Source organism: Micromonospora sp. PRAS1 (assembly GCF_059553435.1).
Map to the genome: position 1 here is coordinate 113,081 of NZ_JCANNB010000005.1, position 115,343 is coordinate 228,423.

97 protein-coding genes and 1 tRNA gene (2 of these 98 running past the window's edge) are annotated in these 115,343 nt (G+C 71.5%); 62 read left to right on the top strand and 36 right to left on the bottom strand.

Going from position 1 to position 115,343, the window contains the following annotated elements:
* The 5 genes from AC507J_RS07125 to AC507J_RS07145 all read left to right on the top strand — a co-directional run.
* On the top strand, positions 1 to 834 hold the 3' portion of the coding sequence (locus tag AC507J_RS07125) for an ABC transporter permease (RefSeq protein ID WP_496288261.1). It extends 192 nt beyond the left edge of the window; only the last 834 of its 1,026 coding nucleotides appear in the window; the start codon falls outside the window, past its left edge; it ends in the stop codon at positions 832 to 834.
* Entirely contained in the window at positions 831 to 1,844 is a 1,014-nt protein-coding gene (locus AC507J_RS07130) for an ABC transporter permease (RefSeq protein WP_496288262.1), read from the top strand. The genes AC507J_RS07125 and AC507J_RS07130 overlap by 4 nt, the downstream gene beginning before the upstream one ends.
* 31 nt (positions 1,845 to 1,875) lie before the next feature.
* Positions 1,876 to 3,051 (top strand): ABC transporter substrate-binding protein, encoded by a 1,176-nt coding sequence (locus tag AC507J_RS07135; RefSeq protein WP_496288263.1) that lies wholly within the window; start codon positions 1,876 to 1,878, stop codon positions 3,049 to 3,051.
* 44 nt (positions 3,052 to 3,095) lie between these two features.
* On the top strand, positions 3,096 to 3,902 hold the full coding sequence (locus AC507J_RS07140) for a sugar phosphate isomerase/epimerase family protein (RefSeq protein WP_496288264.1): 807 nt from the start codon (positions 3,096 to 3,098) through the stop codon (positions 3,900 to 3,902).
* Positions 3,903 to 4,035: 133 nt separating this feature from the next.
* Positions 4,036 to 9,561, top strand: a complete 5,526-nt coding sequence (locus AC507J_RS07145) for a ThuA domain-containing protein (RefSeq protein ID WP_496288265.1) — start codon at positions 4,036 to 4,038, stop codon at positions 9,559 to 9,561.
* A gap of 142 nt (positions 9,562 to 9,703) precedes the next feature.
* Here the strand turns inward: AC507J_RS07145 and AC507J_RS07150 are convergent, their stop codons facing one another.
* Positions 9,704 to 11,074: an FAD-dependent oxidoreductase gene (locus tag AC507J_RS07150; RefSeq protein ID WP_496288266.1), complete on the bottom strand. Its 1,371-nt coding sequence runs from the start codon at positions 11,072 to 11,074 to the stop codon at positions 9,704 to 9,706.
* Positions 11,075 to 11,086: 12 nt separating this feature from the next.
* Positions 11,087 to 12,235: a carboxylate-amine ligase gene (locus AC507J_RS07155; protein WP_496288371.1), complete on the bottom strand. Its 1,149-nt coding sequence runs from the start codon at positions 12,233 to 12,235 to the stop codon at positions 11,087 to 11,089.
* Positions 12,236 to 12,439: 204 nt separating this feature from the next.
* Between AC507J_RS07155 and AC507J_RS07160 the strand changes: the two genes are divergently transcribed.
* From AC507J_RS07160 to fabG, 4 genes are all read left to right on the top strand, one after another.
* Entirely contained in the window at positions 12,440 to 13,852 is a 1,413-nt protein-coding gene (locus AC507J_RS07160; RefSeq protein ID WP_496288267.1) for a carbohydrate-binding protein, read from the top strand.
* 158 nt (positions 13,853 to 14,010) lie between these two features.
* Positions 14,011 to 15,426: a chitinase gene (locus AC507J_RS07165; protein WP_496288268.1), complete on the top strand. Its 1,416-nt coding sequence runs from the start codon at positions 14,011 to 14,013 to the stop codon at positions 15,424 to 15,426.
* A gap of 81 nt (positions 15,427 to 15,507) precedes the next feature.
* Positions 15,508 to 17,160 carry an alpha-amylase family protein gene (locus tag AC507J_RS07170; RefSeq protein ID WP_496288269.1) on the top strand — a complete coding sequence of 551 codons (1,653 nt, stop codon included), beginning with the start codon at positions 15,508 to 15,510 and terminating at the stop codon, positions 17,158 to 17,160.
* Positions 17,161 to 17,324: 164 nt separating this feature from the next.
* On the top strand, positions 17,325 to 18,083 hold the full coding sequence (gene fabG / locus AC507J_RS07175; RefSeq protein WP_496288270.1) for a 3-oxoacyl-ACP reductase FabG: 759 nt from the start codon (positions 17,325 to 17,327) through the stop codon (positions 18,081 to 18,083).
* A 108-nt stretch (positions 18,084 to 18,191) separates the two neighbouring features.
* On the opposite strand, the gene AC507J_RS07180 is transcribed toward fabG, so the two are convergent.
* Positions 18,192 to 18,599, bottom strand: a complete 408-nt coding sequence (locus tag AC507J_RS07180) for a hypothetical protein (RefSeq protein WP_496288271.1) — start codon at positions 18,597 to 18,599, stop codon at positions 18,192 to 18,194.
* A complete protein-coding gene (locus tag AC507J_RS07185; RefSeq protein ID WP_496288272.1) occupies positions 18,592 to 18,978 on the bottom strand; it encodes a hypothetical protein in 387 nt (128 codons plus the stop codon). Before AC507J_RS07185 ends, AC507J_RS07180 begins: the two co-directional genes overlap by 8 nt.
* A 137-nt stretch (positions 18,979 to 19,115) precedes the next feature.
* Here AC507J_RS07185 and AC507J_RS07190 point away from each other — a divergent pair, with 137 nt between their 5' ends.
* Together AC507J_RS07190 and erm are read left to right on the top strand one after the other, a co-directional pair.
* Complete coding sequence (locus AC507J_RS07190) at positions 19,116 to 20,018, top strand: Gfo/Idh/MocA family protein (RefSeq protein ID WP_496288273.1); 903 nt, start codon at positions 19,116 to 19,118, stop codon at positions 20,016 to 20,018.
* Between the two features lie 330 nt (positions 20,019 to 20,348).
* Positions 20,349 to 21,146 (top strand): ErmE/ErmH/ErmO/ErmR family 23S rRNA (adenine(2058)-N(6))-methyltransferase, encoded by a 798-nt coding sequence (gene erm, locus AC507J_RS07195; protein ID WP_496288274.1) that lies wholly within the window; start codon positions 20,349 to 20,351, stop codon positions 21,144 to 21,146.
* A 9-nt stretch (positions 21,147 to 21,155) separates the two neighbouring features.
* Here the strand turns inward: erm and AC507J_RS07200 are convergent, their stop codons facing one another.
* A complete protein-coding gene (locus AC507J_RS07200) occupies positions 21,156 to 21,347 on the bottom strand; it encodes a DUF2795 domain-containing protein (RefSeq protein WP_496288275.1) in 192 nt (63 codons plus the stop codon).
* 85 nt (positions 21,348 to 21,432) lie between these two features.
* On the opposite strand from AC507J_RS07200, the gene AC507J_RS07205 reads away from it, so the two are divergent.
* Positions 21,433 to 22,689, top strand: coding sequence for an erythromycin esterase family protein (locus tag AC507J_RS07205; protein ID WP_496288276.1), 1,257 nt, complete (start codon positions 21,433 to 21,435; stop codon positions 22,687 to 22,689).
* A gap of 92 nt (positions 22,690 to 22,781) precedes the next feature.
* Here the strand turns inward: AC507J_RS07205 and AC507J_RS07210 are convergent, their stop codons facing one another.
* The gene (locus AC507J_RS07210) at positions 22,782 to 25,100 is read right to left on the bottom strand and encodes an MMPL family transporter (RefSeq protein ID WP_496288277.1); all 2,319 of its coding nucleotides are present in this window, start codon (positions 25,098 to 25,100) and stop codon (positions 22,782 to 22,784) included.
* Positions 25,101 to 25,136: 36 nt separating this feature from the next.
* Entirely contained in the window at positions 25,137 to 25,682 is a 546-nt protein-coding gene (locus tag AC507J_RS07215) for a TetR/AcrR family transcriptional regulator (protein ID WP_496288278.1), read from the bottom strand.
* Positions 25,683 to 25,809: 127 nt separating this feature from the next.
* Between AC507J_RS07215 and AC507J_RS07220 the strand changes: the two genes are divergently transcribed.
* From AC507J_RS07220 to AC507J_RS07230, 3 genes are all read left to right on the top strand, one after another.
* On the top strand, positions 25,810 to 26,580 hold the full coding sequence (locus AC507J_RS07220; RefSeq protein ID WP_496288279.1) for an isocitrate lyase/PEP mutase family protein: 771 nt from the start codon (positions 25,810 to 25,812) through the stop codon (positions 26,578 to 26,580).
* A gap of 66 nt (positions 26,581 to 26,646) precedes the next feature.
* Entirely contained in the window at positions 26,647 to 27,609 is a 963-nt protein-coding gene (locus tag AC507J_RS07225; RefSeq protein ID WP_496288280.1) for a DNA polymerase domain-containing protein, read from the top strand.
* Positions 27,610 to 27,623: 14 nt separating this feature from the next.
* Entirely contained in the window at positions 27,624 to 29,030 is a 1,407-nt protein-coding gene (locus AC507J_RS07230; RefSeq protein WP_496288281.1) for an acyl-CoA synthetase, read from the top strand.
* Positions 29,031 to 29,100: 70 nt separating this feature from the next.
* On the opposite strand, the gene AC507J_RS07235 is transcribed toward AC507J_RS07230, so the two are convergent.
* Both AC507J_RS07235 and map read right to left on the bottom strand, forming a co-directional pair.
* A complete protein-coding gene (locus AC507J_RS07235; protein WP_496288282.1) occupies positions 29,101 to 29,760 on the bottom strand; it encodes a 4'-phosphopantetheinyl transferase family protein in 660 nt (219 codons plus the stop codon).
* A gap of 53 nt (positions 29,761 to 29,813) precedes the next feature.
* Positions 29,814 to 30,632 (bottom strand): type I methionyl aminopeptidase, encoded by an 819-nt coding sequence (gene map, locus AC507J_RS07240; RefSeq protein ID WP_496288283.1) that lies wholly within the window; start codon positions 30,630 to 30,632, stop codon positions 29,814 to 29,816.
* Positions 30,633 to 30,706: 74 nt separating this feature from the next.
* On the opposite strand from map, the gene AC507J_RS07245 reads away from it, so the two are divergent.
* Positions 30,707 to 30,973 (top strand): helix-turn-helix domain-containing protein, encoded by a 267-nt coding sequence (locus AC507J_RS07245; protein WP_496288284.1) that lies wholly within the window; start codon positions 30,707 to 30,709, stop codon positions 30,971 to 30,973.
* A 100-nt stretch (positions 30,974 to 31,073) separates the two neighbouring features.
* Here the strand turns inward: AC507J_RS07245 and AC507J_RS07250 are convergent.
* The 4 genes from AC507J_RS07250 to AC507J_RS07265 all read right to left on the bottom strand — a co-directional run bounded on the left by AC507J_RS07250 (position 31,074) and on the right by AC507J_RS07265 (position 33,532).
* Positions 31,074 to 31,148 (bottom strand) — tRNA-Arg (locus AC507J_RS07250).
* A gap of 59 nt (positions 31,149 to 31,207) precedes the next feature.
* Positions 31,208 to 31,900 (bottom strand): winged helix-turn-helix domain-containing protein, encoded by a 693-nt coding sequence (locus AC507J_RS07255; protein ID WP_496288285.1) that lies wholly within the window; start codon positions 31,898 to 31,900, stop codon positions 31,208 to 31,210.
* A 176-nt stretch (positions 31,901 to 32,076) separates the two neighbouring features.
* Positions 32,077 to 32,727, bottom strand: a complete 651-nt coding sequence (locus tag AC507J_RS07260) for a DUF305 domain-containing protein (protein ID WP_496288286.1) — start codon at positions 32,725 to 32,727, stop codon at positions 32,077 to 32,079.
* Between the two features lies 1 nt (position 32,728).
* The gene (locus AC507J_RS07265; protein WP_496288287.1) at positions 32,729 to 33,532 is read right to left on the bottom strand and encodes a thioredoxin-like domain-containing protein; all 804 of its coding nucleotides are present in this window, start codon (positions 33,530 to 33,532) and stop codon (positions 32,729 to 32,731) included.
* 100 nt (positions 33,533 to 33,632) lie between these two features.
* Between AC507J_RS07265 and argS the strand changes: the two genes are divergently transcribed.
* The 4 genes from argS to thrC all read left to right on the top strand — a co-directional run bounded on the left by argS (position 33,633) and on the right by thrC (position 39,180).
* Positions 33,633 to 35,297, top strand: coding sequence for an arginine--tRNA ligase (argS, locus tag AC507J_RS07270; protein WP_496288288.1), 1,665 nt, complete (start codon positions 33,633 to 33,635; stop codon positions 35,295 to 35,297).
* A gap of 2 nt (positions 35,298 to 35,299) precedes the next feature.
* On the top strand, positions 35,300 to 36,685 hold the full coding sequence (gene lysA / locus AC507J_RS07275) for a diaminopimelate decarboxylase (RefSeq protein WP_496288289.1): 1,386 nt from the start codon (positions 35,300 to 35,302) through the stop codon (positions 36,683 to 36,685).
* 8 nt (positions 36,686 to 36,693) lie between these two features.
* On the top strand, positions 36,694 to 37,995 hold the full coding sequence (locus AC507J_RS07280) for a homoserine dehydrogenase (protein WP_496288372.1): 1,302 nt from the start codon (positions 36,694 to 36,696) through the stop codon (positions 37,993 to 37,995).
* A gap of 135 nt (positions 37,996 to 38,130) precedes the next feature.
* Entirely contained in the window at positions 38,131 to 39,180 is a 1,050-nt protein-coding gene (gene thrC / locus AC507J_RS07285) for a threonine synthase (RefSeq protein WP_496288290.1), read from the top strand.
* Positions 39,181 to 39,314: 134 nt separating this feature from the next.
* Here the strand turns inward: thrC and AC507J_RS07290 are convergent, their stop codons facing one another.
* Positions 39,315 to 39,929 (bottom strand): TetR/AcrR family transcriptional regulator, encoded by a 615-nt coding sequence (locus tag AC507J_RS07290; RefSeq protein ID WP_496288291.1) that lies wholly within the window; start codon positions 39,927 to 39,929, stop codon positions 39,315 to 39,317.
* Positions 39,930 to 40,001: 72 nt separating this feature from the next.
* On the opposite strand from AC507J_RS07290, the gene AC507J_RS07295 reads away from it, so the two are divergent.
* The 7 genes from AC507J_RS07295 (at position 40,002) to prfA (ending at position 51,564) form a co-directional block, all read left to right on the top strand.
* Complete coding sequence (locus tag AC507J_RS07295; RefSeq protein WP_496288292.1) at positions 40,002 to 41,816, top strand: ABC transporter ATP-binding protein; 1,815 nt, start codon at positions 40,002 to 40,004, stop codon at positions 41,814 to 41,816.
* Between the two features lie 30 nt (positions 41,817 to 41,846).
* Positions 41,847 to 45,128, top strand: a complete 3,282-nt coding sequence (locus tag AC507J_RS07300) for an efflux RND transporter permease subunit (RefSeq protein ID WP_496288293.1) — start codon at positions 41,847 to 41,849, stop codon at positions 45,126 to 45,128.
* A gap of 113 nt (positions 45,129 to 45,241) precedes the next feature.
* Positions 45,242 to 46,486 (top strand): MFS transporter, encoded by a 1,245-nt coding sequence (locus AC507J_RS07305; RefSeq protein ID WP_496288294.1) that lies wholly within the window; start codon positions 45,242 to 45,244, stop codon positions 46,484 to 46,486.
* Positions 46,487 to 46,556: 70 nt separating this feature from the next.
* Positions 46,557 to 47,501 carry a homoserine kinase gene (gene thrB, locus AC507J_RS07310; protein ID WP_496288295.1) on the top strand — a complete coding sequence of 315 codons (945 nt, stop codon included), beginning with the start codon at positions 46,557 to 46,559 and terminating at the stop codon, positions 47,499 to 47,501.
* A gap of 294 nt (positions 47,502 to 47,795) precedes the next feature.
* Entirely contained in the window at positions 47,796 to 49,850 is a 2,055-nt protein-coding gene (gene rho / locus AC507J_RS07315; protein WP_496288296.1) for a transcription termination factor Rho, read from the top strand.
* 307 nt (positions 49,851 to 50,157) lie between these two features.
* Positions 50,158 to 50,382, top strand: a complete 225-nt coding sequence (gene rpmE / locus AC507J_RS07320; RefSeq protein ID WP_203867866.1) for a 50S ribosomal protein L31 — start codon at positions 50,158 to 50,160, stop codon at positions 50,380 to 50,382.
* A gap of 93 nt (positions 50,383 to 50,475) precedes the next feature.
* Positions 50,476 to 51,564 carry a peptide chain release factor 1 gene (prfA, locus tag AC507J_RS07325; protein ID WP_496288297.1) on the top strand — a complete coding sequence of 363 codons (1,089 nt, stop codon included), beginning with the start codon at positions 50,476 to 50,478 and terminating at the stop codon, positions 51,562 to 51,564.
* Between the two features lie 114 nt (positions 51,565 to 51,678).
* Here prfA and AC507J_RS07330 read toward each other — a convergent pair whose 3' ends face one another.
* Positions 51,679 to 53,232: a GGDEF domain-containing protein gene (locus AC507J_RS07330; RefSeq protein ID WP_496288298.1), complete on the bottom strand. Its 1,554-nt coding sequence runs from the start codon at positions 53,230 to 53,232 to the stop codon at positions 51,679 to 51,681.
* A gap of 134 nt (positions 53,233 to 53,366) precedes the next feature.
* On the opposite strand from AC507J_RS07330, the gene prmC reads away from it, so the two are divergent.
* The 4 genes from prmC to AC507J_RS07350 all read left to right on the top strand — a co-directional run bounded on the left by prmC (position 53,367) and on the right by AC507J_RS07350 (position 57,747).
* Positions 53,367 to 54,260: a peptide chain release factor N(5)-glutamine methyltransferase gene (gene prmC / locus AC507J_RS07335; protein WP_496288299.1), complete on the top strand. Its 894-nt coding sequence runs from the start codon at positions 53,367 to 53,369 to the stop codon at positions 54,258 to 54,260.
* Positions 54,260 to 54,904, top strand: a complete 645-nt coding sequence (locus AC507J_RS07340; protein WP_496288373.1) for an L-threonylcarbamoyladenylate synthase — start codon at positions 54,260 to 54,262, stop codon at positions 54,902 to 54,904. The genes prmC and AC507J_RS07340 overlap by 1 nt, the downstream gene beginning before the upstream one ends.
* A complete protein-coding gene (locus AC507J_RS07345) occupies positions 54,905 to 55,516 on the top strand; it encodes an arsenate reductase/protein-tyrosine-phosphatase family protein (protein WP_496288300.1) in 612 nt (203 codons plus the stop codon).
* 119 nt (positions 55,517 to 55,635) lie between these two features.
* Positions 55,636 to 57,747 carry a transglycosylase domain-containing protein gene (locus AC507J_RS07350; protein WP_496288301.1) on the top strand — a complete coding sequence of 704 codons (2,112 nt, stop codon included), beginning with the start codon at positions 55,636 to 55,638 and terminating at the stop codon, positions 57,745 to 57,747.
* A gap of 11 nt (positions 57,748 to 57,758) precedes the next feature.
* Here the strand turns inward: AC507J_RS07350 and AC507J_RS07355 are convergent, their stop codons facing one another.
* Positions 57,759 to 59,267 carry an SDR family oxidoreductase gene (locus AC507J_RS07355; protein ID WP_496288302.1) on the bottom strand — a complete coding sequence of 503 codons (1,509 nt, stop codon included), beginning with the start codon at positions 59,265 to 59,267 and terminating at the stop codon, positions 57,759 to 57,761.
* Positions 59,268 to 59,302: 35 nt separating this feature from the next.
* Here AC507J_RS07355 and AC507J_RS07360 point away from each other — a divergent pair, with 35 nt between their 5' ends.
* From AC507J_RS07360 to AC507J_RS07420, 13 genes are all read left to right on the top strand, one after another.
* Positions 59,303 to 59,767: a hypothetical protein gene (locus tag AC507J_RS07360; protein WP_496288303.1), complete on the top strand. Its 465-nt coding sequence runs from the start codon at positions 59,303 to 59,305 to the stop codon at positions 59,765 to 59,767.
* 172 nt (positions 59,768 to 59,939) lie between these two features.
* On the top strand, positions 59,940 to 60,161 hold the full coding sequence (locus AC507J_RS07365; RefSeq protein WP_496288304.1) for a hypothetical protein: 222 nt from the start codon (positions 59,940 to 59,942) through the stop codon (positions 60,159 to 60,161).
* Positions 60,162 to 60,983: a F0F1 ATP synthase subunit A gene (gene atpB, locus AC507J_RS07370; protein WP_496288305.1), complete on the top strand. Its 822-nt coding sequence runs from the start codon at positions 60,162 to 60,164 to the stop codon at positions 60,981 to 60,983. It abuts the gene before it with no gap.
* A gap of 95 nt (positions 60,984 to 61,078) precedes the next feature.
* Entirely contained in the window at positions 61,079 to 61,306 is a 228-nt protein-coding gene (gene atpE, locus AC507J_RS07375; RefSeq protein ID WP_496288306.1) for an ATP synthase F0 subunit C, read from the top strand.
* 31 nt (positions 61,307 to 61,337) lie between these two features.
* Positions 61,338 to 61,862 carry a F0F1 ATP synthase subunit B gene (locus AC507J_RS07380; RefSeq protein ID WP_496288307.1) on the top strand — a complete coding sequence of 175 codons (525 nt, stop codon included), beginning with the start codon at positions 61,338 to 61,340 and terminating at the stop codon, positions 61,860 to 61,862.
* Positions 61,862 to 62,683: a F0F1 ATP synthase subunit delta gene (locus AC507J_RS07385; protein ID WP_496288308.1), complete on the top strand. Its 822-nt coding sequence runs from the start codon at positions 61,862 to 61,864 to the stop codon at positions 62,681 to 62,683. Before AC507J_RS07380 ends, AC507J_RS07385 begins: the two co-directional genes overlap by 1 nt.
* 93 nt (positions 62,684 to 62,776) lie before the next feature.
* Positions 62,777 to 64,423: a F0F1 ATP synthase subunit alpha gene (gene atpA / locus AC507J_RS07390; protein WP_496288309.1), complete on the top strand. Its 1,647-nt coding sequence runs from the start codon at positions 62,777 to 62,779 to the stop codon at positions 64,421 to 64,423.
* 9 nt (positions 64,424 to 64,432) lie between these two features.
* The gene (locus AC507J_RS07395; protein WP_496288310.1) at positions 64,433 to 65,371 is read left to right on the top strand and encodes a F0F1 ATP synthase subunit gamma; all 939 of its coding nucleotides are present in this window, start codon (positions 64,433 to 64,435) and stop codon (positions 65,369 to 65,371) included.
* Entirely contained in the window at positions 65,371 to 66,825 is a 1,455-nt protein-coding gene (atpD, locus tag AC507J_RS07400) for a F0F1 ATP synthase subunit beta (protein ID WP_496288311.1), read from the top strand. Before AC507J_RS07395 ends, atpD begins: the two co-directional genes overlap by 1 nt.
* Before the next feature lie 228 nt (positions 66,826 to 67,053).
* The gene (locus AC507J_RS07405; protein WP_496288312.1) at positions 67,054 to 68,211 is read left to right on the top strand and encodes an LCP family protein; all 1,158 of its coding nucleotides are present in this window, start codon (positions 67,054 to 67,056) and stop codon (positions 68,209 to 68,211) included.
* A gap of 88 nt (positions 68,212 to 68,299) precedes the next feature.
* Positions 68,300 to 68,581, top strand: a complete 282-nt coding sequence (locus tag AC507J_RS07410) for a F0F1 ATP synthase subunit epsilon (RefSeq protein WP_496288313.1) — start codon at positions 68,300 to 68,302, stop codon at positions 68,579 to 68,581.
* A 12-nt stretch (positions 68,582 to 68,593) separates the two neighbouring features.
* On the top strand, positions 68,594 to 69,049 hold the full coding sequence (locus AC507J_RS07415) for a DUF2550 domain-containing protein (RefSeq protein WP_496288314.1): 456 nt from the start codon (positions 68,594 to 68,596) through the stop codon (positions 69,047 to 69,049).
* Between the two features lie 400 nt (positions 69,050 to 69,449).
* The gene (locus AC507J_RS07420) at positions 69,450 to 70,040 is read left to right on the top strand and encodes a hypothetical protein (RefSeq protein ID WP_496288315.1); all 591 of its coding nucleotides are present in this window, start codon (positions 69,450 to 69,452) and stop codon (positions 70,038 to 70,040) included.
* 95 nt (positions 70,041 to 70,135) lie between these two features.
* Here the strand turns inward: AC507J_RS07420 and AC507J_RS07425 are convergent, their stop codons facing one another.
* Positions 70,136 to 70,552 (bottom strand): VOC family protein, encoded by a 417-nt coding sequence (locus tag AC507J_RS07425; RefSeq protein WP_496288316.1) that lies wholly within the window; start codon positions 70,550 to 70,552, stop codon positions 70,136 to 70,138.
* Positions 70,528 to 71,100, bottom strand: coding sequence for a cob(I)yrinic acid a,c-diamide adenosyltransferase (locus AC507J_RS07430; RefSeq protein ID WP_496288317.1), 573 nt, complete (start codon positions 71,098 to 71,100; stop codon positions 70,528 to 70,530). The genes AC507J_RS07425 and AC507J_RS07430 overlap by 25 nt, the downstream gene beginning before the upstream one ends.
* Between AC507J_RS07430 and murA the strand changes: the two genes are divergently transcribed.
* Positions 71,099 to 72,541, top strand: coding sequence for a UDP-N-acetylglucosamine 1-carboxyvinyltransferase (gene murA, locus AC507J_RS07435; RefSeq protein ID WP_496288318.1), 1,443 nt, complete (start codon positions 71,099 to 71,101; stop codon positions 72,539 to 72,541). The two genes, AC507J_RS07430 and murA, sit on opposite strands and share 2 nt — an antisense overlap.
* 175 nt (positions 72,542 to 72,716) lie before the next feature.
* A complete protein-coding gene (locus tag AC507J_RS07440) occupies positions 72,717 to 73,565 on the top strand; it encodes a 3-hydroxyacyl-CoA dehydrogenase family protein (RefSeq protein ID WP_496288319.1) in 849 nt (282 codons plus the stop codon).
* A 10-nt stretch (positions 73,566 to 73,575) separates the two neighbouring features.
* On the opposite strand, the gene AC507J_RS07445 is transcribed toward AC507J_RS07440, so the two are convergent.
* The 5 genes from AC507J_RS07445 to AC507J_RS07465 all read right to left on the bottom strand — a co-directional run bounded on the left by AC507J_RS07445 (position 73,576) and on the right by AC507J_RS07465 (position 77,415).
* Complete coding sequence (locus tag AC507J_RS07445; protein ID WP_496288320.1) at positions 73,576 to 74,421, bottom strand: ABC transporter permease; 846 nt, start codon at positions 74,419 to 74,421, stop codon at positions 73,576 to 73,578.
* Positions 74,418 to 75,314, bottom strand: coding sequence for an ABC transporter ATP-binding protein (locus AC507J_RS07450; RefSeq protein WP_496288321.1), 897 nt, complete (start codon positions 75,312 to 75,314; stop codon positions 74,418 to 74,420). The genes AC507J_RS07445 and AC507J_RS07450 overlap by 4 nt, the downstream gene beginning before the upstream one ends.
* A gap of 61 nt (positions 75,315 to 75,375) precedes the next feature.
* Positions 75,376 to 75,675, bottom strand: a complete 300-nt coding sequence (locus tag AC507J_RS07455; RefSeq protein WP_496288322.1) for a DUF1540 domain-containing protein — start codon at positions 75,673 to 75,675, stop codon at positions 75,376 to 75,378.
* A 76-nt stretch (positions 75,676 to 75,751) separates the two neighbouring features.
* Complete coding sequence (locus tag AC507J_RS07460; protein ID WP_496288323.1) at positions 75,752 to 76,699, bottom strand: polysaccharide deacetylase family protein; 948 nt, start codon at positions 76,697 to 76,699, stop codon at positions 75,752 to 75,754.
* 95 nt (positions 76,700 to 76,794) lie between these two features.
* Complete coding sequence (locus AC507J_RS07465; RefSeq protein WP_496288374.1) at positions 76,795 to 77,415, bottom strand: DUF4126 domain-containing protein; 621 nt, start codon at positions 77,413 to 77,415, stop codon at positions 76,795 to 76,797.
* A 71-nt stretch (positions 77,416 to 77,486) separates the two neighbouring features.
* On the opposite strand from AC507J_RS07465, the gene nucS reads away from it, so the two are divergent.
* On the top strand, positions 77,487 to 78,146 hold the full coding sequence (gene nucS, locus AC507J_RS07470) for an endonuclease NucS (RefSeq protein WP_496288324.1): 660 nt from the start codon (positions 77,487 to 77,489) through the stop codon (positions 78,144 to 78,146).
* 39 nt (positions 78,147 to 78,185) lie between these two features.
* On the opposite strand, the gene AC507J_RS07475 is transcribed toward nucS, so the two are convergent.
* Positions 78,186 to 79,682, bottom strand: a complete 1,497-nt coding sequence (locus tag AC507J_RS07475) for an aldehyde dehydrogenase family protein (protein ID WP_496288325.1) — start codon at positions 79,680 to 79,682, stop codon at positions 78,186 to 78,188.
* A gap of 207 nt (positions 79,683 to 79,889) precedes the next feature.
* On the opposite strand from AC507J_RS07475, the gene AC507J_RS07480 reads away from it, so the two are divergent.
* From AC507J_RS07480 to AC507J_RS07495, 4 genes are all read left to right on the top strand, one after another.
* Positions 79,890 to 80,372: an FHA domain-containing protein gene (locus AC507J_RS07480; protein ID WP_496288326.1), complete on the top strand. Its 483-nt coding sequence runs from the start codon at positions 79,890 to 79,892 to the stop codon at positions 80,370 to 80,372.
* 116 nt (positions 80,373 to 80,488) lie between these two features.
* Positions 80,489 to 82,135 carry a 3-hydroxyacyl-CoA dehydrogenase family protein gene (locus tag AC507J_RS07485; RefSeq protein WP_496288327.1) on the top strand — a complete coding sequence of 549 codons (1,647 nt, stop codon included), beginning with the start codon at positions 80,489 to 80,491 and terminating at the stop codon, positions 82,133 to 82,135.
* 63 nt (positions 82,136 to 82,198) lie between these two features.
* Positions 82,199 to 82,525, top strand: coding sequence for an Rv1322 family protein (locus tag AC507J_RS07490; RefSeq protein WP_496288328.1), 327 nt, complete (start codon positions 82,199 to 82,201; stop codon positions 82,523 to 82,525).
* Positions 82,526 to 82,597: 72 nt separating this feature from the next.
* The gene (locus tag AC507J_RS07495) at positions 82,598 to 83,407 is read left to right on the top strand and encodes an alpha/beta hydrolase (protein ID WP_496288329.1); all 810 of its coding nucleotides are present in this window, start codon (positions 82,598 to 82,600) and stop codon (positions 83,405 to 83,407) included.
* Positions 83,408 to 83,412: 5 nt separating this feature from the next.
* On the opposite strand, the gene AC507J_RS07500 is transcribed toward AC507J_RS07495, so the two are convergent.
* The 3 genes from AC507J_RS07500 to AC507J_RS07510 all read right to left on the bottom strand — a co-directional run bounded on the left by AC507J_RS07500 (position 83,413) and on the right by AC507J_RS07510 (position 85,712).
* Positions 83,413 to 84,546, bottom strand: a complete 1,134-nt coding sequence (locus AC507J_RS07500; RefSeq protein ID WP_496288330.1) for an AI-2E family transporter — start codon at positions 84,544 to 84,546, stop codon at positions 83,413 to 83,415.
* 192 nt (positions 84,547 to 84,738) lie between these two features.
* Positions 84,739 to 84,921, bottom strand: coding sequence for a DUF397 domain-containing protein (locus AC507J_RS07505; protein WP_496288331.1), 183 nt, complete (start codon positions 84,919 to 84,921; stop codon positions 84,739 to 84,741).
* Positions 84,912 to 85,712 (bottom strand): helix-turn-helix domain-containing protein, encoded by an 801-nt coding sequence (locus tag AC507J_RS07510; RefSeq protein WP_496288332.1) that lies wholly within the window; start codon positions 85,710 to 85,712, stop codon positions 84,912 to 84,914. The genes AC507J_RS07505 and AC507J_RS07510 overlap by 10 nt, the downstream gene beginning before the upstream one ends.
* Positions 85,713 to 85,998: 286 nt before the next feature.
* Between AC507J_RS07510 and AC507J_RS07515 the strand changes: the two genes are divergently transcribed.
* Entirely contained in the window at positions 85,999 to 86,340 is a 342-nt protein-coding gene (locus AC507J_RS07515) for a hypothetical protein (RefSeq protein WP_496288333.1), read from the top strand.
* A gap of 108 nt (positions 86,341 to 86,448) precedes the next feature.
* On the opposite strand, the gene AC507J_RS07520 is transcribed toward AC507J_RS07515, so the two are convergent.
* The 3 genes from AC507J_RS07520 to mce all read right to left on the bottom strand — a co-directional run bounded on the left by AC507J_RS07520 (position 86,449) and on the right by mce (position 91,031).
* Positions 86,449 to 88,650 carry a hypothetical protein gene (locus AC507J_RS07520; protein ID WP_496288334.1) on the bottom strand — a complete coding sequence of 734 codons (2,202 nt, stop codon included), beginning with the start codon at positions 88,648 to 88,650 and terminating at the stop codon, positions 86,449 to 86,451.
* Between the two features lie 211 nt (positions 88,651 to 88,861).
* A complete protein-coding gene (locus tag AC507J_RS07525; protein WP_496288335.1) occupies positions 88,862 to 90,127 on the bottom strand; it encodes a DivIVA domain-containing protein in 1,266 nt (421 codons plus the stop codon).
* Between the two features lie 442 nt (positions 90,128 to 90,569).
* Entirely contained in the window at positions 90,570 to 91,031 is a 462-nt protein-coding gene (mce, locus tag AC507J_RS07530) for a methylmalonyl-CoA epimerase (RefSeq protein WP_496288336.1), read from the bottom strand.
* A 61-nt stretch (positions 91,032 to 91,092) separates the two neighbouring features.
* Here mce and AC507J_RS07535 point away from each other — a divergent pair, with 61 nt between their 5' ends.
* The 6 genes from AC507J_RS07535 (at position 91,093) to AC507J_RS07560 (ending at position 97,962) form a co-directional block, all read left to right on the top strand.
* Positions 91,093 to 92,292, top strand: coding sequence for an acetyl-CoA C-acetyltransferase (locus AC507J_RS07535; RefSeq protein WP_496288337.1), 1,200 nt, complete (start codon positions 91,093 to 91,095; stop codon positions 92,290 to 92,292).
* Between the two features lie 184 nt (positions 92,293 to 92,476).
* Positions 92,477 to 93,406 (top strand): methylmalonyl Co-A mutase-associated GTPase MeaB, encoded by a 930-nt coding sequence (gene meaB, locus AC507J_RS07540; RefSeq protein WP_496288375.1) that lies wholly within the window; start codon positions 92,477 to 92,479, stop codon positions 93,404 to 93,406.
* Between the two features lie 94 nt (positions 93,407 to 93,500).
* Entirely contained in the window at positions 93,501 to 93,905 is a 405-nt protein-coding gene (locus AC507J_RS07545; RefSeq protein WP_496288338.1) for an Asp23/Gls24 family envelope stress response protein, read from the top strand.
* A gap of 103 nt (positions 93,906 to 94,008) precedes the next feature.
* On the top strand, positions 94,009 to 95,697 hold the full coding sequence (icmA, locus tag AC507J_RS07550) for a coenzyme B12-dependent isobutyryl-CoA mutase large subunit (protein WP_496288339.1): 1,689 nt from the start codon (positions 94,009 to 94,011) through the stop codon (positions 95,695 to 95,697).
* 99 nt (positions 95,698 to 95,796) lie between these two features.
* On the top strand, positions 95,797 to 96,708 hold the full coding sequence (locus tag AC507J_RS07555; protein ID WP_496288340.1) for a tetratricopeptide repeat protein: 912 nt from the start codon (positions 95,797 to 95,799) through the stop codon (positions 96,706 to 96,708).
* Between the two features lie 126 nt (positions 96,709 to 96,834).
* The gene (locus AC507J_RS07560; protein ID WP_496288341.1) at positions 96,835 to 97,962 is read left to right on the top strand and encodes an arginase family protein; all 1,128 of its coding nucleotides are present in this window, start codon (positions 96,835 to 96,837) and stop codon (positions 97,960 to 97,962) included.
* 113 nt (positions 97,963 to 98,075) lie between these two features.
* On the opposite strand, the gene AC507J_RS07565 is transcribed toward AC507J_RS07560, so the two are convergent.
* Positions 98,076 to 100,019, bottom strand: coding sequence for a penicillin-binding transpeptidase domain-containing protein (locus AC507J_RS07565; protein WP_496288342.1), 1,944 nt, complete (start codon positions 100,017 to 100,019; stop codon positions 98,076 to 98,078).
* Between the two features lie 286 nt (positions 100,020 to 100,305).
* Here AC507J_RS07565 and AC507J_RS07570 point away from each other — a divergent pair, with 286 nt between their 5' ends.
* Positions 100,306 to 105,360, top strand: coding sequence for an NAD-glutamate dehydrogenase (locus AC507J_RS07570; RefSeq protein WP_496288343.1), 5,055 nt, complete (start codon positions 100,306 to 100,308; stop codon positions 105,358 to 105,360).
* A 51-nt stretch (positions 105,361 to 105,411) separates the two neighbouring features.
* Here the strand turns inward: AC507J_RS07570 and AC507J_RS07575 are convergent, their stop codons facing one another.
* Entirely contained in the window at positions 105,412 to 106,119 is a 708-nt protein-coding gene (locus AC507J_RS07575; protein WP_496288344.1) for a class F sortase, read from the bottom strand.
* A complete protein-coding gene (locus tag AC507J_RS07580; protein WP_496288345.1) occupies positions 106,103 to 107,164 on the bottom strand; it encodes a hypothetical protein in 1,062 nt (353 codons plus the stop codon). The genes AC507J_RS07575 and AC507J_RS07580 overlap by 17 nt, the downstream gene beginning before the upstream one ends.
* Positions 107,165 to 107,652: 488 nt before the next feature.
* On the opposite strand from AC507J_RS07580, the gene AC507J_RS07585 reads away from it, so the two are divergent.
* Positions 107,653 to 109,431, top strand: a complete 1,779-nt coding sequence (locus tag AC507J_RS07585; protein WP_496288346.1) for a glycoside hydrolase family 6 protein — start codon at positions 107,653 to 107,655, stop codon at positions 109,429 to 109,431.
* Between the two features lie 297 nt (positions 109,432 to 109,728).
* Here AC507J_RS07585 and AC507J_RS07590 read toward each other — a convergent pair whose 3' ends face one another.
* The 3 genes from AC507J_RS07590 to AC507J_RS07600 all read right to left on the bottom strand — a co-directional run bounded on the left by AC507J_RS07590 (position 109,729) and on the right by AC507J_RS07600 (position 111,889).
* Positions 109,729 to 110,109, bottom strand: coding sequence for a hypothetical protein (locus tag AC507J_RS07590; RefSeq protein WP_496288347.1), 381 nt, complete (start codon positions 110,107 to 110,109; stop codon positions 109,729 to 109,731).
* Between the two features lie 183 nt (positions 110,110 to 110,292).
* Positions 110,293 to 111,237, bottom strand: coding sequence for a hypothetical protein (locus tag AC507J_RS07595; RefSeq protein WP_496288348.1), 945 nt, complete (start codon positions 111,235 to 111,237; stop codon positions 110,293 to 110,295).
* Between the two features lie 10 nt (positions 111,238 to 111,247).
* On the bottom strand, positions 111,248 to 111,889 hold the full coding sequence (locus AC507J_RS07600; protein ID WP_496288349.1) for a hypothetical protein: 642 nt from the start codon (positions 111,887 to 111,889) through the stop codon (positions 111,248 to 111,250).
* 409 nt (positions 111,890 to 112,298) lie between these two features.
* Here AC507J_RS07600 and AC507J_RS07605 point away from each other — a divergent pair, with 409 nt between their 5' ends.
* Positions 112,299 to 115,268, top strand: coding sequence for a sensor histidine kinase (locus tag AC507J_RS07605; RefSeq protein ID WP_496288350.1), 2,970 nt, complete (start codon positions 112,299 to 112,301; stop codon positions 115,266 to 115,268).
* Positions 115,268 to 115,343, top strand: the beginning of a protein-coding gene (locus AC507J_RS07610) for a roadblock/LC7 domain-containing protein (protein ID WP_496288351.1). 344 nt of this gene lie beyond the right edge of the window; the window shows 76 of its 420 coding nt (coding positions 1-76); the start codon lies at positions 115,268 to 115,270; its stop codon lies off the right edge, out of view. The genes AC507J_RS07605 and AC507J_RS07610 overlap by 1 nt, the downstream gene beginning before the upstream one ends.

Sequence of the window (115,343 nt, forward strand, 5' to 3'; positions counted from 1 at the left end):
GCCACCGCGCTCGGCCTGGTGGCAATCGGACAGACGATGGTGATCCTCACCGGATCCCTCGACCTGTCCGTGGCCTACCTGGTCGGTCTCACTTCGCTGATCGCGGCGGAGACGATGGCCGGGCAGGAGGGCATGGTCCTACCCGGCGTGCTGCTCGCGCTCGCCGTGGCCGCCGGTGTCGGGCTGGTGAACGGGCTCGTCATCACCGTCCTCAGGGCCCACGCGTTCATCGCGACGCTCGGCGTGGCGCTGATCCTGCGCGGTTACCTGGAGGACAACTACACCGGGCCGGCCGGTGACGTACCGCGCGGATTCCAGCACCTCGGCTACGACCGGATCGGCCCGGTACCTGTCGCGGCGCTGCTCATGCTGGCCGTCGCCGCACTGTGCTGGTGGTACCTCAAGCGGACCCGCCCTGGCTACCACATGTACGCCGTCGGCGGCGACATCGAGGTGGCCCGGCTCTCCGGAGTGCGGACCCGGCGGACCATCATCACCGCGCACGTGCTCTGCTCGGTCGCCGCCGGCCTCGCCGGGATCTACCTTGCCAGCCGCCTGGGGTCCGGCGCCCCGTACGTCGGCACCGACGCCGGGTACGACCTGGAGTCGATCGCCGCCGTCGTACTCGGCGGGACGCTGCTCGCCGGCGGCCGGGGCGGCATCGCCGGCACCATCGGCGGCGTTCTCATCCTGGCCACCCTGGACACGATTTTCGACTCCCTCGAGGTCGACCCGTTCTTCAAGGACGTGGTGCGCGGTGTCGTCCTGGTGACCGCGGTCGCGCTCTACGCCCGGCGCATGGTCGCCGATCGCGCCCACGGGAGGTTGTCATGACCTGGCGTCCCCGCCTGGCCGAGGGCACCGCACCGGCGCTGCTCTTCCTGCTCGTGCTGCTCATCGGCCTGGCCATCGTCGGCCCGGCCTACAGCGAGCCCGCCGGCTACCTGGCGCTGCTCAAGCGGGCCGCACCGCTGATGATCCTCGCGATCGGGCAGTACTTCGTCATCGTCTCCGGCGGCTTCGACCTGTCGGTGGGCGCGCTGGTGACCGCCGGGGTGGTCATCGCGGCGCGGTTGATCGACGGCAACGACTCGGCGACGGCCTGGGTGATCCCGCTCGTGCTCGGGTTCGGCCTGCTGGTCGGCCTGGTCAACGGTCTGATCACGACGAAGCTCCTGGTGCCGTCGTTCATCGTCACGCTCGGCATGCTGCTCGTGCTCGACGGCGCGACGTTCCTCTGGACCGGTGGTGCCCCGCGTGGCGCGCTGTCCGAGGGGTTCCGGATGTTCGGGCGCGGCAGCGTGGACGTCCCGGTGTTGGGCGCGGTCCCGTGGTCGGTGCTCATCCTGCTGGCGATCCTGGTGGCCGCGGTGCTGTTCATGCGCGGCGGCACCGGTCGGGCGCTGGTGGCGGTCGGCGACAACGAAGCCACCGTGCGACTGGCCGGCGGTCAGGTCGACCGGCTCCGGCTGCTCGCCTTCACCCTCTCCGGGCTGCTCGCCGCAGTCGCCGCGATCCTGCTCGGCGGGTTCGCCGGCGTCTCGGCCCAGGTCGGCGACGGCCTGGAGTTCCGGGCGATCACCGCCGTCGTGTTGGGTGGCGTGCTCCTCGGCGGCGGACGCGGGTCGGTGGTCGCCGCCGCCGCTGGCGCGCTGTCCCTGGAGGCCCTGTTCACGCTGCTGAACCTGCTGGGCGTCAGCGGCGCCCTCAAGTCGGCCGTGCAGGGCGTGATCATCATCGTCGCCGTCGCCTACGCATCACTCGGCGGCGGTGTGCGGCAACGGCTGCGGTTGTGGCCGAAACCAAGGGACAGCGCGCGACCCGCGCAGCCCGTCTCCTCCTGATGTCCCGCAGCGAGTAAGGAGATCAACGATAATGACCAAGAGATGGTCCGCGGTGGTCGTGGCGGGCGCGCTCGCGCTCGCCGGATGCTCCAGCGATCTGCCGGCTGACGACACTCCTGGCGACGCACCGTCCAGTTCGAGCGCTGCCAAGTCGGAGTTCTTCGACCAGGCCGAGTACGACAGGCAGTTGGCGTTCCGCACCGCCACGCCGGAGGGCCCGGACGGCAAGCCGTGGGAGCAGATGCTCCAGCCGGAACTTGTCGACACCGCGAAGTTCGCCAAGCCCGGCGGCAACTACACCCTCTGCTTCTCCAACGCCGCGGTGAACAATCCGTGGCGGCAGGTCGGCTACAAGACCATGCAGGAGGAGGTGAAGCTGCACCCGGAGATCAGCACCTTCACCGTGCTCGACGCGGAGGGCAAGGATGACAAGCAGATCAGCGACATCCAGTCGCTTACCGCCAAGAACTGCTCCGCGATCATCATCTCGCCGAACACCACAGCCACGCTGACGCCCGCCGTCGAGCAGGCGTGCGGGTCCGGCGTTCCGGTGATCGTCTTCGACCGCGGGGTCAACACCACCTGCCCGGTCACCTTCATCCACCCCATCGGCGGCTTCGCCTTCGGGGCGGACGGTGCGGAGTTCCTGAAGGAGAAGGTCAAGCCGGGCGGCAAGATCCTCGCCCTGCGCATCCTGCCCGGCGTGGACGTGCTCGAGCAGCGGTGGGCGGCCGCAAACGAGATCTTCGCCGGCAGCGAACTCGAGGTGGCCGGCGTGGAGTTCACCGACGGCGATGCGGCCAAGACCAAGAGCATCGTCTCCGACTACCTCCAGCGCGTGGGGCAGATCGACGGCGTGTGGATGGACGCCGGCGCGACTGCCGTCGCCGCAGTCGAGGCGTTCCAGGACGCCGGGGTCGCCGTGCCGCCGGTCGTCGGCGAGGACCAGCAGGACTTCCTTCGACTGTGGGTGGACGAGAACCTGACCGCCGTGGCACCCACCTACCCCACCTACCAGTGGCGTACCCCGGTCATCGCGGCGCTGAAGATCCTCAAGGGCGAGCAGGTGCCGAAGGAGTGGGTGCTGCCGCAGCCGCGGATCACCGGCGACAACGTCGCGTCCTACGTCAAGCAGGACATGCCGCCGCTGCACTACGCGATGTGCGGCTGTGAGGAGATGCCGGGCTACCCGGGGCCGTGGAAGTGAGCAGGCATCAACTCGGGGTCAACACGTGGGTGTGGCACTCACCGTTGACCGACGCGACCTTGGCCGCCCTCGCGGCCAAGGTCGCGGGGTGGGGCTTCGACGTGCTCGAACTCCCGGTGGAGAACCCGGGCGACTGGGAAGCGGAGCGGGCCGCCCAGGTGCTCGCCGACCACGGGCTCGGCGCCACCGTGTGCCTCGTGATGCCACCCGGTCGCGAGCTGATCGCCGCGGACGAGGGCACCATCCGATCCACCCAGGACTACCTGCGCGCCGTGGTGGACGCCGCCGCGGCGGTCGGCTCGCCGGTGATCGCCGGGCCGGCGTACGCGTCGGTCGGCCGGACCTGGCGGTTGTCGCCCGCCGAGCGCGCCGCAGCGTACGACCAGCTGCGGGAGAGCCTCGCCCCGGTCGTCGAGTACGCGGGCACCGCCGGTGTCACGGTGGCCGTCGAGCCGCTCAACCGCTACGAGACGAGTCTGCTCAACACAATCGGCCAGACCCTGGAGGCGATCGGCGACCTGCCGCACTGCGAGGTGGCACTCGACCTCTACCACCAGAACATCGAGGAGACGGACATCCCGGCGGCGATCCGCGCCGCCGCCGGCCGGGTGGCCCACGTTCAGGTGTGCGGCAACGACCGCGGCGCCCCTGGCACCGACCACCTGGACTGGCCGGCGATCCTCACCGCAATCGACGAGGCGGGCTATTCCGGTCCGCTCTGCATCGAGTCGTTCACCGCGGAGAACGCGACGATCGCCACCGCCGCCTCCATCTGGCGTCCCCTCGCCGCCAGTCAGGACGCGATCGCCGTGGACGGCCTGAAGTTCCTGCGGGGGGTGATGACGGCCTAGCGCCGACTGCGCATTGCACCCCAGCCCGACGGCGCCGGCACGCCGCACGGTCACGCCCACACCAGTAGATTCTCGCGTCCCAGAGAGGTCCCTCCATCTCATGAACGTGACCTGGCGTCCCCGGTGGGGACGGATGATCGCCTTGCCCGTTGCCGGCGCCCTCGCGCTGTCCATGCTCAGCCCACCGCCGGCGGTCGCCCGGGAGGCCGGGCAAGACCAAGCCCACGTGTTGATCTTCACCAAGACCACCCAGTTCCGGCACACCGAGGCCATCGACCAGGGCGTGCCCGTGCTGCGGGCCGCCTTCGCCGAGGCCGGCATCACCTCGCAGCACACCGAAGACTCCGCGATCTTCAATGACGCCGACCTCGCGCAGTTCGACGCCCTGGTGATGTTCCAGGCCTCCGGCGACCCGTGGACCGCCGACCAGAAGGCGGCGATGGAGCGCTACATGCAGGCCGGCAACGGCATCGTCGCCATCCACAACGCCACCGACATGCGCGGAAACTACGCGTGGTGGGACAACATGATCGGCGCGCTGATGCCCGGCCACGCCGCCACCGGCAGCAGCCCCGGCCTGCCGGGCACCGTCCGCGTCGAGGACCACAGCCACCCGTCGACAAGTCACCTGCCGCAGCGGTGGCAGCGTGCCGACGAGTGGTACAACTACTCGCTGAATGTCCGCGGCAACGCGCACGTGCTCGCGACGATGGACGAGACGACGTACGACGCGGGTGGCAACGCCATGGGCTACGACCACCCGATCTCCTGGTGCAAGCCGTACGACGGCGGCCGCGCCTGGATGACCGGCATGGGTCACTTCGGCGCCCACTACACAGGCGAGACGCCGTTGGTGAAGCACATCCTCGGTGGCGTGCAGTGGGCCGCCGGGATAAAGCCGGGCGACTGCTCCGGCACCGACTGGAGCACGTACGAGCGGGTCCCGCTGGACCAGAACACAAGCGCCCCGTTCGCCATGGACATCGCGCCGGACGGCCGGGTCTTCTTCACCGAACTGGTGCGCGGCCAGATCCGGGTGTACGACCCGCAGACCAGGACGACCAAGACCGCGATCACGATCCCGGTCTACTCCGGCGGTGAGGACGGCCTGCTCGGCATCGCGCTCGACCCGAACTTCGCCGAGAACGGCCACCTCTACATCTACTACTCACCGGCGAGCACCAACGACAGCGACCCGGCGAACTTCTTCAACCGCCTGTCGCGTCTCACCGTCGGGCCGGACTCGCAGATCGACCGGGCCACCGAGAAGGTCCTGCTCGAGGTGCCGGCGCGGCGGCTGCCCGACGAGCCGGGTCACACCGGTGGTGGCCTCGCCTTCGACCCGGACGGGAACCTCTACCTCGGCGTCGGCGACGACGTGAACCCGCACTCCGAGCCGTCCGGCGGTTACGCGCCACTGTCCGAGCGCAACGGCACCTTCCACGATGCGCGGGAGACCTCGGCCAACACCAACGACCTGCGCGGCAAGCTGCTGCGGATCCGCCCCGAGCCGGACGGCACCTACTCCATCCCGGCGGGCAACCTGTTCGAACCGGGCACGGCGAAGACCCGGCCGGAGATCTACGCCATGGGCTTCCGCAACCCGTTCCGGTTCTCGGTCGATCCGCAGACCGGCGCCGTCGGCATGGCGGACTACTCGCCGGACAACAGCAACGACAACCCGGACCGTGGCCCCGCCGGCATCGCCGAGTGGAACCTGATCACCGAGCCCGGCTTCTACGGCTGGCCGCTCTGCATGGGCAACAACGAGCCGTTCCGGGACGTGGACTACCGGACCAGCCCGGTCACGGTCGGTGCGTACTTCGACTGCGATCGCCCGATCAACGACTCGGTGCGCAACACCGGCCTGACCGAGCTGCCGCCCGCCAAGCCGGCGAACATGTGGTACGGCTACAAGCGTTCCTCGGTGCCGTCGGTCATCCCGCAGGGCGGTGGCCTGGCCCCGATGGGCGGCCCGTTCTACAAGTACGACCCGGACCTGGAGTCGGACACCAAGTTCCCGCAGTACTACGACGGCAAGCCGTTCTTCTACGAGTGGGCGCGGAACAAGATGTACTCGATCATCCCGAACGGGCAGGGCGGGGTCGAGAAGGTCAACCCGTTCCTGCCGCAGCAGCAGTTCCTCGCCCCGATCGACTCCAAGTTCGGCCCCGAGGGCTCGATGTACGTGCTGGACTGGGGTGGTGGCTTCGGCCGGGACAACCCGAACTCCGGGCTCTACCGGATCGACTACATCTCCGGATCGCGCTCACCCACCGCGAAGATCAACGCCTCGCCGGACTCCGGCCAGGCGCCACTCGCAGTCGAATTCGACGGCTCGGGCAGTACCGACCCGGAGAACGAGCAACTGCGCTACGAGTGGGACTTCACAAGTGACGGCGTCGTCGACTCCACCGAGCTGAAGCCGACCTTCACCTACACCGCGAACGGCGTCTACAACGCCCGGCTCACGGTGACCGACCCGCACGGCAAGACCGGCACCACCACGGTGCCGATCACGGTCGGCAACACCCGGCCCGAGGTGAACTTCAACCTGCCGCCCAACGGCGCGTTCTTCGACTTCGGTGACGAGATCAGCTGGAACCTGTCGGTCAACGACGCCGAGGACACCCAGATCAACGACGCCGACGTGGTGATCCAGCCGGCGTTGGGCCACGACGAGCACGCGCACCCGGCCGAACCGCTGAACGGGCGTACCGGCTCGGTCGTCACCGCCCTCGGTGGCGGGCACGGCGAGGACATGAATGTCTTCTACGTGCTCGACGGCCGCTACACCGACTCGGGCGGCGCGGGTGGCATCCCGAGCCTGACCGGTTCGGACATCACCCTGCTGTACCCGAAGCTGCGCGAGGCGGAGTTCTTCGGCAGGTCGTCGAACGTGACTGTCGCCCCGTCCCGTGACGTCGAGGGACACGGCGACTCAGTCGCCGGCCAGAACGGCGCCTGGGCGTCGTACGACCCGGTCAGCCTGTACAACGTGGACCGGCTGATCCTGCGCGTGTCGGCAGCCAGCGCCGGACAGATCCAGCTGCGGCGGGACGCGCCGGACGGAGAGCTCATCGGCACCGCGCAGGTGCCGGCGACCACCGGCGGCGGCTACGTCGATGTCCCGGTCCCGGTGTCCGACCCGGGCCGGTCGTTCACCCTGTACGTGGTCTTCCCGGACGCGGGCGAGCGGCGGCTGAACTTCATCGAGGCAGACGGCAAGGGCGCCTCGCCGACGAGCAAGCCGAAGGTCGCGCTGACCTCCCCGACCCCTGCCGACAGGCTGGAGCCGGGCGCGATCCAGGTGACCGCCGACGCGAGCGACGCGGAGAACACCATCACCGCTGTCGAGTTCTTCGTCGACGGCACGTCGATCGGCACTGACACCACCGCCCCGTACTCGGTGACCTGGAACGTGACGGGCGAGAAGCGCTACCAGCTGACCGCGGTCGCGACAAACGACAAGGGCCAGCAGATGAAGTCCCGCATCGTGCCGGTCGAGGTCGGCGACCTCTACGGGGCCTGGCAGACCTTCACCAACACCACCGCCACCTTCGACCGGCCGGATCAGGACACCTGGACCGTCAAGGCCGGCGGCGCGAACATGTGGCAGGGAACCGACCAGTACGGCGCGGTGTACCTGCCGGCAGCAGCCGGGGACACCTGGACCGCCACGGTGAAGATCGAGAGCCAGACGAACACGAACAACTCCGCCAAGGCCGGCCTGATCGTCCGCAACGACGTCACCAGACCCGGCAGTTCGCCCGGGTACGCGGCGATGACCCTGCGGGCCGGCTCCGGGTTCGAGTGGCTGCGCGACACCGACGGCAACGGCCAACTCGACGCCAGCACCGGCGCCAGCACGACGAGCTACCCGTCCTGGGTCCGGATCGTGCGGGACGGCGATAACTACTACGGGTACTGGAGCAAGGACGGGACATCGTTCACCCCGGTCGGTGATCCGGTGACGCTGCCCGGTGCGGCCAGCCAGCAGGACATCGGTCTCGCGGTCACCGCGCACCACGCGTCGGCCATCAGCGAGGTGAAGTTCACCGGGTTCACGCTCGTCGACGAGGCATGGCAGCCGACACCGCCGGAGACCGCACCGGGCTGTGTCATCCGCAGCTCGGACGACTTCGACGGTGACACGCTGAACACCACCCGGTGGAGCAGGGTACGGAACGCCCCGAACCTGCCGGTGCGGCTGACCGGCGGCGGCCTGGTCCTGCCGGTCACCAACGGTGACATCAACGAGGCGAACGTGGGGCCGATCAGCTACGTCGGCCAGCGCGCGCGGACCGGAGCGTGGACGATCACCACGAAGGTGACGGTTCCGCACGACCGCGAGTGGCAGCACGCCGGTCTCCTCATGCACGGCAGCGACAACGACTACGTCAAGCTGGCCTTCACCCGCAACTCGTCAGGCGGCCGGATCATGGAGTTCCAGACCGAGGCCGGCGGGACGCGGACCTGGCACGCCAACGTGGGCCTACCGGCGGGCTTCCCCGCCACCGCGCACCTGCGACTGGTAAGCGACGGAGAGAAGCTGACCGCGGCCTACTCCGCCGACGGCCAGGCCTGGACCGCGCTCGCCGGATCCGCCACCGTGGTGCCGAACGCGACAGTTGGGCTCATGGCCGCCGGGGACGTCGGGACGTCGCAGGTCAACGCCGTGTTCGACCACTTCACCATGACGCCGGACGGTACGGACGACGGTGTCCGCGCGCCCAGTGACGAGTTCGACGGCAGCACGCTCGACGGCTGCCGGTGGGACGCGGTGGTCCGGTACGACTCGACAAAGGTCGCGGTGAGCAACGGTGCCCTGCGCATCGAGACCCAGCAGGGCGACATCAACGGCACCGACAACTCGCCGCGGAACTTCATCCTCCAGAAGATCCCCACTGACGTCGCCGCCGGCGACTGGACGATCGAGACCAGGCTGACGCCGACCATGCTGCACCGGTGGCAGCTTGCCGGGCTCCTGGTCTACAGCAACGACGACAACTACGTGAAGTTCGACGTGGTGGCCGACAACGCCGCCGGAGCCCGGCCCGACCTGCGTGCCGAGCTGGTCTCGGAACGCAACGCGCAGTTCGGCAACGGCGGCAACCGGTCGATCGACATCGCCGACACCTCCGAGAGCGGCTGGTACTACCTGCGGCTGAGCCGCAGTGGTAACAGCTACTCGGCCCAGATCAGCGACGGCGGGATCAACTGGACCTCGCTCGGCGAGCCGGTCACCAACGACGCTGCGATGACCTCCTTCGGTCTGATGGCGTTGGGTCCGGAGCAGACGCAGCCGGTCACTGTCGCGTTCGACTACTTCCGGCTCGTCGCCAGGACGGAGCTGCCCCTGACGGCCACCGCGCAGGTGCGGTGCGTGGCGGGCAGGGCGTACGTCGCGGTGCAGGCGACAAACGACCACGACTCGACGGTGCGGATCGCCCTGGAGACCGCGTACGGCAACAGGGCCGCCGCCGACGTCGCGCCGGGTGCGAACGCCTTCCAGCAGTTCAACACCCGGACGACCGCGATCCCGGCCGGTTCGGCGACCGTCCGCGCCACCGGGACGCTAAACGGTGAGCCGGTGACGACCGTCGTCATCAGGGAGTATCCGGCCGTCAACTGCGCCGACCCGCGCACCGTGCAGTAACCGCAAGATGACGGCGAGCCGGTGCCGGCCGGCTCCCGACCAGTGCCGGAGCACGCCATGCGTGCTCCGGCACTGCGCTCACCAGCGGCGGTTCGGCCCGGTTGCGTCCGCGGCACGCGGAGCGGAGCAGCTCCGGGGCGGGTCAGCCAGCCAGGGCGTCGACGGCCTTGCGGGCGGCGACCAGCACCGGATCCCAGACCGGGGCGTACGGCGGGGCGTAGCCCAGATCCAGCGCGGTCATGTCGTCCACCGTCATCCGGTTCCACAGCGCCACGGCCAGCGTGTCGATCCGCTTCGCCGCCTCGGACCAGCCGACGATCTGCGCCCCGAGCAGCCGCCCGCTGGGCCGCTCGGCGATCAGCTTCACGGTCATCGGTCGGGACCCGGGGTAGTAGCCGGCCCGGTTTGTCGACTCGGCGATCACCGAGACGAACTCGAAGCCGGCGGCCAGGGCGTCCCGCTCGCGCAGCCCGGTACGCCCCACCTCCAGGTCGCAGACCTTGGTCACCGCGGTGCCGATCACGCCCGCGAAGGTGGCGTACCCGCCGCCGATGTTGATCCCGGCCACCCGGCCCTGCTTGTTGGCGTGGGTGCCGAGCGGCACGTGCACCGGCATCCCACTGACCCGGTGCAGGGTCTCCACGCAGTCCCCGGCGGCCCACACCCCGGATACCCCGGTGACCCGCATCCGGCGGTCCACCCGGATCCCGCCGGTTGGGCCGAGCGGCAGGCCGGCCGCCTCGGCGAGCGCGGTGTTCGGGCGTACGCCGAGACCCAGGACGACCAGGTCGGTCGGGATGTGGCCGGCGTCGGTGTCCACCCCGTGGATCCGGCCGTCGCGCTCGCAGAGCCCGGTGACCTGCACTCCGGTGCGGATGTCCACGCCCAGCCCGCGCATCGCCTCGGTGACCAGCCTGGCCATGTCCGGATCCACAGTGGACATCGGCTGCTCGGCCCGTTCGACAAGGGTGACCGAGAGGCCGCGTATGACCAGTGCCTCGGCCATCTCGACGCCGATGTAGCCGCCGCCGACGACCACCGCGCGCCGGGGCCGTGGTTCGCCCTCCAACCACTTGCGCAGCGCCGAGCCGTCGTCGAGGGTCTGCACGCCGAACACCCCGGCGGCACCGGTCCGCGCCCAGTCCGGCTTGGTCGGTACCGCCCCGGCCGCGTACATCAGGGTGTCGAAGCGCTCGCGGACCTCGCCGCCGCCGTCCAGGTCACGGGCGACCACCTCGCGGCGGTCCAGGTCGATCGCGGTCACCTCGTGCCGGATCCGCACGTCGATGTCGAACCGCTTGCGGTGGGTGGCCGGGTCCCGCGCCACCAACTGCTCCCGGTCGGTCACCAGACCGCTGATCCAGTACGGGATGCCGCACGCCGAGTACGAGGTGAAGTGCCCCCGCTCGAACGCGACGATCTCCAGGTCGCTGCGGTCCCGGCGCCGTCGCGCCTGGGCGGCGGTCGCCATTCCGGCGGCGTCCCCGCCAACCACGATCATCCGTTCCGCCACGGGAACCTCCTGTCACTCCGGGGACCCGCCCCGGGTCTGTCGCGCCACCTCCGACACCACATCCTCCATCCGACCGGTGCGCGCGTACGCGGAACGCTGCCGCGCCGCGCCGGTGCCGTGCTGGCGTAGCTGCTCCAGCAGGCCGGTCACCTCGGCGAGGTCGCCGTGCCGCTCCAGGGCCGGTCCGAGCCGCCCGACCAACTGGTGCAGTACGTCCCAGGCCGGCCGCAGCTCACCTGTGTTCAGGTCGACCGCCGAGCCCTCCAGGCCGTCGTGCGCGGCCCGCCAGTGCGCGCCGACCAGCAGGTGATGGTCGGTGGGCAGCGGCGGCCGGCCGGCGGCGATGTCGTCAAGCGCGGTCGCCACCAGTCCGCGGACCAGCGCGGCGACCAGCACCGCGTCGTCCACGGTCGGGCAGACGTCGCCGATGCGCAGCTCCACCGTCGGGTACTTGGCCGACAGCCGGGCGTACCAGTAGAGCATGCCCTCGTCGAGCATCACGCCGCTGCCGATCAGCTGGCGGATCAGCCGTCGGTAGTGCTCGTGGTTGACCAGGTACGGGGTCGGTGCCACCGAGGGCCAGCGTTCCCATTCGATCGAACGCCAGCTGGCGTAACCGGTGTCCTCGCCCCGGGAGAACGGTGAGTTGGTGGTGACCGCGTGCAGGATCGGCAGCCACGGCCGGACGTGGTTGAGCACCTGCACGCCGGTGTCCGGGTCGGGCACCCCGACGTGGACGTGCATGCCGTTGTTGCCCGGCCCGGGCACCAGCAGCCGGTAGCGCTCGACCATCCGGTCGAAGCGGGGCTTGTCGACCACCGGTGGCACCGGCCCGTCGACCGGTCCGGTGCCGATCGCGAGCAGCCGTACGCCGGCCCGCTCGGCGGCGTCGGCCAGGGCGGTGCGGAGCAGGCCGAGCGAGTGCCGGATGGAGGAGAGCTCCAGCCCCGGCGGACTGCCGATCTCGATCTGGCTGGTCTGGAACTCCCGCTCCACCTGCCCCCGCAGCTCGGCGGGGACCTGGTCCATCACCGCGTCGACCGCGGGCACCGCGGCTCCGCTCGCCGCGTCCACGAGCAGGAACTCTTCCTCGACACCCACCGTGAGCAGGTCGGTCTGCTCGACCGCCGGGTCCGGAGCTGCCGTTGCCTGCCTGCCCATCGCCACCACCGTCCGCTCCTGCCGGTGCGGTCCGTCCGCGCCCGGTCGGCCGGGCATGTACCCGCTGTGATGGGCGCGGGAAACTCTGCTCGGCGCGGCACCTGCTCCGGCCGTTCCATCGACGCATTGACAACTGCGAGGGTGGGACGTACAACTCCTGAGAGAGCGCTCTCTGAGTCCGTCCCCGTAGAGAGGCACGTCCCCATGGCACCTGCCCCGGCGGCCCCGGCCGCCCTGCCCGCCCGACGCCGGCTGTCGCTGGCGTCGGCCCTGCTCATCGCCGCCACCACCGGCCTGGCCGGGCTCGCCGCCACCGCCGACGCCGCCGTACCGCCACCCCCGTCCGGCTGGAGCCTGGTCTGGAGCGACGACTTCACCGGCGCGGCCGGCACCCTGCCGTCGGCCAGCAACTGGATCATCGACACCGGCACCAGTTACCCGGGCGGCCCGCCCAACTGGGGCACCGGCGAGATCCAGACGTACACAAACAGCACCGCCAACGTCAGCCACGACGGCAACGGCAACCTGCGGATCACGCCGCTGCGGGACGGCTCCGGCCGCTGGACGTCGGCCCGGATCGAGACCGTACGCAGCAACTTCAAGCCGCCGTCCGGGGGCGTACTGGCCATCGAGGGGCGGATCCAGATGCCCAACGTGACAGGTGCCGCCGCCTCCGGCTACTGGCCCGCGTTCTGGGCGCTCGGGTCGCCGTACCGGGGCAACTACCAGAACTGGCCGGGCATCGGCGAGTTCGACGTGATGGAGAACGTGAACGGGCTCAACACGGTCTGGGGCGTGCTGCACTGCGGCGTCGCGCCGGGCGGGCCGTGCGACGAGTTCAACGGAATCGGTGCCTCCCGCGCCTGCCCGGGCAGCACCTGCCAGTCGGCCTTCCACACCTACCGCTTCGAGTGGGACGCCTCGGTCAGCCCGCAGCAACTGCGCTGGTACGTCGACGGGCAGCTCTACCACACCGTCAGCCAGAGCCGGATCGGCGAGCCGTACTGGTCGCAGATGACCAGCCACGCCGGCTACTTCCTGCTGCTCAACGTGGCGATGGGCGGCGCCTTCCCGAACGGGGTGGCCGGCAGCGCCACGCCGACCTCGGCGACGGTGCCGGGCCGGCCGATGCTCGTCGACTACGTGGCCGTCTACAGCCGGGGTGGCGGCAGCACCCCGCCGCCCACCACCACCCCGCCGCCGTCGGGCAGCCGCAACGCGTACGCGACGATCCAGGCCGAGTCCTTCAACGCGCAGAACGGGGTGCTCGTCGAGGCATGCTCCGAGGGTGGCCAGAACATCGGGGCGCTGCGCAACGGCGACTGGGTCCGCTTCGACAACGTGGACTTCGGTTCGCCCGGCCCGCGTGACTTCGTGGCGCGGGTCGCCTCCGGCGCGGCGGCCGGGGTGAGCGGCCTGGTCGAGGTGCGGATCGGCAGCCCGACCAGCACGCCGATCGGCAGCTTCGCCATCGCCAACACCGGCGGCTGGCAGAGCTGGCGCACGGTGCCCGGCAACGTCTCCTCGGTGACCGGCCGGCAGACCGTCTACCTAACCTTCAGCAGCGGCCAGCCGAACGACTTCGTAAACGTCAACTGGTTCCACTTCCGCCGCTGAGGTGTAAGGAAGGGGCCCTTGTTAACGCCTCCGGTAGAGCAGGGGCCCCTTATTAACATCCCCGGCCGCTCCGCCAGACCTGGACAGAAATAGTTAACAGTCCTAATAATGAGCGCCAGGTTGATGACGATGGATCTACGTCCGGTCTGGAGGGGCACATGAAACGGTCCAGAACCCTGGTGCTGTCGGTGGTCGGTGCGCTGGCCGCCGCACTGGGCGCGGTGTGGCTGGCGCCGGCGGCGTACGCCGCAGGGGTCACCGCGAGCTTCGTCAAGACGTCCGACTGGGGCTCGGGCTGGGAAGGGAAGTACACGATCACCAACGGTGGCGCCGCCACAGTCAACGGCTGGAGCCTGAGCTTCGAGCTGCCCGCCGGCAGCACGGTCGGCACCTACTGGGACGCCCTGCTCACCTCGACCGGGCAGCGGTACACCTTCACCAACCGCTCGTGGAACGGCACCATCGCCCCGGGTGCCTCGGTCTCCTTCGGCTTTCTGGGCAACGGTTCCGGCGTACCGGCGAACTGTCGGTTGAACGGCGCGGCCTGCGGCGGCGGGACCACCCCGACCACCCCGCCGCCCACCACCGTGCCCCCGACGCCGCCGCCGACCACTACCGTGCCCCCGACGACGCCGCCGACCACGCCACCCCCGACCACCCCGCCGCCGGCCACCGGGCTGCCGAAGCACATCCTGACCGGGTACTGGCACAACTTCGACAACCCGGCGGTCGAGCTGCGGCTGCGCGACGTGCCGAACGAGTACGACCTGGTCGCGGTCGCCTTCGCCGACGCCACCGGCACCCCCGGCGCGGTCGGCTTCGCCGTCGATCCGGGGCTTTCCGCGTCGCTGGGCGGCTACTCCGACGCCGAGTTCGCCGCCGACGTGCGGACCCTCCAGAGCCGGGGCAAGAAGGTGATCATCTCGGTCGGCGGCGAGACCGGTCGGGTGGTGGTGGACAACGCGGCGTCCGCGGTGGCCTTCGCCGACAGCGTGTACGCCCTGATCCAGCGCTACGGCTTCGACGGCGTGGACGTCGACCTGGAGAACGGGCTGAACCCGGCCTACATGGCGCAGGCGCTGCGATCGCTTCGGACCAAGGTGGGTAGTGGACTGATCATCGCGATGGCGCCGCAGACCATCGACATGCAGAACCCGGCGAGCAGCTACTTCAAGCTGGCGTTGGACATCAGGGACATCCTGACCGTGGTGAACACCCAGTTCTACAACTCCGGGGCGATGCTCGGCTGCGACAACAACGCCGCGTACGCCCAGGGCACGGTCAACTTCATCGTCGCGCTGGCCTGCATCCAGTTGGAGGCGGGGCTCCGGCCCGACCAGGTCGGGCTCGGCCTGCCGGCCGGTCCCGGGGCGGCCGGTGGTGGCATCGTCGCGCCCAGCGTGGTCAACGCCGCGCTGGACTGCCTGACCCGGGGCACCAACTGCGGCAGCTTCCGCCCGCCGCGCACCTACCCGGCGCTACGCGGCGCGATGACCTGGTCCATCAACTGGGATGTCACCCACAACAACACCTTCGCCCGCACCGTCGCCCCGCACCTCCGCACCCTTCCCTGACCAGCACCAACCCACCCCACCCGCCCGGACGCCGGGCGGGTGGGGTTTGCCGGGTTGGCGGCGGGGAGAAGGTTCGGGGGTATGTCTGACAGGTGGTACTCGGAGGCGGTCGTCTACTGCCTCGACATCGACACGTACGCGGACTCCGACGGTGACGGAGTCGGCGACATCCCGGGCCTGATCAGCCGGCTGGACTACCTGGCCCGGCTGGGCGTGACCTGCCTCTGGCTGCACCCCATCCATCCGTCGCCCAACGACGACGACGGGTACGACGTGACCGACTTCTACAACATCGACCCCCGCTTCGGCACCCTCGGCGACTTCGCCGAGCTGCTGCACCAGGCGAACAACCGGGGCATCCGGGTGATCATCGACCTGGTCGTGAACCACACCTCCGACCAGCATCCGTGGTTCCAGTCAGCCCGCTCCTCGCCGGACTCGCCCTACCGCGACTGGTACGTCTGGTCCGACCGCGAACCGGCCGACCGGCACCAGGGCATGGTCTTCCCCGGCGAGCAGCACGAGACGTGGACCTACGACCGCACCGCGAAGGCGTGGTACTACCACCGCTTCTACAAGTTCCAGCCGGATCTCAACACGAAGAACCCGGCGGTACGCGCCGAGATCAAGAAGATCATGTCGTTCTGGCTCCAGCTCGGGGTGGCCGGCTTCCGGATGGACGCGGTGCCGTTCATCATCGAGCGGACCGAGCCCGGCGACCCGAACCCGGACCTGGATTTCCCGTTCCTCACCGAGCTGCGCCAGCACGTGCAGTGGCGGCGCGGCGACGGGCTCCTGCTGGCCGAGGCGAACGTCGAGCCCGACCAGCTGCCCGCCTTCTTCGGGGACAGCGGCGGCTCGGCGAACCGGGTGCACATGCTCTTCGACTTCATGCTCAACGGGCGGCTGATGCTGGCCCTGGCCCGGCAGGACCCGGAGCCGGTGATCGAGGCGTTGCGCGACACCCCGGCCCTGCCGGAGGGCGGGCAGTGGGCCACCTTCCTGCGCAACCACGACGAGATCGACCTCTCCCGGCTCACCGCCGAACAGCGCAACGAGGTGTACGAGCAGTTCGGTCCCGAGGAGCACATGCGCATCTACGACCGGGGCATCCGCCGCCGGCTGGCGCCGATGCTGGGTAACGATCGGCGGCGCATCGAGTTGGCGTACTCTCTCCAGTTCTCGCTGCGCGGCACCCCGGTGCTGCGTTACGGCGAGGAGATCGGGATGGGCGAGGACCTGTCGCTGGACGGGCGGGAGGCGATCCGTACCCCGATGCAGTGGTCGAGCCAGGTCAACGCCGGCTTCTCCAACGCGGAGCCGGAGAAGCTGGTCCGCCCGATCATCGACAAGGGCGATTTCGGGTACGAGAAGGTCAACGTCACCCTCCAGCGCCGGGACCGCAACTCGCTGCTCAGCTGGTTCGAGCGGATGATCCGTACGCTCCGGGAGGCGCCGGAGATCGGCTTCGGCTCCACCACCCACATCGACGTGCCGATGCCCCCGGGCGTGCTGGCGCACCGGGCCGACGGGCCGAGCGGGACGATGGTCTTCCTGCACAACCTGGGTACCACCGACGCCGAGGTGGATCTGAGCCTGCTCCAGCCCGAGGCGGACCTGCCGATCGACGTGCTCGCCGACCGCAACTACGACGACGTCGGCAAGCTCGACAAGCTGGCGCTGGCCGGCTACGGCTACCGCTGGATCCGGCTCTGCCGTTCCTGGCGCAGCTGACCCGCCTGGGTGGCTGGCCCGCGCGGTGCTGCGGGCCGGCGCGCGCAGCGTGGCCACGCGAGGTGGCTTCGGCGGGCCTCGGCGGGCTCCGGTGTCGGCCGGATCCCGCCGGGGCCGGGGTGGGTTAGGCTCCTGCGATCAAGCAAAGTTACTGGGAGGTAGGAATGTCGGAGGGGCAGCGGGTCGCGATCGTGACCGGGGCGGCGCGGGGGATCGGGGCGACCACCGCCAAGCGGCTGGCCGCCGACGGGCTGGCCGTCGCGGTGATCGACATCGAGGAGTCGGCGACCCGGGAGACCGTGGACGCGATCACGGCGTCCGGCGGCCGGGCGCTCGGCGTCGGCGCGGACGTGGCCGACCGGGCACAGGCGGAGGCCGCCGTCGAGCGGGTCGCCGCCGAGCTGGGCGCACCGGCCGTGCTGGTGAACAACGCCGGTGTGCTCCGGGACAACCTGCTCTTCAAGATGACCGACGCCGACTGGGACACCGTCCTGGGCGTACACCTGCGCGGAGCGTTCCTGTTCAGCCAGGCCGCGCAGAAGTACATGGTAGAGGCCAGGTGGGGTCGGATCGTCAACCTCTCCAGCACCTCGGCGCTCGGCAACCGGGGCCAGGCGAACTACTCGACGGCCAAGGCCGGTCTGCAGGGCTTCACCAAGACCCTCGCCATCGAGCTGGGGCCGTTCGGGGTGACGGTGAACGCGGTCGCGCCCGGCTTCATCGTCACGGACATGACCGCGGCCACCGCCGCCCGCATGAAGATCGACTTCGAGGCGTTGCAGAAGCACGCCGAGGCGGAGATCCCGGTCCGGCGGGTGGGGCGGCCCGAGGACGTGGCCCACACCATCTCGTTCCTGGTCAGCGAGGGCGCGTCCTTCGTCTCCGGCCAGGTCGTCTACGTCGCTGGCGGCCCGAAGGACTGATCGTCGGCTGCGCGGATGGGTGCGTTAAGCGGATAGGTGCGGTTAATAGGATGGGCGCGTTAATAGGGGGCCCTTGCTATACACCAGGCGTTAACAAGGGGCCCTTCCTTACCGGGTCTTCGCGAGCCAGGCCAGGCCGAGCACGGGGAGCAGCAGGGGAATGTAGCCGTACCCGCTGCCGAAGCCGGACCAGACCGTCTCGTCCGGGAAGAGGTCGGGTCGGACGAGACTGAACGCGCCGACCCCGACCACCCCGACCAGCTCGATGGTGCAGCAGGCGAGCGCGACCCGGCGGCCCGCGTGGCCGGCCCGGGCCAGGCCCACCGCGGCCACGATGTAGACCACCGCGGCGAGCGCCGAGAGCAGGTAGGCCAGCGGCGCCTCGTCGAACCTCGTGGCGATCTGGAGGCCGGCCCGGCTGGTGGCCGCGATCGCGAAGAGCAGGTACACCGCGATCAGCAGCCGGCCCGGGCCGGCGTTGGTCCTCGTCGAGGGCGAGGTCCGCAACTCAGCCACCGATCAGCTCCCAGGTCTGTTGCAGCCGGACCACGACCACCGGTGTCACCAGGCAGATCGCGCAGACGATCGCCGAACCCCAGCGGGTGGGCTCCATCCGGGCCAGCACCGCGGCCAGCGGTGGCAAACAGACAAGCGTGACCAGGTAACCGAAGAACGCCCCCGGCTCGCCCGGTTGCTCGCCACCGGCGAGCGCCACCCCGGCCAGCACCGCCAGCCCGAGCAGGAGCAGTTCCAGCACGGCCAGGCCGATCAACTGCATCCGGTCCGGTGCCCGGTGGCGCAGCGTGGCCACCAGCGCCCAGGCGGCGACCAGCAGCGACAACACGATGGCGGCGACGGCCAGTACGCCGTCGACCGGTGACCCGGTGCCGCTCACCGACGCCGTCCGGCGCTCAATTCACTCACCGTCCCACTCTACTAAGCCCCGTAGTAAAGCCCGGTCGCGCCCGGCAGCCGATAGCGTGGGGCGTGCTGTGGGCCGGTCACGGCATCGACGATGGGGAGGTTCGCGGGATGCGGTTCGGGTTGTTCGGCACCGGGCACTGGGCGGCCGAGACGCACGGGGCGGCACTCGACGCGCACCCGAGGGCCGACCTGGTGGGCGTCTGGGGGCGCAACCCGGAGCGGGCCGCCGCGCTCGCCACCCGTTACGGCGTACCGGCCTTCGACGACGTGGACGCCCTGATCGAGGCCTGTGACGCGGTGGCCGTCGCGCTCCCGCCGGACGTGCAGGCGGAGATCGCCGTCCGGGCCGCCACCGCCGGTCGGCATCTGCTGCTGGACAAGCCCCTCGCGCTGAGCGTCGCCGACGCCGACCGGGTGGTCGACGCGGCGACCCGCTCGGGCGTGGCGTCGGTGGTCTTCTTCACCGGTCGCTACCAGCCCGAGGTGGCCGGCTTCGTGGCCGCCGCAGCGGCAGCCGGTGGCTGGCACACCGCAAACGTGATCCGGTTCGCGTCGATCTTCCAGCCCAGCAGCCCGTACGCGCAGTCGCCCTGGCGCCGCCGGCACGGCGCGCTCTGGGACATCGGCCCGCACGCCCTGGCGATCCTGCTGCCGGTGCTCGGCCCGGTGACCCGGGTGGTGGCCGTCGACGGTCCGGGCGGCCTGGTGCACCTGCTGCTCACCCACGACGGCGGTGCCGTCAGCACGGTGTCGCTCACCCTGGACGCCCCGCCGAAGGCGGTGGCCGGCGAATTCGTCCTGTACGGCGAGAACGGTGTCGAGGCGGTCCCGAACCCGGCCGGAAGCTCGGCGACGGCGTTCGGTGCGGCGATCGACCAACTGCTGGCGGAGATCGACGCCGGCACCCGGGACCACCGCTGCGACGTGCGCTTCGGCCGCGAGGTGGTGGCCGTGCTCGCCGCCGCCGACGCCGCCCGCACCCGCTCCACCGCCGTCGACCTGCCCAGCTGAGCCGGCCGGAAAAGCGGTGGAGGGAAGAGTCGGTGGTCGGTAGCGTCGCGGCCATGGGTACGTACGCTCTGATCAACGCGGCCGCCACGTCGGCCGCGTTCGGGCCGCTGTCGCAGGCCCGCCCGCGAGTCCGGCGTCCGGCCCTGGCCGGCGCGATGAGCCGCGACTGACGCCTCCGCGTACGCCTCCGGCACCGCCCGCCTGCCTGGCAGGCGCTGCCCTCGCGCCACTTCACCAGGGTCGTCCGAGTCCCGATCCCTCGGACAGGCCCCGACTCCGGCTGCCTGTCCGCATCCGTCGCCAGTCGGCGACAGACAGGACGACCGCCAGATGGCACCCCGCCGTACCCGCACCACCGCACGCGACCGGTCCCGTCGCGTACTCTCCCAGAACTTCCTCGCCGACCGGGCCGCGATCGCGCGGATGGTCGACGCCGCCCGCCCTGATCCCGACGGTCTGGTGCTCGAGGTGGGCGCCGGGCGGGGACAACTGACCCGGCCACTGGCCGCGCGCTGCGGCCGGCTGGTCGCCTACGAGGTGGATCCCGACGCCGGTGCGGAGCTGGCCCGGGTCTGCGCGGCCCTGCCCACGGTGACCCACCGCCAGGCCGATTTCCTCGCCGCGTCGCCGCCGCGCGAGGAGTTCGCCGTGGTCGGCAACATCCCGTGGTCGCTGACCGCAGCCGTGGTGCGCTGGTGCCTGGCTGCGCCCCGGCTGCGTACGGCGACGCTGCTCACCCAGTTGGAGTACGCCCGTCGCCGGGCCGGTGACTACGACCGGTGGAGCCGGTTGACCGTGCTGACCTGGCCGGAGTTCGGCTGGCGGTACGTCGGGCGGATTCCGCGTACCGCCTTCCGTCCGGTGCCCCGGGTCGAGGCGGGCATCCTGCGCATCGAGCGGCGGGCCCAGCCGCTGCTGGCACCGGCCGCGCTGCCGGCGTACCGCTCGATGGTCGAGCTGGGCTTCGGCGGTGTCGGCGGGTCCCTCGCGGCGTCGCTGGCCCGCCGGTATCCGCGCGCCCGGCTGGCGGCGGCGCTGCGGGCCAGCCGCCTCGACCCGGCCACCCCGGTCGGGCACGTCTGGCCCGAGCAGTGGCTGGTCCTGTACCGCCTGCTGCACGCCCGCTGAGGTGCCCGGTCAGTGCGTGCTGCGCAGCGCCTCGGTCAGCTCGTCGGGGGAGCCGAACTGCTCCACCGGCAGCGACCGTACGGCCTGCAACTCCGCCGTGCTCGCGCCGTTCTCCTGACACCAGCGGACGAGATCCTCGCGGGAGACGGGATAGTCCAGGCCCGCGAGGTACTCCGGCAGGGGGACACCGCTGTCGGTCATGCCGTTCGACCTACCCGGTCGACCGCCCCGGCACACCACCGCGCGGCTCCGCGTTTGCCAGCCGGGGTGCGGGGTAGCCGCGGTCATGCTCGTACAGCGGCTCGGCGCGCCGAGCGACTTCGACCCGTTGCTGGAGCGCGTGCGGGACGCCCGGGTGGTGATGATCGGGGAGGCGACGCACGGCAGCTACGACTACTACCGGATCCGGGAGCAGTTGACCCGCCGGTTGATCGCCGAGTGCGGCTTCAACTTCGTCGCGGTGGAGGGTGACTGGCCCGACTGCGACCGGGTGCACCGCTCGGTGGTCGGCGCGCCGGGTGGGGCGGCCGAGCCGCAGGTCGCGTTGGAACGCTTCGAGCGGTGGCCGACCTGGATGTGGGCGAACGCCGAGGTGGCCCGCTTCTGCCGGTGGTTGCGGGCGTGGAACATGGAGCGGGCCGAGCCGGCCCGGGCCGGCTTCCACGGCCTCGACGTCTACAGCCTCTGGGAGTCGATGCAGGCCATCTTCGACTACCTGGGCGAGGAGGACCCGGCGTCGCTGGAGGCCGCGCAGGACGCGTACCGCTGCTTCGAGCCGTACGGCAAGCGGGTCGAGGAGTACGGGATGGCCAGCCGGTTCGTCTCCGCCCGCTGCGAGCAGGAGGTGGTACGGCTGCTGGCGCGTACCCGGGAACAGGCCGCGGTGGACGGACCGGGCGCCTTCTCGGCCTGGCAGAACGCGGAGGTGGTGGCCGGCGCGGAGCGTTACTACCGGGAGATGGTCGCCGGTGGCCCGGGTTCGTGGAACGTCCGGGACACCCACATGGCCGACACGCTGGACCGGCTGCTGGAGCGCTACGGGCCCGGTGCCCGAGGGGTGGTCTGGGCGCACAACACGCACGTCGGCGACGCGCGGGCGACCGACATGGCCGTCGACGGGATGGTGAACATCGGCCAGTTGGCCCGGGAACGCCACGGCACCGACGAGGTCGTGCTGATCGGTTTCGGTAGTTGGCGCGGGACGGCGATCGCCGCGCCGCGCTGGGGCTCGCCGGCCGAGGCGATGCTGGTGCCGCCGGCCCGTGCCGGTTCGGTGGAGCACCGGTTGCACGAACTCATGCCGGAGCGGGCGGTGCTGGTCTTCGGCGGACCGGACCAGCCCGGCTGGGTCACCGACCCGCTCGACCACCGGGCGATCGGGGTGGTGTACGACCCGTCGTTCGAATCGTGGGGTAACTACGTGCCCACCCAGTTGGGGGCGCGGTACGACGCCTTCATCTGGTGCGACGAGACGACCGCGCTGCATCCGTTGCCCGCGCTCTCCACGCCTGGCGAGATGGAGACGTACCCGGCCGGCGTCTGAGTCACGCGCGGCGGAGGCGCGTTAATAAGGGCCCCCTGCTATGCACGAGGCGTTAACAGGGGGCCCTTCCTTGCACCTTCCTTGCACCTTCCTTACATTTTGTCGAGTTGAGCGCGGAGCTTCTCGCCCTCGATGTCGACGTTTGGCAGCGCCCGGTCCAGCCAGCGGGGCAGCCACCAGGCCGCCTTGCCGAGCAGCGACATCACCGCCGGGACGATGGTCATCCGGACCACGAAGGCGTCGATGGCCACGCCGATGGCGAGCGCGAAGCCCATCGACTTGATCACCGGGTCGTCGAGGAAGACGAAGCCGCCGAAGACCGACGTCATGATCAGTGCGGCGGCGGTCACCACCCGGGCACCGTGCCCCATCCCGTTGATGGTGGCCTGCCGGGCGGTGTCACCGTGCACGAAGTCCTCCCGCATCCGGGAGACCAGGAAGACCTCGTAGTCCATGGCCAGGCCGAACAGGATGCCGATCAGCAGGATCGGCAGGAAGCTGATCAGTGGACCGGGGGTGTCCAGGCCGACCAGGTCGGCGAGGTGACCCTGCTGGAACACCGCCACCGTGATACCGAACGTCGCGGCCACGGTGAGCAGGAAGCCCAGCGCCGCCTTGACCGGCACCAGCAGCGACCGGAACACCAGCATGAGCAGCAGGATCGACAGCCCGACGACGAGCGTCAGGTAGATCGGCAGGGCGTCGGAGAGCTTCTCCGAGATGTCGATGCCGATCGCGGTCACGCCGGTCAGCAGCACGTCCGCGTTCGGGACGTCGGCGACGGCCGTACGGATGTCGTGCACCATCGTCTCAGTGGTCGGGTCGGTCGGGCCGGTCTGCGGGATCACCCCGAGCAGCGCGGTCCGGCCGTCCGGGCTGAGCTGCGGCGGCGCCACCGCCAGCACGTTCGGGTTGCTCTGCACGAGGCCGGTCACCTGCGGGATCGCCGCGGCGGTGGCTTCGGCGTCGTCACCCGCCACGACCACCGCGAGGCGGCCGGTGAAGCCGGGGCCGAAGCCCTCGGTGATCAGGTCGTTGGAGACCCGGGCGGGCGAGCCGGCCGGCGCGGTGCCGGCGTCCGGCAGGGCGAGCCGCATGTCCGGCGCGGGCAGCGCGAGCAACCCGAGACCGAGTACGCCGACCAGGATCACCGGGATCCGGAAGCGGGTGACCAGTTCGGCCCAGCGGAATCCGAACGCCGAACGGTCCTCACCGGCGATGGTGGCGGCCTCCGGTGCCGCGTGGTCGGTCGACGCACTGCCGCTGCCGTCGGCCGACGTGTTGCCGCTGTGGCCGGTCGACGTGTTGCCGGTGCCGTCGGCCGGGGCGTTGTTCCCGGCGGTCCGGTCGCTCTCCCCGGTGGCCCGGTCGCCGTTTCCGGAGGGCACCGGAACCGACCTGCGCAGTCGGCGGGGCAGCACCCGGCCGCCGGCGAAGCCGAGCAGGGCCGGCTGGAGGGTGATCGCCACCAGCACCGCAACGGTCACCGTGCCGGCCGCGGCCAGACCCATGACGGTGAGGAAGGGGATGTTCACCACGGCCAGGCCGGCCAGGGCGATGACCACCGTGGCTCCGGCGAAGACCACCGCCGAACCGGCGGTGCCGACCGCCCGGCCGACCGCCTCGTCGGCGGGTAGCCCGTCGAGCAGGTTCTGCCGGTAGCGGGAGGTGATGAAGAGCGAGTAGTCGATGCCGACGGCGAGGCCGAGCATCAGCGCCAGGATCGGCGCGGTGGTGGTCAGTTCGACCACGTTGCTGAGCGCGAAGAGTCCGGCCATGCCGACGCCGACCCCGATCAGCGCGTTGAGCATGGTCATCCCCGCCGCGATCAGCGAGCCGAAGGTGACGATCAGGACGACGAGCGCCACCGCGACGCCGATCGCCTCGGTGGAGCCGACCTCGGGCTCGGTGTTCAGCACCTCACCGCCGGGGGCGACCTGCCAGCCCTGGGCCTCGGCCTGGGCACCCACCTCCTCGTAGGCGTCGCGCTGTTCCTCGGTCACCGCGTCCGCGCCGTCGCTGAACTGCACCTGGATCAGCGCGTACTGGCCGTCCGGTGAGACGGCACCGACCTGGAAGGGGTCGACCGCACCGACCACGCCGGGCACGGTGGTCGCCTCCTGGGTGATGCCCTGGACCACCGCCTGACCCTCGGGTGTGCCGAGCTGGCCGGCGCCCGGTGCCTTGACCGCGATGGTGCCGGTGGCCCCGGCCGCCGCCGGGAACTGCTCGGCGAGCAGGTCGATCGCGCGCTGGGACTCGGTGCCGGGCATGGTGAAGTTGCTGGCCGTCGGGCCGCGCAGGGTCGCCGCGGCCAGGCCGAGCCCGACGAGTACGACGAGCCAGATCACGGCGACGAGTCGCCGTCGGCGCATCGAACCCCGGCCAAGCCGGTAGAGCAGGGTCGCCATGAGGTCCTTTCCCTCGGTAGTGACTAGTGGAACGGGTCAGTTGACGGGCTCCAGGGCCCGTCGCATCAGCGTCAGCAGCGACTCGCGCAGTTCCTCGTCGGGCACGTCGGCAAACTCGCCGCAGGTCTCGGCGATCCCGGCGAGCAGCACGAACGCGGCGATCCGGGCCGAGGCCCGCTCGCTTCGCCCGGCGAGGGCGTCGAGCAGCCGCTCGGAGATCTGCTGGATGTGCGCGAAGCCCGGCTGTTGCAGCAGCTCCGGGAACTCGCCGCGGAGCAGCGCGATCTCGCCGCGGAAGCGGACCGCGAGGTCGACGAAGCCCTCGACGGCGACCCGCTGGGCCGACGCCGGCTCTGCCTGGGCCGCGATCCGCTTGTCGAGCGAGCACAGCACCTCGATCGCCGGAGCCATCAGCTCGGTGAGGATGGCCTCCTTGTTGGCGAAGTGGTAGAGCACTGCCGCCTTCGAGCAGCCCACCTCACCGGCGATGTCCTGTAGGGAGGTGCCCCGGTAGCCGGTGACGCCGAAGCGGCGCGCCGCGGCGGCGAGGATTTCGCCATGCGTCTGCGGGGTGCGGGCCATGACCCTCAGCATGCCTGACCGATCGGTCAGCAGCTGACCGATCGGTCAGATCAGTGGCGTTCCCCACAGCCACCGGCCCCGGATTGGTCCTTCAGGGTTGTCACACGGCTGCCCGAGAATCGGCTCCATGTCCGATTCTCTGAGCGCGCGGGCGAGCGCGCTGCGCGCCCTGCACCGACCGGGTGATCCGCTGGTCCTGCCCAACGTCTGGGACGCCGGCTCGGCCCGGGCGGTGGCCGACGCCGGGTTCCCGGCCGTGGCCACCGGCAGCGCCGCCGTAGCCGAGTCGCTCGGCCACGCCGACGGGGAGAATCTCCCGCTCGACGAGATGTTCGGCGCCGTGGCGCGGATCACCCGGGCGGTCGCCGTGCCGGTCACCGCCGACCTGGAGCGGGGCTACGGCCTGAAGCCGGAAGAGCTGGTCACGCGCCTGCTCGACGCCGGTGCGGTCGGGCTCAACCTGGAAGACTCCGACCCGCGTACCGGCGAGCTGGTGGACGCCGAGGAGCAGGCCGACCTGCTGGCCGGCGTACGCGCGGCGGCCGACGCCGCCGGCGTGGCGGTGGTGCTGAACGCGCGGGTGGACATCTTTCTGCACCCCGACCGGGAGCCGGCCGAGCGGCTCGACGAGGCGATCCGCCGTGGCCGCCGCTACCTGGCGGCCGGCGCGGACTGCCTCTACCCGATCGTGCTCGCCGACCCGGCACCGCTGCGTAGCTTCGTCGAGGCCGTGGCCGCACCGGTGAACGTGCTGGCCCGTGCCGGGGCACCGACGATCGCCGAGCTGGCCGCCCTCGGGGTCGCCCGGGTCAGCTACGGCTCCGGCCTGTACGCGGCGACCCGCGCGCACACCGCCCGACTGCTCGCCGCGGTCGCCGCCGGCGGTCCGCTCGCCTGAACGTGACCGCCGGATCGGGATCGTGTTCCGGTTGACCGCCGGGCGGCGGGCCGGGATGGTGGTCGGGTGAGCGGGGCGGAGAAGACCCGGGACGGCGTGACGCTGACCAACCTCGACCAGGTGCTGTTCGACGGCTCCGGCGCGGTCAAGCGCGACCTGGTCGACTACCTCGACGCGGTCGCCGACCGCATCGTTCCGCAGCTCCGGGAGCGTCCGCTGTCGGTGGTCCGGGTCCGCCCGGGCCAGCCGCCCTTCATGCAGAAGAACCTGCCGAACTACACCCCCGACTGGGTACGTCGGGTGCCGATCTGGGCCGAGGCGTCGCGCCGGGAGATCGCGTACGCGCTCTGCGACGACCGCCGTACGCTGCTCTGGTTCGCCAACCAGCGGGCGGTGGAGTACCACCCGACCCTGGCCACGGTCGACGACCTGAGCCGCCCCACCCACCTGGTGCTCGACCTCGACCCGCCCTCCGACGGCGGTTTCGCCGCCGGGGTGGCCGCCGCGTTGCTCGTCCGGCAGGCCCTCGCGGACGCCGGGCTGGCCGGTGCGGTGAAGACCAGCGGGGCCAAGGGTGTGCACGTCTTCGTCCCGATCGCTCCCGGCCCGGACGCCGAGGAGTTGGCCGCGGCCACCCGGGCCCTCGCGGCGCGCGCGGAGCGGCTGGATCCGGCGCTGGCGACCACCGCGTTCATCCGGGAGGACCGGGGCGGGAAGGTCTTCGTCGATCCGACCCGGTCCGGCGGTGCGACAGTCGTGTCGGTCTACAGCCCACGGCTGCGGCCCGGGGTGCCGGTCTCCTTCCCGGTGCCCTGGGCGGAGCTGGGTTCCGTGGCACCGGCCGACTTCACCATCCGGACGGTCACCGAGCTGCTGGCGGACCGGGACCCGTGGACGGAGCTGATGCCGCCGCCGCAGCAACTCCCGGCCGACCTGGTCGAGGAGGGCCGGGGCATTCCGGTGCCCCGGGTGCAGGCGATGCACGAGGGGCGTCGTCGGGCCCGTGCCCGGCGCGCCGCCGCCGACTGAGAGGGGTGGCCGCCGTGCCGCTGTTGGACTGGCTCGCCGCCACCACCGACGAGACCCCGGAGGCGGTCCGCGTCGTGGACCGGTCGGTGTCCTGGGTGGAGCTGCGACAGCTCGCCGCAGCGGTCGCCGACGACGTACGCGGGCTCGACCGGGTCGCCGTCGAGGCGACCGCCACCCTGGAGACGGTGGTGGGTGTGGTCGGCGCGTTGCTGGCCGGCGTGGCGGTCGTGCCGGTGCCGCCGGACGCCGGTCCGGTCGAACGCGGCCACATCCTGCGGGACTCGGCGGCCCAGGCGCTGCTCGCCCCGGTGGACGCCGGCCGCCGCGACGCAGCGGAGCCGCCGACCGTCCCCGTCGACCTGGCTCGACGTTCGGACACCACGCACGCCGAGCCGGAGCCGGCCCGGACGGCGCTTGTGCTCTACACCAGCGGCACCACCGGGCCGCCGAAGGGCGTCGTCCTCTCGCGGCGGGCGGTCGCCGCCTGCCTCGACGGGCTCGCCGAGGCGTGGCGCTGGACCCCGGACGACCTGCTGGTGCACGGGTTGCCGCTGTTCCACGTGCACGGCCTGGTGCTCGGCGTGCTGGGTCCGCTGCGGGTGGGCAGCCGGCTGCATCACGTGGGTCGACCCCATCCGGAGCGGTACGCGGCCGCGGCCGGCTCGCTCTACTTCGGGGTACCCACCGTCTGGTCGCGGATCGCCGCCGACCCGGCCGCGGCCGGATCGCTGCGTGCGGCGCGGCTGCTGGTCTCCGGCAGCGCGGGCCTGCCCGGCTCGGTCTTCGCCGACCTGGCCGCGCTCACCGGCCACCGGATCGTCGAGCGGTACGGGATGACCGAAACGTTGATCACGGTCAGTGCCCGGGCGGACGGCGACCGCCGTCCTGGCACGGTCGGGGTGCCGCTACCGGGGGTGCAGACCCGGCTGGTCGACGAGCAGGGTGCGCCGCTGCCGGCCGACGGTGCCGCGATCGGGGAACTGGAGGTCCGTGGTCCCACCCTCTTCGACGGCTACCTCAACCGGCCGGACGCCGACGAGGCGAGCCACGCCCCGGACGGGTGGTTCCGCACCGGTGACGTGGCGACGATCGGCCCGGACGGCTGGCACCGGATCATCGGCCGGTCCGCCACCGACCTGATCAAGAGCGGCGGCTACCGGATCGGCGCCGGGGAGGTCGAGGAGGTGCTGCTGGCCCATCCCGGCGTCCAAGAGGCCGCAGTGGTGGGCACTCCCCACCCGGACCTCGGCCAGCAGGTCACGGCGTACGTGGTCGGCGACGGCGTGGGCGAGGCGGAGCTGATCGACTTCGTGGCCCGGCAGTTGTCGGTACACAAGCGGCCCCGGCAGGTACGGCTGGTCGACGCGTTGCCGCGCAACGCCCTGGGCAAGGTGCAGAAGAACCGGCTGACCACCGGTTGACCGGAGGCTCAGCCGTCGGTCGGCACGACGGTGCGGGGCTCAGCCGTCGGTCGGCACGACGGTGCGGGGCTCAGCCGTCGGTCGGCACGGCGATGGTGGTGAGCAGCAGACCCTGGTCGATCAGGAACCGACCGTGGAAGCTGGTCACCGGGGTGCCCCCGAGCAGCGGGCCGGGCACCAGCAACCGGGCGACGAACGTGCCGGCCGGGTCCAGCTCGATGTCCGCCTCCTCGAACCCCAGCCACCGGCCGGTCAGCGGGAACCACGCCTTGTACACCGACTCCTTCGCGCTGAACAGCAGCCGGTCCCAGCGGATCGCCGGCTGGCCGGCGACCAGGGTCGCCGTACGCACCCGTTCGTCGGGGAGGGCGATCGCGTCGAGCACGCCCTCCGGCAGCGGTGCGTGCGGCTCGGCGTCGACTCCGATGGTGGCGATCTCCGTCGAGCGGGCGAGGGCCGCGCCACGGTACCCGTCACAGTGGGTCATGCTGCCGACCACCCCGTCCGGCCAGACCGGCGCACCGCGTACGCCCGGCAGGATCGGTGCCGGCGCCACCCCGAGCTGGCCCAGCGCCCGGCGGGCGCAGTCGCGCACCGTGCTGAACTCGCGCCGGCGCTTCTGCACCGCTCGCGCGATGACCGCCTCCTCCTCCGGGAAGAGCGCGACCTCGTCGGGGTCGGTGAGGGACTCGACCACCACCACTGCCGGCGGCAGGATTCGTTCGATCACGGTGCTCGATGATATGCGGGACGCCGGCTCGCGGCGGACCCGGCGGACTCGGGTCAGGGGGTGATGGCGGGCCTTCTGGTGGAGTCGGCCGAGGTGGCGTCGCCGGTGGGGCGGCGGGTCAGAACCTGTGGGCCGGAATCCGTGATGGCGACCGTGTGTTCGGAGTGGGCGGTGCGGGAGCCGTCGGCGGAGCGGATCGTCCAGCCGTCCTGGTCGAACTTGATTTTGTCGGTGGAGCGGCAGAACCACGGCTCGATGGCGATGGTGAGGCCGGGTTGGAGTTTCAGGCCACGGCGGGCGCGGCCGTCGTTGGGGACGTGCGGGGCCTCGTGCATGGTGCGGCCGATGCCGTGGCCACCGAACTCGCCGTTGACTCCGTAGCCGTAGGAGCGGGCGACCTCGCCGATGGCGGCGGAGACGTCGCCGAGCCGGCCACCGGGCTGGGCGGCGGTGATGGCGGCCGCCAGGGCCACCTCGGTGGCCTCGATCAGCTTCAGGTCGGCCGGGTCGGGGGTGCCGACGATGACGGAGAGGGCGGAGTCGGCGACCCAGCCGTCGATGCCGACGGCCATGTCGATGCTGAGCAGGTCACCGTCGCGCAGTACGTAGTCGTGCGGCAGGCCGTGCAGCACCGCGTCGTTTACCGACAGGCAGAGCACGTTGCGGAACGGGCCGCGGCCGAACGACGGGGCGTAGTCCCAGTAGCAGGATTCGGCGCCGCGCTCGGCGATCCGGCGGCGGGCGTGGTGTTCGAGGTCCATCAGGTTGACGCCGACGGCGGCGACCTCGCTCAACTCGGCGAGCAACTCGCCGACGAACTGGCCGGTCATCGCCATCCGGCCGATCTCCTCGGCGGACTTGAGTTCGATCATGACAGCTTCCCCTCCGTGTGCGGTATTTTTATACCACGCCCGGTCGGCGGGGCCGGGGGCGATATCCTGCTGGCATGGTTCGCCAACCACTCACCGCGGAACAGATCGCAGCGGGTCAGCGCCTCGGGGTCGCCCTCCGGGCCGCGCGGGCCGGCCGCAGCCTCGTCGAGGTGGCCCTGGCGGCCGGCATATCTCCCGAGACGCTGCGCAAGATCGAGGCGGGCCGGCTGCCCGCACCGGCGTTCGGCACCGTGGTCTGTCTCAGCCGGGCCCTCGACGTCCCCCTCGGCGACCTGGCCGACGTCTGGCTGGCCGACATGCCCGTCCGCCAGGCCTCCTAGCGGCTCTGTCCTGTCGGCCCGCTTGGCGCAGCCGGGCCACATGACTAAAGGCCGCCGACCAAATTATCTGGTCAGCGGCCTTATTTGTGCCTGTCGAATCTGGTGCCCCCGGCAGGATTCGAACCTGCGCCCCCGCCTCCGGAGGGCGGTGCTCTATCCCCTGAGCTACGGGGGCTCAGCGACTGGAGAAGATTAGCAAACCCCGTAGCCGATCGCCGAATCGGTACCGGTGAGTCACGCGGCCAGCGCCCGCCCGCAGCTCGGCAGCGGGTGCGGCACGATGCGGCGGGGGAGTCGACGCGGCCACTCGTTGCGGGCCCAGGAGCCGTCCACGATCAGGTGGACGGTGCGCTGCTCGGCACCGCTGAGCCGGAGCACGAAGTCGCGCGGCAGCCGCGGGTCCACCGACGGCGTGGTGATCATGAAGCGCACCCGGCCCCGCGAGGAGACGGCGGAGATCACGTCGGCCGCCGGCATGGTGCCCCGCAGCCGGACCCGGCCGATCCAGTAGACCTCGGCGAGGTGCTCCTGGGCCGCCCGCGTGATCGCCGGGTACTCGCTGCGTACCCAGCGCTCGACCGCGCCGACACAGAGCCCGCAGGCCCGCTCCCGGGGTTCACGCGGGCCGAGCCCCCAGGCCCGCAGGTACGCCCCGACCGCACCGACGTCCAGGGTCAGCCCGAAGTGCTGCTCGATCAGGGCGTGCAGACTCTGTCGGGTCCACAACTCCTCATTCAGGCCGAACGCGTCGGGGTGGGCGCCCCGGAGGGTGTCGATGAGTTCCAGCTCCTGTTCGCGGCTGAGTGCTCCCGGCTCACCCTGCCGCTGTCCGCGACGGACGGCGGCCACCGTCCCGTCACCACCGATGGTGTGGCGCCGGCACCAGCTGGTGACCGAGCGCTGCGCGTCTCTGAGTGCAACCCCCACGTGCTGGACAACGAGTGCACTTCCCCTCAAGTAACCCCTAGAGGGAAAATCGGTCTTATGGTCCCAACCCGGTGCGGAAACCTTCATCCCCGTACTTAAGGGCGATGCGCTGCAACGAAGACGCCGCCCCGCTCTTGGTGAGCGGGGCGGCGTCGGGTCGGTCGGGCGCGGGCGGTTCAGCCGGCCTGCTGAAGCTTGCGCAGCTCGTTGATCTCCTTCTGCTGCGCCTGCTTCATCGCCTCCGCCATCCGGATCACCTCGGGGCGATCGGTGGCCTTGAGCACCCCGTCGGCCATGTGGACGCCGCCGATGTGATGCTTGATCATCAGTTCCAGGAAGAGCCTGTCGACCTCGGCGCCCTGGGCCTCGCGCAGCTGGACGATCTCCTCGCGGGTTGCCATTCCGGGCATCAGGCCGTTTTCGTCCACCCCCACCCCGTCGGGCATCCACTCCATGGCCGGTCGGGAGCCCGTCGGCAGCAGGTCCCACTCCTGCAACCAGCGTTGCATCTGACCGACCTGGGCCTGCTGGGTCAGGGCGATGTCGTAGCTGATCTGCCGGATCTCGGGGTTCTGGCCGTTGGCGTAGCCGATCATGGCCATCTCCACCGCCTGGGCGTGGTGACGGGACATGTCCCGGGCGAAGCCGGCCTCGGCCGACTCCTCGCCCGGGGTGCGCCCGGCGAAGAGCGTCGCGCCCGTCCAGCCCACGCCGAGCAGCAGCAGCGCCGCCACGGCCAGGGTCAGGTAGCGCAGCGTCCGGGCGGAGCGGGGTGGTGCCCCGCCGGTGCCCTCCACTGTCGCCGGCTCCTGCACCGCGGTGGACATGTCAGCCGCCCATCGACGGCTGGAGCTCGCGCGGCTCCGTGCCGGTGCCGGTGGTGTAGTTGCCGGCGGAGCAGGTCGCGCCCGGCTCGACCGAGGCGTTCTGCGCCAGCGTGGTGGCGAACTCCTTGATCCGCGGGTCGTCGGCGTTGTCGACCTTGAGCTGGTAACCCCAAGCCTGGATGGAGACCGGCTTGTCGAGGCCCTCGTACGGGCTCATCAGCATGAAGTCGTTGCCGCGGATCATGCTGGCCAGCTTCTCCACGTCGGCCGCGGGCAGGTCCGGGCGGTAGGTGAGCCAGACGGCACCGTGCTCCATGCTGTGCAGCACGTGCTCACTGGCGATCGGCGAGTCGTAGACGTCGCCGAGGCAGCGCTGCCAGGTGTTGTTGTGCGGGCCGCCGACCGGCGGGCTCTGCGCGTACTCCTGCTTGCCGGTCCGGTGCTCCTGGTTGCTTATGGCTTCCGGGTCCGTTTCGCGGTAGTTGACGATGCCCTCGATCCCGGCGGCCTTGTCCTCCCAGGACTGGCTGCCCTGGAAGGTCGCATAGGCGCCGTACCCGATGATCGCGGTGGCGAGCACACCCACGGCGACGAAGAGCGCGATCGGCCCCCAGGGCCGGCCCTGGCTGACCTTGACCGGGCTGATCGGCTTGCGCGGCCCCTTGCCGCCGCCGGAGCGCTGGGGGGTCGCCGGCTTGCCGGAACCAGCCTTGGCGCCGGCGGCCGGCCGACCCGCCGCCGGCTTCTTGCCGGTGCTGACCACGGTCGGACGGCGCTGCGGGCCGCCCGGGGTGCTGATGCTCATCGGTCCTCGTCAGGTCGGTCGGTCAGGGGATCCGGCGGCCCGGCCCCCGATGCCGGGTCGCCGCCGCGGGGACCGAGTCTACCCCCGATAACATGGATCGGTGACTCCCGCAGAACTCGCCGAAGCCGTCCTCGCTGCCGCTCACGCCGTCTTCGCCGACCGAGGGCTGGACCGCTCCGCGCTGCCGGAGCAGACGACGGTCGAGCGACCCCGCAACCCCGAGCACGGCGACTACGCCGCCACGCTGGCGTTGCAGCTGAGCAAGAAGGTGGGCGTCCCGCCCCGGGAGCTGGCCGCCGCGTTGGCCGCCCAACTGGCCAGCACGCCCGGGATCAAGTCGGTGGAGATCGCCGGTCCGGGCTTCCTGAACATCCGGCTCGACGCCGCCGCCGCCGGCCAGCTGGCCCGGACGATCGTCGAGGCCGGCACGGAGTACGGCCGGGGCGACCGGCTCGCCGGCCTGAAGATCAACCTGGAGTTCGTCTCGGCCAACCCGACCGGCCCGGTGCACATCGGCGGGGTCCGCTGGGCGGCGGTCGGCGACGCGCTGAGCCGGCTGCTGCGGGCCACCGGAGCAGAGGTCGGCACGGAGTACTACTTCAACGACGCCGGTTCGCAGATCGACCGCTTCGCCCGCTCGCTGCTCGCCGCCGCCAAGGGCGAGCCGGCGCCGGAGGACGGCTACGGCGGCGCGTACATCGGTGAGATCGCCGCCGAGGTCACCGCCCGCCGCCCCGACGTGCTGGGGCTGGCCGACGCCGCCGCCGAGGAGGTGTTCCGGGTCGAGGGCGTCGCGCTGATGTTCGAGGAGATCAAGTCCTCGCTGCGCGACTTCGGGGTGGAGTTCGACACCTACTTCAACGAGAAGGACCTGCACGACCGGGGTGAGCTGGAGCTGGCCCTGACCCGGCTGCGCGAGCAGGGGCACGTCTTCGACGCCGACGGCGCCACCTGGCTGCGGACCACCGACTTCGGCGACGACAAGGACCGGGTGCTGCGCAAGTCCAACGGCGAGTGGACGTACTTCGCTGCGGACTGCGCGTACTACCTCGACAAGCGGGAACGCGGCTTCGACCGGGTCGTGATCATGCTGGGCGCGGACCACCACGGCTACCTCGGCCGGATGAAGGCGATGGCCGCCTGCTTCGGCGACGACCCCGACCGCACCCTGGAGATCCTCATCGGCCAGCTGGTCAGCCTGGTCCGCGACGGTGCGCCGGTACGGATGAGCAAGCGCGCCGGCACCGTGGTCACCCTGGAGGACCTGGTCGACGCGATCGGGGTGGACGCCGCCCGCTACGTGCTGGCCCGCTACTCCAGCGACTCGCCCATCGACATCGACATCGAGCTGTGGACCCGGGCCACCCGGGACAACCCGGTCTACTACGTGCAGTACGTGGCGGCCCGGACCGCAAGCGTCGGGCGCAACGCCGCCGAGGTCGGCCTGACCCGGGGCGACGCCGACGCCTTCCGGCCCGAGCTGCTCGACCACGACAAGGAGAACGAGCTGCTCAAGGCGCTCGCCGAGTTCCCGGCCGTGGTCGCCGCCGCCGCCGAGCTGCGCGAGCCGCACCGGGTGGCCCGCTACCTGGAGGACCTGGCCGGGGCGTACCACCGGTTCTACGACAACTGCCGGATCCTGCCCCGGGGTGACGAAGAGGTCACCGACCTGCACCGGGCCCGGCTCTGGCTCAACGACGCCACCCGGGTCGTGATCGCCAACGGGCTGCGCCTGCTCGGCGTCTCGGCTCCGGAGAGGATGTAACCATGCGCGCTCACGAGGCAGGTGCCCTGCACGGCGACCTCGGCAACCGGGGGCCGGCCTGGCTGCGTACCCCGGCCGACGTCAACGCCCTGATGCCGCAGCTCTGGCCGCGCAACACCACACGCGGCGAGGCCGGCGCGCTCGTCGTCGCGGGCCTGGACGTACGCGACCTCGCTGCCCGGTTCGGCACCCCGGTCTACGTGCTCGACGAGGACGATCTCCGCTCGCGCTGCCGCGACTTCCGGGCGGCCTTCCCGGACGAGGACATCTACTACGCGGGCAAGGCGTTCCTCTGCCGGGCGGTGGTCCGGATGATCGCCGAGGAGGGGCTCTTCCTCGACGTGTGCAGCGGCGGCGAACTGGCCGTGGCGCTGGCCGGCGGGATGCCCCCGGAACGGATCGGGTTCCACGGCAACAACAAGTCCGTGGCCGAGCTGAGCCGGGCCCTGGAGGTCGGCGTCGGCCGGATCATCGTCGACTCGTTCGCCGAGATCGACCGGCTCACCGCGCTGGCCCGCGAACGGGGCGTACGCCCCCGGGTGCTGCTCCGGGTCACCGTCGGGGTGGAGGCGCACACCCACGAGTTCATCGCCACCGCCCACGAGGACCAGAAGTTCGGTTTCTCGCTGGCCGGCGGGGCGGCCATCGCCGCCGCGCTGCGCATCCTCGACGAGGACGTGCTGGAGCTGCGCGGCCTGCACTCGCACATCGGCTCGCAGATCTTCGACACCAGCGGCTTCGAGGTCTCCGCCCGCCGGGTGCTGGCCCTTCAGGCGCAGATCCGCGACGCCCGGGGCGTGGAGCTGCCCGAGCTGGACCTCGGCGGTGGCTTCGGCATTGCGTACACCACGCAGGACGACCCCTCGACCCCGCACGACCTGGCCAAGCGACTGCGCAAGATCGTGGATTCGGAGTGCGCGGCGGAGCGGCTGGTGGTGCCGCAGCTCTCCATCGAGCCGGGCCGGGCGATCGTCGGCCCGGCCGTGTTCACCCTCTACCAGGTGGGCACGATCAAGGACGTCGATGGCATCCGCACGTACGTGAGCGTGGACGGCGGGATGAGCGACAACATCCGCACGGCCCTCTACGACGCCTCGTACTCGGCCACCCTGGCCTCCCGGGCCAGCGGCGCGGAGCCGATGCTCGCCCGCGTGGTGGGAAAGCATTGTGAGTCCGGGGACATCGTGGTGAAGGATGAATTCCTGCCCGCCGACGTGCAGCCCGGAGATCTTGTCGCGGTGCCCGGTACGGGTGCCTACTGTCGCAGCATGGCCAGCAACTACAACCATGTGCCCCGCCCCCCGGTGGTGGCGGTCCGTGACGGCCAGGCCCGACTGATCGTTCGACGGGAGACTGAAGAGGACCTGCTGGCATTGGATGTTGGATGAAGTCACCTGTGCGCCTGGCCCTGCTCGGTTGCGGCACCGTCGGTGCCGAGGTGGTCCGGCTGCTGAACGAGCAGTCGGCGGACCTCGCCGCCCGGATCGGTGCGCCGCTGGAGATCGCCGGCATCGCGGTACGCCGCCTCGGCCGGGACCGCGGCGACCTGCCGGTCGACCCGGGCCTGTTCACCACCGATGCGCTCGGGCTGATCAAGCGCGACGACGTGGACGTGGTGGTCGAGGTGATCGGCGGGATCGAGCCGGCGCGCGGCTGGCTGGTCGAGGCGCTGCGGGCGGGCAAGAGCGTGGTCACCGCCAACAAGGCACTGCTCGCCGAGGACGGCGGCGCGCTGCACGACGCGGCGGCCGAGGGCGGCGGCGACCTCTACTACGAGGCCTCGGTGGCCGGAGCGATCCCGCTGCTGCGCCCGCTGCGCGAGTCGCTGCACGGAGACCGGATCACCCAGGTCACCGGCATCGTCAACGGCACCACGAACTTCATCCTCTCCGCCATGCACGCCACTGGCGCCGGCTTCGCCGAGGCGCTCGAGGAGGCGACCGAGCTGGGGTACGCCGAGGCCGACCCGACCGCGGACGTGGAGGGCTTCGACGCGGCGGCCAAGGCGGCCATCCTCGCCTCGCTGGCCTTCCACAGCCGGGTCGGCGCGGCCGACGTGCACCGGGAGGGCATCACCGAGGTCACCGCGGCCGACATGGCCAGCGCGAAGGCGATGGGCTGCACGATCAAGCTGCTCTGCATCGCGGCCCGGGGCACCGACGCCCAGGGCCGGGAAACGGTGAGCGTGCGGGTGCACCCGGCGATGATCCCGCTGACCCATCCGCTGGCAAGCGTCGGCGATGCGTTCAACGCGGTATTCGTCGAGGCGGAGGCCGCCGGGCAGCTGATGTTCTACGGGCGGGGCGCGGGTGGTGCGCCGACCGCCAGCGCGGTGCTCGGCGACGTGGTGGCGGTGGCCCGCAACCGGCTCGCCGGGGTCCGCGCGGCCAGCGAGTCCGCGTACGCGGCCCTGCCGGTCCGGCCGATGGGGGAGGCGCTCACCCGCTACCACATCAGCCTCGACGTGGCCGACCGTCCGGGGGTGCTGGAGGCGGTGGCCGGCGTCTTCGCCCGGCACGACGTCTCAATCGCCACGGTGCGACAGGGCCCGGCCGGCGGCGGCAACGGCGAGGCGGTACTGGTGATCGTGACCCATGTGGCACCGGACGCGGCGCTCGCCGCGACCGTTCGGGAACTGCGCGGCCTGGAGATCGTCCGGTCGGTGGCGAGCGTGCTGCGCGTCGAGGGCGGTCTCTGACCGAGGCTGTTCGGCTGGTGCGGCGGGTGATCCGGTGTCCCGCCAGATGGGTGTGCGAGGGTGCGACCGGACGCGGCCCGCCGGGCTGCGCGAGGCTGGGGATGACCCGGACGGGACAGAGGCGAGGAGAGCGACATGTGGCGGGGCCTGATCGACGCCTACCGGGACCGACTGCCGGTCACCGAGGCCACGCCCGTCGTCACCCTGCACGAGGGGAACACCCCGTTGCTGCCCGCGCCGGTGCTCTCCGCCCGGCTCGGCTGCGACGTCTACCTCAAGGTGGAGGGCGCGAACCCGACCGGCTCGTTCAAGGATCGCGGCATGACCATGGCGGTCTCCAAGGCGGTCGAGGCCGGCAACAAGGCGATCATCTGCGCCTCGACCGGCAACACCAGCGCCTCCGCCGCCGCGTACGCGGCCCGGGCCGGGGTGACCTGCGCGGTGCTGGTGCCGCAAGGCAAGATCGCGCTGGGCAAGCTGGCCCAGGCGCTGGTGCACGGCGCCAAGCTGCTCCAGATCAACGGCAACTTCGACGACTGCCTGGCGTTGGCCGCCAAGCTCGCTCAGGACTACCCGGTGGCCCTGGTCAACTCGGTGAACATCGATCGGCTGCACGGCCAGAAGACGGCGGCGTTCGAGATCGTCGAGGCGCTCGGTGACGCGCCGGACATCCACTGCCTGCCGGTGGGCAACGCCGGCAACATCACCGCCTACTGGATGGGCTACACCGAGGACGCCGCCGCCGGCAACGCCAGCCGTACCCCGAAGATGTACGGCTTCCAGGCCGCCGGCGCCGCGCCGATCGTCACCGGCAAGGTGGTTCCCGAGCCCTCCACCATCGCCACCGCCATCCGGATCGGCAACCCGGCAAGCTGGACCAAGGCCCTGGACGCCCGGGACGCCTCAGGCGGTCTGATCGACGCGGTCACCGACCGGGACATCCTCGCCGCGTACCGCTTGCTGGCCCGGGAGGTCGGCGTCTTCGTCGAACTCGGCAGCGCGGCCAGCGTGGCGGGTCTGCTCCAGCAGGCCGCCGCCGGTCGGGTGCCCGCCGGTTCCACGGTGGTCTGCACGGTCACCGGGCACGGCCTGAAGGACCCGGAGTGGGCGATCTCCACCGCCCCCACCCCGGTCACCATCGCCAACGACCCGCTCGCCGCCGCCCGCTCCCTAGACCTCACCTGACCCCCACCCCCACCCCCACCCCCACCCTGCCCGCGCTCCACCCCCTGCCCTGCCCGCGCTCCACCCCCTGCCCTGCCCGTTGATCATGAAGTTATTGTCAGCGGCAAGCGCTTTCCAGGGCAATAACTTCATGATCAACTTGGTGCGGGTGCGGGTGCGGGTGCGGGTGCGGGTGCGGGTGCGGGGGGTTGGGGGGTGATGGCGCCGGCGATGGTGCGGGTGACCAGGGTGAGCACCTCGTGGCGGGAGACGTCGTGCTCGGCCAGGTAGCTCCAGCCGGCGTAGAGCTGTGACCAGAGCACCGACTGCAACCAGGTCGCGGGCAGTGCCGGGTCGATGCTGCCATCGGCATGGCCCCGGGCGACCATGGCGTGGAAGTCGTCGTCGCAGACTTCGGTGGTCCAGGCCGGATCCGAGACGAGCTGCGGATCGGCGAAGATCAGCGAGAGCAGGTCGCCCAGGTCGAAGTACTCGGCGCAGAGTCGGTGCAGCGCCTCGGCGCCGCTGCCCTCGCTCAGCCGGGCCCTGGCGGTGGCCCGGTTGAGCCGTGCCACGCCCTCGACGACCACGCCGGCCAGCAGGTCTGACCGCTCGGCGAAGTAGCGGTGCAGGGTGGTCCGGCCGACCTGCGCGGCGGTGGCGATCTCGCTCAGGCTGGCGGCCTGGTTGCGGCTCCACACCTCGATCGCAGCCTGAAGGATGGCCTGCCGGGTTCGCGCCCGGCTGCCGCTTTCCTCGGAAGTCGCCACGCCCTGAGGCTATCAATGTACTAATTTGGAATATGACTTGCCCGTAATAGAACACCGATGTTCCATTGCGGGATGACCGAGACCAGCGTCGCCGACCCTCAGCTCATCGCCCCGCGCGCTCGTACCGCTCTGCTGCTGGCGTACCTGCGACCGCACTGGCCGGCCATGCTGCTCGGGCTGCTGCTCGGCCTGGTGGCGAACGCCGCCGGGCTCGCCGCCCCGCTGGTGACCAAGTGGGTGCTGGACACCCTCGGTTCCGGCGGGTCGCTGGCCCGCCCGGTCGCCGTGCTGCTGACCCTGGTGGTGGTCGGGGCCGCCATCTCGCTCTGGCAGTGGCTGTTGATGGGCGGCCTCGCCGAGCGGGTGGTGCTCGACGCGCGGACCGGCGTGATCCGGCGCTACTTCGCCGCCCGGATCGAGCACATCACCCGGCGACCCGGCGGCGAACTGGTCACCCGGGCCACCTCCGACCCGGCGCTGCTGCGCGAGGCCTCAGGCAGCCTGGTCGGTCTGATCAACGGGGCGGTGGCGCTGCTCGGCACGTTGGTGCTGATGGGCACCCTGGACCTGGTCCTGCTCGGCGTCACCATGGCCGCAGTGGTCGTCGTCGGCGTGCTGATGGGTCTGCTGCTGCCCTCCATCGGGCGCGCGCAGGAGGCGGCACAGGAATCGGTGGGGCGGCTCGGCGGTGCCCTGGAGGGCTCGTTGCGGGCCATCCGGACGGTCAAGGCCAGCCGTGCCGAGCGTCGCCAGGCCGAGCTGATCACCACGTACGCCCGGGATTCCGCGCGGCACAGCGTGTACGCCGTGCGGCGTACCGCCGCGGTCTGGACGATCTCCTGGACCGGCATCCAGGTTGCCGTGATCGTCATCCTCGGCTTCGGTGCCGCGCGGGCCGAGCGCGGCCTGATCGAGGTCTCCACGTTGATCGCGTTCCTGCTCTACGCCTTCCAGTTGATGGGCCCGATCAGCGAACTCACCCAGAACATGACGGCCATGCAGGCCGGCATCGCGGCGGCGGGCCGGCTGCGGGAGATCGAGGCGATCACGGTCGAGCCAGCCACGCCGGCATCGGGCGGCGGACCGACCGGCGCCGTGGCTCCCGCCACCGGGCCGGTGCTGACCTTCCAGGGCGTCACCGCGCGGTACGCGCCCTCGGCGCCGCCAGCGGTGCAGGAGATCGACCTGGAGATCCCGCGCGTCGGGCACACCGCGATCGTCGGGCCCTCCGGCGCGGGCAAGACCACCCTCTTCTCGCTGCTGCTGCGCTTCCTCGAACCCGAGCACGGCCGGCTGCTGCTCGACGGCCGCCCGTACCCCGAGTACACGCCTGGCGAGGTCCGCGCCCGGCTGGCCTATGTCGAGCAGGAGGCGCCGGTGGTGCCGGGCACGATCGGCGACAACCTGCGCTTCACCCATCCCGATGCGACCGACGACGAACTGTGGGCGGCGTTGCGCGCGGTCGACCTGCACGACCGGGTCGCCTCGCTCGACCTCGGACTGGACGCGCCACTTACCGCCACCACCGTCTCCGGTGGCGAGCGGCAGCGCATCGCGCTGGCCCGGGCCGTGTTGCGTACCCCGGACGTGCTGCTGCTCGACGAGGCGACCTCCCAGGTCGACGGGCTGACCGAGGCGGCGGTCGGCCGGTGTGTCCGGCAGCGGGCCGAGGCCGGCGCGGTGATCACCATTGCCCACCGGCTCTCCACAGTGCTCGACGCCGACCAGATCGTGGTGATGGAGCGTGGCCGGATCCGGGCCGTCGGCGATCATCCGACCCTGTTGCAGGGCGACGAACTCTACCGGGACCTGGTGGCGTCGTTGCGGATCGGTACCGCCCCGGAAACCGACGGGCGGATCGGGTCGGGCACACTGCTCGTACCCTAGGTCCGTCTCCTTCAGGAGTGAGCCACGCCGATGTCGCTGCTCGCCAGATTCAGCCTCGCCAACCGGGGGCTGGTAGCCCTCATCGCGGTGGTGACCACGGCGTTCGGTGCGTACGCCGTGCCGTCGCTGAAGCAGCAACTCCTGCCGTCGCTGGAGTTTCCCGCCGCCTTCATCGTGGCCTCGTACCCCGGCGCCGCGCCGGAGGTCGTCGAGGCACAGGTGACCGAGCCGATCGAGAACAGCCTGCGGGGAATTCCCGCGCTCGACACGGTCACCTCCACCTCTCGCGAGGGCCTCACCACGATCACCGTCCAGTACGAGTTCGGCACCGACCTGGACGACGTGGTCAACAAGATGCAGACCGCGCTGAACCGCACCCGGCTGCCCGACGGCGTCGAGCCGCAGGTGCTCGCGGGCAGCACCGACGACCTGCCCGCCGTGGTGCTGGCCGCGACCGGTGGCGGTGCCGACGAGCGCACCCTGGCCGGCAAGCTGCGCGACACGGTGGTGCCGGAACTGGCGGCGATCGAGGGCGTCCGCAGCGTGGAGCTGACCGGGGTCCGGGACGACCTCGTGGTGATCACGCCGGATCCGGCCAAGCTGGCGCGGGCGAAGGTGCAGCCGACCGCGATCGGCACGGCGTTGCGGGCCAACGGGGTGGCGGTGCCGGCCGGTGCCGTCATCGACGGCGAGCGCACCCTGCCGGTGCAGGTCGGTGCCCCGCTGACCACACTGGACGAGCTGCGTGGGATCGTCGTCGCGCCGCCGGCCGGCAAGGCGGGTCCGGTCCGCCTCGGCGACGTGGCCACGGTTTCCGAACAGCTCACCCCGCCCACCGCGATCACCCGCACCAACGGCGCGGAGAGTCTGGGCATCGCGGTCACTGCGGACCCGGACGGCAACGCCGTGGAGATCTCGCACGCGGTCACCGACCGGCTCGCCGAGCTGCGCGAGGCCACCGGTGCCGAGCTGACCGTGGTGCTCGACCAGGCCCCGTTCGTGGAGAAGTCCATCAAGACGTTGAGCACCGAGGGCCTGCTGGGTCTGATCATGGCCGTGGTGGTCATCCTGGTGTTCCTGCTCTCGGTGCGTTCCACGGTGGTCACCGCGGTATCCATCCCACTGTCCGTGGTGGTCGCGCTGCTCGCGCTCTGGATCGGCAACTACTCGCTCAACCTGCTCACCCTCGGCGCGTTGACCGTCGCGGTCGGCCGCGTGGTGGACGACTCGATCGTCGTGCTGGAGAACATCAAGCGCCACCTGACGTATGGCGGGTCGAAGCGGGAGGCGATCCTCACCGCCGTCCGTGAGGTGGCCGGGGCGGTCACCGCGTCCACCCTCACCACCGTGGCCGTCTTCGCACCCATCGCACTGGTCGGCGGCTTCGTCGGCCAGCTCTTCGCGCCGTTCGCGATCACCGTCACCGTGGCGTTGCTCGCCTCGCTGCTGGTCTCGCTGACGGTGGTCCCGGTGCTCGCGTACTGGTTCCTCAAGCCGGTGACCGGGGCCGACGGCGCCGCCATCCGCCGGGCCGCCGAGCAGCGCGAGCTGCGTAGCCCGTTGCAGCGGGCGTACCTGCCGGTGATCCGGTTCGCCACCGGGCGGCGGGCGTACCGCTGGGCGACCCTGGCCGCCGGCCTGCTCGTCCTCTTCGGCACCTTCGGCCTGGCCCGCCAGTTGGAGACGAACTTCCTCGACGACTCCGGTCAGGACACCCTGAACATCCGGCAGGAACTGCCGGTGGGTACCGGGCTGGCCGGCACCGACGCCGCCGCCCGGCGCGTCGAGGCGGTGCTGGCGGAGACTCCGGGCGTGCAGTCGTACCAGGTGACCGCCGGTGGTGGGGACAACCCGTGGGCCGGCAGCGCCGGCAACAACGTGGCCAGCTACGCGCTGCGGCTCGGCGGCGACACCGACGCCGTCGAGATGCGCGGCATCCTGCGGGACCGGTTGGCGCAGCTCGGCCCGGAGGCCGGCGAGATCACCTTCCCGGCGGGGCAGGGCGGTGCCGCCGCCAACGAACTGGCGGTGGTGGTCCGGGCCGCCGACCCGGAGGCGCTGGCCCGGGCCGCGGAGCAGGCCCAGGCGGCGCTGGCCGGTATCGAGGGCGTCGAGGACGTGTCGACCACCCTGGCCGACCGGGTGCCGCGGATCGACGTGGCCGTCGACCGGGTCGCCGCCAGCCGGGCCGGGCTCACCGAGGCCGCGGTCGGCGAGCTGGTCGGGCAGGCGTTCCGCGGTACGCCGGTGGGCCAGGTGAGCCTCGACGGCGAGCGGCGGGACATCGTGCTGCGGCTGTCGCCGCAGCCGCCGGTGACGGTCGAGGAGCTGAAGGCGCTGCCGGTCGGCCCGGTGCGGCTGGACGCCATCGCCCAGGTCACCGAGACCGAGGGGCCGCAGCAGGTCAGCCGGATCGACGGCGAGCGCAGCGTCTCGGTGACCGGCACGGTCACCGGCTCCGACCTCGGCGCGATCAGCACCGAGTTGCAGAGCCGGCTGGACGCGATCGACGTGCCGGGTGCCACGCTGACCCTCGGTGGGGTAAGCGCCGAGCAGCAGGAAACCTTCGCCGACCTGGGTCTGGCGGTGCTGGCCGCGATCGCGATCGTGTTCCTGATCATGATGGCGACCTTCCGCAGTGTGGTGCAGGCGTTGATCCTGCTGGTCTCCATCCCGTTCGCGGCCACCGGCGCGGTCGCCCTGCTGCTGGTCACCGGCACGGCGCTGAGCGTGCCGGCGCTGATCGGCGTGCTGATGCTGGTCGGCATCGTGGTGACCAACGCGATCGTGCTGCTGGACCTGGTCAACCAGTACCGGGCCCAGGGGCTCGGGGTGCGGGAGGCGGTGGTCGAGGGTGGTCGGCACCGGCTGCGGCCGATCCTGATGACCGCCATCGCCACCATCTTCGCGTTGACGCCGATGGCCTTCGGGCTCACCGGCGAGGGCGGCTTCATCTCCCGGCCGCTGGCGATCGTGGTGATCGGCGGGCTGCTCAGCTCCACCCTGCTCACCCTGATCCTGGTGCCGACGCTGTACGCGATGGTGGAGGACACCAAGCAGTCGCTGCGGAGCCGGCGCCAGCCTCGCTCCGCCGAGGAGCGGCCGGATGCCCCGACCGACCCGGACCGGGCCGACGCGGAACGGGCCGGCACCGAGCCGGCCACGGCCGAGTCGACTCCGGCGGGGGAGCGTACGCCGCAGAGCCGGCCGGTGCCGGCGGCGCCCTCGGGCGCGCTGGTGGACGGTACCGACCAGTTCGAGGTGCTCCGGCTGCCGAAGAGTCGGCAGTCGCCCTTCCCGCCGAACAGCTGAGCGGGTGACGCGACGCCCCCGGTGGGTCCCGACCCGCCGGGGGCGTCGCCGGTCCGAGCTGCTGTCCAAGCTGGGACTCGACCGCCGACCGCCGCCCGGTAGGGTTCCGCTCCGTGGCGTCCACCCGCTCCGTGCTCACCCGTAACCGGAACTTCCGTAACCTGTTCCTGGCCCAACTGGTGATGTTCGGTGCCGACTGGTTCGTCATGGTGCCGTTGCTTGTGCTGCTGCCGAAACTGACCGGCAGCGGCGTGTGGGGCGCCCTGGTGCTCGCCGTGGACACCGGCATCGTGGCGCTGCTGCTGCCGTACACCGGCACCATCGCGGACCGCTTCGACCGCCGCAAGATCATGGTCGTGGCGAACGTCGCCGCGCTGGCCGGCGTGCTGCTCCTGCTCGGCGTGCGCAGCGCCGACACGGCCTGGTTGGCGATGCTCGGCATCGGCGTGGTCGCGGTGGCCAAGGCGTTCTACTCGCCGGCCGCGCAGGCCGCGCTGCCAAACGTGCTCGACCCGGAGGAACTGGCCGCCGGTAATGCGGTGGCGGGCTCGGCCTGGGGCACGATGACCATCGTCGGTGCGTCGCTCGGCGGCGTGCTGAGCGCCGCGGTCGGGCCGTACGTCTGCTTCTGGGTCGGCGCGGTGGCCCTGGTCGGCGCCGCGAGCCTGGCCATGCTCATCCGCCGGCCGTTGCAGGCACCGCGGGAGCGGGACGTCCCGACGCCACAGACCTGGGCCGCGATCCGCGAGGCACTGGGCTACATCGGGCACCGCCCGCGGGTGCTGGCGTTGGTGACTGTGAAGTCGGCGGTCGGCCTGGGCAACGGCGTGCTGACCGTCTTCCCGCTGCTCGCCGGGGTGTACGCGGTCGGCCCGGTGGGCGCCGGCCTGCTCTTCGCGGTACGCGGCGCGGGCGCTCTGTTCGGTCCGATCCTGATGCGCCGGGTGTTGACCAACCGGGCGTGGCTGCTGCCGGGGCTGGCTCTGTCCATGTCGGCGTACGGGCTGGCCTACCTCGGCACCTCGGTGGCGCCCTGGTTCTGGCTGGTGCTGGTCCTGGTCTTCGTGGCGCACTTCGCCGGTGGCAGCAACTGGGTGATGTCCAACTTCGCCTTGCAGGGCGAGGTGCCGGACCGGTTGCGGGGGCGGGTCTTCGCCACCGACATGATGCTGGCGACCCTGGCGATCTCGGTCAGCCAACTGGTCGTCGCGGGCGTGGTGGACCTGGTGGACGAGCGGGTCGTACTGGCCGGCTGTGGCCTGGTCACGCTGGTCTACGCGATCGGCTGGCGGGTCGCCACCCGGCGACTCTCGCTCGCCGAACCGGCCACCGCGCCGCCGGGTACGCCGGTGGCGTGAGCCCGGAACTGTCGCGCCCGGCGGGCGGGTGGTGCTCCACCGGCCCGGTCCCGGGCCCTAGCATGGGCGCGTGCCAACCACATTCGCCGCCGGCCCGGTCCGGGTCCGGGTCCCCGCCACCAGCGCGAACCTGGGGCCCGGCTTCGACGCCCTGGGACTCGCCCTCACCCTCCACGACGATGTCGCGGCCGAGGTGACACCGGGCGGGGTGACGGTGTCGGTGACCGGCGAGGGCGCCGGTGAGCTGCCGGGCGACGACAACCACCTGGTGGTACGCGCGATGCGGGCGGCCTTCGACGAACTCGGTGGGCAGCCGCCGGGGCTAGCGGTGGAGTGTGTGAACCGGATCCCGCAGGCTCGTGGCCTCGGCTCCTCCTCGGCGGCCATCGTCGCCGGGGTGCTGCTGGCCCGGGCGCTGGTGACGGACGGGGTCCAGCGGCTCGACGACCACGACGCGCTGCGGTTGGCCGCGCGGATCGAGGGGCACCCGGACAACGTGGCACCCTGCCTGCTCGGCGGCTTCACGGTGGCCTGGACGGAACCGGGCGGCGCGCGGGCCGTGTCGTTGCCGGTGGCCGAAGGCGTACGCCCGACGGTCCTGGTGCCCGCCGAGCGCGGCCTGACCGCCACCGCCCGGGCCGCCCTGCCGGCCAGCGTGCCGCACGCCGACGCCGCGTTGACCGCCGGCCGGGCGGCGCTGCTGGTGCACGCGCTTACCGCGCAGCCGGCGCTGTTGCTGCCGGCCACCGTCGACCGGTTGCATCAGGACTACCGTGCGCCCGGCATGCCCGGGACGGCGGCCCTGGTCGGGCAGCTTCGTGTGGCCGGTGTGGCCGCTGTGGTCAGCGGGGCCGGGCCGACCGTGCTCGCCCTGTCTGAGCTGCCCGAAGGGTTCGATCCGGGAACAGATTGGGAAGTCCTGCGGTTGGCGATAGACATACCCGGCGCACAGGTCGGACAGGGTAGACTCGGACACGCGGAGCGGGACCCTGTTGCCGCAGGTCGGAAGAGTTGATTACGCTCTAGACCTAGCACAGCCGCGAAGCATGCGATCTCCTGCGGGTCGGCGCACCCCCGAAGCTTTCGGCGGTAAGCCCGTCATCCCTGCCTAGGCCCACGCCGCACCGCAGTCTTCACCGGTCGCCGCAGACGGCGAAACCCGCTCACCGGTCTCCTGGTGGGTCGGGCGACCGACCGGCTGCTGTGTCACAGACTCCCGCAGAGCGTCATGCGAGGCGGGTGCACCGAGGCCGCCCGGCCACCTGATTTCGACACCGGGCAGTCCCGGCCTATCGAGGGAAGGAATCCATTGAGCGACACCACCGACGTGACGTCGGATGTTTCCAACGTCGCTGGCGATGCCACCACCGCTGCCCCTGCCCGCCGCCGGCGCAGCGGCACCGGCCTGTCGGCGATGCTGCTGCCGGAGCTGCAGAGCCTGGCCGCGTCGCTCGGCATCTCTGGTACGGCTCGCATGCGTAAGGGCGAGCTGATCAGCGCGATCACCGAGCGGCAGGGCAGCGCCGCCGGGGCCCCTCGACCACGGGCCGAGGTCGCGGCGGCCGCCGCCCCGGTCCGCGAGGAGGTCCACGCGGAGGTACGCGAGACGGCTGAGCAGCCGAAGGCCGAACGGCGTGCCGCCGAGCAGCCGGCGGCGAGCACCGAGACCGAGGGGCGTACCCGGACCCGGCGCAGCCGGGCAGCCGCGGCCGAGCCCCGCGCCGAGGAGGCCGCCGCCGAGTCTGGCGAGCGGACCGAGGGCCGCACGGGCCGTGACCGTGCCGAGCGGGGCGACCGGGCCGAGCGTGAGGACCGGACCGAGCGTGCCGACCGCGCCGAGCGTGCCGACCGCGCCGAGCGTGCCGACCGGGCTGAGCGTGCCGACCGCGCCGAGCGTGGCGATCGCGCCGAGCGGGCTGACCGCGCCGAGCGGGGTGACCGTAACGAGCGGGGCGAGCGTGCGGAGCGTGCCGACCGGGGCGAGCGCAACGAGCGCGGTGACCGGGGCGAGCGCGGTGAGCGGGGCGAGCGCAACGAGCGCGGTGACCGGGGTGACCGGGGTGACCGTAACGAGCGCGGGCAGCGTGCCGAGCGAGACAACGACGGCGACGACGACGGCGATGGCGGCGGTCGGCGGAGCCGGCGCAGCCGCTTCCGGGACCGTCGCCGTGGTCGCGGCGACCGCAGCGAGTCCGGTGGCGACAACGGTCGCGAGCCGCAGGTCGGCGAGGACGACGTGCTCGTCCCCGTCGCCGGCATCGTGGACGTGCTCGACAACTACGCCTTCGTCCGGACCACCGGCTACCTGGCCGGGCCGAACGACGTGTACGTGTCGATGTCCCAGATCAAGAAGTACGGCCTGCGCCGGGGTGACGCGATCACCGGCGCGGTCCGGGCGGCCCGCGACGGCGAGCAGCGGCGGGACAAGTACAACCCGCTGGTCCGGCTGGACACCATCAACGGGATGGAGTCGGACGAGGCGAAGCGGCGGCCGGAGTTCTACAAGCTCACCCCGCTGTACCCGCAGGAGCGGTTGCGGTTGGAGACCGAGCCGCACATCCTCACCACCCGGGTGATCGACCTGGTCATGCCGATCGGCAAGGGCCAGCGGGCGCTTATCGTCTCGCCGCCGAAGGCCGGTAAGACCATGGTGCTCCAGGCGATCGCGAACGCGATCACGCACAACAACCCGGAGTGCCACCTGATGGTGGTGCTGGTGGACGAGCGGCCCGAAGAGGTCACCGACATGCAGCGTTCGGTGAAGGGCGAGGTCATCGCGGCCACGTTCGACCGTCCGCCGCAGGACCACACCACCGTCGCCGAGCTGGCGATCGAGCGGGCCAAGCGCCTGGTCGAGCTGGGCCACGACGTGGTCGTACTGCTCGACTCGGTGACCCGGCTGGGTCGGTCGTACAACCTGGCGGCGCCGGCCAGCGGCCGGATCATGTCGGGTGGTATCGACTCCACCGCGCTCTACCCGCCGAAGCGCTTCCTCGGCGCGGCTCGCAACATCGAGAACGGCGGTTCGCTCACCATTCTCGCCACCGCGCTTGTGGAGACCGGTTCGATGGCGGACACGGTCATCTTCGAGGAGTTCAAGGGCACCGGTAACGCGGAGCTGAAGCTGGACCGGAAGATCGCCGACAAGCGGACCTTCCCGGCCGTGGATGTCAGCGCGTCCGGCACCCGCAAGGAGGAGATCCTGCTCGCGCCGGAGGAGCTGGCCATCGTGCACAAGCTCCGCAAGGTGCTGCACTCGCTGGACTCGCAGGCATCGCTCGACCTCCTGCTGGACCGGCTCAAGCAGTCCCGGACGAACATCGAGTTCCTGATGCAGATCGCCAAGTCGACGCCGGGGGAGTGAGCTTCCCCGACGAGGATCGACCGAGGGGCGTGGCCGGCACCGGTCGCGCCCCTCGGCGTACCCGCCGAATGCCCTCGGGCGGCGGAATGCTTCCGGCGGGCGTGGCGGGAATGCTTCCCGTGAGCGGCGGGAATGCGGATGGACGGCCCGCTGTTGCTACCGGCGACCAGTCCGGTGCGGGCCGCCTCCGGGTTCGGCTCCGGCCCATGGCAGACTGGTCAATCGGCCACCGGTTCCGGTTCACGCCCTGATCAGCGCACCTGGTGCGCGGGCGACCCGGCGACCATCACGAGAGGACCGAGGCGATATGAAGCCCAACATCCACCCGGAGTACGTGACCACCGAGGTCACCTGCTCCTGCGGCAACACCTTCACCACCCGCAGCACCGCCAAGGGCGGCTCGATCCACGTCGAGACGTGCAGTGCCTGCCACCCGTTCTACACGGGCAAGCAGCGCGTTCTGGACACCGCTGGCCGGGTCGCGAAGTTCCAGCAGAAGTACGCCAAGGTTCAGGCCAAGAAGGCCAAGTAGCTCCTCGATCGACGCCCGCGTCCGGTTCCCGCCGGGCGCGGGCGTCGGCCGTATCTGTCCCGGTCTGTCCGCGTTCAAGGAGCGATCCACCACATGAGCAGCGAGCGCCTGACCGCCCTCCTCGACGAGTACGCCGAGCTGGAGAAGCGGTTGGCCGACCCCGCCATCCACGCCGACCAGGGCACCGCCCGCCGGGTGGGACGGCGCTACGCCGAACTGGTCCCGCTGCACAAGGCCGCCGCCGAGCTGGAGCAGGCTCGGGCGGATCTGGCTGCGGCCCGGGAACTGGCCGCCGAGGACCCGTCCTTCGCGGCCGAGGCCGAGGCGATCGCGTCGACCCTGCCGGAGCTGGAGGAACGGCTGGCCGAGTTGTTGATCCCACGTGATCCGCACGACGCCAAGGACGTCATCGTCGAGATCAAGGCCGGCGAGGGCGGTGAGGAGTCGGCGTTGTTCGCCGCTGACCTGCTGCGCATGTACACCCGGTACGCGGAACGGCGCGGCTGGCTCACCGAGGTCATCGACGCCCAGGACTCCGACCTTGGTGGGGTCAAGGACGTCTCCCTGGCGATCAAGGCCAAGGGGGTGCCGGAGGGCGGCAACGGGGTCTGGTCCCGGTTGAAGTGGGAGGGTGGCGTGCACCGCGTCCAGCGGGTTCCGGTCACCGAGTCGCAGGGGCGCATCCACACCAGCGCGGCCGGGGTACTCGTGCTGCCCGAGGCCGAAGAGGTCGACGTCACAATCGACCCCAACGAGCTGCGGATCGACGTGTTCCGCTCGTCCGGGCCGGGCGGCCAGTCGGTGAACACCACCGACTCGGCGGTGCGGATCACCCACCTGCCCACCGGCATCGTGGTCTCCTGCCAGAACGAGAAGTCCCAGTTGCAGAACCGGGAGCAGGCGATGCGTATCCTGCGGGCGCGGCTCCTCGCCGCGGCTCAGGAGCAGGCCGACGCGGCCGCCTCGGACGCCCGCAAGGCGCAGGTGCGTACGGTCGACCGCTCGGAGCGCATCCGCACGTACAACTTCCCGCAGAACCGGATCACCGACCACCGGATCGGCTACACGGCGTACAACCTGGACCTGGCCCTCGCCGGGGAGTTGGACGGCGTGCTCGACGCCCTCAGCGAGGCGGACCGGGCCGCCCGCCTGGCCGGTGACGCGGAACTCGCCCGACGTTGACCCGACCCGGGCGCTGACCCGACCCGGCGCTGACCGGACCCGGGCGCTGACCCGACCCCGGCGCCGGCCCGACCCCGGCGCTGGCCCGACCCGGGCGCTCTGCGCTGACCCGCCTCAGGCGCTGCGCGGACGGACCTTCGCCTGGAGCATCTCGCGGTCGGCGGCCTCGAAGGCGGCGCTCAGCGCGTCCCGCTGGCCCGGACCGCCGGCGCCCACCTCGGAGAAGCCGATGCTGACGCCGACCGGGGTGCCGGGCACGAGGGACTCCCAGTCCTCGGTGCGTACGGCGGCGTCGATGCGGCGGGCCACCTCCGTCGCCTCGGTCATCCCCGCCCCCGGTAGCACCACCACGAACTCGTCACCGCCGTAGCGGGCCACGAAGTCGCCCCGGCGCATCACCCTGTTGATCACTCCGGCGATCCGCTGGAGGACCAGGTCTCCCGAGTGGTGCCCGTGGCGGGTGTTCACCGCCTTGAACCCGTCCAGGTCACAGACGCCGATCACCACCCGCTCACCCCGGGACACCACCGCCGCGATGTAGCGCTCCAGCCGACGTCGGTTCGGCAGCCCGGTCAGCGGGTCGGTCAGCGCCTCGCCCTCGAACCGCGCCGCCTCGCGGCGCATCTCCTCGTGGTCGATGCGGGCCGCGATGCCGTCGATGTAGACGTCCCGGAGCCGGTCGTGACGCTGGGCGGCGAGCCGGAAGGCCAGCCGGTCGGCGCGGTGCGCGGCGGCGTGGTCGCCCGCCCGGCCCAGCGCCATGCTGCGCAGCCTTGCGGGCTCGGCGGCACCGAGGGTCTCGGCGGACACCTGGACGGTGTCCAGCCGGGCGACCGCCTCGATCGGCCGGCCGGCGGCGATGGCCAGGCAGACCTGGCCGAGTTGGCGCATGTCCCGGGCCCGGGCGCTGTCCGCGCCGTGCCCGAGCAGCCGGGCCGGATCGGTGTCGCCGCCGGGCCCGTCGACACGATCGCCGAGGGCGGCCCGGCGGGCGGCGGCGTATCCGTAGGCGGCCAGGCTGCTCGGGCGTAGCCGGTCGGCGCGCCCGGCCGCGACGAACCGGTCGAGGTCGAGCCCGACATCGCGCAGTACGCGCAGGCAGCCGTCGCTGTCGCCGGTGTGGTCCAGGGCCACCGCGTTGCGCAGCCGGATGCCCGGGGCGGCGAACGTCTCCTCCGGGATCCCGGCGGCGGTGCCGAGCTGGCGGGCCCGTTCGATCGCCCCGAGCGCGTAGCCGTGGAAGCTGAGGTACGAGTAGGCCATCGCCAGGTCGTGCCAGCCCCAGGCGGTGTCCCGGTCCGAGTCGTCCACCGCGCTCAGCGCGCGGGCGGCCTTCACCAGGTGCGTGACGCAGCGGTCCAGGGCGCCCTGGTGGTGGGCGGCCAGCGCGGCGAGCGCGTTGAGGTGCCCGTGCAGGTAGGGCTCGGCGAGGTCGCGCACCGTGGCGGCGGCCTCCTCGATGGCCCGGGTGTACTCGGCGGTCCGGCCCAGGTTGATCAGCGCGGAGAGGCGTTGCACGAGCGCGTCGGCGCGAGCGTGTGGATCCCGGGTGGTGCAGATCACCCGATCCAGGATCGCGCACGCCTCGACCGAGCGGCTCACCTCCTGCAACGCCCGCGCCTTCGTCAGGGCGTCAACCTGGTCATCGACCCGGTCGAGCCAGCCCACCCGCGACCTCCCGTCGGTGTGTCGCCGGCTGCACCTGCTTATGCACGTGCATCGCGACGCCTCATGATTATTGCGTGACCACCGAGCCGCAACACCCGTCCGAAGGGACGAGACGGCGACGCCCCACTCCAATAGTGGCCCACGCCGCCCGTGACCTGGCCGAAGCCGGCGTGACCTCGGCGCGGGCCGAGGCCGAACTGTTGGCCGCGTACGTGCTCGGGGTGCCCCGGGGACGGCTGGCCCTCGCCGACGGTTTCACCGACGGTCAGCTCGACCGCTACCGAGCGTTGGTGAGCCGCCGGTCCCGCCGGGAGCCGCTGCAACATCTGACCGGCAGCGCCGGTTTCCGGCATCTGGAGCTGGCCGTCGGGCCGGGCGTCTTCGTACCGCGCCCGGAGACCGAGCTGCTCGCCGGCTGGGCCGTTGAACAGGCCCGCGCCGCGGCGGGGCCGACGCCGTTGGTGGTGGACCTCTGCAGCGGCTCCGGCGCGATCGCGTTGTCGGTGGCCCAGGAGGTGCCGGCCGCCCGGGTGGTGGCGGTGGAACGTTCCCCGGAGGCGCTCTCCTGGCTACGCCGCAATGCGGCGGCCCGGGTCGCCGTGGGGGACCGGCCGATCGAGGTGGTCCAGGCGGACGCGACCGATCCGGACCTGCTGGCCGAACTGGTCGGCCAGGTGGACGTGCTGGTGTGCAACCCGCCCTACGTCCCTCGGTCGGTGGCGGTACCACCCGAGGTGGCCGGGCACGATCCGGCGGAGGCGGTGTTCGGCGGGGCGGACGGCCTGACCGTGATCCGTCCGGTGATCCACCGCGCGGCGGCCCTGTTGCGACCCGGCGGCGGGCTCGGCATCGAGCACGACGACACGCACGGCGAGGTGCTGCCCGGCCTGCTCGCGGCCGACGGCCACTACGTCACGATCGCCGACCACCACGACCTCGCCGGCCGGCCCCGATTCGCGACCGCGTCTCGCCGCGCGGACCGCCCGCAGCCCGGACCGGCCGACACGTGGCAGACTGGCTCCTCGTGATGCTCTACGACTGCCGGTCGCTGGCCGACCGGGACCGCGGCATCGCTGCGGCCATCGAGGCGGTTCGCAACGGCGAGCTGGTCGTCCTGCCAACCGACACGGTCTACGGGATCGGGGCGGACGCCTTCACCCCGTACGCGGTCAAGGCACTGCTGGACGCCAAGGGTGCGGCGCACACGGCACCACCGGTGCTGATCGGCTCCCGGCACACCCTCGACGGCCTGGTCTACACCCTGCCGTCGGCGGCGCGTGACCTGGTGGAGGCGTTCTGGCCGGGCGCGTTGACCATCCTGGTGCGCCACTCGGCGAGCCTGCGTTGGGAGCTCGGTGACGACAGCGGCGTGGTGGCGGTGCGGATGCCGCTGCACCCGGTGGCGCTGGAGGTGCTACGGGAGACCGGTCCGATGGCCGTCGCCTCGGCCAACAAGACCGGCGAGCCGCCCGCGCTCACCGCAGAAGAGGCACGCAGCCAGCTGGCCTATTCGGTGCGGGCATACCTGGAGGCCGGACCGGCCATCAACCCGGTGCCGAGCACGATCGTGGACCTCACCGGCGACGAGCCGGTGCTCGTTCGGGAAGGCGCGATCGACCTGGCCAGACTGCGTGACGTGGTGCCGGACCTACGCGAGAGTCAGGTGGCCTAGGTGCCTCCCTTCACCGTCCTGCACGTCTGCATGGGAAACATCTGCCGCTCGCCGATGGCCGAGCGGCTGCTCACCCTCGCCGTGCGAGAGCGGCTCAGCCGGCGCGACGCCGACCCGGGCCGGGCCGACGAACTGCTGCACAGCCACAGCGCGGGCACCGGCGGTTGGCACGCCGGTGAGGAGATGAACCCGCCCGCGGCTCGCCAGGTGGCCAGCCGGGGCGGCAGCGCCTCCGGGTTCGCCGCGCGCCGGCTGCGTTCGGAGCACATCGACGCGGCCGACCTGGTCCTCACCGCCACCGCCGACCAGCAGGAGTACGTGGTGGCGCTGCGACCCGACGCCGCCTCGCGCACCTTCGTGCTGGGTGAGTTCGGCCGGCTGCTGGCCGCCCTGGACGCGACCGGGCTGCCGCCGGCCGAGGCCACCCCGGAGGCGGTCTACGCCCGTGGCGTGGCGCTTGTGGACGTCGCGCACGCGGCCCGGCAGGGCAGCACCCCGCTGCCCACCGACGATCTCGACGACCCGTGGGGACGCGGTGACCAGTGCTTCACCCGGGTGGCCGACGAGATCGAGGAAACCGTGCACCCGCTGGCCGCTGTCCTGCTGCCCTGACCGGTCCCGGGCCACCTGCCCTGAAAGTGTGAATTTCCTCCAGGTTGGTGGAAAGGGCGGCTAGAAGGGCGATTAGCGCCATTCTGGGAGGGTCCTGCCGGCTCCTGCGGGGAGAGCTGATGACCCGGGCGTTTCTGCCGAAAGTGTTCACCGTCCTGCTGGCCGGCGCGTTGGCGGGGCTGGTCCTGGCCGCCGCGGCCCTGCCGGCCGCGCTTGTGTTCGGTATCGGCTTCTCGGCGCTCGCCGCGCCGTACGCGGAGCTGCCGAACACCCTGCGGACGCCGCCGACCGCCCAGCGGACGAACCTGTACGCCAACGACGGCACCACCCTGATCACCTCCTTCTACCAGGAGGACCGGGTGGACGTGCCGCTGGGCGAGGTGGCTCCGGTGCTGCGGCAGGCGATGATCGCCGCCGAGGACGCCCGCTTCTACCAGCACAACGGCGTGGACCTGCGCGGCATTGCGCGGGCGTTGACCGCCAACCGGCGCGACGGCGCCACCCGGCAGGGCGCCTCCACGCTGACCATGCAGTACGTCCGCAACGTGCTGAGCACCGACCCCAGACTGAGCGAGGCGCAGCGGGCCGCGGCCACCGAGGTGAGCACCGCCCGCAAGCTCCAGGAGATCCGGTACGCGCTGGCGCTGGAACGGGAGCTGAGCAAGGACCAGATCCTCACCCGGTACCTCAACATCGCCTACTTCGGCGCGGGTGCGTACGGCATCGCGGCCGCCAGCAAGCGCTACTTCTCCACCTCACCGGCGGAGTTGACGCTGGCCCAGGCGGCGCTGCTGGCCGGGCTGGTCCGTTCCCCGGACACCGACGACCCGATCAACGGCGACGCGGACAGCGCGCTGGCCCGCCGCGGGTACGTACTGGACCGGATGGTCGAGGCCGGCCAGTTGGCGCCCGACGTGGCGGCCCGGGTCAAGGCGGAGCCGCTGGACCTGCGCCCCAGCGAGACTCCGAACGACTGCACGGCGGTGCCCGAGGGGCACAACGACTGGGGCTTCTTCTGCGACTGGTTCACCCGTTGGTGGAACGACCAGTCGGCGTTCGGCGGCAGCGTCGACGAGCGGCAGCGCACCCTGCGCCGAGGCGGCTTCACCGTGGTCTCCTCGCTCGACCCGACGGTGCAGCGGGCCACCACCGAACAGGTCCGGCGGATCTACTCGGCCGAGGAGCCGTACGCCCTGCCGACCGCCGTCGTCCAGCCGGGCACCGGGCGGGTCCTGGCCATGTCGGTCAACCGGGTCTACAGCGTGGCGGCGAATCCGCCCGGCCAGCAGAACCATCCGAACACCGTCAACCAGCTCGTGGCCGGTGGCGGCTCGATCGTCGGGTACCAGGCCGGCTCCACGTTCAAGCTCTTCACCATGCTGGCCGCCCTGGAGGCCGGGATGCCGCTGAACACCGTCTTCGACGCGCCCCGCCGGATCGTCACCGGTTTCCGGATCAGCGGCGAGACGAGTTGCGGCGGTTACTGGTGCCCGCAGAACGCGAACTCGCTGACCACCGGCGAACAGGACATGTGGACGGCGTTCGGTCGCTCGGTCAACACGTACTTCGCCTGGCTCACGGAGCGGGTCGGCGCGGACCGGGTGGTGGAGATGGCCGAGCGGCTGGGCATCGTGCTGCGGGCCGAAGAGGACGCGCAGCTGGCCCGGCACGGCGCGCGTGAGTGGGGACCGTTCACCCTGGGCGTCGCCGCCACCACCCCGCTGGACCTGGCCGGCGCGTACGCCACGCTGGCGGCTGAGGGCACCTGGTGCGCACCCACGCCGATCACCTCGATCACCGACGCTGCCGGCCGTCGGGTGCTCGCCGGGCAGCCGGACTGCCGGCAGGTGCTCGACGTCGACGTGGCCCGGGCGGGGACCGACGCCGCCCGCTGCCCGGTCGGTGACCAGTCGATGTACCACGCCTGTGCCGGCGGCACCGCCACCCAGCTACGCAGCCAGCTCGGCCGGCCGGTGGGTGGCAAGACCGGCAGCTCCGAGCGGTACGCCACGGAGACCGTGGTGGCCTTCACCCCGCAGCTGGCGGTCGCCGCGATCGCGGCCAACCCGGACGACCCCCGCGACGCGGTCGGGCGGACGGTGCAGAGCGGCATGGTCGAGTCGGTGGGGGAGATCCTCGCCTTCGCGCTTCGGGACCAGCCGGTACGCGACTTCGTGCCGCCCAGCGAGCGGACGGCCTGGCAGGCGACCGGGCAACGCACCGGCGAGTGAGTGGGTGGATGTTAAGAAGGGGCCCTTCCTATACCGGAGGCGTTAGAAGGGGGCCCTTCCTTGCATGCTCGTTCGGCGCTGGCGGCGATGTTGCGGGCCATTCCGCCGAAGACCAGCGCGTGGAACGGTGCCACTGCGGCCCAGTAGGCCTGCCCGGCCAGCCCGTGCGGGAGGAAGACGGCGCGTTGCCGGTAGCGGACCACGTCGCCGTCCTGCCGCACCTGCATCTCCAGCCAGGCCCGGCCGGGTAGCCGCATCTCGGCGCGCAGCCGCAGCAGTTCGCCCGGCACGATCTCCTCCACCCGCCAGAAGTCCAGCGCCTCGCCCACCCGGAGCTGGTGCGGGTGGCGCCGGCCGCGACGCAGTCCCACCCCGCCGACCAGCCGGTCCAGCCAGCCCCGCACCGACCAGGCGAGTGGGAACGAGTACCAGCCGTGCTCGCCGCCGACGCCCTCGATCACCTGCCACAGCACCTGCGGTGGTGCCGCCACCGGCTGTTCCCGGATGTCGGTGTAGGCGCTGCCGCCGCTCCAGGCGGGGTCGCTGGGCAGCGGCTCGGCGGGTGCGTCCGGCCCGGCCGCGGTCGACCACCGGGTCTCCACCTGGGCGTCGCGGACGGTGGCCAGGGCCAGCTCGACCGCCCGGTCGAAGCCGGTCAGCCCCTCCGGCGGATCCGGCAGGTAGACGGCGATGTCGTGCTCGTGCGCCACCGCCTCGTGCACCAGGCTCTCCACCAGCGGCCGGGCCAGCGCGTTGGGTACCGGGGTGACCAGCCCGACCCAGTGGGACGAGAGCGAGGGCGTCAGCGGGCGTACCGGTAGCAGCAGCCGGCGGCGTAGGCCGGCGACCCGGGCGTACCGCTGCATCATCTCGGCGAAGGTGAGCACGTCCGGGCCGGCGATGGCGAAGGCCCGGTTGACCTCCGGCGGCAGCGTCGCGCAGCCGACCAGGTAGCGCAGCACGTCGCGGACCGCGATCGGCTGGATCCGGTTGCGCACCCAGCGCGGGGTCACCATCACCGGCAGCCGCTCGGTCAGGTAGCGCAGCATCTCGAAGGAGGCCGAGCCGGAGCCGATCACCACCGCAGCCCGGAGCACCACCGTCGGCACCCCGCTACCGAGCAGGATCCGCGCCACCTCGTCCCGGGAGCGCAGGTGCGCCGAGGAGGCGCCCTGGCCGGCCGCCGGCTCCGGCCCACCCAGGTAGACGATCCGGCGTACGCCGGCCGCGCGGGCCGCCGTCGCGAAGTTCTCGGCGGCCTGCCGGTCGGCGGCCTCGAAGCCGGCCTGACCGAGCGAGTGCACCAGGTAGTACGCCACGTCGACCCCGTCGAAGACCCCGGTCAACGACTCCGGCCGGCCGAGGTCGCCCTCGGCGATCTCGACCGCGCCGGCCCAGGGCACGTCGCGCAGCCGTCCGGCCCGTCGGGCCAGGCAGCGCACGTCGTACCCCTCGGCCAGCAGGCGGGGCGCCAAGCGCCCGCCGATGTACCCCGTGGCACCGGTGACCAGGCATCTCACGTTCTCCAGTCTGGGGCCGCATAGACTCGGGCGTTGTGGAGACCGCCAAGGACACCGTCTGGGGGCCGTACGCCGAGCAGCCCCGCGCCGGGGAACCGGGTGCGATCCGCGCTCGCCTGCCCCACCTCCGGCTGCCGCTGTTCGCCTGCGCCCTGCTCGCCGGGATCGGGGTGCCGGCCGCGGCCTGGCTGCGCGGACCGACCGGCGCGGTCGGCGTGGCCGCCGGGATCGCCCTGGTGGTCGTCAGCTACCTGATCTCCGGCCTCTCGGTCGCCTGGGCCGACGCGGTGCACCCCAAGCTGATCATGCCGGTGGGGCTGGCCACCTACGGCGTGAAGATCGTCATCCTGGGCGTGGTGATGACTGCCGCCGCGGCCACCGGCTGGCCCGGATTGCCGGATCTGGGGGTGGCCGCCATCGCGGCCGTGGTTGTCTGGTCCGGAGCCCACCTGACCTGGGCCTCGCGGGCGCCGCTACCCACTGTGCGCCGTTCGTCTTAGCACTGACCGTACGGCTGGCGTTTCCGGGTGTTTCGTCGGCCTGTTCGGCCGGCCGGACAGGAGTAGGCTGACGCACGGCTTGACGCGCCCGTACCCGCCGCCCGCACGCTGCTCGCAGTGTGGGGGGTGCCGCACACTCGCGAAACACCCGGCTGATAGTGTTCGCCTCGTCATGGCCGACAACCCACACCGCGATCGCCCGGACGACAACTCGTCAAAGGGCGCAGCCGGAGCCGTACTTGGCTACCTGCTTGCCGGCATCGTGGTGTGGGGATTCCTCGGCTGGTTGGCGGGGGAACTCCTCGGACTACCGGCCGGCATCGGGGTCGCAGTCGGCATGATGCTCGGCGCAGCCGGAGCGATCTACCTGATCATGAAGAGGCTCAGTGCCTGAGTGCCGGCACGCGCGGGTCTGTCGAGTGCGGAGGATGAATCGGTGAGCGGACAGCTTGTCGCCGCAGAGGGCCTTCCCTGGCCCCCCAGGGTCGAAGACTTCTACCCGCCGGACGTCGCCGGTCCGTGGGTCACGAAGTTCACCCTGATGGTCTGGCTGGCCGTCGGACTGCTGATCATCTTTTTCATGGTCGCCTACCGGAACCCGAAGCTGGTGCCGAGCAAGGGCCAGTGGATGGCGGAATCGGTCTACGGCCTGGTTCGGGACAACATCGCCAAGGAGCAGATGGGTAAGGACGGGATCAGATTCGCCCCGTACTTCACGGTCCTGTTCTGCTTCATCCTGTTGACCAACCTCTTCGGCATCACCCCCGGGTTGCAGATATCGCCGAACTCGCACATCGCCTTCCCGATCGTGCTTGCCCTGATCACCTACGTGATGTACCTCTACATCGGCGTCCGCAAGCATGGTCTGGGCCAATATCTCAAGCAGAGCCTGATCCTGCCGGGCGTGCCCTGGCCGATGCACTTCCTGCTGATCCCGATCGAGTTTCTGCAGACGTTCATCGTCCGGCCGGTCACGCTGGCGGTACGTCTCTTCGCCAACATGTTCGCCGGGCACCTGATCCTGCTGGTCTTCACGGTCGGCGGCTTCGTGATGCTCGCCTCGGACAACCTCTTCATCCAGGCTGCGTCAGTCGCCTCCTTCGCGATGTCGATCCTGATGACCTTCTTCGAGGTGCTGGTCTCACTGTTGCAGGCGTACGTCTTCGTCACTCTGTCCGCCAACTACATCGGCACCTCGCTCGCTGACGAGCACTGACCCACAGACTCCGGCGGGCCGCCCGGCCCGACCAAGCTTCCGGCACGACACCGTACGCGTGAGAAGTCACGCGTCTACTAGGAGGAATACCAGCAATGGACGTTCTTGCCGCCGTCGAGGGCAGCGTCAACACCATCGGCTACGGCCTCGCCGCGATCGGTGGCGCCATTGGTGTCGCCATCATCTTCTCCGCCTACATCCAGGCGAGCGCCCGCCAGCCGGAGTCCGCCGGCTACAACCGCACCTGGCTGTTCCTGGGCTTCGCCATGGCCGAGGCGCTCGCGCTCTTCGGCCTGGTGCTCGCGTTCGCCGTCGGCGGCTGACGAGCCACACTCCTCGACCCGGAGGTCTGACATGATTCTCGCCGCGGAAGGCCACCACCCGCTCGTGCCGATCTGGCAGGAGCTCGTCATCGGGTCGATCGCCTTCGCCCTGCTCTGCTTCGTCCTGATGAAGTTCGTGCTGCCGCGCATGGAGACGATGTACCAGGCGCGGGTCGATGCGATCGAGGGCGGGCTCAAGCGCGCCGAGGCCGCCCAGGCCGAGGCCAACCAGCTGCTCGAGCAGTACCGGGCCCAGCTCGCCGAGGTGCGTACCGAGGCGGCGCAGATCCGGGACGACGCTCGCGCCGACGCCGAGTCGATCCGTACCGAAATCCTGGCGAAGGCCCGGGAGGAGTCGGACCGGATCATCGCTGCCGGCCGGGAGTCGCTGGCCGTGGAGCGCCAGACCATCGTGCGCGAGCTGCGCGCGGAGGTCGGCGGTCTCGCGGTCGACCTGGCCAGCCGGATCGTGGGCGAGTCGCTCGCCGACGAGGCCCGCCGCAAGGGCACCGTCGAGCGGTTCCTCACCGATCTCGAGAGCGCGGGGGCCCGCTGATGCAGGCCGCCAGCCGGGAGTCCTACGCCGCCGCCCTCACCCGGCTTGAGGCGTACGTCTCCAGCGCCGAGGCGTCGGCGGTGGCCACCACCGGTGCCGAACTGCTCGCCGTGGCGGACCTGCTGCGGCGGGAGGTCCGGCTGCGCCGGGCGCTCTCCGACCCGGCCCGCGAGGGTGCGGACCGGACCGGGCTGCTGACCTCGGTGCTCTCCGGCAAGGTCGGCGCGGACGCGCTCGACCTGCTCGGTGCGCTGGTGGCCGGCCGCTGGTCGGCGCCGTCGGAGCTGCTCGACGGCGCCGAGCGTCTCGGCGTGCAGGCGCTGCTCGCCAGCGCGGACCGCGCCGGTGAACTGAGCGAGGTGGAGGACGAGCTGTTCCGCTTCGGCCAGGTGGTCGCCGCGGATCCGCAGCTCTCCAACGCCCTCTCCGACCCGAACGCGCCGGTGGCGCAGCGGGCCGAGCTGGTCGGGATGCTCCTGACGGGCAAGGCCCGGCCGGCGACGGTACGGCTGATCGAGGCGGCGCTGGCCGGCTTCGGCGGTCGGACCTTCTCCGCCGCGCTGTCCCGGCTGGTGGAGCTGGCGGCGGAGCGGCGCGACCGGCAGGTCGCGTACGTGACGGTCGCGGCACCGCTCAGCGAGGACGAGGAACGCCGGCTGAGTGACCAGCTCTCGGCCATCTACGGCCGGGCGGTCGCCGTGAAGCTTACGGTTGACCCGACGATCCTCGGCGGAGCGAGCGTCCGGGTGGGTTCGGACCTGTACGACGGGACGATCCTGCGCCGCCTCAACGAGACCCGTAACGCGCTCGCGAAGCGCTGACCAGCACCCCGCGAAGCGCCCGGAAACGACAGTCGACCCGAGGACCGGTCGGTACTAGGTATCCCGGGCCCCTGATACTTAAGGAAGCAGAGGATGGCCGAGCTGACCATCTCGACGGAGGAGATCCGCGGCGCACTGGAGCGCTATGTCTCCTCCTACTCGCCCGACGTCTCCCGTGAGGAGGTCGGCACCGTCGCCGACACCGGCGACGGCATCGCCCACGTCGAGGGCCTGCCCTCGACCATGACCAACGAGCTGCTGGAGTTCGAGGACGGCACGCTCGGCGTGGCGCTGAACCTCGACGTCCGGGAGATCGGTGTCGTCGTTCTCGGCGACTATTCCGGGCTGGAGGAGGGGCAGCGGGTCAAGCGCACCGGCCGGGTGCTCTCGGTGCCGGTCGGTGATGGCTTCCTCGGCCGCGTGGTCAACGCGCTCGGCCAGCCGATCGACGGCCTCGGCGAGATCGCCGAGGAGGGCTACCGCGAGCTGGAGCTTCAGGCTCCGAACGTGATGGCCCGGCAGTCGGTCTTCGAGCCGCTGCAGACCGGCATCAAGGCCATCGACGCGATGACGCCGATCGGCCGGGGCCAGCGGCAGCTGATCATCGGTGACCGGAAGACCGGCAAGACCACTGTCGCCCTGGACGCCATCCTCAACCAGCGGGAGAACTGGGCCTCCGGCGACCCGAAGAAGCAGGTCCGCTGCATCTACGTCGCCATCGGCCAGAAGGCCTCCACCATCGCCTCCATCAAGGGGCAGCTGGAGGAGGCGGGCGCGATGCAGTACACCACCATCGTCGCCTCCCCGGCGTCGGACCCGGCGGGCTTCAAGTACCTCGCCCCCTACACCGGCTCCTCCATCGGCCAGCACTGGATGTACGGCGGCAAGCACGTCCTGATCGTCTTCGACGACCTGAGCAAGCAGGCCGAGGCGTACCGGGCCGTGTCGCTGCTGCTGCGTCGCCCGCCGGGCCGTGAGGCGTACCCGGGTGACGTCTTCTACCTGCACTCCCGGCTGCTGGAGCGCTGCGCGAAGCTCTCCGACGAGATGGGCGGCGGCTCGATGACCGGCCTGCCGATCATCGAGACGAAGGCCAACGACATCTCGGCCTTCATCCCGACCAACGTCATCTCGATCACCGACGGCCAGATCTTCCTGGAGACCGACCTGTTCAACCAGGGCGTCCGGCCGGCCATCAACGTCGGCACCTCGGTTTCCCGGGTCGGTGGCGCGGCGCAGGTGAAGCCGATGCGCAAGGTCGCCGGTTCGCTGCGGCTGAACCTGGCCCAGTACCGCGAGCTGGAGGCGTTCGCCGCCCTCGCCTCGGACCTGGACAAGGCCTCGCAGGCCCAGCTGGAGCGCGGCGCCCGCCTGGTCGAGCTGCTCAAGCAGCCGAACTACTCGCCGTACCCGGTGCAGGACGAGGTCGTCTCGGTCTGGGCCGGCACCGAGGGCAAGCTGGACGACGTCCCGGTCGGCGACGTGCGGCGCTTCGAGACGCAGCTCCTGGAGCACCTGCGGCGCAAGCACAGCGCCACCCTCCAGGCGATCGCCGACAACAAGTGGGACGACGAGATCATCGCCGCCCTCGACGCGGCCGTCACCGAGTTCAAGCAGGGCTTCCTCGGCCGCGAGAACGAGCGCTCGATCAACGAGGCCCCGGCGGAGCCGCTGGAGGGCGAGTCCGAGCACGAGACGGTCACCCGCTACAGCGGCGGTGCTCCGGCCGAGAAGCGTTAGGGCCGGGCCATGGCGGCGCAGGTACGTGTTCTTCGTCAACGCATTCGCTCGGCGAAGGGGATGAAGAAGATCACCAAGGCGATGGAGCTCGTGGCGACGAGCCGGATCGCCAAGGCCCAGGCCCGGGTGCAGGCGTCCCTGCCGTACGCCCGGGCCATCACCGGCGTGCTCACGGCGCTGGCGTCCAACGCGCGGATCGACCACCCGATGCTTACCCCGCGCGAGCGGGTGCGGCGGGCGGGCGTGCTGCTGGTAACCGCCGACCGGGGTCTGGCCGGCGGTTACAGCTCCAACGCCATCCGCACGGCGGAGTCGCTGATCGCCCGCCTTCAGGCCGACGGCAAGGAGCCGGTGCTCTACGTCATCGGGCGCAAGGGGGTGTCGTTCTACCGCTTCCGCAACCGGCCGATCGAGGCCAGCTGGACGGGCTTCTCGGAGCAACCGGCGTTCACCGACGCCCGCGAGGTGGGTGAGACGCTGATCAAGGCGTTCACCGCCGGCGCGGACGACGTCGACGGTGGGCCCGGCCCGGACGGCGTGCGCGGGGTGGACGAGCTGCACATCGTCTACACCGAGTTCAAGTCGATGATGACCCAGACCCCGGTCACCCGGATCATCGGCCCGTTGCAGGTCGAGGAGCGGCCCCGCGAAGAGGCGGCTCCCGGTGCCCTGCCGGACTACGACTTCGAGCCGGACCCGGAGGCGCTGCTCGACGCGCTGCTGCCGAAGTACATCAACACGCGGATCTACGCGGCGTTGCTGGAGTCGGCGGCGAGCGAGTCGGCGGCCCGTCGGCGGGCGATGAAGAGCGCCACCGACAACGCCGAAGAGATGATCGACAAGTACACGCGTGAGATGAACTCGGCCCGCCAGGCCGGGATCACCCAGGAGATCAGTGAGATCGTCGGCGGCGCGAACGCGCTGGCCGCGTCGGGAAGTGAAGTGTGATGACTGTATCCGCAGTTGCTGGTGGACCAGCTGAGACCAAGACGGCCACGGGTCGCGTGGTCCGGGTCATCGGCCCGGTCGTCGACGCCGAGTTCCCGCGCGACGCCATGCCGGACCTCTTCAACGCCCTGCACGTGAACGTGACCCTCTCCGGCGGCGAGAAGACGCTGACCCTGGAGGTCGCCCAGCACCTGGGTGACAACCTGGTCCGCGCGATCTCGATGCAGCCCACCGACGGCCTGGTCCGCGGCACCGAGGTGCGCAACACCGGTTTCCCGATCCGGGTGCCGGTCGGCGACGCGGTGAAGGGCCACGTCTTCAACGCGATCGGCGAGTGCCTCAACCTCGGCGAGGGCGAGACCATCCAGGCCGACGACCACTGGGGCATCCACCGCAAGGCCCCGGCCTTCGCGGACCTGGAGCCGAAGACCGAGATGCTGGAGACCGGCATCAAGGTCATCGACCTGCTCGCCCCGTACGTCAAGGGCGGCAAGATCGGCCTGTTCGGCGGTGCCGGCGTGGGCAAGACGGTGCTCATCCAGGAGATGATCACCCGGGTGGCCCGGAACTTCGGTGGTACCTCGGTCTTCGCCGGCGTGGGTGAGCGCACCCGCGAGGGCAACGACCTGATCCACGAGATGACCGACTCCGGCGTCATCGACAAGACGGCGCTGGTCTACGGCCAGATGGACGAGCCGCCGGGCACCCGGCTGCGGGTCGCCCTCTCCGCGCTGACCATGGCGGAGTACTTCCGGGACGTGAAGAAGCAGGAGGTGCTGCTCTTCATCGACAACATCTTCCGCTTCACCCAGGCCGGTTCCGAGGTCTCCACCCTGCTCGGCCGGATGCCGAGCGCGGTGGGTTACCAGCCGACGCTGGCCGACGAGATGGGCGAGCTCCAGGAGCGGATCACCTCGGTCCGGGGCCAGGCCATCACCTCGATGCAGGCGATCTACGTGCCGGCGGACGACTACACCGACCCCGCCCCGGCGACCACCTTCGCCCACCTGGACGCGACCACCAACCTGGAGCGTTCCATCTCCGACAAGGGCATCTACCCGGCGGTGGACCCGCTGGCGTCCTCGTCGCGGATCCTGGCCCCCGAGTTCGTCGGCCAGGAGCACTTCCAGGTGGCCAGCGAGGTGAAGCGGATCCTCCAGCGCTACAAGGACCTGCAGGACATCATCGCCATCCTCGGCATCGAGGAACTCTCCGAGGAAGACAAGATCACGGTCCAGCGGGCCCGGCGGATCGAGCGCTTCCTGTCGCAGAACACCTACGCGGCGGAGCAGTTCACCGGCGTGCCGGGCTCGACGGTCCCGATCAAGGAGACCATCGAGGCGTTCCGGAAGATCAGCGAGGGCGAGTACGACCACTTCCCCGAGCAGGCGTTCTTCATGTGCGGTGGGCTCGACGACCTGGAGAAGAAGGCCGCCGAGCTGATGAAGGGCTGACGTTCGGCTCCCTCGACACGAGCGCAGGAAGGCCGTCCCGGTTTACGCCGGGGCGGCCTTCCTTGTTCGTTGCGCCCGACCGCCGGGGCCGTCGGTGGCGTTTCGGTGGTCGGCGATCTGGTCGATGGCGAGATAACGTCTAGCCACGCTCTTTGCAAGTGGGCGGCGAGAAGTTCAACCAATCGGCTACGCGCGCCCGTATCCCCCAGGGGGGCGCGACGAACGGAGATGCTCGTGGGCAAGGCCGGCAGGGGTGGCAGGCGCGGCAGGCGTGGCGGTAAACCGTCGGTTTGGCGGGGCGTGCCCCGCTGGGCGCAGCTCTGCACCATCTTCGGTGTCGTCCTGATGGTGCTCAGCGGCACGTCGCTTGTGGGTGCCGAGGCGCTGATGGCCCGCTACGAGGGCGCGGTCGGCAAGGCGGACCTCTTCGGTGACCAGGCGGCCGGCGCCAGCGAGCGCAAGAGCGACATCAAGGGCCCGCTCAACATCCTGCTGGTCGGCATCGACCCGCGGGACGACGACACCCCGCCCCTGGCCGACGCGATCATGGTGCTGCATGTGCCCGAAGAGTTGGACCGGGCGTACCTCTTCTCGCTGCCGCGCGACCTCTACGTCGAGATCCCGCCGTTCCAGAAGGCGGACTTCAACGGCACCACCAGCAAGCTGAACGACGCGATGTCGTTCGGCAGCCGGGTGGCCGACGGGAAGCCGGACCCGGCGCGCGGCTTCGAACTTCTCGCCCTCACCGCACAGAACGTCACCGGGATCGAGCGCTTCGACGCCGGCGCGATCATCAACTTCTCCGGTTTCCGGAAGATCGTCGACGCCATGGGTGGCGTCACCATGAACATCGAGCGGGAGGTCCGCTCCGAGCACCGCGAGCCGGACGGCAAGCATCGCAAGGGCAACCCCAACGGTTCGGGCTACATCGGTCCGCAGGCGGTCTACCCAAAGGGCAAGCAGCATCTGAGCGGCTGGCAGGCGCTGGACTACGTACGCCAGCGGTACCCGGAGAACGGTGTGCCCGACGGTGACTACGGCCGGCAGCGGCACCAGCAGCAGTTCGTCAAGGCGATGGCCGGTCAGGCGTTCAGCGCCGACGTGGTGACCAACCCGGTGAAGCTGGACCGGGTGCTCCGGGCGGCCGGCGAGTCGCTGATCTTCAGCGGTCGGGGCCACAGCGTTGTCGACTTCGGCCTCGCGCTCAAGGACATCCGTCCCGGCAACATCCAGATGATCAAGCTGCCGGGCGGTGGGGTCTTCGAGAACGGGAAGTACCGCGGTGAGCGGTTCGAGCCCGAGGTGGACGACTTCTTCGTCGCCCTGGAGCGGAATCTGCTGGATCAGTTCCTCCTGGAACATCCCAAGCTGGTGAACAAGGGCTGATCGTGGCGCAGGTCTCGGCACCCGCATGATGAACAGGTCCGGGGCGCGACTAGAATTTCCCCAATCCGCCGCTCAGCAAGGAGACAGCGTGGCAGAGCCGCTTAACGTCCAGCTCGTGGCCGTCGAGGAGAAGGTCTGGTCCGGCAAGGCCGAGTTGGTCACGGCCCGGACGACCGAGGGTGAGCTGGGCGTGCTGCCGGGTCACGCGCCCATGCTCGGTCAACTCGCCGAGCCCGGTCAGGTACGCATCAAGCTCCCCGGTGGCGAGCAGATCGCCTACGAGGTGGCCGGCGGGTTCCTGTCGGTAAGCGACCGGGGCGTCACCGTACTCGCCGAGAGCGCGACCCCGACCTCCGCCGCGGGTAACTGAGCGCAGCCGCCGATGGAGATCGTCGAAGGGATCGGAATCGGCTTCGCCGTGATCCTCGGCGCGCTCCTGTTCCTCTTCATCCGGCGGGCCCTGGTCACTCGTAGCGGCGGCATCATCCGGCTCAGCGTCCGGACCACCACCGTTCTCGACGGTCGTGGCTGGTCGCCCGGTTTCGGCCGGTTCGTCGGCGACGAACTCCGCTGGTATCGGATGTTCAGTTTCGCGGTACGCCCCCGGCGGGTGCTGTCCCGCGAGACGCTCACCGTGGAGCGACGGCGACTGCCCGAGGGGCAGGAACGGATGTCCATGCCGGCTGACTGGATCATCCTCCGCTGTACCAGTCGACACGCTCCGGTCGAGATCGCCATGGCGCGGTCCACCGTCACCGGATTCCTCTCCTGGCTCGAGGCCGCCCCTCCGGGGGCGGTCTCGCCGCGTCTGGCCTCCCAGGACTGGCCGGCAGCCTGATTCTGCGCCGTCGGGCGTGAGGTCTGCCCGGATGTGCCAGGTGTCCGGTTCGCTCGACCGGGGTCTTCGCGTGGTATGTCGGATGCCCTGCCGGCCTGCCGCATCCCGCTGTGACCGGCGGCATCCTGGGGGCGGAATCGGTGGTGGGGTCGGGGCGTTGTAACCGGGTGACCGACCGCAGCAGGCCCCGGGATGTGCGGAGTTTGCGGGGCCCGGAATGTTGGCGGGCCGGTGGTGGTTACACATGGTCCCGGCGCTGCGAAGGTGGCCTACCTGGCCCCGCGTGCTGGATCTCTGATCTTTCCCCCTTTGTTTTTGAGCGCCGGACGGTGCTTGCGTGTGCGATCCGACCCCCCTTTGTCGGGTTCGTGTGCGCCGACCCCCGAATGGAGCTTTCGTCATGAACACGATCTTCCGTAAGAGCATGCTGGGTATCGCTGGTCTGGCCTTCGCCGGTGGCATGGTCGCCGGCCCGGTCGCCGCGCACGTCGACGGTGGCGCGCTGGCCGCCGGTGAGCCGGTGGCGGCGGTGCAGGCCGACAAGCCGGACACGGGCAAGTTGATCCCGCACGGTGTGCAGGGTGAGCAGTCCCGCATCGAGCTGGACGGCGAGCAGACCGCAAATGTGAAGGCGATCATCGCGGCGACGAAGAAGGCCGGTATGGACGAGCGTGCCGCGGTGGTGTCGATCGCGACGGCGTTGCAGGAGTCGAAGCTGGAGAACCTGGGTCACCTGGGTGACCGCAACGACCACGACTCGCAGGGCCTGTTCCAGCAGCGTCCGTCCAGTGGTTGGGGCACGGTGGAGCAGATCACCGACCCGGAGTACTCGACCACGGCGTTCCTGAAGGGTCTGAAGCAGGTCAAGGGTTGGCAGGACATGCCGCTGACCGAGGCCGCCCAGACGGTGCAGGTGTCGGCGCACCCGTTCCTGTACGCCCAGTGGGAGCAGCAGGCCGCCGACCTGGTCACCCAGCACTGGAACAGCTGACCACCAGCCAACGAACACACGCTGGCCGGCACCCGACAAGGGTGCCGGCCAGCGGCGTCTGCGCCGCCTCCGGCGCGACCGGTGACCTCGGCCGGTCAGGCGGAGCCGACCAACTCCACCTCGTAACCCTGCCCGTCGGTCAGGTACGCGGCGTAGGTGTCTGTGCCGCCGGCGTACGGGTGGCGGTCGGGAAAGAGCAGCTTCCAGCCGTACGCCGGGGCCTGCTCGACCAGCCGGTCCACCGCGGCGGGCGGACCGGCGTGAAAGGCCAGGTGGTTCAGGCCGGGCGCGAGCCGGTCGTGGCGTCGACCGGAGAGCGCGGGGGATTCCTCAAGTACCAGGTAGGTCGGGCCGAGTCGCCAGGATCGGCCGGCCGGCCACTCCTGGAAGGGCGTCCAGCTCAGTTCACCGAGCAGCCAGCCCCAACTGTGCATTGCGGCGCCCAGGTCGGGTACCCAGAGCTCCACGTGGTGCAGGCCACCGACCGTCACCGGCCTCCGCCCGGCACCCATAGCACGTCTCCGTCCGGATTTGCCGTTCTTGACAGGATAAAGAGCAGATCCGAGAGCCGGTTGAGATACTTTGCCGGAAGGGTGCTGGTCCGGTCGGGGTCGTGTGCGAGGAGGGTCCAGGCCGACCGCTCGGCACGCCGGGCGATCGTCCGCGCCGCGTGCAGCAGTGCCGCGCCCGGGGTGCCGCCGGGCAGGATGAAGGAGTTGAGCTTGCTCAGGCGCCCGTTGTACTCGTCGCACCAGCCCTCGAGGCGCTCGACGTATCCCTCCGTGACCCGCAGCGGCGGGTACTTCGGTTCGGGCTCGACCGGGGTGGACAGGTCTGCCCCGACGTCGAACAGGTCGTTCTGGACCTGCCCGAGCACCGCGCGGAGTTCGTCGTCGAGTTGGCCCAGGGCGAGTGCCATGCCGAGCGCCGCGTTGCACTCATCGACGTCCGCGTACGCGGCGATCCGGGGATCGGTCTTCGGCACCTGCTCGTTGTTGCTCAGCCTGGTCATGCCGGCATCGCCGGCCTTGGTGTAGATGCGCGTGAGGTGGACGGCCATGACGCACAGCCTACGGATACCGGACCTGACCATCCCGGCGCGACCGGAGGTGGGCCCGGGCCGCTCCGCCGGGGTGGGACCGGGTGACGCGGGTGATCCGGGGATCGCCGACGTCGACGTCATCCGGGTCTCCGGCGCGGCCCGCCTCGCCGGCACCGTACACGTGGTGGGTGCGAAGAACTCCGCGCTGAAGCTGATGGCCGCCGCGCTGCTCGCCCCCGGCCGGAGCATGATCACCAACGTGCCACGGATCACCGACATCGCCATCATGGGCGAGGTGCTGCGCCGACTGGGCTGCGACGTACGGTTCGACGCGGACGAGCCGGTCGATCCGATGGTGGCGGGCGGCGGGGTGGCCCGGTCCCGGTCGGTAACCATCGACGTGCCCGAGCGGCCGGGCGTCGAGGCCGACTACGACCTGGTCCGCAGGCTGCGCGCGTCCATCTGCGTGCTCGGCCCGCTGCTGGCCCGGCGCGGCTACGTGCGGGTGGCCCACCCGGGCGGCGACGCGATCGGCTCGCGCGGGTTGGACATGCACGTCTCCGGGCTGACCCGGATGGGTGCCGAGATCTCCGGCGAGCACGGCTTCGTGATCGCCTCCGCGCCCGACGGCCTGCACGGTGCCGAGATCACCCTGGATTTTCCAAGCGTCGGGGCGACCGAGAACCTGCTCATGGCGGCGGTGCTGGCCGACGGCACCACCGTGATCGACAACGCCGCCCGAGAGCCGGAGATCGTGGACATCTGCACCATGCTCATCCGGATGGGCGCGCTGATCGAGGGGGAGGGGACCTCCACCATCACCGTCGTCGGCGTACCCCGGCTGCAACCGGTCCGGCACGCGACGGTGGGCGACCGGATCGTCGCCGGGACCTGGGCCTTCGGCGCGGCGATGACCCGCGGCGACGTCACGGTGACCGGCGTGGACCCGGCGTTCCTGGAGGTCGCGCTGGACAAGGTGGTCGCGGCCGGTGGGCTGGTGGAGACCCGGGCGGACGCCTTCCGGGTACGCATGGACGACCGGCCCACCGCGGTCGACGTGGTGACGCTGCCCTATCCGGGCTTCGCCACCGACCTGCTGCCGATGGCGATCGGGCTCGCCGCGCTCAGTGACGGCGCCTCGCTGATCACCGAGAACATCTTCGACGGCCGCTTCATGTTCGCCAACGAGATGATGCGGCTGGGCGCGGACATCAAGACCGACGGGCACCATGCGGTGGTACGCGGCCGGGACCGGCTCTCCGGCGCGCCGGTACGGGCCACCGACATCCGGGCCGGCGCCGGGCTGATCATCGCCGGGCTCTGCGCCGACGGGATGACCGAGGTCTCCCACGTCCATCACGTCGACCGGGGCTATCCCGACTTCGTGGCCGACCTGCGGGCGCTCGGCATCGAGGTCGAGCGGGCCACCGCGCCCGAGGAACCCGACCTGACCATCTGAGCCGCCGTAGCCCGTCACACATCCCGCACCGCGCCGACCCTTGCCGCCGCAGTCCGCACCGCACCGACCCTTGCCGCCGCAGCCCGTACAACGCCGACGGTGCCGCCTTAGCCTCCGTTCAGGCTTGCCGGCTAGGGTGCAGGTGGACACTCGGTCAGCAGCGAGGGAGAGACAAATGGCGGGTCGACTCGCGGTCGTCGGTGCCGGGCTGATGGGCTCGGGCATCGCCCAGGTGGCGGCGCAGGCAGGCTGGCAGGTGACCCTGCGGGACCTGGACGACGCCGCGACGCGGCGCGGCGTGGACGGCATCCGGAAGTCGCTTGGGAAGTTCGCCGAGAAGGGGAAGATCTCCCCGGACGACGTCGAGGCGGCACTCGGCCGGATCACCCCGACGACCGAGCTGGAGGCGGCGGCCGACGCGGACATCGTGGTGGAGGCGGTCTTCGAGCGGCTGGAGATCAAGCACGAGGTGTTCCGCGCGCTGGACAAGATCTGCAAGGCGGACGCGGTCCTGGCCACCAACACCTCGGCCATTCCGGTGACCCAGATCGCGGCGGCCACTGACCGTCCCGAGGCGGTCGTCGGCACCCACTTCTTCTCGCCGGTGCCGATGATGAAGCTCTGCGAGCTGGTCCGCGGCTACAAGACCAGCGACGCCACCCTGGCCACGGCGAAGTCGTTCGCCGAGGAGATCGGCAAGACGGTCGTGGTGGTCAACCGGGACATCGCCGGCTTCGTCACCACCCGGCTGATCTGCGCCCTGGCGATGGAGGCGGTCAAGCTGGTCGAGGCGGGCGTGATCTCCGCCGAGGACCTGGACACCGCCTGCAAGCTCGGCTTCGGGCACGCGATGGGCCCGCTCGCCACCGTCGACCTGACCGGCGTCGACGTGCTGCTCAACGCCACCCGCAACATCTACACCGACACCGCCGACGAGAAGTTCTTTCCGCCGGAGTTGCTCCAGCGCATGGCCACCGCCGGCGACCTGGGGCGGAAGAGCGGCCAGGGCTTCTACTCGTACTGAGGTCGCACCCTCAACCGTCGCGGCTGGTGGTCCAGCGGAAGGTGGTGAGGCAGAGCACCAGGCCGATCACGCACCACGCGGCGAGGACCAGGGCGACCCGGGTCAGCTCGAACGAGCCCCCGGGTTCCTGGGCGCCGAAGCTCTCCGGCAGGAATACCGCACGCAGCCCCTGGCACATCCACTTGAGCGGGAAGATGGCCGCCACCTGCTGCATCCAGGTCGGCAGGTTGGTGAAGACGAAGAAGACGCCGGAGATGAACTGGAGCACCAGCGCCACCGGGGTGACCACCGCCGAGCCGCTGCGGGCGGTACGGGCCAGCGAGGAGATCGCGATGCCGCAGAGGGTGCAGGCCGTGACGCCCAGCGCGCTGACCCAGCCGAAGGTCAGCCAGGCGCTCGCGGTACGCGGCAGGTCCAGGTCGAACAGGGTGACCGATACGGCGAGCAGTAGGGCGGTCATCACCACGCCGGTCACCAACACCATGATCACCTTGCCGGCGAACCACACCCACTTCGGCATCGGCGTGCCCCGGTAGCGCTTGAGCACACCGCGGTCCCGCTCGATCGGGATCCAGATGCCGAGGTTCTGGAAGCTGACCGTCATCAGACCGGTAGCGATCATGCCGGTGACGAAGTACTGCGTGTAGCTCACCCCCGGCGCGATCTCGTCGTTGAAGATCGACGCGAAGATCAGCACCATGATGATCGGGAAGCCCAGGGTGAACACCACGGACTCCCGGCTGCGCAGGAACTGCCGAAGCTCCAGCCGCCCCTGTCGCAGCGCCAGGCTGGTCGGCCCGAGCCGGCGGGGCGCGGGGGCGGTGACCGGGGTCGCCGGCTTCGTCGTGGTGGTCATCGGTGTCCGATCATGCGCAGGTAGATGTCTTCCAGGGTGGGCCGGGTGACGGTCAGGCCGGGCACCTCGCCGCCGAAACGCGCGGCCAACTCGGTCACCAGCGCCGTCGGCGTCGCGCTCTCCGCGCTCTCTACCCGACCCTCCGGCGTACGCCAGGAGACCGTGGCCAGCGCCTCCTGCCGTCGGCCCAGGCGCTCCGGCGTGGCCACCTCGATCAGCTGGCCACCGGCGATCACACCGACCCGATCGGCGAGCGCCTCGGCCTCGTCCAGGTAGTGCGTGGTGAGCACGATTGTGGTGCCGGCGGCGGAGAGATCCCGGATCAGCTCCCAGAACTCACGTCGGGCCTCCGGGTCGAAGCCGGTGGTCGGCTCGTCGAGGAAGAGCAGCTCGGGGCGGCCGATGATGCCCAGCGCCACGTCCAGCCGCCGCTTCTGCCCGCCGGAGAGGCTGTGCGTACGGGCGCGGGCCTTGCCGGCCAGGCCGACCCGCTCGATCACCTTGTCCGGATCGTCCCCGCCCGGGTAGAAGCCGGCGAAGTGGCCGACCACCTCGGCGACGGTCAGCTCGTCGAACTCGCCGGTGCCCTGTAGCACGATGCCGACCCGGCTCCGCCAGTCGGCGGCCGGTCGCCCCGTGGCGCGCGCGTGCGGGCCGCGCGGTCGCGACCCGAAGACCAGCTCCGGGTCGGTGCCCAGGACCTGCACCTCGCCGGCGTCGCGCCGGCGGTAGCCCTCCAGGATCTCCACGGTGGTGGTCTTGCCCGCGCCGTTCGGCCCGAGCAGGGCGAACACCTCGCCTCGGTGGACGTCCAGGTCCAGCCCAGCCACCGCGACGTTTCCGCCGTACGCCTTGCGCAACCCGCGGACCCGGATCGCGACCTCGTCACTCATGCCGTCAAGTGTGCGGCCTGCCGGTACCCGCCGGCCGAGGGGGTGTAAGGAAGAGCACCCGCTAGCGGCTGGTGTACGTCATGCAGTCCGCCAGGTCCGCGTCCGGGCCGACCCGGATGGCGGGGGCGCGGCACTCCAACTGCTCGTTGTGGCGGCAGTCGGCGCGCTGGCATGCGCCCACCTGGGCGACCTGCCCGTCGGCGCCGGCCCGGACCGACGGCATCTCGATGAAGGTGTGGCAGTGGGCGTGGTCCATGCTGCCGATCGTGATGGCGAAGGCGTGGCAGTCGCCGGTGTGGTTGTACGCGCAGGCGGCCACCACACATTCCTGGACCCGGGGCATCTCCATCGCTGCGGTCATCGCGACCTCCTCTAGGTTATTGCCCGATTTTAGGCATTTGGAGGAGTCTGCGTGCTGGGATTCGTCCGGCTGGGACCTACCCGGCCGGGGCGCCGAGGACCTCGGAGAGCGGAGCCGGCTCGAGGCCGCGTTCGGCGAGTCCGGCCAGGATGTGGGGCAGCGCCTCGTCGGTCATCGGCGCGTTGGCCTCCGTCACGTGCAGCACGATCACCGAGCCGGGCCGTACCCCGTCCAGGACGGCCCGCACGATCGGCCGCCAGGCGGTCGCGAAGGGATCACCGCTCACCACGTCTCCGTCGACGACCGTGAGGCCGAGCGGGGCCAGTTCGGTGAGCGCTGTCTTGTCGTGGCAGAGCCCCGGGAAGCGGAAGTAGCGGGTCTGCCGGCCGCCGTACTCGGCCACGATGTCGAAGGTGCCGGCCACGTCGGCGGTCATCTTCCGCCGCTCGATCCGGGGCAGGCCGTAGCAGTCCGCCGTGAAGGCCAGGTGCCCGTAGGTGTGGTTGGCCAACTCGAAGCGGGGATTGGCGGCGAGCCGCCGGGTCACCTCCGGGTACTGCTCGACCCACTTGCCGGTCAGGAAGAAGGTGGCCGGCACCTGGTCCTGCTCCAACCGGTCGATGATCTTCAGGTTCGCGTACGACCGGACGGCGCCGCTGCGCAGTTGGTACCGCATGGCGTCGGTCATGTCCGCGTCGAAGGTGAGCGCCACCTTGTTGCCGGTACGCGGACCGTGGTCGACCACCGGCGGCAGTGTTCCCGGCGGGGTCGCCCCGGGCAGGGTGGCGGTCTGCGGGTTGGCCGTCTCGGTCGGCCCGGATCCGGCCGCCGTCGGGGTGCCCGTCGCTTCGGACCCCGCCGGCCCCTGGTCGGCGACCGCCGTCCGGTCCCCGGTGGGTGGCTCTACGAAGGTGCCGACACCTTCGGGCTGCCGGAGCGGATTCACGACGACAAGCAGGGCCACCGCACTGAGCACGGCGGCGGCGGTCGCGATGAGCGGAACGCGGGAGATTCTTCCGGGCACCGCGAGATCTTCTCAACTCCGCTCGGCGGGTGGCGACCGCCGAGCGGCTGGTTACCGCGACCAGCGCGGTGGAGCCGGCCCGCGCGTACCGTCGGTCAGACCCGGAAGCCGGCCTCCCGGGCGGCCTGACGCTCCCGGCGGCGATCCGCCCGACGGCGGAGAAACCAGGGTAGGAAGAGGACGAAGCCGACCAGGAACGCCAGCACCAGCACCGGCAGAATGATCGCGACGAGCGACATCAGCACGCTTGTGGCGTCCTCGGCGGTGCTCGCCACCGGGGCACCGATCCCGGCCGTGGTCGCGTTGATCACCGGTCGGGCGGCGGACTTGAGCAGGTGTACGCCGAGCGCGATGAGCACTCCGACCAGCACCGGCAGCCACTGGCCGGTGCTGCCGAAGAAGCTGTCCGGGTCGGTCACCGTCACCGTGTCGGCGGCCGACCCCGCGCCGAACGCCAGGCCGCCGGCGGTCGGCCGGACCACCGTCTGCACCACGTCGTTGATGTGGTCGACCACGGGCACCTTGTCCGCGACGACCTCGACGGCGAGCAGCACGGCGAGGATGCCCAGCACCCACTCGTTGCCGAGCCACTGCCAGCCGCCGGGAAGGTCGATCATGCTGGTGTAGCGGGCCAGCAGACCCGTCACCAGCAGGGGGATGTACGCGTTCAGCCCCGCCGAGGCGGCGAGGCCGGTACCGGTGAGCAATTCGAGCACCATCACAGCATCGCACCGGCACGCCAGCGGTGCTCGGTGGCGATTCCTGCCGGCTCCGCTACCCTCGTCGGGTGCGGTTGGTGATTGCGAAGTGCTCGGTGGACTATGTCGGACGGCTCTCGGCCCACCTGCCGCCGGCCACCCGGCTGTTGATGGTCAAGGCGGACGGGTCGGTCTCCATCCACGCCGACGACCGGGCGTACAAGCCGTTGAACTGGATGAGCCCGCCGTGCCGGCTGGAGGAGGCACCCGGCGTCTGGCGGGTGGTCAACAAGGCCGGCGAGGAACTGCGGATCACCCTGGAGGAGATCTTCCAGGACACCTCGTACGACCTCGGTGTCGACCCCGGGCTGCGCAAGGACGGGGTGGAGGCGCACCTCCAGGAACTGCTGGCGGCCAACCCGGAGACCCTCGGCGAGGGCTTCACCCTCATCCGGCGCGAATACATGACCGCCATCGGCCCGGTCGACCTGCTCTGCCGGGACGCCAACCAGGGCACCGTCGCGGTCGAGGTGAAGCGGCGCGGTGAGATCGACGGCGTGGAGCAGCTCACCCGCTACCTCGAACTGCTCAACCGCGACCCGCTGCTCGCCCCGGTGACCGGGATCTTCGCCGCGCAGGAGATCAAACCGCAGGCCCGGGTGCTCGCCACGGACCGAGGCATCCGCTGCGCGGTGCTGGACTACAACCGGCTACGCGGCATCGAGCGCGACGAACTCACCCTCTTCTAGCCTCCGCCGGCCGAGGTGCCCGGCCCGAGCCGGTGCGGGTCACCTGCCGTACAGCGTCTTGATCACCTTGACCAGGCGGGCGACGTCGGCCGGGGTCCGCTCGAAGGTGGTCGAGGGGAGCAGCGACCGGGCCCGACGGCGGGTGACCGCCTTGGCGCGGGCGAACTCGCGCAGCCCGTCCTCGCCGTGGATGCGGCCGAAACCCGACTCGCCGACGCCGCCGAACGGGAGGGTGGACATCCCGGCGAAGGTGAGGGTCGAGTTGACCGAGGCCATCCCGGAGCGCAGTCGCCGCGCGATTGCCGTCGCGCGACGCCGGCCGAAGACCGAGCCACCCAGGCCGTACGGCAGGGCGTTGGCGCGGGCGATCGCCTCGTCCGCGTCGCGGACCCGGTTGACGGTAAGGGTGGGGCCGAAGGTCTCCTCGCGGACGGCTGCGGAGTCCTCGGGCACGTCCACCAGCACCGTGGGGTGCGCGTACGGCGGTTGCACCGCCTCCGGCCCGCCGAGTGCCGCCCGACCACCCCGGGCCAGTGCGTCGGAGATGTGCCGGCGGATCACGTCGAGTTGGCTGGGCATGGTGATCGGGCCGATGTCCGCGTCCTGGGCACCGACGGTGAGCCGCCCGGCGCGTTCGACGACCTTCTCGACGAAGGCGTCGAAGACCGGCTCGACGGCGTAGACCCGCTCGATGCCGATGCAGGTCTGGCCGGCGTTGGTCATCGCGCCCCAGACGCACGCCTCGGCGGCGGCGTCCAGGTCGGCGTCGGTGTCCACGATCATCGCGTCCTTGCCGCCGGCCTCCACGAGCACCGGGGTCAGCGTCTCGGCACAGGTCGCCATCACCTTCTTCGCGGTCGCCGTCGAACCGGTGAAGGCGAGCTTGTCGACACCGGCCCGGCACAGCGCCGCGCCGACGTCGCCGAGCCCGTGCACCGCGGTGAACACCGGTTGCTCGGGCACCACCTCGGCGAAGGTGTCGACAAGCCACTGCCCGACGACCGGGGTGTACTCGCTGGGCTTGAAGACCACCGTGTTGCCGGCGGCCAGCGCGTACGCGGCGGAGCCGATGGGGGTGAAGACGGGGTAGTTCCATGGGCCGATGACGCCGACCACCCCGTACGGCTGGTACTCCAGGTGAGCCGAGAACTCGGCCAGGACCAGCCGGGAACGGACCTGGCGGGGACCGAGCACCCGACGCGCGTTGCGTGCCGCCCAGTCGACGTGCTCCACGGAGGTGACGATCTCGACAAGCGCGTCGGGAATCGGCTTGCCGCCCTCGGCGTGCACCAGCTCCGCGAGTTGCTCCATCCGTTGGGCGAGCAGGCGTCGCCAGCGCAGGAGTCGGTCGCGCCGGCCGGTGAAGCCGAGCCCCGCCCACCACTGGCTCGCGGCGCGCGCCTGCTCGACGGCGCGGACGACCTCGGCCGTGCCCGCGACCGGGACGCGTCCCGCCTCGCCGCCCGTCGCCGGGCTGGTCGAGACCAGGTGGTCGCCCTCGATCACCACGCTGCCGGCAAGCTGAACAGCCTTCATGGCGGAAGTCTAGACCCGGTTGCTACCGGCCGGTAGGGGAGCTGGCGCGCCGGCCGGCCCGGTGCTGTCGAGCCCGATCACCACAAGGGCCGAACGGAAAGTGTCCGCCTGGTCACTCATGGGTGGCCGGGTGGCGGTGCAGGCGGCCATCTCGTGATGACACCCTGACGCAGGGTGACCGTACGGTGTTGGGGGAGCTGACTGTCCATGGAGGAGAATTCGCAGTTGTCGCCGCTGCTGACCGTGGCGAGCGGTCCGATGCGCGGGGCCGGGTTCCGGTTGGGGCGGCAGCCGCAGGTGATCGGCCGGGATCCGCGGGTCGACATCGTCATGCCCGACCCGCACCTGAGTCGGCGGCACGTCGAGATCCGGCTGACCGACGAAGGGGTGTCGCTGGAGGACCTGGGTTCCACGAACGGCACCTGGGTGAACGGCGACCGGAGCAGCGGCCTGACCTGGCTCGCCGACGGCGACGTGATCCGGCTCGGCCGCACCGAGCTGCGGTTCCACGACCCGGGGGTGGCGCGGACCGATCCGGTGGGGCTGAGTTTCGGTGCGGCCCTGACGGGCCGACGGCAGACCCTGATGCTCCCCATGACCTCGGCCGACGCGACGTCCGGGCCGGAGGTCGGCGCGCCGGGCGTCGACGCTGCCGGGGGTCGCGTACCGGCTTCGGTCGGCACCTCCTAGCCGGTGACATGGCCCACCGCGCCTCGACAGGCCGGTGCCACGTGGCAGACTCGCGCCCATGACCTTAGCGGCCGTTCAATTCCGGCCGGTGCCGAGCGGACAGGGGAGGCCGGGGCGTGGCGCGTGAGTTCACCAGCGTGGGTGTGGTGGGGTTGGGCACCATGGGTGCCGGGATCGTAGAGGTCTTCGCCCGCAACGGCATCGACGTGGTCGCGGTGGAGATCTCCGAGGCGGCCCTGGAGCGCGGGCGGGCCAACCTGACCGGCTCCACGGACCGGGCGGTGGCCCGGGGCAAGCTCACCGAGGCCGACCGGGACGCCCTGCTGGGCCGGGTCACCTTCGCCGTCGGGCTGGACGCGCTGCGCTCGGTGGACCTGGTGATCGAGGCGGTGCCCGAGCGCCTCGACATCAAGCAGCGGCTCTTCGCCGAGCTGGACCGGATCTGCCAGCCGGAGGCCATCCTCGCCACCAACACCTCGTCGCTTAGCGTCACCGAGATCTCCGTGGCCACCGCCCGTCCCGAAAAGGTCGTCGGGCTGCACTTCTTCAACCCGGCACCGGTGATGAAGCTGGTCGAGGTCGTGCGTACGGTGGTCACCTCGGCCGACGTGGTCGCCGACGTGGAGGCGCTCTGCGGGCGCCTCGGCAAGGTCGACGTGACAATCGGGGACCGAGCCGGGTTCATCGCCAACGCGCTGCTGTTCGGCTACCTCAACCACGCCATCGGCATGGTCGAGGCCCGGTACGCCAGCCGCGAGGACATCGACGCGGCGATGAAGCTCGGTGCCGGGCTGCCGATGGGGCCGCTCGCCCTGCTCGACCTGATCGGCCTGGACACCGCGTACGAGATCCTGGAGACGATGTACCGGCGCGGCGGGCGCGACCGTCGGCACGCCCCGGTGCCCCTGCTCCGGCAGATGGTCACCGCCGGGCTGCTCGGTCGCAAGTCCGGCCGGGGCTTCTACACCTACGAGCGACCCGGTTCGTCCCGGGTCGTACCGGATGAGCAGACGCCGGGCCCGGCGGCGGCCGAGGCGCGCCGGATCGCGAAGGTGGGCGTGCTCGGCTCCGGCGTGCGGGCCGCCGGCCTCGTCGAGGCCTTCACCGACGCCGGCTACGAGGTCGTGCCGGTCCGGTCGGAGGCGGCGCTGGAGCCGCTGGCCGACGTCGACCTGGTGATCGAGGCGGTGGTCGAGGAGTTGGACGCCAAGAAGGCGCTCTTCGCCCGCCTGGACGAGACCTGCAAGCCCGGCGTCGTGCTGGCCACCACCACCTCGTCGCTGCCGGTGATCGAGGTGGCGATGGCCACCAAGCGCCCGGCCGACGTGCTGGGCCTGCACTTCTTCGACCCCGCGCCGACCACGCCGCTGGTGGAGATCGTGCAGACGATCCGCACCTCGGCGGAGACCACCGCCACCGCTCAGGCGGTCTGTGCCGCCCTCGGCAAGACGGGCGTGACCTGCGGGGACCGGGCGGGTTTCATAGTCAACGCGCTGCTGTTCCCCTACCTCAACGACGCGGTGCGGATGCTGGAGGCCAACTACTCGACCGTGGACGACATCGACCATGCGATGAAGCTCGGCTGCGGCTATCCGACGGGCCCGTTCGCCCTGCTCGACCTGGTCGGCCTGGACGTGGCGCTGGACCTTCAGCGGAGGCTCTACCAGGAGCTGCGCGAACCCGGGCTCGCTCCGGCACCGCTGCTGGAGCAACTGGTCACCGCCGGCCACCTCGGTCGGAGAACCGGCCGGGGCTTCCGCTGAGCGGTAGGCGGGACGTCGGAGCCCGCGCCGGGTCGGCGCCGCCCCGGTCGTACGCTGGGCGATGTGAGCCCTCGTCGTAACCGTCCCCGCCCTGCGGACGCCGAACGCCTGGACGTCGAGCGGGCCCGGCACGGCGTCGCCGCGGTGCAGCAGTGGCGGGACGGCGACTGGCAGGTACGCGGGATCAGCGGCGGGGCGTCGGTCAAGACGTACCGCTGTCCCGGGTGCGACCAGGAGATCCGTCCCGGTGTGGCGCACGTGGTCGCGTGGCCGGCGGACGAGCGGGGCGACCTCACCGACCGGCGGCACTGGCACAGCGGGTGCTGGCGGGCCCGCGATCGGCGCGCCCCGCTCATCCAGCGTGGTCGCGGCGCACCCCGGCACGGCTGACCCGGCAGTGCCCTTCCTTACACCTCAGCGGCCCGGCGGGCGGCGCGGCTGGGCAGGCGGGAGACTGTAGGGATGAGCAGAACGATCCGCGCCTCCTCGATCCTGCCCGGCCACCGCGCGGACATCGAGCTGCACACCGCGGACGGGCTGCGTCTGGTGGGCGAGCTGGCCCGACCGGTCGACCGGACACCGGCGGCCACCCTGGTCTGCCTGCATCCGCTGCCCACCCACGGCGGAATGATGGACAGCCACGTCTTCCGCAAGGCGGCCTGGCGGCTGCCCGCCCTGGCCGACGTGGCGGTGCTCCGGTTCAACACGCGCGGCACCAGCAGCGTGCGCGGCACCAGCGAGGGTGCCTTCGACTCGGCCGTCGGCGAGCGCTTCGACGTGGCCGCCGCCATCGAGTACGCCGAGTTCCACGAGCTGCCGAACATCTGGCTGCTCGGCTGGTCGTTCGGCACCGACCTGGTGCTCAAGTACGGCTGCGATCCGGCGGTGGCCGGGGCGATCCTGCTCTCCCCGCCGCTGCGCTACTCCGAGCCGGCCGACCTGACCCACTGGGCGGAGTCCGGCAAGCCGCTTACCGCGCTGGTGCCGGAGTTCGACGACTACCTGCGCCCGGAGCAGGCCCGCGAGCGGTTCGCCGCGGTGCCGCAGGCCGAGGTGGTCGGGGTGCCGGGCGCGAAGCACCTCTGGGTCGGTGACGCCGAGACCGTGCTCGACGAGGTGGTCCGGCGGGTCAACCCGACGGCGTCGGTACCGCTCCCCACCACCTGGGACGGCCCGATGGAGACCGGCGACGCCAGCGCGTACGCCGACCGCACGGTGGCCGCCTTCGCGGACGTCCCGGTGACGGGCCCGCAACAGCGTCGGGCCGAGTAACCGGCTCAGCGGGCGTCCTGCCGGGGGATCACCACCTCGCGCAGGATGAGCTGGGCGGCGGCCACGGTCGGGATGGCGATGAGCGCCCCGATCACGCCCAGCAGGGAGACCCCGAGCAACGCGGCGACCAGCGCAGCTACCTCGTTCACCTGCACCGACCTTCGCATGATCTTGGGGTAGACGAGGTAGTTCTCGATCTGCTGATAGACCACGAAGAAGACCGCGCAGGCGATGCCGACGGAGGGGCTGGTGGCGAAGCCGACCAGGCTGACGATCACCGCGCCGAGTGTCGCGCCGATCTGCGGGATGAGGTCGGTCACCGCGACCACCACCGCCAGCGCGAACGGGTACGGCAGGCCGACCGCCAGCGCGAAGACGAAGGCGACCGCGCCGGCCAGCACCGCGATGGTGAGCGCCCCGACCATGTACGCGCCGACCTTGGCGAGGATCTCGTCACCGATCAGTTGCACCCGCTCGCGCCGGGACCGGGGCACCAGCGCGTAGCCGAGGTCGCGCATCCGATCGAAGTAGACCAGGAAGTAGATGGTAAGCACCAGCACGGTCAGCACCCGGAACACGGTGCCGAACACCAACTGGGCACCGCCGAGCACGCCACCCAGCGCCCGGCCGACCACGTCCGCACTGGCCGCCTCCTGCGCACGGCGCATCAGGTCGAAACGTACGACCAGGTCGTTGACGGTCTCGTTGCGCCGCAGCGCCTCCAGGTAGCTGGGTAGCTGCTCGATGAACTGCCCGGTCTGCGTCACGATCGGCGGTACCAGGGCCAGCACGCCGGCGAAGAGCAGCGCCAGGACGGTAAGCACGACGACCGCCACGGCCAGCGCGCGCGGCAGCCCCCAGGACCGCAGCCGGACCACCGCCGGGTGCAGGCCCACCGCGAGGAACAGCGCGATCACCACCAGGACCAGGATTCCGGCCGCGTTGCGCAGGCCCAGATAGACGGCGTACGCGAGCAGCACACCTAGCGCACCGGTGAAGCCGACCAGGAAGCTGTTGCGCCGCAGCGGACGCCCGGGGGTGCCGAACCGGCCGGCGTCCCCGCCTGCCGTGCTGTGCTGGCCTGCCGTGGTGTCCCCGCTTGCTGTGGTATCTCCGGCGACCGGGCGCTGCGCCGGCATGACCCGAGTGGGTGCCGGCGGGTGCGCTGGTTGGGCCGGCGGGTAGGCCGGGTGCGGCGGCGGGTGCGCCGGGGCCTGGTCGGGCTCGGCGGCGGAGGCCGCCATGGGCTCGTGACCGGAGCCTGCCGCCCCCGTGGTCGAATGTCCCGCCTTGTCCTGCGCCATTCGGCCTCCCCGTTCTCGCCCGGTGGCTCAGCGTCGAGTGATCCGGGCGACGAAGCGGCGCCAGCTCTGCGGCGTGAAGGTGAGTACGGGGCCCTGCCGGTCCTTGCTGTCGCGAACCGCCACCACGTCGGGCAGGTTGTCTGCCACCTCGACGCAGTCGGTGTTGCCGCTGCGGGTGGCCGTGCGCCAGGTCGCCCCGTTCAGGTCCATGACTTCGCCACCTTCTTGAGGAGTTGGATCGACTGCTGGCGGGGGAGCGCCTCGTTGCGTACCGTCTCCCACCGCGCCGACAGGGTAGCCAGGTCCGTCTCGCCGTCGGTCGGCGAGGCCGTCAGTTGGTTCTCCATGATCGCTACCCAGCCGCCCTCCACTCCCCGGGCCAGCGAGAAGGGCCCGGAAAGACCAATGTGCACCCCGACGCTGAGCGGGATGACGTGCACGCTGACGTTCGGGCGCTCGGCACAGGCGATCAGGTGCTCGATCTGGTGCACCATCAGCGGCCAGAAGCGTTCGTCCCGCCGGTGCAGGATCGCCTCGTCGATGACCGCGATGAGCTGGGGCGGGTCCGGCTGGTCGAGGATGGCCTGCCGGTCCAGCCGGGCGGCCACCCGCTTCTCCACCTCCTCGTCGCTGAGCAGGTCGTCGCAGCGGATCACCGCGCGGGCGTAGCCCTCGGTCTGGAGCAGGGCCGGGATCAGCGTGGGCTGGAAGACCCGGAGCTGTTGGGCCAGGCGTTCGGCGTCCAGCCAGGGCAGGAACCAGGAGGGCTGCGCCTCCCGCTCGGCGATGCGCAGCAGGGCCATCAGCAGCCCGCCGGAACGCAGCACCTCGTCGGCGCGGGCGAGGAAGGGCCGGTCGTACGGCCGGCTGCCGGTCTCGACTGCCGAGACCATCGATGCTGAGTAGTGCACCTGTTTGCCGAACTCCTCCTGACTGAGCCCGGCGGCGACGCGTAACCGGCGTAGCTGGGCCCGGATCAGATCGGCTGTCGACTCCTCCACAAAGCCTCCACAGTGACGGGCCGAGGACCACTCGGCATTCTCCGGCGGCACCCCGGTTGCGCAGCGGTGCCACGACCGGCCTCGATGACTTCCGACAGTAGCGGTGCGGTCACCAAACTGTCAGCCATGCCGGGCCGGTGCGCTGCCAGGAAGGGCGTGGACGGGTCCAGGCGGGGCCGCCCCTCTTCCCCCGGGCGGGGCGGCCCCATCCAGCCACTTTGGGTACGTCTGTTGTCGCTATCGCAGCAACAGACGTACCCAAAGTTTCCGAAGGGAGATCGTCGGCATGATCGGTAGCAGACTGCCGACCCCGGGCCGTGGTCCCCACCCCGAGCGTCCACGCGCCGCCGGCCGTCGCCCGCCGCATACCCCGCTGCGGCCGACCTGGTGTTGCCGCTCAGACGGGCAGCCCTGGCCCTGTGGCGAGGCACGGTTACTGCTCCGGCTGGAGTACGACGCCAACGCGGTCGGTTTGACCATCTACCTCGCCGGCCTGATGTACGAGGCGATGCGCGACCTCTACCACGTCAACCCGCACGACGGTCCGGAGCCGCAAGCGCTCTTCGACCGCTTCGTCGCCTGGGGAGCCTCCCGTCGTACGGTCGCCGCCGATCCCGAACCGTCGTGAGCCGCTACAGCCCTGCTCAGCCCGCTGCTGCAACGGGCCGCCAACAAGCTGGCCTGCCACCGTCAACCGAGCATCGGGCCCGGCCGACGGTGCGTCCTGCCGCCAGTCTCAATCCGAACTGACCTTGCTCGGCTTGGCGCTACGTTCGTCGGTGGTCGGCTTGCTCGGCCGCTTGCCGTTCTCGCCGGTGCTGGTGATCTTCGTCGGGGTGGCACCCCGGCCGCCCTCACCCGGCACGGCCGCGACCGTCGGCTCGCCGTCCACCCCGGCGCTCGCGGCGCTGCCGTCGACGGTGGTCGGCTCGGCGGCCGGTTTGGTCGCCGGTGCGTCCGCGACGGTGGTGACCGGCTCCCCGACCGGCTTGGTCGCCGGGAGGACGTCCGTGCCAGGCTTCGCACCGTTGGCGGAGGTGCCGGCGGGGACGGCGACCGGCCCGTCGGTGCCCGGCCGTCCGTCGTCGGCCGACGCGTCATCGGAGGTGGCGGCGGCAGCGGCCAGCGCGGTCGAGCCGGCGGACACCGACGTACCCGGGCCGGCGGGAGCGGGCGAGGTCGGGCCGTCCGGCGTCGTGGCGGCTTCCAGGCGTAGTTCGAGCAGCTTGCGCTGCAACTCGTCGGACTCCTGGCGGGACTTCCAGGTTTCCTGGCGCAGGTCGGCGAGCTGCTGCTGGGCATTGGCGATCTCCAGCATCACCTGGGCGAGCTGCTGGCGGCTGGCCGCCGCCTCCTGCTGGGTCGCGGCCAGGTGCTGCTGGGTGGTGGCCAGGTGCTGCTGGGTGGTGGCCGCGTACTCCTCGAACTGGCGGCGGGAGGAGGCCACGTACTCGTCGGCCTCGCGTCGGGTGCTGGCGGCGTACTCCTCCGCCTCGCGTCGGGTGCTGGTGACGTACTCGTCGGCCTCCCGGCGGGTGGCGGCGGCGTACTCGTCCGCCTCTTCGCGCAGCGCGACGGCATCCCGCTCGGCGGCCTGACGGACCTGGTCGGCACCCTGCTCGATCTCGTTCTTCCGGGCGGTGTACTCCGCCTCCAGCTCCGCTCGGCGGGTCTCGAACCCGGACTCCAGCTCGGCGGTGCGGGTGCGGATCTGCTCGTCGAACTCCGCGGTGCGGGTGCGGATCTGCTCGTCGAGTTCCGCCGTGCGGGCGCTGATCCGCTGGTCCAGCTCGGCGTTCCGGTTCTTGTACTGCTTCTCCAGCTCGTCACGGCGGCTGGTGAACTCGCGTTCGGCGGTCGCCCTACGCTCAGTCAACTCGCGGTCCGCCGCCTCGCGTCGGGCGTTCACCTCCTTCTCCACCCCGGCCCGCCAGGCACCCAGCTCCTGCTGTGCCTGGGACCGCGCGTGCTGCACGTACGCCTCGGTCTCGCCGCGCATGCGTTGGGCGTACGCCTCGGTCTCGGAGCGGGTGCGCTTGGCCGCCTCGGTGGCCTGAAGGGTCAGCCGCTCCGCCTCCTGGCGGGCCTTGTCGCGGGTGGCCCGCCCGGCCTCGGCGGCGTCGTCGATGATCTGCTTGGCCTCCTGGCGCGCCTTGGCGTGGGTGGCCCGGCCAGCCTCGGTGGCCTGGTCGACCAGTCGCTTCGCCTCCTGCTGGGCGCCGGCGTGCACCTCCTTGGCGGCCTCGCGCAGCTGGGTCGCCTCCTGCTGGGCGGTGGCCAGCGCGGTACGCGCCGCCTCGCGCAGCTTGGTCGACTCCTGCTGGGCGCGGGCGTGGATCTCCTTGGCGGCGTCCCGGAGCTGCGTGGCTTCCTGCTCGGCCCGGGCCAGTGCCTCCTGGGCGGCCTTGCGCAGCCGGGCGGCCTCCTCCTTGGCCGATCTGGCGGCGGCCTCCGACTCCGCCCGCCGCGCCGCGGCCTGCCGCTCCTCCTCGGAGCGTCGGGCGGCCAGGGCGATCTCGAAGTCCTTGAGCGCCTTCGCGGCCTCGGCCCGGGCCTCCTCGATGATGTGCTCGGCGGCGGCCCGGCGGGCCTCGATCTCCTCGTTGGCGGCGGCGAGAATGTCCTCGGCCTGCTCCTCGGCCAGCCCGAGGATCTGTTCGACCCGCGGGCCGAGGTGCCGGAACGCGGCCCGGTCCACCACCCCGACCTGCTTGCGCACCTGGGCCAGGTCACGTTGCAGCACCTCGACCTGGCCGGCCAGCTTGTGGATCTGGGTGTACGCCTGCTCCCGCTCGGCCGCGAGCGCCGCGATCTCGTGCTCCGCCCGAGCGACGTACCGGTCCACCTGCCGTTTCTCGTACCCCCGCAGGGCGGACTCGAAGCTGGGCTCCGTGGTCACGTCCCCGCCGAGGGCGAACAGTTCCTCGCCGTGCGACATACACCCATCCTCACACGCATCCGACCCTGCTGGGGCGATACGGACGCCCAGGATTGGGGAGCTGTTTCACGCATCGGGACAGGTGGTCGGGAGGTAGTTCGGCGGCGGTCGATCACCGGGTGGGCGGGCCGGCCGCAACGCAGGGCGGCGCGGGGTGTCACCGGTCGACCGATGTCACCCCGCGCCGTGGATCATGCCCCGGTGGTCCTGCTCAGCTGGAGGTCTCCGCGGTCACCTTCTCGTCGGCGTCGTCCGCCTTCTTGGCCGGCGCCTTCTCCGGTGCGGCGGCGTTCGAGTTGGGCACGCCCGGCACGATGCCGGCCAGGCCGGAGAGCATCTGCCCGAGCTGGGAGGTGACGGCGTCCTTCTGGCGGGTGAGGTCCTCGACCTCGCGGCGGGCCGCCTGGGTGGTCAGCTCGGCCTCGGTGCGGGCCTCGTTGAGCAGGCGCTGGGACTCGGCCCGGGCCTCGTTCAACGTCCGCTCCGACAGCGCCTTGGCCTTCTCGACGGTCTCGGTGGCGGTGCGCTCCGACTCGACCCGGCGGGCCTCGGCGCGCTGCTCGATCTCCTTGGCCCGCTCCTGCGCGGCCCGGGCCCGCTGCTCGGCCTCGTTGACCAGCTTCTGAGTCTGTGCCACCTGGGCGGCGTGCCGCTCCGACTCCTCGCGCTCGGCCTTCTCCCGCCGCTCGGCGAGCTGAAGCTCCAGGGCCTGGAGGTCCTTGTCGCGCTTGTCCCGGGCGTCGGTGAGCAGCTTGGTCGCCTCCGCGCGCTTCTCCTCGGCCTCGCGGGCGGCCTTGGCCCGCTGCTGAGTGATCTCCCGCTCGGCGGTGGCCCGCAGGGTGGCCACCTCCCGCTCGACCGTGGACTTCAGCTCGGCGACCTCGTGGGCGGTCACCGTGCGCAGCTGCTTGGTCTCCCGCTCCGCGTCGGCGCGCAGGGTGTCGGCCTCACGGCGGGCCTGGACCCGAACCTCGGCGGCCTCCCGCTCGGCGGCGGTGCGGACGTTGCCCGCCTCCCGCTCGGCGGTGGCCTTCATCGCCGCGGCCTCGGCGCGTGCCTTGTCGGTGATCTCCCGCGCCTCCAGGCGGGCGGCGGAGAGGATGCCCTCCGACTCGCGCTTGGCCTCGTTGCGGTGGTCGTTGGCCTGCTCCTCGGCGAGCCGGAGGATCTGCTCCACCCGGGTGCCGAGGCCGGACAGCGTGGGCCGGCTGTTCTCCTCCAGCTGCTTGCTGGTGTCGGTGAGCTTCTGCTCCAGGGCGGTGAGCCGCTGCTCGGACTGCCGGAGCCGGCGCTGCGCGTCGTTGAGCGCCTGCTCGGCGTCGGCGCGGTCCTTGTTGGCCTGGCTCAGCGCGGCGTTGAGCCGGCCGATGAAGTCGTCGACCTGACCGGTGTTGTATCCGCGCAGGCCAACCGTGAAATCGGGCTGCGAGTTCGCGTTATCGAAGAACGCGAGAGGGGAGGACGGTTGCTGGGGCATTGGGACATACTGGCAGACGCCCCGGGGTGCTTCGCAAGAGCGGGCCGTCCTCATTACATGGTCAACTCGACGAGCCGTCGCGGGGGCGTCTCAAGGGGCGATCTTGCCAGCTCCCGGGGGAGTCGGGCGGCACGGAGCGTGACGTGGAATAGGACAGTGCGGCGCGCCCGCTGGACCCATTGTTCCCATCCCACGAATGGGCGTCCGGTCGAGTGGGTGAAAGCCAATCGCGGTTCGCCGAATGGCCATCGGTGACTCGTCCGTCAGGTCGACGTCGCCCGACCCGGCCGATCCGGTCGCGGCACCGGCCGGGTCCTCGACCGGAGCCGGGGTACCCGGCGGATCATCGACTGCGCGGCGCGCGGTGAGCGCCGCGCAGCGAGCAGCGTCTTGTTAATAGGGGGCCCTTCCTATGCACCAGGCGATAGGAAGGGCCCCCTCCTTACACCTGGACGAGTTCGATGAGGACGCCGCCGGCGTCCTTGGGGTGGACGAAGTTGATCCGGGAGCCGGCCGTGCCCCGCCTCGGTGTCTCGTAGAGCAGGCGGAGACCGCGTGCCCGCAGCGCGGTGCAGGCGGCATCGAGATCCGCCACGGTGTAGGCCACCTGCTGCACACCCGGACCGTTGCGGTCGAGGAACTTCGCGATGGTCGACTCGGGGGTCAGCGGGGCGAGCAGCTGTACGCAGCCGCCCTCGGTGGTCGGCCCGACGGCCAGCATCGCCTCGCGTACGCCCTGCTCGGTGTTGGTCTCGGTGTGCACGCAGCGCATGCCGAACGTCCGCTGATAGAAGTCGATCGCGGCGTCCAGGTCCGCGACCGCGATCCCGACATGGTCGATGCGGAGCAGACCGATGTCTGTGACATAGTCGGCAGCGGGCTCGACGGGGGAGTTCTCAGGCATGGCGTTAGTCTGGCCGAACATTCGTTAAGGCGTACAGGTCGGCACCCCCTCGGAGGCAGGTATGGCTTCGGTGATCGTCAGCGGCGCGCGGACCCCGATGGGGCGCCTGCTGGGTAACCTCAAGGACCTCCCGGCGACCAAGCTGGGCGGGATCGCCATCTCCGCGGCGCTGGAGCGGGCCGGGATCACCCCGGACCAGGTGCAGTACGTGATCATGGGGCAGGTGCTCCAGGCCGGCGCCGGGCAGATCCCGGCCCGCCAGGCGGCAGTGGCGGCGGGCATCCCGATGTCCGTACCGGCCCTGACGATCAACAAGGTCTGCCTCTCCGGCCTGGACGCGATCGCCCTGGCCGACCAGCTCATCCGGGCCGGCGAGTTCGACATCGTGGTGGCCGGCGGCATGGAGTCGATGACCAACGCCCCGCACCTGCTGCTCGGCCAGCGCGGCGGCTACAAGTACGGCGACGTGACCCTCAAGGATCACATGGCGCTCGACGGCCTGAGCGACGCCTGGGACTGCTGTTCGATGGGCGAGTCCACCGAGCGGCACGGCAGCACCCGCGGCATCACCCGGCGGGAGCAGGACGAGTTCGCCGCCGCCAGCCACCAGCGGGCCGCCGCCGCGCAGAAGAACGGTCACTTCGCCGACGAGATCACCCCGGTGGTCATCCCGCAGCGCAAGGGTGACCCGCTGGTGATCAGCGAGGACGAGGGGATCCGGCCGGACACCACAGCCGATTCCCTGGCCAAGCTCCGCCCGGCCTTCACCGCCGACGGCACCATCACCGCCGGCAGCTCGTCGCCGATCTCCGACGGCGCCGCGGCGGTGGTCGTGATGAGCAAGGCCAAGGCCAAGGAACTCGGTCTGGCCTGGCTGGCCGAGGTGGGCGCGCACGGCAACGTCGCGGGGCCGGACAATTCCCTGCACTCGCAGCCGTCCAACGCCATCCAGCACGCGCTGCGCAAGGGCGGGCTGAGCGTCGCCGACCTCGACCTGATCGAGATCAACGAGGCGTTCGCCCAGGTCGGCATCCAGTCCACCCGTGACCTCGGGGTCAGCCCGGACAAGGTCAACGTCAACGGCGGCGCGATCGCGCTGGGGCACCCGATCGGCATGTCCGGTGCCCGGCTGGTGCTCACCCTCGCGATGGAACTCAAGCGGCGCGGCGGCGGCACCGGGGCGGCGGCGCTCTGCGGTGGCGGTGGTCAGGGCGACGCGCTGATCATCCACGTGCCCGCCCCCGCCGAGGGTGGTCAGTGAGCGCGAGGAGTGAGCCGGTTTTGCGAGCCCCGCAGTCGCGAACGAAGGTGGCTCGGGTGAGCGCGAGGAGTGAGCCGGTTTTGCGAGCCCCGCAGTCGCGAACGAAGGTGGCTCGGTGAGCCGGTCCGACGGCGGCGTGCCGGCTGCGGCCACCGGCTCGGTGCGCCGCAGCCGGGACGTTCCGATGCTTGTCGAGCGGGCCCGCGAGGGTGACGCCCGCGCGGTGGCCCGGCTGATCACCCTGGTCGAGTCCGGCGACGAGACGTTGCCGGCGATCGCCGCGGCGCTCGCCCCGCACACCGGTCAGGCCCAGGTGGTCGGCCTGACCGGCTCGCCCGGCGTGGGCAAGTCGACCACCACGAACGAGCTGGTGCGCGCCCTGCGGGCGCGGGGGCACCGGGTCGGCGTGCTGGCCATCGACCCGTCCAGCCCGTTCACCGGCGGGGCGATCCTCGGTGACCGGGTGCGGATGCAGGACCACGCCACCGACCCGGGCGTCTACATCCGTTCGATGTCCAGCCGGGGCCATCTCGGCGGGTTGTCGGCGGCCACTCCGCAGGCGGTCCGGGTGCTGGAGGGCGCCGGCTGCGACGTGGTGCTCGTGGAGACCGTCGGTGTCGGGCAGGCCGAGGTCGAGGTGGCCTCGCTTGCCGACACCACGCTGGTGCTGCTCGCGCCCGGCATGGGCGACGCGATCCAGGCGGTGAAGGCCGGCATCCTGGAGATCGCCGACATCTTCGTGGTCAACAAGGCCGACCGGGACGGTGCCGACGCCACCGTCCGGGACATCCAGGGCATGATCGCCCTCGGCGAGCGCGGGCCGGGCGAGTGGCGTCCGCAGGTGGTGCGGGCGGTGGCCGCCCGGGGTGAGGGGATCGACGACGTCGCCGCCGCGATCGACAAGCACCGTGGCTGGCTGGTGGAGCACGACGAGCTGCGCCGCCGCCGGGAGACGCGGGCCGCCGCCGAGATCGAGGCGATCGCGCTCGGTGCGCTGCGGGCCCGGATCGGCTCGCTGCGCGACGGTACGCAGCTGTCCGCGCTCGCCGCCGAGGTGGCCACCGGCGCCACCGACCCGTACACCGCAGCCGACGCGCTGCTCGCCTCGCTCTGAGCCGGGCCGCGCGTCCACTGCGGACGGGCGCTGGCGGTTACGCTCGCACCGCCGGCGCAGCCGCGCGGGTGGGGTGACGGGCGGTGGAGAGAGCATGGACCACGAGATGACGCAGGAGTTGGCGATGACGCCGGACGCGGTGGCGGGCGGGCGTACGCACATCTCGGACGAGGTGGTGGAGAAGATCGCGGTGGCCGCGGCGAAGGCCGTGCCCGGCGTGGTCGAGCTGGGTGGCGACATCGCCCGGTTCTTCAACGCGGTGCTCGACCGGGTCGGGTTGGACCAGGTGGGCGATGCCCGGCGGGGCTGCTCTGCCCACGTCACCAACGGCGGCGCGGTGATCAACCTGGTCATCGTGATCGACGCCGGGCATCCGGTGCCGGAGGTGACCACGGCGGTGCGGGCCGGGGTGACCCAGGCGGTCGAGGCGTACGGGCTGCGGGTCGACGAGATCAACATCCGGGTCGACGACGTGGCCATCGGCGGGCCGGCCGCCTGAGTCGGGGCGGCTCGGTTACCGCCCGGTACGAGTTTCCTTAGCGATCGTTCAGGCGGGGCTCTAGACTCGACGTGCAGTCGAGGACTCGAGGAGGAGCCCCGGGATGAACGCCGACGAGATCGCTGCCGGACGGGCCCGCTGGCAGGCCCGGTACGACGCCGCCCGGAAGCGGGACGCCGACTTCACCACGCTCTCCGGGATGCCCGTCGAGCCGGTCTACGGGCCCCCGGAGGGCGTCGCGTACCCGGGCTTCGAGCGGATCGGGTGGCCGGGGGAGTTTCCGTACACCCGAGGTCTGCACCCGACCGGCTACCGGGGGCGGACCTGGACCATCCGGCAGTTCGCCGGGTTCGGAAACGCCCGGCAGACAAACGAGCGCTACAAGATGATCCTCGGTGCCGGCGGCGGTGGCCTCTCGGTCGCCTTCGACATGCCCACCCTGATGGGGCGTGACTCCGACGATCCGCAGTCGCTCGGCGAGGTGGGGCACTGCGGGGTGGCGGTGGACAGCGCCGCCGACATGGAGGTGCTCTTCGACGGCATCGACCTGGCCGGGGTCACCACAAGCATGACCATCTCCGGTCCGGCCGTGCCGGTGTTCTGCATGTACCTGGTCGCCGCCGAGCGGCAGGGTGCCGACCTGTCCACGCTCGACGGAACCCTGCAGACCGACATCTTCAAGGAGTACATCGCGCAGAAGGAGTGGCTCTTCGACCCCGAGCCGCATCTGCGCCTGATCGGCGACCTGATGGAGTACTGCGCGGCCGAGATCCCGCGCTACAAGCCGCTCTCGGTCTCCGGCTACCACATCCGCGAGGCCGGCTCGACCGCCGCGCAGGAGCTGGCGTACACCCTCGCCGACGGCTTCGGCTACGTCGAGCTGGGGTTGTCGCGTGGCCTCGACGTCAACGTCTTCGCACCCGGGCTGAGCTTCTTCTTCGACTCGCACGTCGACTTCTTCGAGGAGATCGCCAAGTTCCGGGCCGCCCGCCGGATCTGGGCCCGCTGGCTGCGCGACGTCTACGGCGCCACCAGCGAAAAGGCTCTCTGGCTGCGGTTCCACACACAGACCGCCGGGGTGTCGCTGACCGCGCAGCAGCCGGTCAACAACGTGGTCCGGACCGCAGTCGAGGCGCTCGCTGCGGTGCTCGGCGGCACGAACTCGCTGCACACAAACGCGCTGGACGAGACCCTCGCGCTGCCCACCGACTCCTCCGCCGAGATCGCCCTGCGTACCCAGCAGGTGCTGATGGAGGAGACCGGGGTGACAAACGTGGCCGACCCGCTCGGCGGCTCGTGGTACGTCGAGGCGCTCACCGACCGGATCGAGGCCGAGGCGGAGGAGATCTTCGCCCGGATCCGCGCGCTGGGCGGCGAGGGTCCGCACGCCATTGGCCCGATGACCGCCGGCATCCTGCGTGGCATCGAGGACGGCTGGTTCACCGGCCAGATCGCCGAGTCGGCGTTCGTCTACCAGCAGGCGCTGGAGAAGGGCGACAAGAAGATCGTCGGGGTCAACTGCCACACCGGTACGGTCGCCAAGGAGCTGGAGATCCTGCGCATCTCGCACGAGGTGGAGGTGGCGCAGCGCCGGGTGCTCGCCGAGCGGAAGGCCGGCCGCGACGACGCCCGGGTACGCGCCGCGGTCGAGGCCATGGTGGCGGTAAGCCGGACCGGGGAGAACATGATCCCGGCGATGCTCGACGCCGTCCGGGCCGAGGCCACGCTCGGCGAGATCTGTGACGCATTGCGCGCCGAATGGGGCGTTTACCGCGAGCCCGCGCGGTTCTGACATCCGCCCCATCAGGGCGGCTGGGCAGCGGTGACGGGCGTAACTGCGCGGGCCGCGGTTGATCTGAGTTCGGCAAATCGCGTGCGAGACTAGATAACCATGAGCGACCCACGGATCACCTCGTCGATCTTCACCCGCGGCGCGGTCGACCTCAGCGCGCTGCGCAGCCCTGCCCCCAGTTCCGCCCCTGCCCCGGCACAGGCGGGTCCCCCCGCCGGTGCGCCCGGCGGCGCCGTCGGCGGCGTCACCGTCGTCGACGTGACCGAAGCGACCTTCCAGTCCGAGGTCCTGGAGCGCTCGCTGACCACACCCGTGGTGGTGGACTTCTGGGCGGAGTGGTGCGAGCCCTGCAAGCAGCTCTCGCCGGTGCTGGAACGGCTGGCGGTGGAGGGCGGCGGCGCCTGGGTGCTCGCCAAGGTCGACGTGGACGCCAACCCACGGCTGGCACAGATGTTCCGGGTGCAGGGCATCCCGATGGTCTACGCGGTCGTCGGCGGGCAGCCGGTCGACGCCTTCTCCGGAGTGGTGCCCGAGGCACAGCTGCGGCAGTGGATCCAGGCCGTGCTCAAGGCCGGTGGCGTGGCCGTGGCGGCACCCGAGGACCCGCGCCTGGACGAGGCGGACGACGCCCTGATGACCGGTGATCTGGACGCCGCCGAGCGCGCGTACCGGAAGATCCTGGCCGAGACCCCGGCGGACGCCGCAGCGGAGGCCGGGCTGGCCCAGGTCGGGCTCGCCCGCCGGGTGGCCGGCACCGACCCGCAGGCGGCACTCACCGCCGCGGCGGACGCTCCGGACAATGTCGACGCCCAGCTGCTGGCGGCCGACGTCGAGGTGCTCAGCGGGCTGGCCGAGCAGGCGTACCAACGGCTGGTCGGGCTGGTCCGGCGCACCGCCGGTGACGACCGGGAGAAGGTACGCCAGCACCTCGTCGGCCTCTTCACCATCGCCGGGCCGGAGGACCCCGCGGTCGCCTCGGCTCGCCGGGCACTGGCCAGCGCCCTGTTCTGAAAGCACTGCCACGCCAGCGCGGGCCGGCGTAGCGCCGCCGGCCCGCCGCAGACATCGAAGGACGGGAGCCAAGGTGAGCGCGAGGAGTGAGGTTGCGAGCCCCGCAGTCGCGAACGACAGCGGCCCATGATGCGCCGGATCGCCGTCCTCGACGCGCCGAGCAACCTCGGCCTGCGCCCACCCACGCCCACCTCGGTGCCGGGCTGCGGGAAGGCCCCCGGTGCGCTACGCGACCAGGGTCTGCTGCCCCGGCTGCGGGCGCGCGACGCTGGCTGCCTGACGCCGCCCCGCTACGACGCCGGTGACTGGCGGCCGGGCGACGGGGTGTGCCACGCGCGGGAGATCGCCGACTACTCGGTGGCGCTGGCCGACCGGATCGGGGCCATCATCGACCGCAGCGAGTTCCCCGTGGTCCTCGGCGGCGACTGCTCGATCCTGCTCGGCTCGGCGCTGGCCATGCATCGGCTCGGCGAGGCGGTCGGCGGCCGGATCGGGCTGGTCTTCGTCGACGGCCACTCCGACTTCCGGCACCCGGGCAACGCCTCGTACGTGGGCGCGGCGGCCGGTGAGGACCTCGCCCTGGTCACCGGGCGGGGGCAGGCCGACCTGGCGGCGATCGAGGGCCGGCGGCCCTACTTCCGCGACATCGACGTGGTGGTGCTCGGCATCCGGGCCCAGGACGAGTACCGGCTCGACCTCCAGGCCGCCGGGATCATCACCAGACCGGTGCCGGCGCTGCGGGCCGAGGGCGCGGCGCGTACCGCCCAGTGGGCGCACGAGCAACTCGCCGACTGCGCCGGCTACTGGGTGCACATCGACGTGGACGTGCTCGACCCGGCGGTGATGCCGGCGGTCGACGCCCCCGACCCCGGCGGCATCGCCTTCGCCGAGCTGGAGATCCTGCTGGCCGGCCTGGTGGACACCCCGCACTGCCTCGGCGTCGAGCTGACCGTTTTCGACCCCGACTACGACCCGGACGGCGGGTACGCCGCCGAGATCGTCAACACCGTCGTCGCCGGCCTGCGCCCGGTCACCGCCCCCGGCTCGGTGCCGCCCCGCCTGCTCGCGCCGCGTCCGGCCCCGGCACCCCGCCCGGCGCCGCCGGCTGATCCGCCGGCGAGCGCGGACGATTCGACCGATGACCCGGAGGCGCCGCGGGATGCGGCGGACCTCGCCGTGCTGGGCGAGCGGATGGGCGACGGTCAGCAGCCGGTGCCGCTCGACGAGCCGCTGCGGGACGCGGAAACGGCATGACCGTTACGCCGTGACGGCGGCAACCCGGCCGGGCGGGCACCCCGGACCGCCGTGACGGCGGCAGGCCGCCGGGCGGAAACCGCCAGACCGCCGCGACGGCGTTGACCGACGGATCAGTCCGCCAGGGCGCGCAGGAAACGGGCGGCGATCGGGGCGGCGGTGCCGCTGCCGGAGCCACCCTGCTCGACGAAGACCGCGAAGGCGATGTCGCCCTGCCAACCGACGAACCAGGCGTGGGTGTTCTTCGGGTTGTCGTCGTACTCGGCGGTGCCGGTCTTGCCGTGCACCGGCTCGCCCGGCACGTTCTTCAAGGCGCTGCCGCTGCCGCTGGTGACCACCTCGCGCATCATCGCCCGGACCGCCGCCACCGCCTCGGGCTTGAGTTCCGGGCCCGGCTCGGCCGCCGGCTCGGGGGCCGGGTCGAGGATCAGCTTCGGCGGGGTGAAGCCGCCCTTGGCCACCGCCGCCGTCGCGGCGGCCATGGCCAGCGGGCTGACCAGGGTGGTGCCCTGCCCGATCGCGGCGGCGGCCTGCTCGGTGGCGCCACCGTTGGCGGAGACCTTGCCGGTGAAGGCGTCCAGGCCCACCTGCCACTGCCCCTCCAGCCCCAGCGTCCGGCCGGTGGCGGCGAGCCCGTCGGGGCCGAGCTGCGGGGCGAGATTGGCGAAGGCGGTGTTGCAGGACTTGGCGAAGACGGTGCGGAACGGCACCTCGCCGAGGGCGAAGTTGTCGGAGTTCTTGAAGGAACGGCCATCGACGGTGGCGGTCTTGGGGCAGTCGACGGTGGTGTCCGGGGTGACGGCGTCCCGCTCCACCAGCCCGAGCGCGCTGACCATCTTGAAGGTGGAGCCCGGCGGCACCTGCGCGGTGAAGGCCAGGTTCTCCCCGGCGGCGCCGGGACCGTTCGCGGCGGCGAGCACCGCGCCGTCGCTGATCCGTACCGCCACCAGGGCGGAGCGTCGGCGCTGTGGGCGCAGTGCCTGGTCGGCGGCGTTCTGGGTGGCCACGTCCAGGGTGGAGCGGATCGGCTGGCCGGCCTGCGGCTCGCGGCGGAACACCTCGGTGCCGGTGGCCTCAAGCGTCCCGTCCGGCTTCGGCCGCTTGATGATCACACTCAGCCCCGGTACGCCGCGCAACCGCTCGTCCCACCGGCCCTGCAATCCGCCGTGCCCCACCAGGTCACCGGGGGAGTAGCGGTCGGGGAACTTGGCCAGGTCGTCGGCCTGGGCCGGGTCGACGGTGCCCAGCACCGCCCGGGCGAACTCGCGGGTCGGGGCGAGTTCCAACTCGTCGGTTACGAACTTCGTGCCGGGCAGGCCGTGGATCCGCGGTTTGATCTGCCGGTACGCCTCGTCGCGCAGGGTGATCACCTCGACGAACGCGGTCGGCTTCGCCTCGTCGACCCGCTTGGCGAGGTCGGACAGGTCCACCGGCGGGGTGATCGCCGGCTTGATCGCGCGGAACGCGGCATCCAACTCGCGGGTCAGGGCCTTGACGTCCGTCACCTCGTTCGGCTGCACGCCCACCCGCACCACCGGACGCGCCGTGACGAGTGGCTCGCCGGCACCGTCGAGCACGCTGGCCCGGGGTGCCCGGTCCCGCCGCAGGCCGAGCCGGTCGCCGCTGGTGAGTTGTTCGTGCACGACCGATGGCTCCCAGATCATCTGCCACTCGTCGTCGCGGCCCTGGGTGAGTCGCACCGGGCGGTCGTACGCCCAACTCGTTTCGCCCGGTAGCGCCCACTCGACCCGGATGGTCGCGGTGGCGGTGTTCTGGACCACCTCGGGGTCGCCCTGCCGGGTCAGCTTGGGCGGCGTCTCGACCAGTTCGCCGGAGAGCGTCTTGATCTCCTGCGCGACGTCCGCCGCCGCGATCTTGGCCCCGGTCGGGTCGACGAAGCCGACCGCGTTCAGGTCGCCGGAGTGCCAGCCGGCCAGGAAGGCGTCCACGCTGCGTTGCGGGCCGTCTTCGCCGGAGCAGGCCACCAGAGCGGCCGAGGCCAGCAGGGCGGCGGTGGCGGCGGCGAGTCGTGACAGATGGCGACGGGGCCGGTGCATCGGGTGATTTCCTCCTGCTCGGGGTGCCTTGCACGCTAGTACGTGCCGGCTCACCGCATCGCCCCGGTCGGCCCGGAACGGGAGAAAAGACGAGCCATCGAGGTGTGATGAACAACATCAGGCGGGGTACTCCGGAGCCGGCCCAACCTCGTACCGCAACGGGTGAAAGGACGACCGTCCCAAACCGGAAGTCCGGCCGGGGTCCGCCGACGTGGGAACCGGTCGGTCGGCCTAGGCTTGGCGGCAGAGTGACCCACAACGCGGTGGGTCGAGGGGAGTGGCACCGATGGACCGGCGTCCGGCGATAAAACCGGAACCCGACCTCCGGCAGGCTGACACCGGCCGGGACGACAGCTTCGACACGGCGACCGATGGGGACGGCTTCGGCCGGCTCGACACAGGAGTGACCGGCATGACCGGTTCGAGCATGGACACCCTCTACGATCTGGGTCTGCCGCCGGACGCGCTGGCGGACGACGTGGAGGACGCCGAGCTCGACGAGCCGGTACCGAACGCCGAGCGGCTGGTGGCCCAGGCGGTGGCGCTGGCCGGCGACGACCACGACGCGGCGACCCTGGTCAGCCGGTTCTGGCGGTTCGCGCCGGACGAGGAGTTGATCGGGTTCACCGCGGAGGAGATGCTCGACGCCGCCCGGGCCCACCGGGAACTGGCCCTTCAGCGGGTGCCGGGAGAGCTGAAGCTGCGAATCCACTCACCCGACGCGGAACAGCACCACAGCGTCGTCGAGATCGTCACCGACGACATGCCCTTCCTGGTCGACTCGGTGACCGCCCTGCTCAACACCCACCACCTGGACGTGCACCTGCTGGTGCACCCGCTGGTCGTGGTGCGCCGGGAGCCGCTGGGCCGGCTGGTCGAGGTGGCCGCCGACGTGGAACCGGACGACGCGATCTCCGGCGACCTGGTCGAGAGCTGGATGCACATCGAGATCGACCCGGTCCGTGACCCGGAGGAACGGGACAACCTGCGCCGCGAGTTGCAGCGGGTGCTCACCGACGTGCGCGAGGCCGTGGAGGACTGGCCGAAGATGCGTCAGCGGGCCCTCGCGCTCGCCGAGGAACTGGCCACCGCACGGACCGGCGACAACCGACCGCCGGTGCCGGAGAAGGACATCACCGACTCGGTGGAGCTGCTGCGCTGGCTCGCCCACGACCACTTCACCTTCCTCGGCTACCGGGAGTACCGGCTGGTGCCGGACTCGGCCCAGGGTGGGCCGGCGTTGGAGGCGGTGCTCGGCACCGGGTTGGGCATCCTGCGGCAGGACTCGCCGGAGGCGCGCGCGCTGTCGTCGATGACGCCGGAGGCGCACGAGAAGGTCACCGAGAAGCGCCTGCTGATCATCACCAAGGCCAACTCGCGGGCCACCGTGCACCGCTCGGCCTACCTGGACTACATCGGCTTCAAGATCTTCGACGCAAACGGCGACGTGGTGGGGGAGCGGCGTTTCCTCGGCCTTTTCTCCACCGCCGCGTACCGGACCAGCGTGCAGGAACTGCCGGTGGTCCGGCGCAAGGTCGCGGAGGTGCTGGACCGCTCCGGCCTGAGCCTGCGCAGCCACTCCGGCAAGGACCTGTTGCAGATCCTGGAGACGTACCCGCGCGACGAGCTGTTCCAGATCAAGACCGACGACCTGTACCACGCGGTGATCGGCGTGCTGCGGATGGCCGGGCGCCGGCAGCTGCGGGTCTTCCTGCGCCGGGACGCCTACGGGCGCTTCATCTCCTGCCTGATCTACCTGCCCCGGGACCGGTTCACCACCCAGAACCGACTGCGCATGCAGGACATCCTGCTCCGCGAGCTGAACGGCGTCGGGGTCGACTACACCACCCGGGTGACCGAGTCGATGCTGGCCCGGGTGCACTTCATCGTGCGTACCGACCCGACCCGCCCGCCCGGGGACATCGACGCCGATCTGCTCGCCGAGGAGCTGGCCGACGCCACCCGGCTCTGGGACGACGACTACCGGCTGGTGCTTGAGCGCAAGCTCGGCGACGAGCAGGCCAAGCACCTGTTCGGCAGGTACGCCGACGCCTTCCCGGAGGGCTACAAGGACACCCACACGCCGTACGAGGCGATGAAGGATCTGGCCAAGCTGGAGCTGCTGGAGGAGTCCGGCCAGCTGGAGATGCACCTGTTCCGCAAGCAGCTGACGCCGCGTGCCGGCGGCCGGGGCCCGGACGTCGACGAGTCGATGGACGTCCGGTTCAAGGTCTACCGGTACGGCGAGCCGATGATGCTCTCGGCGGTGCTGCCGGTGCTGCACTCGCTCGGCGTACGGGTGGTCGACGAGCACCCGTACGAGGTGGAACGCGTCGACGGCCGGATCTGGCTGTACGACTTCGGGCTGCAACTGCCCGAGGGACACCAGGAGTTGGCCGAGGTGCGCCCGCACGTGGAGAACGCCTTCGCGGCGGCCTGGCGCGCCGAGGCCGAGGTGGACGGCTTCAACGAACTGGTGCTGCGCGCCGGGCTCACCTGGCGTCAGGTGGTGGTGCTGCGGGCGTACGCGAAGTATCTGCGCCAGACCGGCACCGTCTTCTCCCAGGACTACATGGAGTCGACGTTCATCGCGTACCCGCGGCTGGCCACCCTGCTGGTGCAGCTCTTCGAGGCGCGGTTCCAGCCGGGGCCGCTCACCGACGAGCAGCGTGCGCAGCGCAGCGCCGAGCTGGTCGACGAGTTGCAGGCCGCGCTCGACGACGTGGCCAGCCTCGACCAGGACCGCATCCTGCGGTCGTACCTGTCGCTGATCCAGGCCACCCTGCGGACCAGCTTCTACCAGAAGCCGGTCGGCGGACGACCCAAGCCGTACGTGGCGTTCAAGCTGGACCCGCAGGCGATCCCGGAGCTGCCGGCGCCCCGCCCGAAGTTCGAGATCTTCGTCTACTCACCCCGGTTCGAGGGCGTACACCTGCGGTTCGGTCCGGTGGCGCGGGGCGGCCTGCGCTGGTCGGACCGGCGGGAGGACTTCCGTACCGAGGTGCTCGGCCTGGTCAAGGCGCAGATGGTGAAGAACGCCGTGATCGTGCCGGTGGGCGCCAAGGGCGGCTTCGTGCTCAAGCAGAAGCCCGGCGACCGGGACGAGGCGGTCGCCTGCTACCAGCAGTTCGTCGGCGCCCTGCTCGACGTCACCGACAACATCGTGGCCGGTGAGATCGTGCCGCCCGAGGACGTGGTCCGGCACGACGGCGACGACCCGTACATGGTGGTGGCGGCGGACAAGGGCACCGCGAGCTTCTCCGACATCGCCAACGAGATCTCCGTCGCGCACGAGTTCTGGCTGGGCGACGCCTTCGCCTCCGGCGGCTCGGCCGGCTACGACCACAAGAAGATGGGCATCACCGCCCGGGGTGCCTGGGAGTCGGTCAAGCGGCACTTCCGCGAGCTGGGCCACGACACCCAGAGCCAGGACTTCACAGTGGTCGGCGTCGGCGACATGTCCGGTGACGTGTTCGGCAACGGCATGCTGCTGTCGGAGCACATCCGGCTGGTGGCCGCCTTCGACCACCGGCACATCTTCCTGGACCCGGATCCGGACGCGGCCACCTCGTACGCCGAACGGAAGCGGCTCTTCGAGCTGCCCCGCTCGACCTGGGAGGACTACAACGCCGAGTTGATCTCGGCCGGCGGCGGGGTCTATCCGCGTACGGCGAAGTCGGTGCCGGTGTCGCCGCAGGTCCGCGCGGTGCTCGGGCTGCCCGACGAGGTCGGGCAGCTGAGCCCGCAGGAGCTGATGAAGGCGATCCTCACCGCGCCGGTCGACCTGTTCTGGAACGGCGGCATCGGCACCTACGTGAAGGCGTCCAGTGAGACGAACGCGCAGGTGGGCGACAAGTCCAACGACGCGATCCGGGTGGACGGCCGCAACCTGCGCTGCCGGGTGGTCGGCGAGGGCGGCAACCTGGGCTTCACCCAGCACGGCCGGATCGAGTACGCCCAGGCGGGCGGCCGGATGTACACCGACTTCATCGACAACGCGGCCGGGGTGGACTGCTCCGACCACGAGGTGAACATCAAGATCCTGCTGAACACGGCGGTCGCCGACGGTGAGCTGACTGTCCCCGAGCGGGACGAGTTGCTCGCCCAGATGACCGACGAGGTCGCCGAGCTGGTGTTGCGGGACAACTACGACCAGGCCCGGGCGATCAACAACTCGCAGGCCCAGGCCACCTCCCTGTTGCCGGTGCACCGGCGGATGATCACGGAGCTGGAGCGCTCCGGGACGCTGAACCGGGCCCTGGAGGGGCTGCCACCGGACGAGGAGCTGGCGGTACGGGTCGAGGCCGGGCTGACCGCGCCGGAGTTCGCGGTGCTGCTGGCGTACGTGAAGATCGCGCTGGAGAAGGAGATCCTCGCCGAGGGGCTGCCCGACGAGGAGTGGACCGACGAGGTCCTGGTCAACTACTTCCCGACGCCGATGCGCGAGCGTTTCGCCGACCGGATGGGCCGGCACCGGCTGCGCCGCGACATCGTCACCACGGTGCTGGTCAACGAGGCGATCAACCGGGGTGGCATCTCGTTCGTCTTCCGGGTGGTGGAGGAGACCGCCGCGTCGGCGGCCGACGTGATCCGGGCGTACGCGGTGGTCCGCGACGTGTTCGGGCTCCGTCAGCTCTGGGACGCGGTGGAGGCGCTTGACAACAAGGTCGACCCGCAGTTGCAGACCGACGTCTACCTGGACACCCGGCGGCTGCTCGACCGGGCGGTGCGTTGGCTGGTGACCAACCGGCGCTCGCCGATCAACGTGCCGGCGGAGATCACCCGGCTGCGCGACGGGGTGGCGCAACTGCTACCGCAGTTGGAGACGCTCTTCGTCGGCGACGAGCGGACGGGGATCGCGGCGCACATCGACTCGATGACCGAGCGCGGTCTGCCTCGCGAACTCGCCGAGCAGAGCACCAGGCTGATGTACAGCTTCGGCCTGCTCGACGTGGTGGAGACCGCGGCCGGGACCGGGCGTGACGTGAGCGAGGTGGCCTCGGTCTACTTCGTGCTCTCCGACCGGTTCCGGGTGGACGCGCTGCTGTCGAAGATCTCGCTGCTGCCGCGCGAGGACCGTTGGCAGACCCTCGCCCGGATGGCGCTGCGCTACGACCTGTACGCGGCGCTTGCCGCGCTCACCGCGGAGGTGCTCGACTCGACGTCGGTCGACCTGCCGCCGCAGGAGCGGGTGCAGCAGTGGGAACAGTCGAACGCCACCTCCATCCACCGTGCCGAACGGGCGATGGACGAGTTCGACGAGTCCCGTGCCGACCTCGCGGCCCTGTCGGTCCTGCTCCGCCAGATCCGCACCCTGGTCCGCACCTCTGCCGCCACCTGACCCGGGTGGCCCGGCGGCAGAGCCGCCGGGCCACCGCAGTCAGGGGTTCGCTCAGTCGACAAGCGAGGCGAAGGCGATCACGTTGTCGGGGTAGTCCCCGGTCGCCTCGTCGAACTGGCCTCCGCAGGTGATCACGCGCAGCCCGGGCCGGTCGTTCGGGCCGTACACCTGCTCGGTGGGGAAGTCGTCCTTCGGGTGGGCGGAGACCGAGTCGACCCGGAAGCCGGCCGACGAGCCGTCCTGCCGGGTGACCGTGATGATGTCACCGGGTTGCAGGGCGCCGAGGGAGAAGAAGACCGCAGGGCCGATCGCGGCCGAGTCGACATGTCCGACGATGACCGCGTTGCCCACTTCGCCCGGGCTCGGCCCTGGTTCGTACCAGCCGGCGAGCAGGGCCTGCTCCAGCGGGGGGACCTGCACGGTGCCATCCGGGTTGGTGCCGAGCGGCATGATGTCCGCGTCGACGCCGATGCGGGGGATGCTGATCTTGACGGGGGCGGAGCGCGGCAACCCCACCGGGCCCCGGCCCGCGTCGTCGGGCTCGGCCTCCGCCCTGGAACCGGCGGGTCGGGGATCGGGCAGCCCGGTTCCGGCGTGTGCGATCGGCTGGGGCGGCGGCGTGGCGCCGGTCAGTGCGGCGCCGACCAGCCCGGAGCCCAGCATGGCCAGCAGGACGACGACGGCGGCGCCGGCGGCGCGCCACGGGTTACCGTGACGGCCGCCGGCCCGTCTCGCCGTCGGATCAGGCCGCGAACTCATCGGCCCGACGCCGGCGCAGCAGCACGAGGCCGCCGAGGGCGGCTGCCCCGACCAGGCTCACCCCGGCGGTGGCCAGGCCCCGGTCGACGTCGTTGGCGGCGCCGCCGTCGCCAGCCCGCACGCCACCGCGCGGCAGGACGACCAGCTCGCCCTCGCCGCAGGAGCCCTCCAGCTTGTACGTCCCGGGCTCGGCATGCTCGGCGACCCGGGCCTCGCCGTAGTAGACGAAGTCCTTCTTGTGCTCCCAGCTGTCGCTCTCGGGGTGCTCCGCGGACTTCTCGCCGCGCTCGGCCCACCACTCACCCTCGTGGCCCGACTTCTCACCGAACTCGTACCCCTCGCGGCCGCTCTTGCTGTCGTACTGGCCGTGCTCGTAGCCTTCGCCGCCGGTCCACTCGTCGTGTTCGCCACGCTCGTAGCCTTCGCGGTCGGTCTTCTCGCGGTGTTCGCCGCGCTCGTCACCCTTGCGCTCGGTGTACTCGCGGCCCTCCGGATCCTGGCCGTGCTCCTCGCCCTTCCAGTCGCGGTCGCCATCGGCCGCGGCGCCGCCACCAGCGCCGCCCTTCGGCTCCGGCTTGGCTTCTTCCTCACGGGCTTCCGGGCCGGACTTGCCTTCCTCGGGGGCGCGGCGTTCGTCGTACTCCTCGCGGCCTTCCTCGGGGGCGCGGCGCTCGTCGTACTCCTCGCCGGGTGCCCACTCCCCGCGCTCTTCGTCCCCCTTCCAGTCCTTGCCGTGCTCGTCGAAGCCCTTCTCGCCGCTCCAGCTCTCGCGGTCGGCACCCCACTCCCGGCCGTCGCGGGCCGGTTCGAGCTTGACCTTGCCGGTGACCTTCGACCAGACGAAGGCCTCTTTCTGCGGCTCCGCGCAGATCTCGACCAGCTTGACCTCTTCACCGGGCTTTACGGCGTGCGGCTTGGCGAAGACCTTGCCCTCGTCCTCATGCGGCTGGCCGTCGGCGTACGCAACCCCGGGCGCGAACACCAGCAGGGAGGCGCCGCCGAGGGCGGCCCCCGCTACCACCTTCCCAAGCATCTTCTTAGCCATGACCTGCGTCACTCCATCCCTGGTTTGTCCTGCGGCCGGCAACAACCGAGCCAGAACCGACGTTAGACCGTTTCATGACTTATGCAGGGAAAGATTCGTGTTTTGGCATTAGTTCGCTTCTGCGGCCATAACGGCGGCCGGCCACGCCTCCCGCGTCCGCTGGCGATGGCTGCGGCCAGCTGGGCGGTTTGTCCGGTAGAGTTTCGAAAACATCGAACCATTGCCATGGAAGCGCTCCCATGCAAGAATCGCTGCACGCGGTTGGGAGCTGACACCGCGTAGGCAGAGGTCGAGGGCACCGGGTATACCGGACGACCGCTCGCCGTCCGGCCGGCACGCCCGGCCGTCGCACCACCACCAACGCCCGTCCGGGTCGGGCGTCTCCGAAAATCCCGTTGGCACCGGCGGTAGTCCATACAGGACGGACGCCCCTGGTGCCACGTGCCGGGCCGTACGCGGATCCGGTCTCGCCCAAGGAGATCAGTGGCATGAATGTGTGGAGAAAACTGTCCGGCCCACGCCGGGCCGTCGCGCTGGCCGGCGCGAGCGCGCTGGTCGCGGGCGGTTTGGTGACAATTCCGGTCACCGCGGCGCACGCGGCTACGCAGTGCAGCGTGACCTACTCCGTAAACCAGTGGCAGGGCGGCTTCACCGCCAACATCACCATCAGGAACGTCGGCGACGCGCTGAACGGGTGGACCCTCGGCTTCACCTTCCCGGACGCCAACCAGCGCGTTCAGCAGGGCTGGTCGGCCCGGTGGAGCCAGTCGGGCCGGAACGTGACGGCGCAGAACGAGTCCTACAACGGCTCGCTCGCCACCGGCGCCAGCACGAACGTCGGGTTCAACGGCAGTTGGAGCGGCAGCAACCCGAGCCCCACCTCGTTCACCATCAACGGAGTGGCCTGCAACGGCGGCACCACGCCGACCACGCCGCCCACCTCCTCGCCGACCACCTCGCCCACCACCTCGCCGACCACCCCGCCGACCTCGAACCCGCCAAGCGGGCCGCGGGTGGACAACCCGTACGTGAACGCCCGGGGCTACGTGAACCCGGAGTGGAAGGCCAAGGCCGAGTCGGTAAGCGGCGGCAACCGGATCTCGAACACGCCGACGGGTGTCTGGCTGGACCGGATCGCGGCGATCGAGGGCACCGACGACAGCCAGTCCAACGGCCCGATGGGCCTGCGTGACCACCTGGACGAGGCGCTGCGGCAGAACGCCCAGTACATCCAGGTCGTCATCTACAACCTGCCCGGCCGCGACTGCGCGGCGCTCGCCTCCAACGGTGAGCTGAGGGCCGACGAGCTGCCCAAGTACAAGGCGCAGTACATCGACCCGATCGCGGCGATCCAGGGTGACGCGAAGTACCGCAACCTGCGGATCATCAACATCATCGAGATCGACTCGCTGCCCAACCTGGTGACCAACACCTCGGGTAACCCCGGTGGTACCGCGATGTGCGACACGGTGAAGGCCAACGGCGCGTACGTGCAGGGTGTCGGGTACGCCCTCAGCAAGCTGGGCGCGATCCCGAACGTCTACAACTACATCGACGCTGGCCACCACGGCTGGATCGGCTGGGACAGCAACTTCAGCCCGACCGCCACCGTCCTGCGCGAGGCCGCCGGCGCCTCCGGCTCCACTGTCGCCAACGTGCACGGCTTCATCGTGAACACGGCGAACTACTCGGCGCTGCGTGAGCCGTACGCCCGGGTCACCGACTCGGTGAACGGCCAGACGGTGCGGCAGTCGAAGTGGATCGACTGGAACCAGTACAACGACGAGCTCTCCTTCGCCCAGGCGTTCCGTCAGGAGCTGATCAACAAGGGCTTCAACAGCGGCATCGGAATGCTGATCGACACCTCCCGTAACGGCTGGGGCGGCGCCAACCGACCCACCGGTGCGGGCCCGACGACCAGCGTGGACGCCTACGTGGACGGTGGCCGGATCGACCGCCGCATCCACAAGGGCAACTGGTGCAACCAGTCCGGTGCGGGTCTCGGTGAGCGGCCGAAGGCCGCGCCGGAGCCGGGCATCGACGCGTACGTCTGGATCAAGCCCCCGGGTGAGTCGGACGGTTCCAGCCGCGAGATCCCGAACAACGACGGCAAGGGCTTCGACCGGATGTGCGACCCGACCTACACCGGTAACGCCCGCAACGGCAACAACCGCAGCGGCGCCCTGCCGGACGCCCCGATCTCGGGCGCCTGGTTCCCGGCGCAGTTCTCCGAGCTGATGCGCAACGCCTACCCGCCGCTGTCCTGACAGCCAGGCAAACCCGCCGCCAGCAGTAGGTGAGGCACTGCGGCGGCAGGTTCCCCGGGCCCCTGGTCCGACCGCACCGGTCGGACCAGGGGCCCCTCGCGCCGCGCGTCTCGACGCGCCCATAACGCCCGGCGTCTCACGCCCATCGTGCCCGGCGGGTCGCCTACGGTGCCCGGCGTGTCGCCTACGGTGCCCGGTGTCACGCCGGAGGTGTCCGCTCTCGCGCCCGATGTGGTGCCCGGCGTGTCACGCCGGAGGTGTCCGCTCTCGCGCCCGATGTCAGGAAGGCACCTTTCCCTACGGGACGGTCCTCTCGATCGCGGCTTGACCGTTCTCGGTCAGGTCGCGGCGGGCCCGCTCGATGTTCTCCGGTGTCGGGTCCTGGCCCCGGGCCAGCACCAGATCCTCCGGCTCCCAGGGCTGCTCAGCGCCGGTGCGGATGTGCTCCCCGGCGGCACCGGTGCCGGTCCCCGTCGCCCCGGTGCCGGCGGCGTACGGGTCGCCGATGATCTCCTCGGTCCCACCAGCGTCGGCCTGCTCGCCCGGCTCGGCGAAGGCCGGGTTGTCCCGGCCGGGTCCGCCCTCCGCCATCAGTTCGGGAACGCCCGTGTCGTCGTCCACCGCCGCGGCCACCTCGGGGCGCTCCTCCAGCGGCCGTTGCCGGTCACGATCCGTCATCGTTGCTGCCCTCCTGTCCGCAGCCGGTCTCCGCGGCTGCTTCCGCGTACCCGGCTGGCCGGTCGACATGCCTGCCGCCGTAGCGGTCACCGGGCCCGCCGCCGGCCGCGCTACTCGCGCCTGGCCACCGGCACGACGAGGGCGGGCGTCCGCTCCGGAACGCCCGCCCTGATGTGCGGGATGTCAGCGCCCGAGTACCCGGTCGAGGAAGTCGCGGTACTCGCGTACGGCCACGCGCAGCTGCTCGGTGTCGGTCGAGCCGGCCTCCTGCCAGCCGCCGAGCTTGTTCTTGTGCTCCGCAAGCGCGGCGGAGAGGGCCTGCATCGCCTCGTCGACAAGCGACTGCGCCTCACCGGCGGCGGCCCGCGGGTCGTCCACGAAGCGCAGCTGGACATCGCGCCAGCGGTCCCGGAAGCCCTGCGCGGTCGACTCGTCGAACAGGGTCGCCGCACCGGCCGGCATGGTCGCGTCGGTGTCGACGGTGCCGTCACTCGCCGGCCGGGTGTCCGGGTCCACCATCGTCGGTGCGGCGCTGCCGTAGCCGGCACCGCCGGCCGCCTCCGCCGCGACCGGGTCGGTCACCGCGGTCCGCTCCGGCGCGTCCACGGTGGCGTCGGGCGCACCGGGACGCCGGTCCAGGTCGTCGTCGGCCAGCTCGTCGCCGCTGAGGTCGGCATCCACCTCCCGGGTGTCAGCGGTCGCGTCGACGCCGTGCCCCGTCCGCTCGCCCCTGCGGCCGAACTCGGCCTCGGGGTCGGCCCGTAGGCCCTCACGCTCGCCGTCGAGCGCGCCGTCGCCGGGCTGTGCGGTGCGTTCCTCGCGGGGGTCGGGCTCGTCCTCCGGCCGCGGGCTGGCCAGCGCCGAGGCGGCCACCGCGCCACCGACGGTGGTCGCGCCGAAGGCGGTCGGCACGGGAGCGGGCTCGTGGAACTCGGGCTGCTCACCGTCCTCGCCCGGACGGCGATCCCACGGGCGGCCCCGGTCGGCGCCCTCCGCCGACCGGTCGCGGCCCGTCGGCTCGTTGACGTCATCGGCGATGTCCCGGTCGTCGGCCGGGGGCACCGCTACGGGCGCGGACCGGACGGCCTCGGGGTGGTCGTTGTTGAGCTGCTGTTCTTGCTGCCGCATGGTGGTCTCCTCAGCGGTTGGTGGCGTCCTGGGTGGCGTCGGCGTGGCGCTGCTCCGGCGTCCGGACCGGCTCGTCCGGCGTCCGGGTCGCTACCGGCTCGTCCGTCGTCCGGGTCGCTACCGGCTCGTCACCCAGCAGGTCGGCGAAGAGGGCGCGGTAGTGGACGACGGCCTGGCGGAGGTCCTCGGTGCTGGCCTCGCCCCGCGAGTTGCGCAGGTGGATCTCGTGGGCGTCCCGGTAGTGGCTGAGCGTGCGGGCGTGTTCGACGGAGAGATGGGCGATCTGGTCGGAGAAGTCACCCGTGGGGTAGCCGCGTTCGGCGATGAGTCGGGTGACCAAGTCGTCGGCCTGGCCGACGGTCTCGGCGGGGGAATCGACGAAACGGACCTGGAGTTCCTCCCAGGCCTCGGCGTACCGGGCGCGGGCTTCGGGGGCGAGCGGAACCAGCTGGAGTTCGGCGTGCCGGCGTTCCCGGTCGCGCAGCTCCCGCTCGGCTTCGCTGCGGCTTTCCCGCTCGGCGAGCACGTGGTCGTACTCGGGGCCGAAACGCTGCCGCAGCGAACGGCGGCGACCCGCGACGACGACGGCCGCGACAATGGCGGCGACGAGCAGGATGACGAGGACGGTGACGACTATCTGCGTGGGCGACATGGCTCCTCCTTCGCCTGCAGGTATTCCCTCCGGCCACTGATCGCCAATCCCGTTCCGGAGCACTTTCCTCATCCGGCTCGGGTGGCGGCGGGGCGCGCACCTCGGGGCACCGGTCGCCGTGGCCCCACGTGAACCGGACCGAAAGGCGTGATCCGGAGGCAAGGGAAAAGAGGCCCCCCGGGCGGCGGGGAGGGGCGATGCGGTCGGAATCCGGCCGATTTCGGGTGGTCGGGACGTCCGGCACCGTACCGGTAGTCTCGACGGACGGTAGTGCGACCGGCGCGGATTACGTATCCTGCCCAAGGCGCCCGAGCCGGCGTCCCGGCGGGGTAACCGGGGTGCGTACCGGCGACGGCGCTGCCCGGCCGTGCCGGAGCCCTTCCAGCCACCCCTTCCGGGCGAGGTCCGATTGAACACCCGCGACTGGCCGATCCGCTCCAAGCTGACCGCCCTGGTCGTCGTGCCGGTGACCGCGCTGCTGGCACTGTGGATATTCGCCACCACCCTCACCTTTGGACCGGCGCTCGACCTGCTCGCCGCCCGTACCCTCCTCTACGACCTGGGCCGGCCGGGCGAGACGGTGGTGGCCGAGCTGCAACGGGAGCGTCGGCTCTCGGTGGTGCAGCTCGCCACGACCCGCTCCAGTTGCGAACGATCACCGGCCGGGTGCGTGCTGCCCGCGCTTACCGAACAGCGGGCCCGTACCGACTCGGCGGTGGCCGAGCTACATCGGCGGGTCGGTGGAGAACAGCTGCGCGACGCCGCCGGTGAACTGCTCCAGGCCCGGCTGGACCGGCTGCTCCAGCAACTGGAGACGCTGCCGACGGGCCGGGACGCCATCGACGGCCGGGAGCTGGACCGGGCAGGTGCGATCGCCCTCTACAGCGGCATGGTCGGTGCGGCGTTCCAGACCTTCGAGGCCCTGGCCAACCTGCCGGACCACGACCTCAACCGGGAGGCGCTGGCGCTTACGGACCTCGGGCGTTCGCGGGAGTTGCTCGGGCAGACCGACGCGTTGCTGGCCGGGGCGCTGGCCAGCGGCAGGTTCGGCGAGGGGGAGCACACAATGCTCGCCCGGAGCATCGGCAACCAGTGGTTCCTGGTCGAGTCCGCAGTGGCCGACCTGCCCGAACCGGACCAGGCTGCCTACCAGCGGTTGTCCGAACAGGCAGCGTTCGACCGGCTGCGGGCGATGCAGGACGAGCTGATCGCGGGCGGCCCCTCGGCCCGGCCCACCGTCGACCCAGAGGCGTGGCAGGCGAGCTACGACACCGTTCAGCAGTCGTTGCGGGACTTCGAGTTGACCCAGGCCGACGGGCTGGCCGACCGGTCGGTGCCGATGGCCGTACGCACCCTGGCGCGGTTGGCCGGCGCCGGGCTGCTCGGCCTGGTCGCCGTCGTGGTCTCGGTGGTGGTGGCGCTGCGGGTCGGCCGATCCCTCGCGCAGCGGCTCACCCTGGTACGCGGGACGCTGAAGGAGACCGCCGAGCGGCGGCTGCCGGACGTGGTGGAGCGGTTGCGCCGCGGCGAGCAGGTGGACGTTGCCCGGGAGACGTCGCTGGCCGACCGGGGGGCCGACGAGATCGGTCAGGTGGCGCAGGCCTTCACGGAGGTGCAGAAGGTCGCGATCCAGGCCGCCATGGTCGAGGTCTCGCTGCGCCGCGGGCTCAACGAGGTCTTCCTGAACATCGCCCGACGTAGCCAGGGACTGGTGCATCGCCAGCTCGCCCTGCTCGACCGGCTGGAACGCGACGCGGAGGACCCGGACCACCTGGCCGAGCTGTTCCGGGTCGACCACCTGGCCACCCGGCAACGACGGCACGCGGAGGACCTGGTCATCCTCGCCGGTGCCGCACCGGGGCGGGGTTGGCGCAACCCGGTCGCGATGGTGGACCTCATCCGGGGAGCGATCTCCGAGGTCGAGTCGTACGACCGGGTCGACATCACCACCGTGCAGGCCGCCGGCACGCTCGGCCGGGTGGTGGGCGACATCATCCACCTGCTCGCCGAGCTGATCGAGAACGCCACCGCGTTCTCGCCGCCCGACTCCCGGGTCGAGGTTTCCGGTGAGCACGTCGCGCACGGCTACGCGCTATCCGTCTCCGACCAGGGGCTCGGCATGAGTCCGGCCGCCATCGAAGAGGCCAACCGCAAGCTTGCCCGGTCGCCGGAGTTCGACCCCGCGGAGACGGCCCGGCTGGGACTGTTCGTGGTGGCGAGGTTGGCCGCGCGGCACAACGTCCGGGTGCGACTGCGCGCCTCGGACGACGCCGGCCTGACCGCGGTGGTGCTGATCCCCACCGAGCTGATCACCGCCGAACCCTCGCCGCTGCCCGAGCCGGACGTGCCACCGGCGGAGGACGCTGCGGTCACCCTCCAGCAGCGGCGGCTGGCTCGGGCGACACGCCTGACCACGGTGCCCCGGCAACGGTCCCGGTCGGCGAGCCGGCCGGGACGAACGGCTGGTGGCCCGGAAGGCTCTTCCGGCCAACCCGCGACGCAGCTGGGTGGCCCGGAGCAGAACTCGACTGTCGAGGCGGCGGAGGTCGACGGGCTGCCCCGCCGGATCCGCCGGCATCGCCCGGCTGCTGTCGCCGAGCCGTCTGCCGCCGGTCCGACCGCCGTGTCGGGCCCGGCCGTCGCTGCGGAGCGGGCAGCCGGGTCGGAGCCGGCCGCCGTCGCGGGGCCCGGGGCCGATCCGACGTCGGTTGCCGCTTCTGGCCCGGACGGCGCGCCGGTTGGGCTGGACCCTGCCGCAGCGGGGCAGATGCCCACGACGGATCCGACGGACGGGGCGACCCGGCGGTCGGTACCGCCCGGGACGGACGGCGATGGCGGTCCGGTGGACGCGCCGACCGTCCGGCTGCCGGCACTTGCCGCGCGACCGGCGCGGCGGGCGCCGCTGGATGAACCGACCGTGCGGCAGCCCGTGGTGATGTCCCGGACGGTGCCGGCCCGCGAGCCGGCACCGCGCAGCCCGGAGGAGGCACGCCGGGTGATGTCGGCCCTTCAGGCCGGCACGGCGCGCGGCCGACTGGCCGCCGCTGGCCGGGACGTGAGCCCCGCTGGCCGGGACGTGAGCCCCGCTGGCCGGGACGCGAGCCCCGCTGGCCGCGACGCGAGCCCCGCTGGCCGGGACGCGAACGGTGCTGGCCGGGACGCGAACGGTGCCGGCCGGGACGCGAACGGTGCCGGCCGCGACCCGACCGCCGGTGGGCACCAGGACCGGAAGACGGAGGACCGGGGCACCGAGCAGCGCAGCACGGAGGACCCGAGCAACGATCGGAGTACGGAGGACCGGGGCACCGAGCGGCTGGACCGGCCGGCCGGCGACCCGGCGACCGTGCAATCACCGACCACGACTGAGAGGGACGCCTGATGCGATCGACGAGGCAGAGTGCCGATCTCGACTGGTTGCTCGACGACCTGCTGGAGCGGGTGCCGGCCGCGCGAC

Bases quoted from the DNA above. Each gene is read 5' to 3' on its own strand.
- AC507J_RS07130 (WP_496288262.1), top strand. From the start codon at position 831: ATGACCTGGCGTCCCCGCCTGGCCGAGGGCACCGCACCGGCGCTGCTC.
- AC507J_RS07135 (WP_496288263.1), top strand. From the start codon at position 1,876: ATGACCAAGAGATGGTCCGCGGTGGTCGTGGCGGGCGCGCTCGCGCTC.
- AC507J_RS07145 (WP_496288265.1), top strand. From the start codon at position 4,036: ATGATCGCCTTGCCCGTTGCCGGCGCCCTCGCGCTGTCCATGCTCAGC.
- AC507J_RS07155 (WP_496288371.1), bottom strand. From the start codon at position 12,235: ATGGGCAGGCAGGCAACGGCAGCTCCGGACCCGGCGGTCGAGCAGACC.
- AC507J_RS07160 (WP_496288267.1), top strand. From the start codon at position 12,440: ATGGCACCTGCCCCGGCGGCCCCGGCCGCCCTGCCCGCCCGACGCCGG.
- AC507J_RS07165 (WP_496288268.1), top strand. From the start codon at position 14,011: ATGAAACGGTCCAGAACCCTGGTGCTGTCGGTGGTCGGTGCGCTGGCC.
- AC507J_RS07170 (WP_496288269.1), top strand. From the start codon at position 15,508: ATGTCTGACAGGTGGTACTCGGAGGCGGTCGTCTACTGCCTCGACATC.
- fabG (WP_496288270.1), top strand. From the start codon at position 17,325: ATGTCGGAGGGGCAGCGGGTCGCGATCGTGACCGGGGCGGCGCGGGGG.
- AC507J_RS07190 (WP_496288273.1), top strand. From the start codon at position 19,116: ATGCGGTTCGGGTTGTTCGGCACCGGGCACTGGGCGGCCGAGACGCAC.
- erm (WP_496288274.1), top strand. From the start codon at position 20,349: ATGGCACCCCGCCGTACCCGCACCACCGCACGCGACCGGTCCCGTCGC.
- AC507J_RS07200 (WP_496288275.1), bottom strand. From the start codon at position 21,347: ATGACCGACAGCGGTGTCCCCCTGCCGGAGTACCTCGCGGGCCTGGAC.
- AC507J_RS07205 (WP_496288276.1), top strand. From the start codon at position 21,433: ATGCTCGTACAGCGGCTCGGCGCGCCGAGCGACTTCGACCCGTTGCTG.
- AC507J_RS07210 (WP_496288277.1), bottom strand. From the start codon at position 25,100: ATGGCGACCCTGCTCTACCGGCTTGGCCGGGGTTCGATGCGCCGACGG.
- AC507J_RS07215 (WP_496288278.1), bottom strand. From the start codon at position 25,682: ATGGCCCGCACCCCGCAGACGCATGGCGAAATCCTCGCCGCCGCGGCG.
- AC507J_RS07220 (WP_496288279.1), top strand. From the start codon at position 25,810: ATGTCCGATTCTCTGAGCGCGCGGGCGAGCGCGCTGCGCGCCCTGCAC.
- map (WP_496288283.1), bottom strand. From the start codon at position 30,632: ATGATCGAACTCAAGTCCGCCGAGGAGATCGGCCGGATGGCGATGACC.
- AC507J_RS07245 (WP_496288284.1), top strand. From the start codon at position 30,707: ATGGTTCGCCAACCACTCACCGCGGAACAGATCGCAGCGGGTCAGCGC.
- AC507J_RS07260 (WP_496288286.1), bottom strand. From the start codon at position 32,727: ATGTCCACCGCGGTGCAGGAGCCGGCGACAGTGGAGGGCACCGGCGGG.
- AC507J_RS07265 (WP_496288287.1), bottom strand. From the start codon at position 33,532: ATGAGCATCAGCACCCCGGGCGGCCCGCAGCGCCGTCCGACCGTGGTC.
- lysA (WP_496288289.1), top strand. From the start codon at position 35,300: ATGCGCGCTCACGAGGCAGGTGCCCTGCACGGCGACCTCGGCAACCGG.
- thrC (WP_496288290.1), top strand. From the start codon at position 38,131: ATGTGGCGGGGCCTGATCGACGCCTACCGGGACCGACTGCCGGTCACC.
- AC507J_RS07295 (WP_496288292.1), top strand. From the start codon at position 40,002: ATGACCGAGACCAGCGTCGCCGACCCTCAGCTCATCGCCCCGCGCGCT.
- AC507J_RS07300 (WP_496288293.1), top strand. From the start codon at position 41,847: ATGTCGCTGCTCGCCAGATTCAGCCTCGCCAACCGGGGGCTGGTAGCC.
- rpmE (WP_203867866.1), top strand. From the start codon at position 50,158: ATGAAGCCCAACATCCACCCGGAGTACGTGACCACCGAGGTCACCTGC.
- prfA (WP_496288297.1), top strand. From the start codon at position 50,476: ATGAGCAGCGAGCGCCTGACCGCCCTCCTCGACGAGTACGCCGAGCTG.
- AC507J_RS07340 (WP_496288373.1), top strand. From the start codon at position 54,260: ATGCTCTACGACTGCCGGTCGCTGGCCGACCGGGACCGCGGCATCGCT.
- AC507J_RS07350 (WP_496288301.1), top strand. From the start codon at position 55,636: ATGACCCGGGCGTTTCTGCCGAAAGTGTTCACCGTCCTGCTGGCCGGC.
- AC507J_RS07365 (WP_496288304.1), top strand. From the start codon at position 59,940: ATGGCCGACAACCCACACCGCGATCGCCCGGACGACAACTCGTCAAAG.
- atpE (WP_496288306.1), top strand. From the start codon at position 61,079: ATGGACGTTCTTGCCGCCGTCGAGGGCAGCGTCAACACCATCGGCTAC.
- AC507J_RS07380 (WP_496288307.1), top strand. From the start codon at position 61,338: ATGATTCTCGCCGCGGAAGGCCACCACCCGCTCGTGCCGATCTGGCAG.
- AC507J_RS07385 (WP_496288308.1), top strand. From the start codon at position 61,862: ATGCAGGCCGCCAGCCGGGAGTCCTACGCCGCCGCCCTCACCCGGCTT.
- atpA (WP_496288309.1), top strand. From the start codon at position 62,777: ATGGCCGAGCTGACCATCTCGACGGAGGAGATCCGCGGCGCACTGGAG.
- AC507J_RS07395 (WP_496288310.1), top strand. From the start codon at position 64,433: ATGGCGGCGCAGGTACGTGTTCTTCGTCAACGCATTCGCTCGGCGAAG.
- atpD (WP_496288311.1), top strand. From the start codon at position 65,371: ATGACTGTATCCGCAGTTGCTGGTGGACCAGCTGAGACCAAGACGGCC.
- AC507J_RS07405 (WP_496288312.1), top strand. From the start codon at position 67,054: ATGCTCGTGGGCAAGGCCGGCAGGGGTGGCAGGCGCGGCAGGCGTGGC.
- AC507J_RS07415 (WP_496288314.1), top strand. From the start codon at position 68,594: ATGGAGATCGTCGAAGGGATCGGAATCGGCTTCGCCGTGATCCTCGGC.
- AC507J_RS07420 (WP_496288315.1), top strand. From the start codon at position 69,450: ATGAACACGATCTTCCGTAAGAGCATGCTGGGTATCGCTGGTCTGGCC.
- AC507J_RS07425 (WP_496288316.1), bottom strand. From the start codon at position 70,552: ATGGGTGCCGGGCGGAGGCCGGTGACGGTCGGTGGCCTGCACCACGTG.
- murA (WP_496288318.1), top strand. From the start codon at position 71,099: ATGACGCACAGCCTACGGATACCGGACCTGACCATCCCGGCGCGACCG.
- AC507J_RS07430 (WP_496288317.1), bottom strand. From the start codon at position 71,100: ATGGCCGTCCACCTCACGCGCATCTACACCAAGGCCGGCGATGCCGGC.
- AC507J_RS07440 (WP_496288319.1), top strand. From the start codon at position 72,717: ATGGCGGGTCGACTCGCGGTCGTCGGTGCCGGGCTGATGGGCTCGGGC.
- AC507J_RS07445 (WP_496288320.1), bottom strand. From the start codon at position 74,421: ATGACCACCACGACGAAGCCGGCGACCCCGGTCACCGCCCCCGCGCCC.
- AC507J_RS07450 (WP_496288321.1), bottom strand. From the start codon at position 75,314: ATGAGTGACGAGGTCGCGATCCGGGTCCGCGGGTTGCGCAAGGCGTAC.
- AC507J_RS07455 (WP_496288322.1), bottom strand. From the start codon at position 75,675: ATGACCGCAGCGATGGAGATGCCCCGGGTCCAGGAATGTGTGGTGGCC.
- AC507J_RS07475 (WP_496288325.1), bottom strand. From the start codon at position 79,682: ATGAAGGCTGTTCAGCTTGCCGGCAGCGTGGTGATCGAGGGCGACCAC.
- AC507J_RS07480 (WP_496288326.1), top strand. From the start codon at position 79,890: ATGGAGGAGAATTCGCAGTTGTCGCCGCTGCTGACCGTGGCGAGCGGT.
- AC507J_RS07495 (WP_496288329.1), top strand. From the start codon at position 82,598: ATGAGCAGAACGATCCGCGCCTCCTCGATCCTGCCCGGCCACCGCGCG.
- AC507J_RS07500 (WP_496288330.1), bottom strand. From the start codon at position 84,546: ATGCCGGCGCAGCGCCCGGTCGCCGGAGATACCACAGCAAGCGGGGAC.
- AC507J_RS07505 (WP_496288331.1), bottom strand. From the start codon at position 84,921: ATGGACCTGAACGGGGCGACCTGGCGCACGGCCACCCGCAGCGGCAAC.
- AC507J_RS07515 (WP_496288333.1), top strand. From the start codon at position 85,999: ATGATCGGTAGCAGACTGCCGACCCCGGGCCGTGGTCCCCACCCCGAG.
- AC507J_RS07520 (WP_496288334.1), bottom strand. From the start codon at position 88,650: ATGTCGCACGGCGAGGAACTGTTCGCCCTCGGCGGGGACGTGACCACG.
- AC507J_RS07525 (WP_496288335.1), bottom strand. From the start codon at position 90,127: ATGCCCCAGCAACCGTCCTCCCCTCTCGCGTTCTTCGATAACGCGAAC.
- mce (WP_496288336.1), bottom strand. From the start codon at position 91,031: ATGCCTGAGAACTCCCCCGTCGAGCCCGCTGCCGACTATGTCACAGAC.
- AC507J_RS07535 (WP_496288337.1), top strand. From the start codon at position 91,093: ATGGCTTCGGTGATCGTCAGCGGCGCGCGGACCCCGATGGGGCGCCTG.
- meaB (WP_496288375.1), top strand. From the start codon at position 92,477: ATGCTTGTCGAGCGGGCCCGCGAGGGTGACGCCCGCGCGGTGGCCCGG.
- AC507J_RS07545 (WP_496288338.1), top strand. From the start codon at position 93,501: ATGGACCACGAGATGACGCAGGAGTTGGCGATGACGCCGGACGCGGTG.
- icmA (WP_496288339.1), top strand. From the start codon at position 94,009: ATGAACGCCGACGAGATCGCTGCCGGACGGGCCCGCTGGCAGGCCCGG.
- AC507J_RS07555 (WP_496288340.1), top strand. From the start codon at position 95,797: ATGAGCGACCCACGGATCACCTCGTCGATCTTCACCCGCGGCGCGGTC.
- AC507J_RS07560 (WP_496288341.1), top strand. From the start codon at position 96,835: ATGATGCGCCGGATCGCCGTCCTCGACGCGCCGAGCAACCTCGGCCTG.
- AC507J_RS07565 (WP_496288342.1), bottom strand. From the start codon at position 100,019: ATGCACCGGCCCCGTCGCCATCTGTCACGACTCGCCGCCGCCACCGCC.
- AC507J_RS07570 (WP_496288343.1), top strand. From the start codon at position 100,306: ATGGACCGGCGTCCGGCGATAAAACCGGAACCCGACCTCCGGCAGGCT.
- AC507J_RS07575 (WP_496288344.1), bottom strand. From the start codon at position 106,119: ATGAGTTCGCGGCCTGATCCGACGGCGAGACGGGCCGGCGGCCGTCAC.
- AC507J_RS07580 (WP_496288345.1), bottom strand. From the start codon at position 107,164: ATGGCTAAGAAGATGCTTGGGAAGGTGGTAGCGGGGGCCGCCCTCGGC.
- AC507J_RS07585 (WP_496288346.1), top strand. From the start codon at position 107,653: ATGAATGTGTGGAGAAAACTGTCCGGCCCACGCCGGGCCGTCGCGCTG.
- AC507J_RS07590 (WP_496288347.1), bottom strand. From the start codon at position 110,109: ATGACGGATCGTGACCGGCAACGGCCGCTGGAGGAGCGCCCCGAGGTG.
- AC507J_RS07595 (WP_496288348.1), bottom strand. From the start codon at position 111,237: ATGCGGCAGCAAGAACAGCAGCTCAACAACGACCACCCCGAGGCCGTC.
- AC507J_RS07600 (WP_496288349.1), bottom strand. From the start codon at position 111,889: ATGTCGCCCACGCAGATAGTCGTCACCGTCCTCGTCATCCTGCTCGTC.